115 protein-coding genes and 5 pseudogenes (2 of these 120 only partly in view) are annotated in these 115,343 nt (G+C 40.2%); 26 read left to right on the forward strand and 94 right to left on the reverse strand.

Annotation, left to right across the window (positions count from 1 at the left end; all coding sequences use genetic code 11):
- The 3 genes from AB685_RS01415 to AB685_RS01425 form a co-directional block, all read right to left on the reverse strand.
- On the reverse strand, nucleotides 1-1,625 hold the 5' portion of the coding sequence (locus AB685_RS01415; protein ID WP_047968771.1) for a VWA domain-containing protein. Its footprint begins 301 nt before the window's first position; the window shows 1,625 of its 1,926 coding nt (coding positions 1-1,625); it begins with the start codon at nucleotides 1,623-1,625; the stop codon falls past the left edge of the window.
- A gap of 10 nt (nucleotides 1,626-1,635) precedes the next feature.
- Nucleotides 1,636-2,508 carry a MoxR family ATPase gene (locus tag AB685_RS01420; protein WP_047968772.1) on the reverse strand — a complete coding sequence of 291 codons (873 nt, stop codon included), beginning with the start codon at nucleotides 2,506-2,508 and terminating at the stop codon, nucleotides 1,636-1,638.
- Between the two features lie 569 nt (nucleotides 2,509-3,077).
- Nucleotides 3,078-3,860: a TerC family protein gene (locus AB685_RS01425; RefSeq protein ID WP_047968773.1), complete on the reverse strand. Its 783-nt coding sequence runs from the start codon at nucleotides 3,858-3,860 to the stop codon at nucleotides 3,078-3,080.
- A gap of 604 nt (nucleotides 3,861-4,464) precedes the next feature.
- Here AB685_RS01425 and AB685_RS01430 point away from each other — a divergent pair.
- Together AB685_RS01430 and AB685_RS01435 are read left to right on the forward strand one after the other, a co-directional pair.
- Nucleotides 4,465-5,829: an MATE family efflux transporter gene (locus tag AB685_RS01430; RefSeq protein WP_047968774.1), complete on the forward strand. Its 1,365-nt coding sequence runs from the start codon at nucleotides 4,465-4,467 to the stop codon at nucleotides 5,827-5,829.
- 113 nt (nucleotides 5,830-5,942) lie between these two features.
- Nucleotides 5,943-6,812, forward strand: a complete 870-nt coding sequence (locus tag AB685_RS01435) for a DMT family transporter (protein WP_047968775.1) — start codon at nucleotides 5,943-5,945, stop codon at nucleotides 6,810-6,812.
- 422 nt (nucleotides 6,813-7,234) lie between these two features.
- On the opposite strand, the gene AB685_RS01440 is transcribed toward AB685_RS01435, so the two are convergent.
- Entirely contained in the window at nucleotides 7,235-7,675 is a 441-nt protein-coding gene (locus tag AB685_RS01440; RefSeq protein ID WP_047968776.1) for an Lrp/AsnC family transcriptional regulator, read from the reverse strand.
- A 118-nt stretch (nucleotides 7,676-7,793) separates the two neighbouring features.
- On the opposite strand from AB685_RS01440, the gene AB685_RS01445 reads away from it, so the two are divergent.
- Nucleotides 7,794-8,357, forward strand: coding sequence for a cysteine hydrolase family protein (locus AB685_RS01445; protein ID WP_047968777.1), 564 nt, complete (start codon nucleotides 7,794-7,796; stop codon nucleotides 8,355-8,357).
- A gap of 278 nt (nucleotides 8,358-8,635) precedes the next feature.
- Here the strand turns inward: AB685_RS01445 and AB685_RS32475 are convergent, their stop codons facing one another.
- The 4 genes from AB685_RS32475 to AB685_RS01465 all read right to left on the reverse strand — a co-directional run bounded on the left by AB685_RS32475 (nucleotide 8,636) and on the right by AB685_RS01465 (nucleotide 11,262).
- Entirely contained in the window at nucleotides 8,636-8,851 is a 216-nt protein-coding gene (locus AB685_RS32475; RefSeq protein ID WP_347230857.1) for a hypothetical protein, read from the reverse strand.
- Nucleotides 8,852-9,152: 301 nt separating this feature from the next.
- Nucleotides 9,153-9,743 (reverse strand): GNAT family protein, encoded by a 591-nt coding sequence (locus AB685_RS01455; RefSeq protein ID WP_047968778.1) that lies wholly within the window; start codon nucleotides 9,741-9,743, stop codon nucleotides 9,153-9,155.
- A 210-nt stretch (nucleotides 9,744-9,953) separates the two neighbouring features.
- On the reverse strand, nucleotides 9,954-10,385 hold the full coding sequence (locus tag AB685_RS01460; protein WP_047968779.1) for an NUDIX domain-containing protein: 432 nt from the start codon (nucleotides 10,383-10,385) through the stop codon (nucleotides 9,954-9,956).
- Nucleotides 10,386-10,686: 301 nt separating this feature from the next.
- The gene (locus AB685_RS01465) at nucleotides 10,687-11,262 is read right to left on the reverse strand and encodes a dihydrofolate reductase family protein (RefSeq protein ID WP_047968780.1); all 576 of its coding nucleotides are present in this window, start codon (nucleotides 11,260-11,262) and stop codon (nucleotides 10,687-10,689) included.
- A 9-nt stretch (nucleotides 11,263-11,271) separates the two neighbouring features.
- On the opposite strand from AB685_RS01465, the pseudogene AB685_RS31965 reads away from it, so the two are divergent.
- Nucleotides 11,272-11,399: pseudogene (locus tag AB685_RS31965) on the forward strand (class I SAM-dependent methyltransferase); the annotation flags it as partial.
- A gap of 235 nt (nucleotides 11,400-11,634) precedes the next feature.
- Here the strand turns inward: AB685_RS31965 and AB685_RS01470 are convergent.
- Nucleotides 11,635-12,147 (reverse strand): DinB family protein, encoded by a 513-nt coding sequence (locus AB685_RS01470; protein WP_047968781.1) that lies wholly within the window; start codon nucleotides 12,145-12,147, stop codon nucleotides 11,635-11,637.
- Between the two features lie 33 nt (nucleotides 12,148-12,180).
- On the opposite strand from AB685_RS01470, the pseudogene AB685_RS31970 reads away from it, so the two are divergent.
- Nucleotides 12,181-12,351: pseudogene (locus AB685_RS31970) on the forward strand (peptidase E); the annotation flags it as partial.
- A 367-nt stretch (nucleotides 12,352-12,718) separates the two neighbouring features.
- Here AB685_RS31970 and AB685_RS30035 read toward each other — a convergent pair.
- Both AB685_RS30035 and map read right to left on the reverse strand, forming a co-directional pair.
- A pseudogene (locus AB685_RS30035) lies at nucleotides 12,719-13,475 on the reverse strand (serine hydrolase domain-containing protein).
- A gap of 464 nt (nucleotides 13,476-13,939) precedes the next feature.
- On the reverse strand, nucleotides 13,940-14,680 hold the full coding sequence (gene map / locus AB685_RS01485; RefSeq protein ID WP_047968783.1) for a type I methionyl aminopeptidase: 741 nt from the start codon (nucleotides 14,678-14,680) through the stop codon (nucleotides 13,940-13,942).
- 231 nt (nucleotides 14,681-14,911) lie between these two features.
- On the opposite strand from map, the gene AB685_RS01490 reads away from it, so the two are divergent.
- From AB685_RS01490 to AB685_RS01505, 4 genes are all read left to right on the forward strand, one after another.
- On the forward strand, nucleotides 14,912-15,163 hold the full coding sequence (locus tag AB685_RS01490) for a hypothetical protein (protein ID WP_241773224.1): 252 nt from the start codon (nucleotides 14,912-14,914) through the stop codon (nucleotides 15,161-15,163).
- 160 nt (nucleotides 15,164-15,323) lie between these two features.
- Nucleotides 15,324-16,607, forward strand: coding sequence for a spore germination protein (locus tag AB685_RS01495; protein ID WP_053073690.1), 1,284 nt, complete (start codon nucleotides 15,324-15,326; stop codon nucleotides 16,605-16,607).
- A gap of 29 nt (nucleotides 16,608-16,636) precedes the next feature.
- On the forward strand, nucleotides 16,637-17,755 hold the full coding sequence (locus AB685_RS01500; RefSeq protein WP_047968784.1) for a GerAB/ArcD/ProY family transporter: 1,119 nt from the start codon (nucleotides 16,637-16,639) through the stop codon (nucleotides 17,753-17,755).
- Entirely contained in the window at nucleotides 17,755-18,831 is a 1,077-nt protein-coding gene (locus tag AB685_RS01505; RefSeq protein WP_047968785.1) for a Ger(x)C family spore germination protein, read from the forward strand. Before AB685_RS01500 ends, AB685_RS01505 begins: the two co-directional genes overlap by 1 nt.
- Nucleotides 18,832-19,283: 452 nt before the next feature.
- Here the strand turns inward: AB685_RS01505 and AB685_RS01510 are convergent, their stop codons facing one another.
- The 9 genes and pseudogenes from AB685_RS01510 to AB685_RS01550 all read right to left on the reverse strand — a co-directional run.
- Nucleotides 19,284-19,736, reverse strand: coding sequence for a VOC family protein (locus AB685_RS01510; RefSeq protein WP_047968786.1), 453 nt, complete (start codon nucleotides 19,734-19,736; stop codon nucleotides 19,284-19,286).
- A gap of 583 nt (nucleotides 19,737-20,319) precedes the next feature.
- A complete protein-coding gene (locus AB685_RS01515; protein WP_047968787.1) occupies nucleotides 20,320-21,234 on the reverse strand; it encodes a hypothetical protein in 915 nt (304 codons plus the stop codon).
- A 231-nt stretch (nucleotides 21,235-21,465) separates the two neighbouring features.
- Nucleotides 21,466-21,810, reverse strand: a complete 345-nt coding sequence (locus AB685_RS01520; RefSeq protein ID WP_047968788.1) for a DoxX family protein — start codon at nucleotides 21,808-21,810, stop codon at nucleotides 21,466-21,468.
- Nucleotides 21,811-21,823: 13 nt separating this feature from the next.
- Nucleotides 21,824-22,477, reverse strand: a complete 654-nt coding sequence (locus AB685_RS01525; protein ID WP_047968789.1) for a DsbA family protein — start codon at nucleotides 22,475-22,477, stop codon at nucleotides 21,824-21,826.
- 18 nt (nucleotides 22,478-22,495) lie between these two features.
- Nucleotides 22,496-23,257, reverse strand: a complete 762-nt coding sequence (locus AB685_RS01530) for a nuclear transport factor 2 family protein (RefSeq protein WP_047968790.1) — start codon at nucleotides 23,255-23,257, stop codon at nucleotides 22,496-22,498.
- A 314-nt stretch (nucleotides 23,258-23,571) separates the two neighbouring features.
- Nucleotides 23,572-23,982, reverse strand: coding sequence for an Rrf2 family transcriptional regulator (locus tag AB685_RS01535; protein WP_047968791.1), 411 nt, complete (start codon nucleotides 23,980-23,982; stop codon nucleotides 23,572-23,574).
- A gap of 435 nt (nucleotides 23,983-24,417) precedes the next feature.
- The gene (locus AB685_RS01540) at nucleotides 24,418-25,488 is read right to left on the reverse strand and encodes a M14 family zinc carboxypeptidase (protein WP_047968792.1); all 1,071 of its coding nucleotides are present in this window, start codon (nucleotides 25,486-25,488) and stop codon (nucleotides 24,418-24,420) included.
- Nucleotides 25,489-25,675: 187 nt separating this feature from the next.
- A complete protein-coding gene (locus tag AB685_RS01545; RefSeq protein ID WP_053073691.1) occupies nucleotides 25,676-25,861 on the reverse strand; it encodes an NUDIX domain-containing protein in 186 nt (61 codons plus the stop codon).
- A 146-nt stretch (nucleotides 25,862-26,007) separates the two neighbouring features.
- Nucleotides 26,008-26,172: pseudogene (locus tag AB685_RS01550) on the reverse strand (DUF1572 family protein); the annotation flags it as partial.
- 472 nt (nucleotides 26,173-26,644) lie between these two features.
- Between AB685_RS01550 and AB685_RS01555 the strand changes: the two are divergent.
- On the forward strand, nucleotides 26,645-27,022 hold the full coding sequence (locus AB685_RS01555; RefSeq protein WP_047968794.1) for a hypothetical protein: 378 nt from the start codon (nucleotides 26,645-26,647) through the stop codon (nucleotides 27,020-27,022).
- Nucleotides 27,023-27,094: 72 nt separating this feature from the next.
- On the opposite strand, the gene AB685_RS01560 is transcribed toward AB685_RS01555, so the two are convergent.
- The 16 genes from AB685_RS01560 to AB685_RS01635 all read right to left on the reverse strand — a co-directional run bounded on the left by AB685_RS01560 (nucleotide 27,095) and on the right by AB685_RS01635 (nucleotide 44,406).
- Nucleotides 27,095-27,931, reverse strand: a complete 837-nt coding sequence (locus AB685_RS01560; protein WP_047968795.1) for a CAP domain-containing protein — start codon at nucleotides 27,929-27,931, stop codon at nucleotides 27,095-27,097.
- A gap of 381 nt (nucleotides 27,932-28,312) precedes the next feature.
- Entirely contained in the window at nucleotides 28,313-29,464 is a 1,152-nt protein-coding gene (locus tag AB685_RS01565) for a homogentisate 1,2-dioxygenase (protein WP_047968796.1), read from the reverse strand.
- A 34-nt stretch (nucleotides 29,465-29,498) separates the two neighbouring features.
- Nucleotides 29,499-30,410 carry a fumarylacetoacetate hydrolase family protein gene (locus AB685_RS01570; protein WP_047968797.1) on the reverse strand — a complete coding sequence of 304 codons (912 nt, stop codon included), beginning with the start codon at nucleotides 30,408-30,410 and terminating at the stop codon, nucleotides 29,499-29,501.
- A 19-nt stretch (nucleotides 30,411-30,429) separates the two neighbouring features.
- Complete coding sequence (locus tag AB685_RS01575; RefSeq protein WP_047968798.1) at nucleotides 30,430-31,038, reverse strand: flavin reductase family protein; 609 nt, start codon at nucleotides 31,036-31,038, stop codon at nucleotides 30,430-30,432.
- A 20-nt stretch (nucleotides 31,039-31,058) separates the two neighbouring features.
- A complete protein-coding gene (hisC, locus tag AB685_RS01580) occupies nucleotides 31,059-32,147 on the reverse strand; it encodes a histidinol-phosphate transaminase (RefSeq protein WP_047968799.1) in 1,089 nt (362 codons plus the stop codon).
- A gap of 57 nt (nucleotides 32,148-32,204) precedes the next feature.
- A complete protein-coding gene (gene hppD, locus AB685_RS01585) occupies nucleotides 32,205-33,323 on the reverse strand; it encodes a 4-hydroxyphenylpyruvate dioxygenase (RefSeq protein WP_047968800.1) in 1,119 nt (372 codons plus the stop codon).
- Nucleotides 33,324-33,439: 116 nt separating this feature from the next.
- Nucleotides 33,440-34,876 (reverse strand): dihydrolipoyl dehydrogenase, encoded by a 1,437-nt coding sequence (gene lpdA / locus AB685_RS01590; protein WP_047968801.1) that lies wholly within the window; start codon nucleotides 34,874-34,876, stop codon nucleotides 33,440-33,442.
- 1 nt (nucleotide 34,877) lies between these two features.
- Nucleotides 34,878-36,125 (reverse strand): dihydrolipoamide acetyltransferase family protein, encoded by a 1,248-nt coding sequence (locus AB685_RS01595; protein WP_198530437.1) that lies wholly within the window; start codon nucleotides 36,123-36,125, stop codon nucleotides 34,878-34,880.
- Nucleotides 36,126-36,136: 11 nt separating this feature from the next.
- Nucleotides 36,137-37,132 (reverse strand): alpha-ketoacid dehydrogenase subunit beta, encoded by a 996-nt coding sequence (locus tag AB685_RS01600; RefSeq protein ID WP_047968802.1) that lies wholly within the window; start codon nucleotides 37,130-37,132, stop codon nucleotides 36,137-36,139.
- The gene (gene pdhA / locus AB685_RS01605) at nucleotides 37,132-38,196 is read right to left on the reverse strand and encodes a pyruvate dehydrogenase (acetyl-transferring) E1 component subunit alpha (protein WP_047968803.1); all 1,065 of its coding nucleotides are present in this window, start codon (nucleotides 38,194-38,196) and stop codon (nucleotides 37,132-37,134) included. Before pdhA ends, AB685_RS01600 begins: the two co-directional genes overlap by 1 nt.
- A gap of 16 nt (nucleotides 38,197-38,212) precedes the next feature.
- Entirely contained in the window at nucleotides 38,213-39,349 is a 1,137-nt protein-coding gene (locus tag AB685_RS01610) for a Glu/Leu/Phe/Val dehydrogenase (protein WP_047969681.1), read from the reverse strand.
- Between the two features lie 23 nt (nucleotides 39,350-39,372).
- Nucleotides 39,373-39,771: a hotdog domain-containing protein gene (locus AB685_RS01615; RefSeq protein WP_047968804.1), complete on the reverse strand. Its 399-nt coding sequence runs from the start codon at nucleotides 39,769-39,771 to the stop codon at nucleotides 39,373-39,375.
- Nucleotides 39,772-40,160: 389 nt separating this feature from the next.
- Complete coding sequence (locus AB685_RS01620) at nucleotides 40,161-40,955, reverse strand: ABC transporter ATP-binding protein (RefSeq protein ID WP_047968805.1); 795 nt, start codon at nucleotides 40,953-40,955, stop codon at nucleotides 40,161-40,163.
- Nucleotides 40,933-41,955: an ABC transporter permease gene (locus tag AB685_RS01625; RefSeq protein ID WP_047968806.1), complete on the reverse strand. Its 1,023-nt coding sequence runs from the start codon at nucleotides 41,953-41,955 to the stop codon at nucleotides 40,933-40,935. The genes AB685_RS01620 and AB685_RS01625 overlap by 23 nt, the downstream gene beginning before the upstream one ends.
- A gap of 30 nt (nucleotides 41,956-41,985) precedes the next feature.
- Nucleotides 41,986-42,984 carry an ABC transporter substrate-binding protein gene (locus tag AB685_RS01630; protein ID WP_047968807.1) on the reverse strand — a complete coding sequence of 333 codons (999 nt, stop codon included), beginning with the start codon at nucleotides 42,982-42,984 and terminating at the stop codon, nucleotides 41,986-41,988.
- A 474-nt stretch (nucleotides 42,985-43,458) separates the two neighbouring features.
- Nucleotides 43,459-44,406 carry a nitronate monooxygenase gene (locus AB685_RS01635; RefSeq protein WP_047968808.1) on the reverse strand — a complete coding sequence of 316 codons (948 nt, stop codon included), beginning with the start codon at nucleotides 44,404-44,406 and terminating at the stop codon, nucleotides 43,459-43,461.
- Nucleotides 44,407-44,486: 80 nt separating this feature from the next.
- On the opposite strand from AB685_RS01635, the gene AB685_RS01640 reads away from it, so the two are divergent.
- Complete coding sequence (locus AB685_RS01640; RefSeq protein WP_047968809.1) at nucleotides 44,487-45,005, forward strand: gamma carbonic anhydrase family protein; 519 nt, start codon at nucleotides 44,487-44,489, stop codon at nucleotides 45,003-45,005.
- A gap of 138 nt (nucleotides 45,006-45,143) precedes the next feature.
- Here AB685_RS01640 and paaX read toward each other — a convergent pair whose 3' ends face one another.
- From paaX to AB685_RS01725, 17 genes are all read right to left on the reverse strand, one after another.
- Nucleotides 45,144-46,019, reverse strand: coding sequence for a phenylacetic acid degradation operon negative regulatory protein PaaX (gene paaX / locus AB685_RS01645; protein ID WP_047968810.1), 876 nt, complete (start codon nucleotides 46,017-46,019; stop codon nucleotides 45,144-45,146).
- A gap of 147 nt (nucleotides 46,020-46,166) precedes the next feature.
- Complete coding sequence (locus AB685_RS01650; protein WP_047968811.1) at nucleotides 46,167-47,375, reverse strand: acetyl-CoA C-acyltransferase; 1,209 nt, start codon at nucleotides 47,373-47,375, stop codon at nucleotides 46,167-46,169.
- 13 nt (nucleotides 47,376-47,388) lie between these two features.
- Nucleotides 47,389-48,243 (reverse strand): 3-hydroxyacyl-CoA dehydrogenase, encoded by an 855-nt coding sequence (locus tag AB685_RS01655; protein WP_047968812.1) that lies wholly within the window; start codon nucleotides 48,241-48,243, stop codon nucleotides 47,389-47,391.
- A 512-nt stretch (nucleotides 48,244-48,755) separates the two neighbouring features.
- Entirely contained in the window at nucleotides 48,756-50,273 is a 1,518-nt protein-coding gene (locus AB685_RS01660; RefSeq protein WP_047968813.1) for an aldehyde dehydrogenase family protein, read from the reverse strand.
- Nucleotides 50,274-50,321: 48 nt separating this feature from the next.
- Complete coding sequence (locus AB685_RS01665; RefSeq protein WP_047968814.1) at nucleotides 50,322-51,095, reverse strand: enoyl-CoA hydratase-related protein; 774 nt, start codon at nucleotides 51,093-51,095, stop codon at nucleotides 50,322-50,324.
- Nucleotides 51,096-51,109: 14 nt separating this feature from the next.
- Nucleotides 51,110-51,889, reverse strand: a complete 780-nt coding sequence (locus AB685_RS01670; RefSeq protein ID WP_047968815.1) for an enoyl-CoA hydratase-related protein — start codon at nucleotides 51,887-51,889, stop codon at nucleotides 51,110-51,112.
- A complete protein-coding gene (locus tag AB685_RS01675; RefSeq protein ID WP_047968816.1) occupies nucleotides 51,882-52,190 on the reverse strand; it encodes an EthD family reductase in 309 nt (102 codons plus the stop codon). Before AB685_RS01675 ends, AB685_RS01670 begins: the two co-directional genes overlap by 8 nt.
- A 133-nt stretch (nucleotides 52,191-52,323) precedes the next feature.
- Nucleotides 52,324-52,815, reverse strand: a complete 492-nt coding sequence (gene paaD / locus AB685_RS01680; protein ID WP_047968817.1) for a 1,2-phenylacetyl-CoA epoxidase subunit PaaD — start codon at nucleotides 52,813-52,815, stop codon at nucleotides 52,324-52,326.
- A gap of 43 nt (nucleotides 52,816-52,858) precedes the next feature.
- Nucleotides 52,859-53,680 (reverse strand): 1,2-phenylacetyl-CoA epoxidase subunit PaaC, encoded by an 822-nt coding sequence (paaC, locus tag AB685_RS01685; RefSeq protein WP_047969682.1) that lies wholly within the window; start codon nucleotides 53,678-53,680, stop codon nucleotides 52,859-52,861.
- Nucleotides 53,680-54,024, reverse strand: a complete 345-nt coding sequence (paaB, locus tag AB685_RS01690) for a 1,2-phenylacetyl-CoA epoxidase subunit PaaB (RefSeq protein ID WP_047968818.1) — start codon at nucleotides 54,022-54,024, stop codon at nucleotides 53,680-53,682. The genes paaC and paaB overlap by 1 nt, the downstream gene beginning before the upstream one ends.
- Before the next feature lie 16 nt (nucleotides 54,025-54,040).
- Nucleotides 54,041-55,009, reverse strand: coding sequence for a 1,2-phenylacetyl-CoA epoxidase subunit PaaA (gene paaA / locus AB685_RS01695; protein ID WP_047968819.1), 969 nt, complete (start codon nucleotides 55,007-55,009; stop codon nucleotides 54,041-54,043).
- An 84-nt stretch (nucleotides 55,010-55,093) separates the two neighbouring features.
- Nucleotides 55,094-56,416, reverse strand: a complete 1,323-nt coding sequence (locus AB685_RS01700) for a phenylacetate--CoA ligase (RefSeq protein ID WP_047968820.1) — start codon at nucleotides 56,414-56,416, stop codon at nucleotides 55,094-55,096.
- A gap of 171 nt (nucleotides 56,417-56,587) precedes the next feature.
- Entirely contained in the window at nucleotides 56,588-57,754 is a 1,167-nt protein-coding gene (locus tag AB685_RS01705; protein WP_047968821.1) for a DUF2812 domain-containing protein, read from the reverse strand.
- A gap of 288 nt (nucleotides 57,755-58,042) precedes the next feature.
- Nucleotides 58,043-58,708: a bacillithiol biosynthesis deacetylase BshB2 gene (gene bshB2 / locus AB685_RS01710; RefSeq protein ID WP_047968822.1), complete on the reverse strand. Its 666-nt coding sequence runs from the start codon at nucleotides 58,706-58,708 to the stop codon at nucleotides 58,043-58,045.
- 18 nt (nucleotides 58,709-58,726) lie between these two features.
- Nucleotides 58,727-59,068: a YojF family protein gene (locus AB685_RS01715; protein ID WP_047968823.1), complete on the reverse strand. Its 342-nt coding sequence runs from the start codon at nucleotides 59,066-59,068 to the stop codon at nucleotides 58,727-58,729.
- Between the two features lie 166 nt (nucleotides 59,069-59,234).
- On the reverse strand, nucleotides 59,235-59,828 hold the full coding sequence (locus tag AB685_RS01720) for an alpha/beta hydrolase (RefSeq protein WP_047968824.1): 594 nt from the start codon (nucleotides 59,826-59,828) through the stop codon (nucleotides 59,235-59,237).
- 139 nt (nucleotides 59,829-59,967) lie between these two features.
- On the reverse strand, nucleotides 59,968-61,095 hold the full coding sequence (locus AB685_RS01725) for a hypothetical protein (protein ID WP_053073692.1): 1,128 nt from the start codon (nucleotides 61,093-61,095) through the stop codon (nucleotides 59,968-59,970).
- Between the two features lie 133 nt (nucleotides 61,096-61,228).
- Here AB685_RS01725 and AB685_RS01730 point away from each other — a divergent pair, with 133 nt between their 5' ends.
- The gene (locus AB685_RS01730; RefSeq protein WP_047968825.1) at nucleotides 61,229-61,960 is read left to right on the forward strand and encodes a ZIP family metal transporter; all 732 of its coding nucleotides are present in this window, start codon (nucleotides 61,229-61,231) and stop codon (nucleotides 61,958-61,960) included.
- Between the two features lie 40 nt (nucleotides 61,961-62,000).
- Here the strand turns inward: AB685_RS01730 and AB685_RS01735 are convergent, their stop codons facing one another.
- The 3 genes from AB685_RS01735 to deoD form a co-directional block, all read right to left on the reverse strand.
- Nucleotides 62,001-62,846, reverse strand: a complete 846-nt coding sequence (locus AB685_RS01735) for a M15 family metallopeptidase (protein WP_047968826.1) — start codon at nucleotides 62,844-62,846, stop codon at nucleotides 62,001-62,003.
- Between the two features lie 179 nt (nucleotides 62,847-63,025).
- Nucleotides 63,026-63,433, reverse strand: a complete 408-nt coding sequence (locus tag AB685_RS01740; RefSeq protein ID WP_047968827.1) for a secondary thiamine-phosphate synthase enzyme YjbQ — start codon at nucleotides 63,431-63,433, stop codon at nucleotides 63,026-63,028.
- 125 nt (nucleotides 63,434-63,558) lie between these two features.
- Nucleotides 63,559-64,263 (reverse strand): purine-nucleoside phosphorylase, encoded by a 705-nt coding sequence (gene deoD / locus AB685_RS01745; RefSeq protein ID WP_047968828.1) that lies wholly within the window; start codon nucleotides 64,261-64,263, stop codon nucleotides 63,559-63,561.
- A gap of 43 nt (nucleotides 64,264-64,306) precedes the next feature.
- Between deoD and AB685_RS30790 the strand changes: the two genes are divergently transcribed.
- Together AB685_RS30790 and AB685_RS31620 are read left to right on the forward strand one after the other, a co-directional pair.
- Nucleotides 64,307-64,537: a hypothetical protein gene (locus tag AB685_RS30790; RefSeq protein ID WP_128755782.1), complete on the forward strand. Its 231-nt coding sequence runs from the start codon at nucleotides 64,307-64,309 to the stop codon at nucleotides 64,535-64,537.
- A gap of 74 nt (nucleotides 64,538-64,611) precedes the next feature.
- Entirely contained in the window at nucleotides 64,612-64,755 is a 144-nt protein-coding gene (locus tag AB685_RS31620; RefSeq protein WP_198530438.1) for a hypothetical protein, read from the forward strand.
- Between the two features lie 45 nt (nucleotides 64,756-64,800).
- Here the strand turns inward: AB685_RS31620 and AB685_RS01750 are convergent, their stop codons facing one another.
- Nucleotides 64,801-65,094 carry a YodL domain-containing protein gene (locus tag AB685_RS01750; RefSeq protein WP_241773225.1) on the reverse strand — a complete coding sequence of 98 codons (294 nt, stop codon included), beginning with the start codon at nucleotides 65,092-65,094 and terminating at the stop codon, nucleotides 64,801-64,803.
- A 198-nt stretch (nucleotides 65,095-65,292) separates the two neighbouring features.
- On the opposite strand from AB685_RS01750, the gene AB685_RS01755 reads away from it, so the two are divergent.
- Nucleotides 65,293-66,444 carry a DUF2515 family protein gene (locus AB685_RS01755; RefSeq protein WP_082153458.1) on the forward strand — a complete coding sequence of 384 codons (1,152 nt, stop codon included), beginning with the start codon at nucleotides 65,293-65,295 and terminating at the stop codon, nucleotides 66,442-66,444.
- A 310-nt stretch (nucleotides 66,445-66,754) separates the two neighbouring features.
- Here the strand turns inward: AB685_RS01755 and AB685_RS30045 are convergent, their stop codons facing one another.
- Nucleotides 66,755-66,922 carry a YozD family protein gene (locus tag AB685_RS30045; RefSeq protein WP_010193926.1) on the reverse strand — a complete coding sequence of 56 codons (168 nt, stop codon included), beginning with the start codon at nucleotides 66,920-66,922 and terminating at the stop codon, nucleotides 66,755-66,757.
- Between the two features lie 184 nt (nucleotides 66,923-67,106).
- Between AB685_RS30045 and AB685_RS31165 the strand changes: the two genes are divergently transcribed.
- Nucleotides 67,107-67,265: a hypothetical protein gene (locus tag AB685_RS31165; protein WP_157860687.1), complete on the forward strand. Its 159-nt coding sequence runs from the start codon at nucleotides 67,107-67,109 to the stop codon at nucleotides 67,263-67,265.
- Here the strand turns inward: AB685_RS31165 and AB685_RS01760 are convergent.
- The 13 genes from AB685_RS01760 to AB685_RS01825 form a co-directional block, all read right to left on the reverse strand.
- Nucleotides 67,254-67,961 carry a hypothetical protein gene (locus AB685_RS01760; protein ID WP_047968830.1) on the reverse strand — a complete coding sequence of 236 codons (708 nt, stop codon included), beginning with the start codon at nucleotides 67,959-67,961 and terminating at the stop codon, nucleotides 67,254-67,256. The two genes, AB685_RS31165 and AB685_RS01760, sit on opposite strands and share 12 nt — an antisense overlap.
- A 173-nt stretch (nucleotides 67,962-68,134) precedes the next feature.
- Nucleotides 68,135-68,353 (reverse strand): YozE family protein, encoded by a 219-nt coding sequence (locus AB685_RS01765; RefSeq protein ID WP_047968831.1) that lies wholly within the window; start codon nucleotides 68,351-68,353, stop codon nucleotides 68,135-68,137.
- A 60-nt stretch (nucleotides 68,354-68,413) separates the two neighbouring features.
- The gene (locus tag AB685_RS01770) at nucleotides 68,414-68,692 is read right to left on the reverse strand and encodes a YokU family protein (RefSeq protein WP_047968832.1); all 279 of its coding nucleotides are present in this window, start codon (nucleotides 68,690-68,692) and stop codon (nucleotides 68,414-68,416) included.
- A 12-nt stretch (nucleotides 68,693-68,704) separates the two neighbouring features.
- A complete protein-coding gene (gene ablA, locus AB685_RS01775; RefSeq protein ID WP_047968833.1) occupies nucleotides 68,705-70,126 on the reverse strand; it encodes a lysine 2,3-aminomutase in 1,422 nt (473 codons plus the stop codon).
- A 135-nt stretch (nucleotides 70,127-70,261) separates the two neighbouring features.
- Nucleotides 70,262-71,662 carry a sigma-54-dependent Fis family transcriptional regulator gene (locus AB685_RS01780; protein WP_047968834.1) on the reverse strand — a complete coding sequence of 467 codons (1,401 nt, stop codon included), beginning with the start codon at nucleotides 71,660-71,662 and terminating at the stop codon, nucleotides 70,262-70,264.
- Nucleotides 71,663-71,674: 12 nt separating this feature from the next.
- Nucleotides 71,675-72,565: a putative beta-lysine N-acetyltransferase gene (gene ablB, locus AB685_RS01785; RefSeq protein WP_053073694.1), complete on the reverse strand. Its 891-nt coding sequence runs from the start codon at nucleotides 72,563-72,565 to the stop codon at nucleotides 71,675-71,677.
- Nucleotides 72,566-72,651: 86 nt separating this feature from the next.
- A complete protein-coding gene (locus AB685_RS01790) occupies nucleotides 72,652-73,860 on the reverse strand; it encodes a Ger(x)C family spore germination protein (protein WP_047968835.1) in 1,209 nt (402 codons plus the stop codon).
- Complete coding sequence (locus AB685_RS01795; protein ID WP_047968836.1) at nucleotides 73,857-75,455, reverse strand: spore germination protein; 1,599 nt, start codon at nucleotides 75,453-75,455, stop codon at nucleotides 73,857-73,859. The genes AB685_RS01790 and AB685_RS01795 overlap by 4 nt, the downstream gene beginning before the upstream one ends.
- The gene (locus AB685_RS01800) at nucleotides 75,443-76,570 is read right to left on the reverse strand and encodes an endospore germination permease (RefSeq protein WP_047968837.1); all 1,128 of its coding nucleotides are present in this window, start codon (nucleotides 76,568-76,570) and stop codon (nucleotides 75,443-75,445) included. The genes AB685_RS01795 and AB685_RS01800 overlap by 13 nt, the downstream gene beginning before the upstream one ends.
- A gap of 366 nt (nucleotides 76,571-76,936) precedes the next feature.
- Nucleotides 76,937-78,202 carry a peptidase gene (locus AB685_RS01810; protein ID WP_047968839.1) on the reverse strand — a complete coding sequence of 422 codons (1,266 nt, stop codon included), beginning with the start codon at nucleotides 78,200-78,202 and terminating at the stop codon, nucleotides 76,937-76,939.
- Nucleotides 78,203-78,236: 34 nt separating this feature from the next.
- Entirely contained in the window at nucleotides 78,237-78,890 is a 654-nt protein-coding gene (locus AB685_RS01815; RefSeq protein ID WP_047968840.1) for a 3-oxoacid CoA-transferase subunit B, read from the reverse strand.
- A complete protein-coding gene (locus AB685_RS01820; RefSeq protein ID WP_047968841.1) occupies nucleotides 78,860-79,576 on the reverse strand; it encodes a CoA transferase subunit A in 717 nt (238 codons plus the stop codon). Before AB685_RS01820 ends, AB685_RS01815 begins: the two co-directional genes overlap by 31 nt.
- Nucleotides 79,577-79,589: 13 nt before the next feature.
- Nucleotides 79,590-80,921, reverse strand: a complete 1,332-nt coding sequence (locus tag AB685_RS01825) for an aspartate aminotransferase family protein (RefSeq protein WP_047968842.1) — start codon at nucleotides 80,919-80,921, stop codon at nucleotides 79,590-79,592.
- A 155-nt stretch (nucleotides 80,922-81,076) separates the two neighbouring features.
- Between AB685_RS01825 and AB685_RS31625 the strand changes: the two genes are divergently transcribed.
- The gene (locus tag AB685_RS31625; RefSeq protein WP_198530439.1) at nucleotides 81,077-81,331 is read left to right on the forward strand and encodes a hypothetical protein; all 255 of its coding nucleotides are present in this window, start codon (nucleotides 81,077-81,079) and stop codon (nucleotides 81,329-81,331) included.
- A gap of 447 nt (nucleotides 81,332-81,778) precedes the next feature.
- Here the strand turns inward: AB685_RS31625 and AB685_RS30050 are convergent, their stop codons facing one another.
- The 4 genes and pseudogenes from AB685_RS30050 to msrA form a co-directional block, all read right to left on the reverse strand.
- A complete protein-coding gene (locus AB685_RS30050) occupies nucleotides 81,779-81,922 on the reverse strand; it encodes a YjcZ family sporulation protein (RefSeq protein WP_128755783.1) in 144 nt (47 codons plus the stop codon).
- An 88-nt stretch (nucleotides 81,923-82,010) separates the two neighbouring features.
- Complete coding sequence (locus AB685_RS01830) at nucleotides 82,011-83,495, reverse strand: methyl-accepting chemotaxis protein (protein WP_047968843.1); 1,485 nt, start codon at nucleotides 83,493-83,495, stop codon at nucleotides 82,011-82,013.
- 197 nt (nucleotides 83,496-83,692) lie between these two features.
- Nucleotides 83,693-84,142 carry a peptide-methionine (R)-S-oxide reductase MsrB gene (gene msrB, locus AB685_RS31975; RefSeq protein ID WP_277814272.1) on the reverse strand — a complete coding sequence of 150 codons (450 nt, stop codon included), beginning with the start codon at nucleotides 84,140-84,142 and terminating at the stop codon, nucleotides 83,693-83,695.
- Nucleotides 84,128-84,649: pseudogene (gene msrA / locus AB685_RS31980) on the reverse strand (peptide-methionine (S)-S-oxide reductase MsrA); the annotation flags it as partial. The pseudogene msrA and the gene msrB, both read right to left, overlap by 15 nt.
- Before the next feature lie 154 nt (nucleotides 84,650-84,803).
- On the opposite strand from msrA, the gene AB685_RS01840 reads away from it, so the two are divergent.
- Together AB685_RS01840 and AB685_RS01845 are read left to right on the forward strand one after the other, a co-directional pair.
- Nucleotides 84,804-85,724: a GTP-binding protein gene (locus tag AB685_RS01840; protein ID WP_047968845.1), complete on the forward strand. Its 921-nt coding sequence runs from the start codon at nucleotides 84,804-84,806 to the stop codon at nucleotides 85,722-85,724.
- Nucleotides 85,725-86,292: 568 nt separating this feature from the next.
- Entirely contained in the window at nucleotides 86,293-87,141 is an 849-nt protein-coding gene (locus AB685_RS01845; RefSeq protein WP_047968846.1) for a protein-glutamine gamma-glutamyltransferase, read from the forward strand.
- A 159-nt stretch (nucleotides 87,142-87,300) separates the two neighbouring features.
- Here the strand turns inward: AB685_RS01845 and AB685_RS01850 are convergent, their stop codons facing one another.
- Nucleotides 87,301-87,528 carry a Fur-regulated basic protein FbpA gene (locus AB685_RS01850; RefSeq protein WP_047968847.1) on the reverse strand — a complete coding sequence of 76 codons (228 nt, stop codon included), beginning with the start codon at nucleotides 87,526-87,528 and terminating at the stop codon, nucleotides 87,301-87,303.
- 189 nt (nucleotides 87,529-87,717) lie between these two features.
- On the opposite strand from AB685_RS01850, the gene AB685_RS01855 reads away from it, so the two are divergent.
- From AB685_RS01855 to AB685_RS01875, 5 genes are all read left to right on the forward strand, one after another.
- Entirely contained in the window at nucleotides 87,718-88,041 is a 324-nt protein-coding gene (locus AB685_RS01855) for a MerR family transcriptional regulator (protein WP_047968848.1), read from the forward strand.
- Nucleotides 88,042-88,216: 175 nt separating this feature from the next.
- A complete protein-coding gene (locus AB685_RS01860; protein WP_047968849.1) occupies nucleotides 88,217-89,977 on the forward strand; it encodes a sensor histidine kinase in 1,761 nt (586 codons plus the stop codon).
- Nucleotides 89,970-90,698 carry a LytTR family DNA-binding domain-containing protein gene (locus tag AB685_RS01865; protein ID WP_047968850.1) on the forward strand — a complete coding sequence of 243 codons (729 nt, stop codon included), beginning with the start codon at nucleotides 89,970-89,972 and terminating at the stop codon, nucleotides 90,696-90,698. Before AB685_RS01860 ends, AB685_RS01865 begins: the two co-directional genes overlap by 8 nt.
- Before the next feature lie 125 nt (nucleotides 90,699-90,823).
- A complete protein-coding gene (locus AB685_RS01870) occupies nucleotides 90,824-92,275 on the forward strand; it encodes a carbon starvation protein A (protein WP_047968851.1) in 1,452 nt (483 codons plus the stop codon).
- A gap of 117 nt (nucleotides 92,276-92,392) precedes the next feature.
- Nucleotides 92,393-92,641, forward strand: coding sequence for a hypothetical protein (locus AB685_RS01875; RefSeq protein ID WP_047968852.1), 249 nt, complete (start codon nucleotides 92,393-92,395; stop codon nucleotides 92,639-92,641).
- 29 nt (nucleotides 92,642-92,670) lie between these two features.
- Here AB685_RS01875 and AB685_RS01880 read toward each other — a convergent pair whose 3' ends face one another.
- The gene (locus AB685_RS01880) at nucleotides 92,671-93,474 is read right to left on the reverse strand and encodes an alpha/beta hydrolase (protein ID WP_047968853.1); all 804 of its coding nucleotides are present in this window, start codon (nucleotides 93,472-93,474) and stop codon (nucleotides 92,671-92,673) included.
- Between the two features lie 173 nt (nucleotides 93,475-93,647).
- On the opposite strand from AB685_RS01880, the gene AB685_RS01885 reads away from it, so the two are divergent.
- Complete coding sequence (locus tag AB685_RS01885) at nucleotides 93,648-94,397, forward strand: DUF4397 domain-containing protein (protein WP_047968854.1); 750 nt, start codon at nucleotides 93,648-93,650, stop codon at nucleotides 94,395-94,397.
- Between the two features lie 517 nt (nucleotides 94,398-94,914).
- Here the strand turns inward: AB685_RS01885 and AB685_RS30060 are convergent.
- The 4 genes from AB685_RS30060 to AB685_RS01895 all read right to left on the reverse strand — a co-directional run bounded on the left by AB685_RS30060 (nucleotide 94,915) and on the right by AB685_RS01895 (nucleotide 96,936).
- A complete protein-coding gene (locus AB685_RS30060; protein WP_010193870.1) occupies nucleotides 94,915-95,043 on the reverse strand; it encodes a YjcZ family sporulation protein in 129 nt (42 codons plus the stop codon).
- 43 nt (nucleotides 95,044-95,086) lie between these two features.
- Entirely contained in the window at nucleotides 95,087-95,179 is a 93-nt protein-coding gene (locus AB685_RS30065) for a YjcZ family sporulation protein (protein ID WP_082153461.1), read from the reverse strand.
- A gap of 252 nt (nucleotides 95,180-95,431) precedes the next feature.
- Nucleotides 95,432-96,019, reverse strand: coding sequence for a YpmS family protein (locus AB685_RS01890; protein ID WP_047968855.1), 588 nt, complete (start codon nucleotides 96,017-96,019; stop codon nucleotides 95,432-95,434).
- A gap of 11 nt (nucleotides 96,020-96,030) precedes the next feature.
- Nucleotides 96,031-96,936, reverse strand: a complete 906-nt coding sequence (locus AB685_RS01895) for an SGNH/GDSL hydrolase family protein (RefSeq protein WP_053073695.1) — start codon at nucleotides 96,934-96,936, stop codon at nucleotides 96,031-96,033.
- A gap of 145 nt (nucleotides 96,937-97,081) precedes the next feature.
- On the opposite strand from AB685_RS01895, the gene AB685_RS31170 reads away from it, so the two are divergent.
- Nucleotides 97,082-97,234: a hypothetical protein gene (locus AB685_RS31170; RefSeq protein WP_157860688.1), complete on the forward strand. Its 153-nt coding sequence runs from the start codon at nucleotides 97,082-97,084 to the stop codon at nucleotides 97,232-97,234.
- 23 nt (nucleotides 97,235-97,257) lie between these two features.
- Here AB685_RS31170 and AB685_RS01900 read toward each other — a convergent pair whose 3' ends face one another.
- From AB685_RS01900 to AB685_RS01960, 13 genes are all read right to left on the reverse strand, one after another.
- Nucleotides 97,258-97,839 carry an SCO family protein gene (locus AB685_RS01900; protein WP_047968856.1) on the reverse strand — a complete coding sequence of 194 codons (582 nt, stop codon included), beginning with the start codon at nucleotides 97,837-97,839 and terminating at the stop codon, nucleotides 97,258-97,260.
- A 635-nt stretch (nucleotides 97,840-98,474) separates the two neighbouring features.
- A complete protein-coding gene (locus AB685_RS01905; RefSeq protein WP_053073696.1) occupies nucleotides 98,475-101,237 on the reverse strand; it encodes a VWA domain-containing protein in 2,763 nt (920 codons plus the stop codon).
- Entirely contained in the window at nucleotides 101,221-103,023 is a 1,803-nt protein-coding gene (locus AB685_RS01910; protein WP_047968857.1) for a VWA domain-containing protein, read from the reverse strand. The genes AB685_RS01905 and AB685_RS01910 overlap by 17 nt, the downstream gene beginning before the upstream one ends.
- Nucleotides 103,024-103,028: 5 nt before the next feature.
- Nucleotides 103,029-103,892, reverse strand: coding sequence for a DUF58 domain-containing protein (locus tag AB685_RS01915; RefSeq protein WP_047968858.1), 864 nt, complete (start codon nucleotides 103,890-103,892; stop codon nucleotides 103,029-103,031).
- A gap of 5 nt (nucleotides 103,893-103,897) precedes the next feature.
- Entirely contained in the window at nucleotides 103,898-104,905 is a 1,008-nt protein-coding gene (locus AB685_RS01920; protein WP_047968859.1) for a MoxR family ATPase, read from the reverse strand.
- Complete coding sequence (locus AB685_RS01925) at nucleotides 104,906-106,489, reverse strand: hypothetical protein (RefSeq protein ID WP_047968860.1); 1,584 nt, start codon at nucleotides 106,487-106,489, stop codon at nucleotides 104,906-104,908.
- Between the two features lie 7 nt (nucleotides 106,490-106,496).
- Entirely contained in the window at nucleotides 106,497-107,342 is an 846-nt protein-coding gene (locus AB685_RS01930) for an ABC transporter permease subunit (protein WP_047968861.1), read from the reverse strand.
- Nucleotides 107,342-108,274: an ABC transporter ATP-binding protein gene (locus tag AB685_RS01935; protein WP_047968862.1), complete on the reverse strand. Its 933-nt coding sequence runs from the start codon at nucleotides 108,272-108,274 to the stop codon at nucleotides 107,342-107,344. The genes AB685_RS01930 and AB685_RS01935 overlap by 1 nt, the downstream gene beginning before the upstream one ends.
- Nucleotides 108,271-110,712: a hypothetical protein gene (locus AB685_RS01940; RefSeq protein WP_047968863.1), complete on the reverse strand. Its 2,442-nt coding sequence runs from the start codon at nucleotides 110,710-110,712 to the stop codon at nucleotides 108,271-108,273. Before AB685_RS01940 ends, AB685_RS01935 begins: the two co-directional genes overlap by 4 nt.
- Nucleotides 110,713-110,829: 117 nt before the next feature.
- Nucleotides 110,830-111,954 carry a Ger(x)C family spore germination protein gene (locus AB685_RS01945; RefSeq protein WP_047968864.1) on the reverse strand — a complete coding sequence of 375 codons (1,125 nt, stop codon included), beginning with the start codon at nucleotides 111,952-111,954 and terminating at the stop codon, nucleotides 110,830-110,832.
- Nucleotides 111,951-113,060, reverse strand: coding sequence for a GerAB/ArcD/ProY family transporter (locus AB685_RS01950; protein ID WP_047968865.1), 1,110 nt, complete (start codon nucleotides 113,058-113,060; stop codon nucleotides 111,951-111,953). Before AB685_RS01950 ends, AB685_RS01945 begins: the two co-directional genes overlap by 4 nt.
- A 9-nt stretch (nucleotides 113,061-113,069) precedes the next feature.
- A complete protein-coding gene (locus tag AB685_RS01955) occupies nucleotides 113,070-114,611 on the reverse strand; it encodes a spore germination protein (protein WP_241773226.1) in 1,542 nt (513 codons plus the stop codon).
- Nucleotides 114,612-114,649: 38 nt separating this feature from the next.
- Nucleotides 114,650-115,343 carry the 3' portion of a nucleoside hydrolase gene (locus AB685_RS01960; RefSeq protein ID WP_198530440.1) on the reverse strand. Its footprint extends 287 nt past the window's final position, so 694 of the gene's 981 nt are visible here — the last part of the coding sequence; the start codon falls outside the window, past its right edge — the gene reads right to left on this strand; its stop codon occupies nucleotides 114,650-114,652.

The raw sequence follows: 115,343 nt of genomic DNA on the forward strand, positions 1-115,343 counted from the left end.
GTCATATGCCTGATTGCATACCCATCCCTGTTGTCTTCTTCGGGTTCTAAATGGAGGATCTCAGGGCCTGAAGCAGGTCTTAAACTGGAAGAGAAATCAATGACTGTTTTGAAATAATTCGGTTGGCTTGTGGAGGTCGCATCATTGGTATCCTCCCAGAATCCGACCACTTCATGAGGAACAAATACCGATTTCAATGCTTCATGAAAAAGAGTGATGCCATATTTGGTCTGTTCCATTTTATCAAACATGGATGCGGAACAATCGACCAACAGGGAAAAAACTGCATCGATTTCAATGGATGGATTATCTTTTTTAAAGAAGACTCTCGGGTTGTCATCAGTGAACCATGGTATGAGTTTCTTACTGAGTCTGCCAAACGCAAGATCACTTCTTGGCAGGATTTTTTTGTGTTCCAATGTTTTCTGAATCAACTGCTTCAGCTTCTTTTGATAGGGAGCAACAAACTGCTTATATTCTTCATATTCAAAATTTTGTTCTCTAAAAACAACGTCAGGTTTCAAAAAGACAGGATAGGCGTACTTGTTTTCTTTCCCAAATTCTGCGCCGCTTCCTCCTTCCTTTTTTGAATCGTTTAACACATCCAGCGCTTCAAGCTTGGAATAGTCGTTTTTATTGGTCTGTTGACTCTGGCCTTGTACGAAGCCCATCGCCTGGTCTCCGTCCTCACCTTCTCGTACCCCTTCTCCCATCAGGTCTGTCTTTGTCCCTTGCTCCATATCGAATTGGAGGAAGCTCTTATTGTTGCTCTCCGATTCACGATGCCAGGTCGGTAGTTTGTCTTCGTGGACATCTTCATCGTCATCTTCCTTATCCTTCTGTTTTATATCATCATTTTTCAATTCACTTTTTCTTTTCAACTCATCAAAGGTTGGAGCGGGCTCTTCTTCTTGTCTTTCAGAAAAGTCAGGAAGGAAGAAATAGGTATTAAGCATATCCTTTTCCAGCAGATCTTCCAGGACTTCCACAATAACTTTGATGCTTCTGAAAATATCATCCGTGCTTTTTGCTTCATAACATCTGGATACTTCTTCTCTTATAAAAGGAAGTGCAAGATCGACCTCATGGTTCAATGAAGGCACATCTTCCAACGGGTTATCAGTAGTCAAAAGAAGGTATAAAAGATTATAGAGTGCATCAGTCAGAATATTTCTTTCTGCATTGACCGTCAGCTGGCTGCGAAAGTATTTGCGATACTCCACTCTTCTGACCATGAATGTTCTAGTTGTCCCAGGTCGTTCCCGTTTGCAGTACTCCTCTAGCCTCAGGTCCTCCAATAGCATGAACAACTGCCTGCAAAAACTGCTCAAATGGGTTTTCTTCATGAACACGAACAGTTCTCGGATTACTTTATAATCCGTATGCGGGACGGATCCGATGCTACGTAAATAGACATCACTTTTCATGCCGTGCATTTTTTCGTATTCGGGATGGTTATCCCAGAACAGGCTGATAAAAATTTTATTTACATAAGGGTCATAGTAAGATTTAAACGCGTACTCCACTTCAAGCTCTTTTTTCTTGGAAAGAGAGCTTGCCAAGTCGGATAGCTCCATGAAAAGGAAAGAGTCGATTTTTTTGTCATTAAATACGATTGGTCTCAATGTAAATCCCTCACTCAAACAAAGTTTGTGCGATGTTCAATATGGCCGCTTTTTCTCTATCGTCTTCTAGCTTCTCTACAATACCACGCTGAATGGCACGGATTGGCGGCAAATACACACTAAGGTCACATGTATCTATAAGTGCACGTACGGATGCAGCCTCTTCAGATAGGTTGCCATTCTCCACAAGGGCAATAAGGTCGGATGATAAGGTTACATATTTCTTAAGCAATTTGTCATTGTCCAATCGGGATTGACTTTTCAACACCTGGAATAAAACATCTCCCTGTACATAGGGAACGTCAATGACCACAAACCGATTTTTCAATGCTTCATTCAGTGGAACCGTTCCCACATACCCTTCATTGATGGCAGCAATGACACCAAAGTCCTGTTCTGCTTTTACAACCTCCCCTGTAAATGGGTTGGTAATTGTTTTCCGGTAGTCCAATACCCCATTGAGAATGGGCAAGGTTTCTGGCTTTGCCATGTTTATTTCATCAATGTACAGTAAATGACCTTGTTTCATCGCTTGTATCACAGGTCCTGGTACAAACTCGATAGTTGCTTTCCCATCAACATTATCAATGGTTTTAAAACCGAGTAGAGCTTCAGCATCAAGATCAACCGAACAGTTGATGCTGTGCATAGGCTGATGAAAAATAGAGGACAAAGTTTCAGCCAGCTTCGTTTTTCCGGAACCAGTAGGGCCTTTCAGGAGAACGTTCTTCCCCATCGCCAAGGCGATAATGCTATCGTACAGGACATCATCATCTGTTGCTGTATATCCTGCTGTACCAATCAGAAAGTTGTATTCTTCTTTCCCTCTGAACCTGTTGATCTTCTCTTGGATTTCTGGTGGTAATTGATCTATTGTAAACACGTTTATAGTCTCCTTTTCATCTATTCCTTTTAGTATCTCACATTTAGTGGTTAGTTAAAGATTGGATATTTACAACCTAGTAAGAAAACCGTGCAGAAAAAGCCCGGTCCTTTTAAAGATAAAAACCTTAGTTGTTTGGTTAATCACCCGCTGTTCCTTTCCGCAAATGGCTGCGCTTTCCGCGGGGCGCCCTTGAGCCTCCTCGTTTCACTGCGGGGTCTCAAGATTGTCGCTTCTCCCCCGCTGGAGTCTTCGCCATTTGCTCCAATCCACAGCTAGAAACCAGTCACCTCTGTTAGATATTTTTTAATTATCCTTTGGGCGAATGGTATTATCTTGCTGATTGGAGTGGAAGGCGCGCAGACGCCCGCGGGAGGAAGGGACAGGTGAGACCCCGCAACGGAGTGAGGAGGCTCACGGACCGCCCGCAGGCAAGCGAAGCGCCTGGAACGGAAATCAACGGAATTATATGCTTTCTTATTCTTATAAAAAGGCTGCTGACAATGAATTGTCAACAGCCTAATACATTATATCAACTATTCAAATGTTCTTGAAGTGATATGAATCATTTACTTGATACTGTCCACTTCCTGGACCACTTTGTTCTTTCCAGAGACAATCCATCCACCGACAGCGATACCTATTAAGACAATCCAGAACATCGCTTTAAACAGTGGGCTGTGCGGGAAATGGTAAGGAAGAACGCCGACACTTGGATGTGCCAATGTGTACATAGCCAATTTGAAACCGACCCAACCCACAATCAGAAATGCTGCCGTTTCCAAACTTGGTCTTTCCTTTAACAGTTTAACGAACATCGTAGCTGCAAAACGCATGATCACTACCCCAATGAATCCGCCAAGGAAGATAATGATAAATTGTCCACCATCAATGCCTCCGATTGGAGGTAGGTTCGTTTGTGGCAAGGTCATCGCTAATGCAAAAGCTGCCAAAATGGAATCCACTGCAAAGGCAACATCCGCGACTTCCACTTTGAAAACCGTCATCCAGAAACCGGATTGTTTCTTGGGCTTGTCAACACCGGCAGCATGCTCCACCTTCGCCACTGCAATCCTTCGCCAAATATGATTTAGAGCTATAAACAGCAAGTATGCCGCACCAAGAGCTTGCACTTGCCAAATAGATACTAAGAACGAGATGGCAAATAAAGATCCAAGTCTGAAAACAAAGGCTCCAGCCAGACCGTAAAATAGTGCCTTCTTTCGTGCCTCTTCCGGGAGATGCTTTACCATAATTGCTAGTACTAGTGCGTTGTCAGCAGCCAAGATACCTTCAAGTGCAATCAGGACAAGAAGAACCCAGCCATATTCCAATAATAATGATATTTCCATGGTTTCCTCTCCTTTTAACATAAGCTCTTTTCTCAAAAATTGTTGCTATTCGCTAGTAAAAAGTTGGCAATTGGACTTTATACCGTTTATTACTCTGAAATAAGCATGTAGTCTATTCCGTACAGCTAGGAAAAAGAGCACAACAAGGTATATAACGAGTGATTGATAAATACGAAATAACAACAAAGTTTACGAAAATAGCCTTAACATAACAAAAGCCTTACCTGGAAATCGGTAAAGGCTTTTTACGAACACATAAAAAGACCTTTACCTAGAACTGTCCAATTTCCAGTTTAGGCAAAGGTCTTGCTAACAACATCGTCGTTGCCGATAAAGCCGGTGCTGAATAATTCAGTCACGTCATGACGGCAATATCGTTCTCATAGCTACTCCCCTTTGATTGGGCTTGTGAGTATGTAGTTTTAATATATAACTATTCTAGTAGCTTTAGAGATATGTGTCAACATCTTTGTTGATTAAGGGAAATTTGCACATAATAATAAATAATTCCGAAAAATTATTTCTACACCCTAAATAAAAAATAATATGATATAATCCTTTACAATATTGCACCCTCACTCCAACTTAAAGGTCGTGGCAAGCTATGCATCAAGCTTTTTCCTATAAAGAACGTTTACATGTATTTATTAAAATCGTCGTCCCCATCCTCGTAACACAGCTCGGGCTATTTTCCATGAATCTTTTTGATATCATGATGACGGGAAATGTTGGAGCAAGTGACTTGGCGGGAGTGGCCATTGCAGCAGGACTTTGGGTACCTGTCTACACTGGACTAAGCGGCATTCTACTCTCCATTACACCAATAGTGGCGCAATTGGTCGGAGCAAAAAATACGAATGATGTCCCCTTTTCTATTACTCAAGGAATGTATGTTGCTGGTGCCATGAGTATTGTTGTTATCGGTATCGGAGCCTTATCACTTAATCCGATCCTTTCAGCCATGAGTCTCGAATCTGAAGTAAGACATGTAGCTAAGTACTACCTGGTGGCACTTGGATTTGGAATTGTACCTTTATTTGCTCATACCGTTTTGAGATGCTTTATTGACGCTTTAGGGCATACCAGAACATCCATGATCATCACACTGCTTTCCTTACCGATAAATGTTCTTTTGAACTATTTATTGATTTTTGGAAAACTGGGACTCCCAGCTTTGGGTGGAATAGGTGCAGGTATTGCTTCCGCTCTAACCTATTGGCTAATCACTTTTATTTCATTATATATAGTACTAAGAAAACATCCATTTACAGATTTCCCTTTATTTCAGAAGCTATATCCGGTTTCCCTCTCCAAATGGAAGGAGATCTTGCTTATTGGTGTTCCAATCGGGCTATCCATATTTTTTGAAACAAGCATTTTTTCTGCTGTAACACTTCTTATGAGCTCATTTGATACGGTTACTATTGCATCCCATCAGGTTGCCCTTAACTTTGCTTCGCTTCTATATATGATTCCGTTAAGCATATCGATGGCACTGACTATATTGGTCGGCTTTGAGATTGGAGCAGGACGTATAAAAGATGCTAAACAATACACCATTATGGGAGTGGCCTCTGCAGTCCTGCTTTCCTCCATCTGTGCGGTCTTCCTATATTTTTTCAGAACAGAAGTCGCATATTTGTACACAAAAGACCCTGAGGTTATTGCATTAACCACCGCTTTTCTTTTATACGCCATTTTCTTTCAACTTTCTGATGCCATTGCTGCACCAATACAAGGAGCTTTGAGAGGGTATAAAGATGTCAATGTCACCTTTATGCTTGCCTTTGTATCCTATTGGCTTATTGGTCTGCCAATTGGTTTCCTACTGGCTAATTTTACGGAATTCGGTGCTTTCGGATATTGGATCGGTTTAATATGCGGATTAGCTGCCGGTGCAGTAGGACTAGCATGGCGTTTATACATCCTTCAGAATAGATATATGAAAAAAAACCTCTCCGCAACTTAGCAACGGGTCCAGGCTGTCAGTATTATTGACTACTTCTTCTGCCTTTTAGGTTTAGGTATGAGAATTTAAAGGAATAGCCTTTAATAACTTTTACTTATATTCAGGAGGTCACGATGAAATTCGCAGGTGTAGGATTAATTATACTAGCTGCTATATGCTGGGGCATTAGTGGGGGAATTGCCGCTATTTTAATGAACAAAGGATGGGATCCTGTTGTAATTTCCCTTTACCGAGGGGCTGTTGGGTTTATATGTTTTTTCGCTTGGTTTTCCTTTCGCTTTAAACAAAATTGGATCTTCTCTACACGTTTATACATATGGGCCCTTTTGGCGGGTGTTGGTGTTGCTGGAAATTTCACTTTTTACGCTCTCAGTATCCAATCCTCAAGCATTGCTGTTGCAGCTACATTAATGTACACCGCACCTGTGTTCGTCCTTTTAATCTCCTTTTTATTACGAATAGAACGTTCGTCTTTCTTTAAATGGGGGTGCATTTCAGGTGTACTTATGGGGATTATCCTGCTAACAGGTGCCTACAATACTCATTCAATTTCAGTAAGTTTATCAGGGGCGGCAGCGGGGCTTGCTGCTGGACTATCCTATGCATTGTTTATATTTGGGTTTAAAAATGCCTCTTCCATCGGAAAACCACAAACCATCTTATCCATCGCATTTTTTTCATTTTGTCTCATCCTTTTTCTTTTAGCGGACAATGATGAAGTAGCTAGTGTGGTGACCTCAAGTGACATAGGATGGTTTCTTCTATTAGGAATCGTGGGGGCTGGAATATCATTTATCTTCTATGTAATTGGCATTAAGTTGACTGCCCCGTCAACTGCTTCGATGGTCGCTATGGTAGAGCCGGTGACAGCTTCATTATTTGGCGTTCTGCTTCTCGGAGATCATTTGTCCACTATTCAACTTCTGGGAATGCTGCTTATCCTGGTTACAATCACCGTACTTAGTGTGAAGCAGTCCGACTGATTAAGTCTATTTCCAGTAAACTAAGTAAATTGATTATGTAAAACAGCATTTTCTCAGTTAAATACAGTCGCAGAGAAAAAAGGAAGGCAGTTTAATTTTTAATGCCTTCCTTTTTTCTATTAATTGTTTATAAGATGTTAGTATGCCTTAATTGAAGAATTCTGTTCCATTACTTTAAGTGCAATCTTTTACATCTTCTAACTATTTAAACATAAATACCCGATGCCGATTTTTTTCGGTTGTATGACCATAAATTGAAAATACGTGCTGATCTTTGTTTAAAGATTGCGCCTGATTGTTGAAGATCCTTTTTCTAATGAACAGTATCGTTTGTACTGCATAGCAAATGACTTTTTTAACTTTAGCACTCTTTAGCTCAAGTACAATTTATAACAATATGTATTGTATTAAGATTTATATTGTTATGTAGCAGTCAGCGGATGACGTTGTTTTATCTCTTTTATAGATAGGTTTAAACTATAATTTCCATGTTCGAGAAGTTTATTAAGAAAAAGATTTAGTTCTTCTTGGGATTTAATTTTTATTTTTAAAAGGTAACAACCTTCCCCAGATATTCGATGAGCTTCCACTACCTCATTCTGATCATTAATAAAACCAATAAACGAATCATGATTTGGTGTTTTCATATGCATAATGACAAACGCCGTATAAGGAAGTCCTAATTCCATTTCATTAATGATTAAGGAATAGGCTTTAATAACACCATTTTCCTCAAGTTTTTTTATACGATTCCCTACTGCTTGACCTGTCATATGAATCTGTTCTCCTAAGTCCTTCCATTGAATACGTGAATTTTCGGATAGTAACCGCAGGATCTGAAAATCGATATTATCAAGTTCCATAAAAAATTCCTTTCACTATGAAATTAGTTGATATAGAAGTGTTTCATCAAAGTATCGATTAAAATCAAGATATTATTTATCATTATATTATATTAAATATTTTGATGAGGTGAAAAAATTGAGCACTGCTTTAATTATTATTGATATACAAAACGACTATTTTCCAAACGGTAAAATGGAATTGAGCAATCCAGTAAAAGCTGCTAATAATGCAGGTGAAATTCTTAAATGGTTTAGACAGAATAAGAAAGATAATATATTTCATGTCCAACATATTTCGAATGATGAAGGTATAGGTTTTTTTCTTCCAAATACTGAGGGAGTAAAAATAAATGAGGCTGTTTTACCGATAGAAGAAGAAAATATTATCATAAAACATACACCTAACAGCTTCTTCAATACTGATTTAGAAAGCAATTTAAAAGAAAACGGAGTGACCAAACTAGTAATTGTGGGTATGATGACGCATATGTGTGTGGATGCCACAGTCAGAGCAGCAATGGAGCTAGGTTTTGAATCTACACTTATAGAAGATGCTTGTACGACAACAGACTTAGCTTACCAAGGTAAGGTAGTGCCAGCAGAACAGGTTCATTATGCATTCATTAGCGCACTTAATGGAATATATGCCAATGTAATTTCGACCGAGGATTTCATTCAACAAGAAGCTAACAAAAACTAAAATAGCAATAAATTTATATGAAAGGGAGGTTGTTTCTTTACAATCTCCCTTTTTTGCTAATTAAACCAATAGAATTCAACTAAACTATTTAACTTAGTACATCTCTCACAAACTCGACTAAAATGAAACCATTTGCTGCGTAGTACGAGTCTACTACGTAACATAAATCACTCCATAATCTGGCCCTGAAATGAAAATTGAGCTAAAATCCCTCTGGATTGCGCCCTTCTCTTGAATATCTAACAAGCTTGTATTAACTGCTATTAACTAAACAAGGGTTAATATTTTTTATTTGCATACGCTCTTGCCATTGTTGAAGATGAAAATTTTATTCTATATTTACTTCTAAGTTCTTTCTTTACTTTTTCTGTTAATTTAGCACCTTGTTTATTATGTTCTTCTTCCATCTCAATTCCATTTGGAATTAATTGATCATGATCCCAATCAATCCATTCCCCATACTTATTTGCCCATTCTATTAATTCGTTTTTCAACTCATTTATATCGGGATGTCTTCTAAATCAAAGTTACACCCGCATCGATTACACCATATCGGGTCTGCTCCAACATCGCCTTCAACTTTTAATTCTTGGTTTTGTTTATGTTCACAAAAACAAAGCACAATCAGTCTCTCCTCTAAAATGACTTTTTTATTTATATTTTACATAGTTTCTTGTTAAGCTTACCATTTAACTGAAAAAAGACTGCTGAAACAATCCATCTTTGTTCCATTCTTGCGCCCGATTGCGAAAAATAAATAAATGAGAAAGGTCTGCTAAATCGCTTCTTAGTAGCTTAATCTTTATCTCTAGCGAAGCTAACAATATTTAAATGGTTTTTCAAATTAAAATCTTCTTTAATCATTGAATACATATATACATCATTAAATTTCCCGAAATTGTATTCATAATGCCGCAATAAGCCTTCTTTTCTAAAACCCTGCTTTTTCATTAATTGTTGGGATGGATAATTTGATGGGTCTACTATAGCCTCAATTCTCTCTATATTTAACTTCTTATAACCGTAATGAATAACAGCTTCAACTGCTTCACTAGCTATTCCTTGCCCCCAAAATTCTTTGTGTAACTCAAAACCTATTTCCGCACGATGATGCTTAGGACTCATGTTTAGAAAACCACAGCTACCTATAACAACACTACTTTCCCTTTTTGTAATTACCCACCTAATTCCTGTTCCTTCCTCCACAATCGATTTGTACCATTTAATTTCTTCATTTAAAACGTCTTTTGATGACTTGTATGGTTCTAATCCCATATGTGTGACAACATCCTTATCAGATAAGTATTCATACATGTCAATAGCATCTTCTGTTGCAACTTCTCTCAATATTAATCTTTCTGTTTCTAAGATTGGAAATTTACTCATAAATATCCTCCATTTAAAAATAGATAGCTTATTTATCATATTAAACTCTAAATTATACAGCTGAATCTTCTGAAAAAAGGAGTGAAATAGCACAATAGGGAAAGTATATATACATAATATCAATTCCTTTGCTAAACTAGCATCCAAGAAATCTCAGCTCTATTCAATTTTTGCGCCCTATTGTTGAAGATATGTTTTAAGAAGAATGTACTATACAAACAAGTTTTTATCAGAGAATAGCCTGTCTTTAACATAATTCACTTGCTCTATCATATGACCTATATTTCCTTCTCCAGCAAATAAGGACATATCAAAAAAGTTATTATCTAAATTAGACCAATAAAGAATATTTTCATCTCCAGAAACTAATACATCTCGTTTTAATCTACCAACATATACTTCAACATAACAATCTTGTAGAAAGTATTTAAAATCCATTAAGTGATGAAGATTTATGTCTTCACTGGAAATATTAGTTTCTTCAAGTAGTTCTCTATAAGCAGCATCTATACCTTTTTCTCCATCTTCAATTTTTCCGCCTACTAAATTATTTAAGCCTTTATAAGGGTTTTTCAACCTTTCACACATTAACAACTTGTCCATATCTTTGTTATAAACCATCAATACATTATAACCTTGCATATCATCACTTCCTTGTTGAATTAGACTACCCTACTGGTTGATACTAATAATTTCATAATCTAAAAATTCCTACAATAAGCTATTTATCTATTTAGCCCATTAAAAACGAAGCGCTGATCTTTGTTCCTCGATCGCGCCAGTTTGTGGAACATCCAATCTTAACGACACGATTACCCGACAAACTGAATAGATTGACTCGTAAAAAAAGCAGTGACAAATAGGAACTCGAAAGACCTAGACTGCCGCTGTTTTTATTGTGCTAACGTAATCCGGTTAGCGTAATTTACTTTAGGAGACAAGGTCATCTAACCGTCTGGTAAACGAGGCCTATGGCTCCAGAATCAAATGTCTTGTTTTCGATAAGTTTAAGATTGATCTTCTCCTTGAGACCTTGGAATAACGGCAACCCGATGCCAATCAGAACGGGTGAAACCGTAATTTTATACTCATCTATTAAATCAAGCTGCATAAGGTAATGTGCGAACCTAGGACTGCCGAGGATGACCATATCCTTGCCTGGCTGCTGTTTGAGGTTCTTGATTTGTTCCTCGACATCTTCTTTCACCAGTCTGGAATTGTTCCATTCAACTTTCTCCAGCGTCGTGGAAAAAACGATTTTGGATGTCTTTTCGATCCACTCGGCATGATCCCGTTCATGCTGCGAAGCTGATGGGTTCGAAGGCACAGATGGCCAGTAATTGTGCATCATCTGATAAGTCCCACGTCCCCAAATAACAGTGTCGGCAGTACTCAGAATTTCTTTCGCGTGTTTCTCCAATTCAGCATCGTAGGAAACCCAGCCAATGTCCATTTCACCGTTCGGCCCTTCTACAAAACCGTCCAGCGATGCGTGCAGAAATAGTACGAGCTTTCTCATTTTCAGTTCTCCTTTGTTCATAATATTTTTGATTTAGATATTGAAGAGGGTGCATATGACGTTGTTTATGATTGGGTTGCTTTCACCATATTGCTCCTCACCGTAGAATGAACTACATAGGTCTAATCAGAAAGTCTTATTTTTACGAGCCCGTTTGAGGAAACGATTCATCAACAAAGGCTGGGAAATCAGGATTGGCGGATCGTCTAGTCGCGGAGGGCAAAGTGTAACTTGTTGATGCAGAACAGCGGAATTGGATTCTATAATGATTGGCTTCCTCGTTCTACTGTTCATATTCTGCTATTAATCTCAATCAATTTACCTGTAGGATTATTTTGATACATTCCTTTTTATAACACAATAATTCCCTTACTAAATGTTTGCTTTTAACCCAAGTTTTTGATCCAATTCATACATCTGGCGCAGATGATGACGATAATGCATCCCGACAAGAGCAAACCACTCTTTTGCATTCAGCCACCCAAAGCCTCCATGTTCAGCTTTGTAATTTGGATTTATATCATCTACTTTCATTTCCCATTCTTTCAACCTTTTCATTAATTGATCGAGCTGAAGCAAAATGTCTTCTTTACTTTTTGAATTGTCGGGTGGGGTATCAAGTTCGTCCGGTAATTTAATTTTAATTGGCGGAAACCTACCAATATTAAATAAATTTTCTCCAAACTCCGTCTTTCCCTCCTCTTGCTCTCTACCAGACGTTGCACAATATTCAACACTATCAAGATATTCATGAGCTACAACTATTAAATGGTCATACAATTGACCGATAGACCAAACTCCTTGCTCAGGTATATGCCTTAGTTGTTCCATTGAATATTTTTTTATAAATATTTTATATGTTTCAATCAATTTCAGATTATCCATTTTAGATTCTCCTTTCCTGTAATTTTAGAGATCCCAACCCTAGATTACGAGATGTTACCGGACAATACCTAGCCCAATGCAGAAAAGTGGGCAGCTGGCGTCTCAGCGCCAGGGTACGCGATTGACATTTATACGGCAATCAAAGTGACCCTTGGGGCCGTTGAAGTTGTCTCCGAGGGGCAATGGAAGCTGCTCCCCCCTTAACATTGAGATGGTCAGCCCATTAGCTTTCGATTTTTTAGTTCTTTTTAAAAGAGCCTGATTTCTTCACTTAAATTGAGTCTTCAAGAATTCTGCCCGATTGCTTAATACCAATTATTTCAAATTAGTGTAACTTCTACAAGAAAAATATTTACAAAAATAGCTTACCCTGTACTGGACAAGCTCCCTCCACCTTAATAGTTTCTTATGACAGAAAAGATTTATAAATTTCTCCTATAATCCCTTCCATTTGATGAACACCTAATTCTGCATTTGTCATGATGACTGCCCCTTTCTCTAAATACGGAAACGCCACCATCATACATTGAAAACCTACTCCCCAACCAAGTGAAGTAATTTCTAGTTCTTTCTAAGAACCTCCTAGAAACACACCTAATCCAATCCGATTTTTACTTCTTTGTGGGGATATCATTTCCTTTGCTATACTTGCCGGAATACCAACCTTACTGTTTCCTTTTACAGCATTCATTAACTCAAGGACTAATTTGGCTTGATCTAAAGAGGTTGTCCAAAGTCCAGAAGCAGCTGGATATGGATATATAGGATATTTTCCATCAACCAATTCACCGTTTTTGTTATGACCACAAGAGAAACCTTTTCGCTCCATTTCTAACATTGTTGTGTTTAAACTGCTATTATCCATTCTTAATGGTTCACATATAAGTTCGTTCATAACTCGATGGAACGGTCTTTCAGTTACATCTTCTATTAATTGCTGAATAATATTCCAATAATTCAACCATCGAAGGGATTTCTGGATCCATATTAAGCTCAGAGAGACTATTTTCATGATCACTAATCCCAGATTGATGACTAAGCAAATTTCGTAAGGTCACTCTTTTATATTTAGTGAAATCATTTTCAGGTACTTTCCACAACACAAGCCTTTTGTTTACATCCTCATCTAAATCAAGAAGCCCTTGTTTTGTTAGTTTCATAACAAGCATACCTGTTAGAAACTTGCTAATTGAACAAGCACTAAAAACAGAATCCTTATTTACTTTTTTATCACTTTTCACCTCTAGTAAGCCGTAATCATATGTACCACTGACTTGACCTTGGTTAATTAATGTAATACTTAAACCTGGTACATTATAATGTTCCATGCGTTCTTTAATATCTATATTTTTGAATTTCACATTTTCCCCCCTCGAATGAGATATATTGCCCCAGAATGAAAACTAGCGCAAATTCTTGTTAAAGGATTGCGCCCGATAGTTTAATAAAGAAATTTAATCTGAGGAGCATTTATTCATCAAAAACGCACTCTGGAATATCTTGAGTGTCTACTTTTTTAATAAAATCAACTATCTCATTAGACCCAATTGTTTTTTGAAACACATCAGTTTTCTGGATTTGAATTCATCAAGATTTTCTATTTCATAAAAAAAGTCCACCCCACACTGATAAATTATTCTGCTTCTTTAGTTTAACATTAATTTCCATATCGTTGACATAGATAAAAGCATCCCTTGTTGAAGGCTTGCCCTGTTAGTTCAACAATGAACCGGTTTTCCACTACAACTGTGGCATTAAGCCTACTCCATATACTTTTCCGCGTATGCTTGAATTAAAGTGTGACAATAATCGGACCATTTTTAGTAATGATAATCGTATGTTCCAATTGAGCTACAAAGCTTTTTTCTGTAGCATAGGTCCAGCCGTCTTCTTTTTGGAATACTTCTTCTTCAAAGGTTGAGATAAATGGTTCGAATGCGATAACCATCCCCTCCTTTAATAATTCATTATCCCATGTATCATTATAATTATAAATGTGGTCAGGTGCTTCGTGTATTGTACATCCAATACCATGTCCAGTAAGGTTTTTGATAACAGTTAATCCATTCTCTCTCGCTGTTTGGAATACTACTTTTCCAATTCCATTTTTTTGAGAACCGGGCTTTGCTTTCTTAAGCCCTGCTTCAAATGCCTTTTTGGCAACGTTGCATATTTTGGTTAATATTTCTTCTCCTTCGCCTACTACAAACGAGATTCCTGTATCTGCGAAATAATCGTTTTTGGAACCAGAAACATCTATATTTACTAAATCTCCTTCATGAATAACCCGAGGCCCCGGAACACCATGTGCCACTTCTTCATTAACACTAATACAAGTATAGCCAGGAAAATCATATTCACTTTTTGGTGCTGAAACTGCACCTGCTTTCTCAAAAAGCTCTCCGGCTATATCATCAAGTTCTTTTGTCGTTATGCCAGGAATTGTTCTTTGTACCAATTCATCTCTAATGGTTGCAATAATTTTGCCAATTTCCTTCAAACCATTAAAATCTTCATCTGTTTTTACAATCATCGTATATCCTCACTTTACAAATTATCTTATGATTAGTATTCCTTTTCGATTTTAGCATAAATGGAACGGCTTTTTCTTCAACTAAACTGCTCGTTAGCACATAAGCGATTGCCCTTATTGAACAATCGTGTTCGATCGTAATAAACTACTGCATATTCTTCTTTTAAGCGCAAAAATATTGTGAAATTGAGACCCAAAAATTAGAAAGAAATACACACACTTATTATTTTAATGAAATATGCTATTACAAAAGCAGAAAGGAAACTTTTATTGATGGATATGGTTGATGAACATGAAAATCACATTATTGATACCGTTATCTCTTTATTAGACATATTGGTAATTATTCAGATTGAAGACGATCCAATTATTGGAATTGTCCTTGTTGCTCTTTTAAAGATAGTTACAAAAGACCGTCTCATTCGAATTTTATTCATTTTATTGGTAATTATTTTAGGTGAAGTTTCAGAGATTGAAAGCTGAATTCACCTTTTATTTATTATCTAATAAACAATGGATTTATATTTAAATTTAATTTAACGAATAAAAACTTTTGGAGCTCCCATAATAATTATACGGCACACATTATCAATGTTTATCTGAATTTTGATGAATTTTAGAGGCAGGAGAGAGAAAAACTTCTATGTTCCAAGACAACCTGGAGATTTCTTTAAAGGAAAAGTTTAAGGGATTAAGTGATTTTTCCTTCCGTGAATTGAATTCGTATAAAATATTTTTTATTTCCTCATTGGTAAAAAAAGAAGACGTAAATAAATATGTGATAGAATCTCTGCTTGAAAATGAAGTCGTTAATTTTCCTGTAACAAATATCGAAAAAGATTCCTCAACAGAAAATGCAGAGAAAAAAATCTTAAGAGGAAACATTATTGTCAGTAAAAAAAATGAACCATTCTTTTTATCGATTAGCCTCCCGTCTGACGCAGGAAGAAGCATTGAATCGTCTGAACAAGAGGTTACCCTTTATACATCATTAGAAAGCTTTACAGAACAACTTGATATTAATCTTACTCTTATTAGAAGGTATCTTCCAACAGCAAAATTAAAATCGGAGATATTTGAAGTCGGTACGATATCTAAAAGTCAAATTGCCCTGCTGCAAATTGAAGGATTAGCCGATAAAAGTGAAATTGAGTTTATTAAAGAGAAAATTAAAAATGTAGATGAAAAATTCATCATCAATTCCGCTTTTTTAGGTCGGAGACTAGAAAACTCCTCTTTTAGCAGTTTTCCGCAGTACCAAATTTCGGACAGGCCAGATTCAGTCAGTCTTGCGCTTTCTTCCGGAAAAATTGTATTAATCATCGATCAAAACCCGTATGCTCTTATTGGTCCCGTTTCATTTTTAGATTTTTTTGAATCCACAGAGGACTATATATATAATATTCGAACCGCATTTCTAATTAGAATCCTTAGATTGATTGGCTATTTAAGCTCTATCATACTTGTTCCATTATATGTCGCAATAACAACCCATGATTATGAAGCCCTTCCGCTAGAGCTTTTGTTTATCATCATTGAAAGCAGATCCGATGTTCCTTTTTCGCCTTTCTGGGAGTCCCTTCTCATGCTGCTTACATTGGAGATTTTAAAGGAAGCAAGTAAAAGGATGCCTACTAAGACAGGGAGTACACTTGGAGTGGTTGGAGGTATCATCATTGGAGATGCTGCAATCCAGGCAGGAATTGCAAGCAATGTACTTATTGTAATAATAGGGATCACAGCGGTCTCCTCATTTGTTTCACCAAATTATTTAATGGGTGTTTCGTCAAAAATTTTACGATTAGTGTTCCTTTTATTATCCATTCAATTTGGATTATTTGGGATAATTATCGGTTTTTGTTTTTTAATCATCCATTTGAACTCCATTTATTCGATAAAAAAACCTTACTTGATGGCAAATTCCTAGCAAATGTTTATGACTGAGAGGGGTAAAAGATGAAATATCAATTATTTTCTAAATCTTTAAACCACACACATACTGCTTCTCCTCCAATTAATGGGTGGTTATTGGTCTTTGTCGTGAATCGTCTTCAAGTAGGATATACGGTGTTATTATTACCAACTCAATTAGTCAGTGGAGCTAATTACTGGATTATTGTCTTAGCTTTTATCTTATCTCAAATAAACCTGTTTTTGATTAGTAAGTGGTTGAACAATCGTAATGGTTCGGGACCAATAAAACTGGAATCCTTGCTCCCTAAACCCATTCTTTATCCATTCGTTATTATCGGGTTACCAATATTGTTTATTAAATTTGCCGTGATTATCATAGGGTACACAAAGATTATTCAAATATATCTTTTACCGGAACAAAAGCAATCCATTATATTAGTTGTTTTATTAGCTGTTATTGCTTATTTAACATCCAAAGGGGTTCATGCTTTAACCAGGTTTGCTTTTTTGGCTTTTCTATTTTCAGGTTGGATTCTGTTTGCTTATCTGCAATTTTTCTTTTCACCCAACGTGTCAATCAGAGAATTTTTCCCTTTGATCGATGGATTTAATGCGGATAGAGATATCTATAATTTCATTTATGTGTTCTCCGCTTTTTCAGGTCCGGAACTAATTTTGTTTTTAAAAAATTGGATGAGAGGTGATAAAAAGACATATAAATTTTTAACCATTGGAAACACTTTAACATTTGTGGAATATTCACTGTTATTTTTTCTAGCGGTCCTTTTTTACGGATCCGATTATTTGAAGAAAGTAGAATATCCTCTTGTAACAATGGCAAAGTACATACAAACCCCTTATATTGACCGTTTAGAAATGTTTATTATTCCTTTTTACACCTTTCCATTGATTTTCTCGTTATCTCTTGTATGTCTATATTTATACAAAGGTCTACATTATACAATGAGGTTTAAGGAAAACGATATTTCGTTCTTTACTTTTATTATTTTTATTGGCATTATTACCATTTTTGTTCAAAACAATTACTGGGAGGAAAGTTTTCAGGAAAGAATGTGGATTTCCTACTATATCTATACTACCGCAATATTATACTCACTTCTCCCACTAGGATTTCTCACCATAAAAAGGATGAAAATATAATGAGGAAATTATCGTGTTTTATGTTTTTCATACAAGTTGTTTTTTTAACATCTTGTACTGGTAGTTCCAACAATATCGTAGAAGAAATAGCTCCCACCATTTTGTACTACATTGAAAAAGGAGCGAGCGAAAAGTATCAAGTATCCACGATGGTCCCTCCTGTCAAAGGTGAAAATAGAGTCGTCTTGTCTACAGAAGAATCTCTATTAAAAGATATTAAAGACAAATTAAATTCTCAATATTTTCGTGATGTGAAGTATGGTCAATTAAGATTAGTCTTTTTCAGTGAAGAACTAGCCAAAGAAGAAGGGATTGGTCACATTATAAATGCCCTCTATATGGATCCCGACATCTCTGATCGGCTTTTTCTAGGAATTGTTAATGGGGACTTTAAAAAATTGCTTAATGAAAATAAATTAACTGATTTTTATCTTTTCAAAGAAATGAAACATAATGAAAGAAGTGGAGAAATAATGGTAACGGACATGCACCAATATTTGAAAGCAGTGAATTCGAAATACGCCGATCCCTATATACCGTACTTTTCAATGGAAGGGAAAGATCTGCATTATAAGGGAGTTGCCCTCTTTAATAACCATAAAATGGTTCATGATTTAAACTTATTAGAATCAAAGTTTTTCGATATTCTTCTAAACAAGTCAAAATATCAAGAGTTTATTCCAATAAAAAACTTGCAGGTAAGTATTGGGCTAGTAAATACGGATCTGAAAATGAAAATGAATGAAGCAAATAAAACAGTCGATTTGAAGGTTGTACTTAGAGGAATCATTAGTGAATACCAGGGAGAAAGGGATTTATCCGATAGAAAAGAACAACAAAAATTGAAGAAGGAAATAAAAGATGATTTTCATAAAAGGACATTAGACCTTTTAATGACTTTTCAAGATCAAAATATAGATCCATTGCAATTAGGGTTACATACAAAAAGGGCATTTTCACAAACTTATCATGGAAATGAATGGGAGGAAGAATGGCCGCAATATAACATTAATTTAAAGGTCGACTTAAATATTAAAGATTATGGAACTTACCAGCAAGAGGAAAATGAATATTAACTGCTTACAAAAAAACGGCATTGAAATACTGCCGTTACATATTGATACACTTTAGTCATGGTATATATTTTCCTAGAAGTAGCTATATCTTCTACCTTCTTGTTTGTACAACCTTTTACAATTTCATCTATATTTTAGCCTAAATATCCATTTTTCATGAATGAGAGCTGATCATCCTTATTCTAGGATCGCGACCTTTTATTGAATAAGAAATTTCTTCAAATCGAGACGGATTGTTATATAACGTTTTCACATTCGCGAACCCTGCGAGCCTGAATCTGCTTCACTGCTTCTTCCACTGGCGACCATGGGATCGGAGAGTCCCGCAGCGTGAATGCTGTGTTATATGACGTACCCGACTTCTTCGAGTTACTTTCACACTGCTTTTCTATTTCAATTTTTACTTCAGTAATGTATATTTCAGTAAAGGCTCTTTAAAAAATGTCACTTACTTATTTGTTAGCGAGTTGTTCCGCCAAACCGATTAGAAGTCCTTCGGTTCCACGAATGTAGCAGAGCCGATACGAGTCCTCGTACTGAACCACTTCGCCAACGAGCTGAGCACCATACTTAGTGAGTCTGGATACCATTTCGTCAATGTCTTCAACGGTGAACATGACGCGTAGATAACCGAGTGCGTTTACAGGAGCAGTCCGGTGATCTGATATAGTAGGTGGGGTGAGAAATCGCGAAAGTTCAAGTCGGCTGTGGCCATCTGGGGTAACCATCATAGCAATCTCTAAGCACTGAGAACCCAATCCGGTTACGCGACCAGCCCATTCACCTTCGACAGTGGCTCGCCCTTCGAGGTTCAAGCCAATCTCCTCGAAGAAAGAGATTGCGTCATCAAGGGATTCTACAACGATGCCGACATTGTCCATTCTTAGTAATTTGTTTTTTGACATAGTCTTATCTCCTTATGTGAAAAATTTATTATCTGACAATCTTCATAATTATTCTGTTACAAATTCCTTCCGAACAAAAAACACCTTGTAACAGTTCATGATAACAAATAAAAGTCACAGTATTGGAAAATGTGAATTTGGTTTTCGGGTATGTCATATAACATCTTGTTAACGAACAACACTCCGTAAACCCTCTACTATTGGAATATTTGCGAACCTTATTTCGTGAATGCCATCATGATCAAATTCAAAAATTCGATACCGTAGATACTATTCGATAAAACAACTTCGACTTCCCCACAAAATATTCCTGCCCTGTACTTCATTAAATGGCCCTTTCATGCCAAATAAGCGCAGATCTTTATTCCGGAAATGCGCCCTATCGGAATATCGTTCTTGAACATTCATAATGGACAGATGTTCAAGAAAAGCTCCATTTAGCAGAAGACTCGATTTCAAGATAACCTTAAAAGATACTAATTATGCTCTACCGTTATGCCTCCTGTTTATTTAAGTACACTACATCACAATCATCATTATATTTAGAATCGGCTAAGTTAAACAATACTGTAAATTTTCAGTATTATTCTTGGTACTCTGGATGATTGTGCCTAATGCAACCAAATAAATAACACCCTGTCTTCATGGAAACTTCGAATACCAAGGGAGGAAAGTAACCAGATGAAATCTTTTCAAACATACCCTCATACTCTTTCTTTTCGTTGCGTAATTTTTCTAGATGATTTATTTTATCTTCTTCAGACCAATCTTCATCACAATCATCTTTTTGAGCTTTATCAATTTCCTTAATTTTCTCCTTGATAACATCGTTTATTATTTCATTTGCTAGTGATTTATTATTTAGTTTGAGCAAAGAATAAACATACCTACTGACCCAATTTGGTTGCTTCCAATATACATCCCAACCTTTATTAAACCATTCGTTAGCTTTTTTAAAATAACCCAATTCTACATACATATCTGCAACATCTACCTCGCCAACAAACTCATCGTCATGTTCAGAAAAGGTATCCAGCCTGTCCTTTGCCTCGTTTAATTTACCTAATTCTATTAAACATATAACGTGACTGTACATTGCGTAATCTGATTTCTCAGTTGCTAATAGAAAATACCTTGAAGCCATTTCTATATTTCCAATATGGTAATTAGCGATTGCTAAGTTATTATAAGTGGTTTTAGAAGGCTGAATAGAAATAGAAGACTCCAAAACATCTTTAGCGAGTTCCCACTTCTCTTGTCGTATATATATTTCTCCTAACAAACTGTATGGAAAATGAGAATTAGGTTTAAATTTTATCGCTTCTTCCAATAAAACAATAGCTTTCTCGTCCTTGTACTCTTCATAACAGTATATCCAAGCAAGATTAGTTAGTGATTGAACATTTCTGCATTCGTTTACTGCCGTTTGAAATAACTTCAATGCCTCCTCGTATTCATTACTTTCTAGTAATTCAATAGCTTTTTTATTCGTATTCAATAATTTATCCCTCATGTCTCAATAAATTTTATTAAACAAAAGTAGAATGCCTTAACTTCTATTGCAGAAACCTGTTAGCAACTTCAACAATAGTAGGAGCTGCTATTGCCCCCCTGCTCCAGAACTAAAACTCCCTTTTGCTGAAGACTCGGATTCGAGATAACTTAAATTATGTTCTTCAGTAAAAGCTCCAATTACATTAAGTATATTTTTTCACGGACTTAAAAAAGATTAGATGTTGACCACACTTACAGTACTGGATAATATACCTATAATTATGGCTGGAGTGGTAGATATAATGGATTCATTCGCTCTAATTCTTAATACCATACTGACCAACATTATCATCGTTATCCAAACTCCCCCTAATATAGCAGCATCTGTGTACCAAATACCACTCAACATAAACATTCCACCCAATAATTGTACGAAGCCTGTTACATAGCGAAAATAATTAGGTAATTGTAAATGTATCATTTTTTCTTTTGAATATTTAGCTCCCGTGAATGCAAGAAAAGAAAGGAACGCGAATAGCGTCCCAATAACAACTTGAATAATTAAAGTGAATAAAAGCATTAGTTATCCCTCATCAGCAAGAGTCACCATCAAGGGAGCACTGAAAGACATCAAAATCATTCGTTTTTACCTTTTGGCTTTCCTGTTCAATTACTTTTTCAAACACCTCTTTACTAGCAGCTCCAGAAATACGCTCTTCCCCAATAATAAATGTAGGGACTCCAGTAATTTGTGCTTCTTCGTAGGCATGTTTAAGGGCTTGTTGTTGTGTTTCACGATATTTTCTTGTTACCAGTGCCTCTTTGAATTTAGTTTCATCAAGCCCGACCTCTTTAGCAAGAACTGTTAACTCTTCAATTTCTCCAATATTCTTTTCTTCTTGGAAGAAACCTTTATACAATCGGTCATTGTATTCTTTCGCTTTATTGTACTCTTTTGCGAAGTGAAAACCTTCATGTGCTAAATCTGTATATGGATGAGGAGAAACATTTGGTAATATCATGTCTACGCCCCATGCTTCGATTCTAGGATAAATGGAACTTTCCCATAAAGCCAACTTAGTAGGGTCATTTACTGGGTCTAATTGTTGTGAAGGTCTAGATCGTAATTCATACGGCATCCATTCTACCTCAACATCTTTTCCTTCAATCGCCTTTTCAAATTGGTCTTTACCTAAAAAACAAAATGGGCATACATAATCTGAATAAATTTTTACTTTTAATGTCATTTTAAATCCTCCCCTAAATTAGAACTTACCGTTTTCGTTTTTCCATTCTTCCTTTGGTAAAATGGTTTCAACTACATCCCAATGCTCAGCGATCTTTCCATTTTCGACTCTGAATAAATCGTAAAAGGAAGTATGCTTTCCACCCAATTGACCTTCACTCACTACCAAAACGAAGTTCCCTTGAGCGACTATTAGGTGAAGTTTATCATACTGCATCGTTATTCCTTGTTTTGCCCATTCTTCTAGCGCCTTTCCTAAACCAGAAAGCCCATCAGCGATATATGGGTTATGCTGAATATAATTGTCACCGTTAAAATAGGAAGTGAACTTATCAGCGTTTTGACCCATTAATATATCTTTTACAAAGTTTTCAACAATCGCTTTGTTTTCCGCAGTTTTGTCTTCATCTTCGATTTGCGTTTCTCCATCTAACATCGTGTGCCCATTCGCTGTATCCTTGACTAATTCTTGGATATTATCCCAGTGTTCAACGATTTTTCCATCCTCAAATCTAAAGATATCAAAAATTGCTTTTGGACCATTCAGCTCATACTCTGAATGTACTGCTACTAGATCTCCTTCGCTAAGAACACGTTTTACCTCAACTTTGGTTCCAATTTGTTTTAAATAATCTAATGCTCCTATTAATCCGTCTCTGCCATCACCAAAGTTCAGATTGTGCTGGATATATTTTTCGGCGCTTACGTAATCCTCAATCGCTTTTTTATTTCCACTTTGCAAGCTTTTTAATACCGCTACTGCTTTTTCTTGGTTTGTCATTTTCTTTACCTCCTGATTTGAAGTTACATCTTTATTTTTTATTGTTTAGCGTTACTTACTCCGCACCCTATAAGAGCAGAGGATAATACCAAACCCATTCCAATTGTTAAAACTGTCTTTTTTTATTCATATCTAAAGCACTTCTTATTTTTATATTGTAACAATAATTGTTACAACTAGATTAAAAAAATAAAACAACAATGCATTGTGTATTTATTTTATTGTGATTTGCACTACACTTGTAACTATAATTGTTACAACATGAAAAGTCAATACCATTTTTTCCTATTTTAAAAATAAAAAATCATCTCTTTTTATGCAAAGAGATGATCCATAACATCCTGAAGTGTTTTCGTCTTTAATTCGTTTTCCATTGCTAATTGAACACTTTTATAAGTGTCTTCTAATGTAGACTGAATCCTTTTTCCGACAAGACAATTAGGATTCGGTTCTTCATGGATAGGAAATAGTTCTTTATCTACTTGAATGGCATTGTAAATATCCAGTAAAGAAATTTCTTTCGGTTCTTTTGTTAATGAAAAACCTGGCACTCCTACTTTCGAAGTTAATAACCCAGCTTTTTTCAAACTGCTACTAATTCTCCTTATCACAACAGGATTCGTAGTAACACTACTTGCAATCATTTCAGAAGATAACGCTTCTTTTGGATGTAATGCCACTACAGCCAAGATATGAATCGCTACGGAAAGACGCGTATTTACCATCTCTATCACCTCCTGTAATTATTATTGTTACAATAATACCATAATTGATGGACTTTAAAAACACATATTACTGCATATATTATTTAATGCTTAAATAAAGATTAATCTTTTAAAATATAAAAATGGCGAAGGCACTTTCAAAAAGAACCACTTACCTTTATGGTTTCTACCCTTACTTTCCGTTAGAAAGAACGGCTTTTCAATAACTTTGTGAAGAATTGTACTTAAATAAACCTGCCCTTTAATTGAATATCTAGATCTCATTCCCATGCTGCAAGATATTCTAGAAAAGCGCTCGATTACTGAATATTGGAAAATACAAAAGAGCTTCAAAAATTGTATGATGTAGATTGATTTTCTCACATACAAAAAAAACGCTCAATGAATTGAGCGTTTTCTTGAATGTGGGACAAGGAACCTGTCCCTGCCGAATGCTTACTCTTCGCTTTCCTCACTTTGTCTAGTATTCTGGAAAGGAAGTGTCTCCCAGAAGGTAGTATCAACAGTATTGATAGATCCGTCGGCAATGGCTTTAACTGTAGAGTCAAGCGTAATTACCGTCTGCTTAATTAAATATCCATTGCTCTTTTGACCAAGTACTGCTGTTGGGTTTGTGTGATCGGACATTCCGCGCATTTCGAATAGAAGTGTCGCGATGTCATATCTTGCAGCAATTCCATTTCTTCCAATGTTGTCTGTGTTACCGCCGAAATACTTTCCGAGATGCCCCCAGCCTTTTGACTCGATCTCATGGAATACGACGGCACCCAATTGTTTGGATTGTTCGACAACTGCTGAATCAACGTTCGGGCTTGTCGGGTATAAAATAGATCCGGAGACAAGCTTCCCGTCACGTTCACTTTGTGTCCCTTGGTGGTGCAGGTCGATTAAGTAATCAATATCATATTTTTCTAAAACATTTTCATGCAGCGCACGCGCTTCCGGCTGCATTGCTTCTGGCGCCTTATCATGCTCACGGTTAAGGTCAAAGTTATTTGCATTCGCTCGAGTTAAATGACGGTCACCCGCTGCAATATAATTATCCGTTGAGAAATTCACATCCCCCATTGCGCCGTCTGCATTCAGCATTGGAATGATTAAAATATTTACATGGTCCAGAACCGATTTATTTTTGCCAGTTCCCAAATGTTTAATAAACTCCATCGCACCTTCTGTTGTCAGCTGCTCATTTCCGTGCTGCTGCGTAAGAAAAAGGATAGTTGGATTCTCTTCATTTTGAATATATTTAGCCATGTAAATATCACGGCCCTTCACTGTTTCCCCAATAACCTCAAGCTTCAGTGCTTCCTGTCTTGCCTCTTGTTTATGTAAGTATTCAACCAGCTCTGTATATGTAGTAAGAATTGAAGTCTGAATAGACTCATTGCCATTATAGTTCGGACCATTTCCTACCGCACCTGCCGGCAGTGTCCCCGCCGTTAACGTCCCCATTGTCATAACCCCTGTTAAAGATAAAGCTAACATCGTTTTGTTCAACTTTTTCATAATTTCCTCCTTAGAGTTAATAGAGTCGAATGAACCTCAAATTAACCTTAAAGTTTATTGAATAATCTGTAAATGGGGACAACTTCCCCTTTTTTTAAAAATGTTTAGAGTTACTAAATAAATAGTGCTAGGACTTTCATCCTCCTTTCGCATCAGAACGATAGACCCATTCCCTAGAATGAGTCTATTAATTTATTGATTCAAAGCCCTCAGCTTCAAGTCCTGTTTCTTCTTTTAATTCACGAGAAGCAACTTCTTCTAAGGTCTGCATTATTTCCATACCGCCACCAGGTAAACCCCAATATAAATTATCTGAAAGAAGTTGAAAAAAGATTTCTGGTTTCTTATTTACTACAAGATTAGTTGTTCCCATACTAATAATAAACTTTCTTTACTCAGAAATATATCCCACCCATTTACCTCCCTTATAACCAAAATACTTAATGCAAAAATATATCTGGTAAGAATTCCAAAAAAATATGAAATACCTTTAAACAAATTAAATTAAATGGCCCTAAAATTCCCACTTAAATATTTTACGATAACTGCAACACTATTCGATCCTTCATTTAAAATCCAATGAATATCATCTTCTGATAATTGACTTATTGTCTTGTCACCAAGGTCTTTAACACTTTTAAATCTTTCTTGGACAACTTTCAAATACTCATTTCCAAAACTCATTAGTATCTCCTCTTTACATGGTTGGTTGAATAAATTTCTCAAATACTAAATAAAAAATCATCCTCTCTTAACTTCAATTTTCTACTGAATATCCCCTTCTTTAATTCCACAATATGACCCTTTAATGGAATATCCATTATTTTCTATAATGTCATAAAACTTCTTATAGGAGAGGTTTCAATGATAGTTACAGGTGTCTAACAGACCTGTGAATTGACAACTCTTTTATCACCTTATCTTTATTGTCCTTTTGCAATATAGGTGGCCAAATGGTGTTTTAATTCATATGGGAAGCCTGCAATTTCTATGCTGTTTGTTATTTCCTCTTTCTTTAAAGGAACCCATATTGCTTTAGGTGTAGGGTTATGTCTGGGAGTCTTAAAAGTTCCTATTCCTATAGGAATAATAAAAGGAATTTGTAGTTTATTGTCGAATTTAGTCATATAACAATTTGTTTTAGAGGGGTTTTATTATGACAAATTACGATAATGAAAAAGTGTATTCTTCGTTAAGCCATTTCCGACGAAAGCTCAGCGTACTTTTGGATCTCCTAGAAAGGTATCAAACGTCAGATTTTGAAACCAAGAAAAGAATATATCCAGAATTGATTGTAGAGTTCAAGAGTTTTAAGGAAGATCTGAAAAGAGAAATAAAGATCTTGATCCAATATGACGCTAGTTTATGGGTTTCTGACCAACTGCTCCCTTCGTTGGCTGTCACTTCGGCATTCCTTCAGGATATAGGAATTAACCGTATTAACCCTAACAGTATTCATAAAGTAGTCCAACAGGTTAGAAAAGCGTATTTTTTCATGGAACGTTATGATTGTGAAAGTAACGGAAGGGATTAAATAAGTTTAACACGACATTTTAATACCGCAAAAAGGCAACCGAATTGGCTGCCTTTTTTAGATAAATCCATATTATTTACCAATGAACATTTGAGTCCAGTAATTACCTTCTTCCACATGACCTACACCAATGTGAGTGAAGTTTTCATTCATGATGTTGGCACGGTGACCTTCAGAATTCATCCAAGCATTTACAACTTCTTCCGGGCTTTGCTGTCCTTGTGCAATGTTTTCTCCTGCAGTGTTGTACTGAATTCCGTATGTCTTCATCATATCAAATGGAGATCCGTGAGTCGGGCTGTTATGAGAGAAATAGTTGTTTTGTTGCATGTCTTTAGATTTATCTTTTGCTACTTTGCTTAACTCTTCATCTAACTCAAGTGGAGCTAGTCCTTGTTTTTCACGCTCAGCGTTAGTTAATTCTACGACTTTCTTTTCAAACTCACTTACAGCACCAGCAGTTTGTTCAGTTGCTGGTTTTTCAGCATTTTGCTGTGGAGCTTGTTGTTGTGGAGCTTGTGCTTCTTGTTTCGGTGCTTCAGCTGGTGCTTCTTCTTTTTCTTCTTTAGGAGCCTCTACATTTTCAGCTGACTTCTGCTCTTCTTGTTTAGGAGCCTCTTGTTTTGGAGCTTCTTTTTCTGCCGCTTCAGCAGATGGTGTACCATTCATGTTGACTTTTACGCCATACTTTTCTTCAAGATCTTTCACATAACCATCTAAGAATGCTTTTGCATCTTCTTGGTTTGCGAATGCTTTGTTACTATTAAATGAAGTGACTTTGTTTGTTAAGTCACATGTTGGATTTGTTGGTGCATTGGATTCGGCTTTCGCATTCATTCCGAATGGTGCCGCAGTTAATACAGCTGCTGTAGTAACAGCAGTGATGATGGACTTTTTGTTGATTTTCATAGGTGTGTTTCCCCCTTGAAATTTTTTTGTGTTGCTTTCTTGCTACACGAAAATCATACCACGGGTTTTGTGTAATATTAGAGGAATAATATGGATTATGAGCACTTCGTATTTCTATAATTATCCATATACTGAGAGAGTCTTTATGTATCAACGTTTTTCATAGAAGTAAATGTTTGAAGGTTCTTCGATGATTTTTCCATTTATATGAAACATATTAAAATTATACTAGAAAAATGGTGTTGACAGGTTTTTATACAGTCCATTTTATTACAGGATAGTTCTTTTATATTACAATTTTTACAGCAAATCTTACTTTTTTGGGTAATAATTCCTCATAAATTGTAAAAGAACCCCAAGATCGAGGTTCTTCACACTTCACTATTTTTCTATCCAAGTGAACATATAATTTTTATCTTCAATACTATGTGCCTTTTTAACTACCTTCAGTGGCTTGAATGTATCAATCATCACAGCCAGCTCCAGGGTCTCTTTCTTTCCTATGCTCGTCTCGGTGGTACCTGGGTGAGGGCCATGTGGGATGCCGGATGGATGTAAGGTAATCGATCCTTCCTCAATCCCTTTGCGACTCATAAAGTTGCCTGCCACATAGTAAAGCAGTTCATCGCTGTTCACGTTACTATGATAATAAGGGGCAGGGATCGCTTCTGGGTGGTAATCATACAATCTTGGAACGAAGGAACAAACAACGAAATTATGCCCTTCGAATGTCTGATGAACAGGTGGCGGCTGATGAACCCTGCCTGTTATTGGTTCAAAGTCTTCTATATTAAATACCCAAGGATAAAGATAGCCATCCCATCCCACCACATCTAAAGGGTGATGACCAAGTACATGGGAATGCAAATATCCCCTGGTTTTGGTGATAACTTCATACTCCCCTTTATCTGTGTAAGTCTCCAACGTTTCCGGTCCCCTGAAATCCCGTTCACAAAACGGACTGTGCTCGAGCATTTGACCATATTCATTCCGGTATCTTCTCGGGGTGGTTAATTGACTGAACGATTCGATGAAAAGGATTTTCGTTTCCTCATTTGGAACAACTCTATAGATGGTCCCTATAGGAATGGTGACATAATCTCCCTGACGGTAGGTTATTGTTCCAAACATCGTTTCCACCTTACCGGACCCGTAATGAATGAATAACATCTCATCTCCGTCACCGTTCCGATAGTAATTTTCCATTGCTTCAGTCACCATGGCCGTACCTATTAATAGATCACTGTTGCCCAATAAGTACTCTCTGGCATCTAGTGCATTACCTTTGCTCTCGATGGAAGTTGTAAGTAAGTGACGGTGGTTTAAAGCGTCTTGTTCTTCATATTCCGGCAAGTAACTGCCAAGAACCGTTGATTTTACCACTTCAGTAGGCAGGAAGTGATGATACATAATGGATTGTGTACCCGAGAAACCCTTTGTTCCCATTACTTGTTCTCGGAATAATGTCCCGTCTTCCTTTTTGAACATGGTGTGACGTTTATGCGGTATTTCTCCCATTTTACGATAGTACATGAGCTCACCTCATATTATATATTTACACTTAGTCTTATTTGATAGTATTTTTCAATTCCCCTAATCCAGTTATGGATAATTCCACTTCATCCCCAGGCTGCAGCCAGCGATGTACGTCTGTACCGAGTTCCAGTATGCACCCTGAACCTACAGTACCGGATCCTATCACTTCTCCAGGGTAAAGGGTGACATCAGCAGAGGCTCTTTCAATCATCTGAGCGAAAGTGTAATGGATATGTTCAAAATTCCCTTCAGAAAGAAGTTTACCATTAACAGATGCAGTCATTTTCATGTTATAGCCATTTCCTGTTTTGAATGGTTCTAGTTCCTCTGGAGTAACAATGGCAGGGCCTAATGAAGTGGCGAAATCCTTCCCCTTTGCTGGCCCTAGACCAACTTTCATCTCTTTTGCCTGAAGGTCCCTTGCACTCCAATCATTCATAATGCAATAACCGAAAATGTACGCTTCAGCATCTGTTGCCCTGATATTCCTTCCTTCTTTTCCGATGATGCAGGCAATTTCTAGCTCGAAATCCAACCACTCACAGGCAGATGGTTTCTCAATTAGTTCGCCATGCCCTTTAATCGCCAAGTGATTGGTAAAATAGAATACAGGGATTTCATACCATTCCGGGACTACGTCAAGCCCTCTTCTTGCCCTTGCCGTCTTAACATGTTCTTCAAATGCATAAAAGTCACGAACACTGACTGGTCTCGGTATAGGAGCAAGAAGTGTCACCTTATCCATGCTATACCTTCCCTTTTGACTACCACTATTGCAGTGCAGTTCCACTATTCCTTTGAATTTATCGAATTGATTTATTAAAGTCAGCAGATCGCTAGGCAGTAGACCGTCCGATGCTTCGTTCATATCAACCACATGGTTCTGATCCATCCAGCCTGCTCGGATGTCACCTGTTTCTTTTCTAAAGGTTATATATTTCATAGCAAACCCTCACATTGTCTTATTTGCGTTGGAGTTCGAACATATCACTGATGGATTTTGTGTACATACTGCCTGCCATTCTTCCAACTGGGTTCAATTTCTTTGTATCTATTTTCCCCTCGTAATAAAGGTCATCTGCAATGTGGATGCTTTCCACCTTACCTATGACTAAGCTTCCGGCACCTGGTGCATCTCCAAAATGTAGCACCTCATGAAGTGTACATTCCAATTGAACAAGGCTTTCTTTTACACGTGGTGGCGCTACAAGTACACTTCGTTCTTTCGTGAAGCCGGATTCTTCAAATTCATCCACTACACTTGGGAATTCCGTTGCTGTTATATTCATTTGTTCCACGATTTCCCCACTTACAATATTGATGACAAATTCTTTTGTGCTTTCAATATTCAGTAACGTATCCTTCTTTGAACCGTCTGTACCTCTTCGCATCGGGGAAAAACAAACAAGCATCGGTTCTGCACTTATGGCAGTAAAAAAACTGAATGGTGCAATGTTTGCTACCCCTTCCTTATCAATAGAAGAAACTAATGCTATTGGCCTTGGTAAAATAGAGCCCACCATCAGCTTATAAGCATCTTTCCACGCCAGGCTGCTTGGTTGAATATCCACGTTGATTCACCTGCACTTTGCTATAAATTTTTTAAAGCCTCGATAAAATATCGATTATCTTCCATGGAACTGATAGTGACCCTGATGCTCTCCGGATACCCCAAAGGAGCACCTGATTTCACCATTATCCCTTTTGTCAGCAGCCTCTGAGTGATTTCATTTCCATCCCTGCCTATATGTATCATCATAAAATTTGCTTGTGTTGGAAAATAGGAATAACCCAGTCTCGATAGTTCCGCTTCCAAGAAGGCACTACCCTCTTCATTACGAAGAATACACTGTTCCTTGAATTCCTGATCCTCTATTGCGACCACCGCAGCAGCTTGGGCCAGTTGATTGACATTGAATACCTCTTTTACCTTTGTCAGTTCGGATGATAATAAAGGATCCATGATACCATAGCCAATTCTTAACCCTGCCAGGCCATACACTTTGGAAAAGGTTCTTAAAATAACCAGATTGGAATGTTTCTTCAGTAAAGGAATGGACTGAAGATATTCCTCGCTTGTCGCATATTCGTAGTAGGCTTCATCCAATACAATCAAGATATGTTCAGGTACCTTTTCTATAAAGGTCATTAGGGACTCTTTCTCCACAATGGTTCCTGTAGGGTTGTTCGGATTGCAAACAAAGATCATCTTTGTCAGTTCGGTAATATGTGCATGCATTGCTTCCAAATCATGCACGCCATTCTCTAATGGGACGATAATAGGATTTCCACCCTCTATGGACACATTGGTTCTGTATCTCGGAAAGGTGATATCCGCCATGATTGCTTCCTCTTCTGAGTTAAGAAATGCTCGAAGGAGGAGCCTGATGATCTCATCTGAACCATTTCCGATGAACAACTGACTTTGCTCTACTCCCAAAAAGCTTCCCAACTTTTCCGAAAGGACCCTAGCCGAGCCGTCCGGATACGTAAACAAATGATCAAGCTGTTTCATCAACTGTTTTTTCACTTGTGGAGAACAACCGAAAACATTCTCAATTTCGGACATGTTTCTTAATGTAGGGATACCCAATTCCACCTGTATTTCCTGTAGACTCTTTCCCAAAGGATAGGCAGCAATATGTTGGAGAACTTCTCGGCTTTTCACTTTTACCGCCATGATATATACCTCCCTATAAAAAAGGAGGGAATTGACTTCCCTCCTTCCTTGTCTTCCTTACAGATTTCCTCTTAATTCCTGTTCTCTTTCAATTGATTCAAAAAGTGCTTTGAAATTACCTTCGCCAAATCCTTTCGCACCTTTACGTTGAATTACTTCAATGAATAAAGTAGGGCGGTCTACTATTGGCTTTGTAAAGATCTGCAATAGGTATCCTTCATCGTCGCGGTCAACTAGGATGCTTAATTCACGAAGCTTTGCAATCTCTTCATCAATTTCTCCCACTCTTTCGGACAGCATTTCATAGTAAGTGTCCGGAGTATTTAGGAACTCTACCCCATTTTCTTTCAATGTGCTTACCGTCTGAACGATATCCTCCGTCAATATTGCTATATGCTGAACCCCAGCGCCATTATAGAACTCCAAGTATTCTTCAATCTGGGACTTTCTCTTTCCTTCTGCCGGTTCGTTGATCGGGAATTTGATACGTCCGCCGTTATGCATCACTTTTGACATTAAGGCAGAGTATTCTGTATTAATGTCCTTATCCGTGAAATGGGTCATTTCTTTGAAGCCCATCACCTTCTCATAATAAGCAACCCACTCTTCCATCTGCTCCACGTTCCCTACCACGTGGTCGATCCCAATGATTCCAGCGTCTTTCACTGGAGTGGAGTTTTTGTACTCTCTGAATCCAGGCATGAAAACACCTTTATAGTTTTTTCGTTCGATCAATGTATGGATGGTATCTCCATATGTACCGATTACTGCTTTTTTCAAGGTTCCGTACTCATCAGTAAGTTCTTGTGGAGGTTGGATTGCAATCGCTCCTCTTTCCACCGCTCCATTGTAAGCACTTTCAACATCTTCCACTACAAGGGCGATATCCTTAACTCCATCTCCATGCTTTTTCACAAATTCGGAAATTTTCGTATCTTGTTTTAGAGAACCTGTAATAACCAAACGAACATTGCGTTGTTTTAAAACATAAGAAACTGATTCTCTGTTTCCTGTTTCAAGTCCTGAATAGGCTACCGGTACAAATCCGAATGTAGTAGCAAAAAAGTGTGATGCCTGTTTTGCATTCCCGGTATAGATTTCTAAATAATCCACATCTTTTACTGGAAAAATTTCTTCTACCTGTTCTTTTGGTTGCTTAGTTTTTTCAACATTCATTAAGTTTCCCTCCAGTTTTCCAAAAAAAATTACTATTCTGAATACAATATAATCTATTACTTTACTTATCTGCAAGAGTCTCGTTTAAAGCTAGAATGCTTTGACGCGCCAACGTATCAGGACGAAGTGACTTTTTGCTTTGTAGTGCGCGGTGCCTTGTGAATGGCCTGACCGTTCATATCCTCAACTGCCTCCCACATACTCTCGTTAACACTTGGATGTGGATAGGATGGAAAGAGCAGATCCTCTTGTCTTGCTACCATCTCCATGGCTATGGATCCAGTACTGATCATTTCAACCGCTTGGGAGCCCATCACATGGAGTCCGAGCAACAGATCAGTTTTGGCATCAGATACGGTCTTTACAAAGCCGTCCTTTTGGCCAAGAATGCTTGCATAACCGTTTGTTAGCAGATTGCTTTCCCCCACTTTGACTTCGAACCCTTCTTCCAAAGCTCGCGTTTCCGTCATTCCTACTGTCGCAATAGGAGGAATCGTTTGAACCACTCGCGGAATGAAAGTCAGGTCAAATTCAGAGTTGCAACCAGCCAAGCTTTCCGCTGCCACTTTCCCCTGTTTGATGGATTTAACTGCCAGAGCAGGTCCTTCTGTAATATCACCGATCGCATAAATGGATGAAATGTTTGTTTGGCAAGTTTCATCGACTGTGATGAAACCTTCCTCATTAAGATTTATTCCTGCACGCTGTACTCCAAGTGATTCTGTTTCCGGTCTTCTTTCTTCTGCTATATAGAAATGGGAGCTTTCCAGCGTGACCGGATCCGCTTTGCCTATATCAACATTCACTTCCCAACGGTCTTGTATGAATCGTACTTTAGGATATGTGTCAGCCTTAAGGATCTTTATTTTCTGTTTCTTTAACTGCCTCTGCAATTCTTTGTTGATCGCATGGTCAAATGTAAATTCATGTTGATCTGGCGGGAAAATCATCGTTACATCAGAGCCCAAGTTGCGAAAGGTTACTGCCGCTTCCAGTGTGAAGTCATCATTTCCGTAGAGGGTAAGCTCACTTGGAAGTTCTTCCAGTTTCCAAATGGATGTAGGGGATAACGCTTTGTGTTGCGCATCCAGAATCGGCCTTTTTCGGCATCCAACAGCGATGACTGCTTGATTGAACGTATAAGTATCATATTGATGTCCGTGTTCTACTCCAATCTTCCCGGCTGATAGGAAGGAGGCTTCCCCAGAAATAACTTCTATTTTGTTTGCCTTACATAATGCATGAACACCTTGTAGTAGTTGATCGACCACTTTCTTCTTGTGTTGCTGTAAAGTAGTCAAATCAAATGTCACTTGACTTGTATCCATGCCAAGCTGCTGAAAGGATCCCATTCGATGAAACGACTGGGCTGCTGCTGTATGTATTTTGGACGGGATACACCCCTCATTCAGGCAGACACCGCCAAGCCTGTTCTTCTCGATGATGGTAACCTGACGACCAAGCTGCGCCGCCCTGATTGCTGCATGGTATCCTCCAGGTCCACCCCCGATAACCACTACATCACGTTCTTGTGTAAGTTCACCTACAACCATTTTAAACCAGCTCCAGCATCAATAATTTTGGTTCTTCTAGAAGTTGAGTCAGCCTATTTGTGAATGCCACAGCTGTAGCCCCATCTGCCACACGGTGATCAAAGGACATGGAAATGTTCATTATGGAGCGGATGACGATCTCTTCCTGTTCATTTACAACCGGACGCTTTTTTGTCTTATGGAATGAAATCAAGCCCACTTCCGGCTGATTGATGATTGGTGTCGCTCCAATGCTTCCTCCAAGTGGCCCGACATTACTGATGGTAAAACTGCCACCTGTCATTTCCTTCATCGAGAGCTTATTTTCCTGAGCTTTTTTGGTTAAATCCTTTAGACTCTCATGGATTTCTTTTAATGATTTCCCCTCTACGTTACGGATGACAGGAACAATTAGACCATCTTCTGTGTCTGTGGCAATACCGATATGATGCTCTTTAATCAGCTCTATGGTTTCTTCCTCTTCATTTAATCTGGCGTTGAAGATTGGAAAATCCTTTAGAGCGATAGAGAGGGCTTTAATGAACAATGCAGTTGCGGAAATGTATTGATTGCTTTTTTTCCAAACCTCTCTAAGCTCGATAATATGTGTCACATCCACCTCTTCAAAGTGAGTACAATGGGGAATGGTCAGGAGTGACTGTGACATTTTTTTACCTATTTGCTTTCTCCGGCCTCTGAATGGGATGGTTGTCACATGTTCCTTTTCAGGCGCAGCTTGTTTTACCGTCTGTCTTTCTGGTTGGACTTCCTGTACTTTTTCAATGGAAGGCTTAGTTTTGGCATCTAGGAATCTATATACATCTTCATCTGTTATCCTTCCAGCAGGTCCGGTCCCTTCTATCTGTTCAATGTCCACCCCGGCATCCCTGGCAATTTTCCTTGTATAGGGTGCTGCCATAATTCGGAATGACTTGGCCCTGGATGGTAGATGGAACTCTCCAGATGAATCTGACTCAGGTTTCGAATCGGAATCGGTAGTTGGGGCCACCTCTTTAATAGAGGCTTTGAGATCAGAATCTGCTTCTAGTATAAATAGGGTGGTGCCAACAGGGATGGTCTGCCCAACCTCGACTTTTATTTCTTTTATGACTCCTGCAAATGGGGCAGGTATTTCTGCTGTCATTTTATCCGTCTGTACTTCAACCAATGGCTCATCAGGTTTGACTGTATCACCCTGCTTAACAAAGAATGCTAACACATCAGCTTGTGTCATCCCCTCGCCAATATCATGAAGTTTCACCTCGATCATATCTCCACCTCCTAGAACTTCATCACTTTATTCACTGCTGCTATTACCCTCTCTTTGGTAGGAAGATAATAATCCTCAAATCCGAAATACGGAACGGGAACATCGAATCCTGTCACCCGCTCAACCGGTGCCTTTTGATATAAGAAGGATGTTTCATTGATGATGGCGAGCACATCACCACTAACACTTGTCGCTGCATGTGCTTCATGGACGATGATTGTTCTGCCTGTTTTCTGTACAGATTCTGCAATAATATCTTTGTCGATCGGATAGAGGCTTCTTAGGTCGATCACTTCACAACTAATACTTTTTGCCTCCAATTCTTTTGCAGACTGAAGTGCTACCGGAACCATCGCTCCCCAAGCAATGATTGTGACATCTTCCCCTTCCCTGCATAGCTTTCCTTTTCCGATTTCAACGGTGTATTTCCCTTCTGGCACTTCCTCTCTGACAGAACGATAACAACGCATTGGCTCCAAGAAGAGTACCGGATCAGGATCTTCTATCGACGCAATCAGCAACCCTTTTGCATCATAAGGGTTGGATGGGCAAACCACCTTGATACCCGGCATATGGGTGAAAATAGCCTCTGTACTATCAGAATGTATCTCCGGCGCCCTCACTCCTGCTCCATATGGCGCACGGATGACCATTGGGACGGTAAAGTGACCCATCGTTCTTGCCCTGATTCTCGAGGCATGGGTCATGATTTGTTCATAGGCAGGATAGATGAAGCCAAGGAATTGAATCTCTGTCACCGGACGGAAGCCATTTATCGCCATGCCGATGGCCGCTCCGATAAAACCGGCTTCACTTAATGGGGTATCGAGCACTCGCTCCTCACCAAATTTCGATTGAAGACCTTCTGTTGCACGGAATACACCGCCGTTTACACCAATGTCTTCTCCCATGAGCAGGACATTTTCGTCCTCTTGAAGCATCGTATCGAGTCCATCTGTAATTGCCTGAACCATGGTTAGTGTTTTCGTTTTAAGTGCCGTTTCCATTAAGCTTCACCTCTTATCAATTGAAGAAGTTCTTTTTTCTGTTGCTCAATTCCCCATGTCGGTTTTTCAAATACGTAATCAAACATATCTGCAGGGTCTGCCTTAGGGAAGCTTTCCATCTCTTCAATGGCTTCATCAACTTCTTTGGAAAGTTCCATCATGAGCGATTCTTTCATGTCTTCCTTGAACCAACCTTTATTTTTCATCACTCGCTCAAGTCGGAGAATCGGGTCGCTTTCTCTTCTCTTTTCACTTTCTGATTGATCGCGGTATTTTGTGGGATCATCAGCGGTTGTATGTGCTCCGTATCTCCATGTCACCGCTTCAATTAAAGTAGGCCCTTCCCCGTTTCTTGCTTGATCCAACGCTTCCAACGTTTGGAAATAGACGGCGAAAATGTCATTTCCATCTATTCGCATACTCCTCATGTCATAGGCCAGCGCTTTTTGTGCGATTGTTTCCGTATTCATCTGCTTGGACAATGGTACTGAAATGGCAAAATGGTTATTCTGGTTGAAAAACACAACAGGTGCTTTCAGAACGCTCGCAAAATTTAATCCTTCATGGAAATCCCCTTCGGAGGTTGCCCCATCGCCGAAATAGACTATGCTGGCATTCTTGGTGCCTTTCCTTTTTTCGGCATATGCAGCCCCAACTGCATGCGGAAGTTGTGTTGCAATAGGGATCCCAGGTGGGAACACCTTTCTTCCATTAGCTGGGACACAGCCTTCATTTCTTCCATTCCAAAAGAGGAGAATGTTGCGAAGTGAATGACCAAATGTCATGGTTGCCCCGTGGTCCCGATAGGACGGAAATAGCCAATCCTCCTCCTGAAGAGCCAACGCACTACCGACTTGGGATGCCTCCTGCCCTTCATATGGTGCGTAGGTACCGATCCGGCCCTGACGCTGGAGGCTTATGCATTTTTTGTCAAAGGTGCGAATTCTGAGTAAATGCCTGTACATGGACTGTGACAGCTCTTCTGTGATTCTTTCTTCATATGTTGCATCGAGGATATTCCCTTGATTATCGATTATTTGAATGATAGGAAATTGTTCTTTCAACTTATTTCCTCCTCTATTAAACTCGTACCGACCATTTTGGTCGTTTGGAGTGGGTGAAGAAGCTGTTTCTTCTGCTTCTGTCCACAAGTCTCTGCTCACAGAAGTTATTGGCCGCTTCCACTGTGGTGATATTCATTTTGTCCGCTTCCTTATATACATCCATCAAAGAATTATAGATGGCCATCGTTTTGCGTAATACGCGCTCTTTATTTGGTTCATAAAGCTCATCTGCCACTTGAATCAGTCCACCTGCGTTGACGATGTAGTCAGGCGCATAAAGGATTCCTTTTTCCTGGAGCATGGCACAATGATGATTCTCTATCAGCTGGTTGTTGGCTGAACCTACCACCGCTTTCACCTTTAGCTGCTCCACTGTCTGGTCGTTGACGATTCCACCAAGGGCACAAGGTACAAATACATCGGCATCTACAGAGTAGATTTCATCCCCGCCTACCACTTTAATGCCAGCACCAATTTCCTTGGCTTTGGCTACAAGCTGGTTGATGGCGAATTCATTAATATCGGACACATAGATGTCTGCTCCAGCATGCATCAATTGCTCCGCCACTTTTGCCCCAACCTTCCCAAGACCTTGTATCGCATAACTTTTGCCATATAGGTTCTTTGAGCCCCACAGTGTAAGGTTTGTTGCTTCAATTCCGTATATGACCCCTTGTGCTGTTGGAACGGAGGAATCCCCACTTCCGCCATAAACTTCATCCACGCCGACAATACAGTTCGTTTCTTTTAATGCATGAACAAAATCCTCGGGTGATGTTCCCATATCGGTTCCGGTGTAGAACCTACCATTCAGGGATTCTACAAATTGTCCGAAGGCGCGGAATAGCTCTGGTGTTTTGTCTTTACTCGGGTCGCCGATGATAACCGCTTTACCTCCACCGAAATCCACATCCGCTGCTGCGCATTTATATGTCATACCTTTGGACAGACGCAGAACATCATAAAGTGCGGCATCCACCGATTGATAAGGCTGCATCCGGCATCCACCAAGGGCTGGCCCCAATGTTGTATTATGTATGGCGATAATGGCCTTTAACCCTGTATCCGGATCATTACAAAAAACTACTTGTTGATGTTGTTGAATCTTATCGAACATTTCCATTCCCCCAACTTCAGAAGTAAGCGTTTTCATATTTGTCAAAAGAACCACCCTTTTTATCTATTATTCTTGTTACCTATCATTGATTCGATTTTACTTTTCGGCAAAATGACTTGTGTCACTTCCCCTTCTCCAACAACTCTGTCTTGAGAGAATGCTTGCACTTTCGTAGTGATGAAATTCTTTTTACGCGAAATCACAGTTGCTTCAAGTGTCAAGATGGTTCCCTCTGTTGCCGGTGCCAAATGTTTCACTTTCACTTCTGTACCCATACCTTCTTCCTCTTCAGCAAGAATCCCTAAAATCATTTGCCTTGAAACCCATTCCATGTGGTAAACCATCGTCGCTGTGGAATAGACAGGATGAACTAGTTTCCCTTCAAACTGAGCAAACATATCTTTTGTAACAGTAATCTGAATGGAATGCTTTGCACCGACAGTCAAATCCGAATTCATCCCTTTTCACCTCAAACGTATAACGTTTATTTAACGCTATAATAACATTCCGTTAAATAAACAGTCAATAAATTGTAGAAATTTTATAAATAGTCAATTAAAAACGTGTGAGGAAATAAAGGAGTGGATGAAAAAAAGAGTAGAACGGATAAATCCATTTTACTCTTTTACTCTTAGGAGGAAGACAAACTACTTTATTATCTTAGAATATGCGTTTAACGGTTGATCTCCTTTTCAGGCGCTTCGCTTTCCTGCGGGCGGTCCGTGAGCCTCCTCGACTTCATCTGCGGGGTCTCACCTGTCCCTTCCTCCCGCGGGAGTCTGCGCGCCTTCCACTACGATCAACTAGGTTTCTACATATACATCAATGTAACTCTTTATTAATAAATTTAGCTTAGCAGTGCTCTGTCATTTGTCATCTGTTGGCCGCGGATTCGTTGGAATTCGGACAATAGTCGTTCGATGGTAAGAGTTTTCTTTTCCTCTTCCTCCACTTCAAGAATGATTTGTCCTTTGTCCATCATAATCAACCTATTCCCAAGATCGAGTGCCTGTTGCATGTTGTGCGTCACCATGAGAGTGGTCAAACCTTTATCTGCCACAATCTCTTTTGTGATTTTTGTTATAAGCTCTGCCCTGGATGGATCTAGTGCTGCAGTATGCTCATCCAACAAGAGGATATCGGGTTCTGTGAATGTAGCCATTAAGAGGGAGAGGGCTTGCCTTTCTCCACCTGAGAGCAGTCCCACTTTAGCACTTAACCTGTTCTCCAAACCAAGGTGTAGTGTTTCCAGAACCTCTTTGAAGTACGTTTTTCTATTTTTGGTTACACCAATCTTCAAGGTGCGATTTTTGTTTCGGGAAAACGCCATTGCCAGATTCTCTTCAATTGTCATAGTCGGTGCCGTCCCTGCCATGGGATCTTGGAATACTCTTCCGATATATCTGGCTCGTCGGTGTTCCGCCAAATATGTGACATTACGGCCATCAATTTCGACTTTTCCGGTATCCGGGGTAAGGACTCCTGAAATCATATTCATTAACGTGGACTTCCCCGCACCGTTACTGCCTATGATTGTGACAAAATCACCTTTTTCCAATGAAAGATTGATAGTATCCAATGCGTTCTTTTCATCCAAGGTGCCTTCATTGAATACCTTATTAATCTGAGTTAAGTGTAGCACGCTGCTCCCCCTTTCCATTCGCTGTACCAAGAGAATGAAGCTTTAACATCTTCTGCTTTTTCCTTTTTCTCTCTTTATAGCCTTCAATGAATCTAGGAGTGATCAACGCCAAAATTACAATAGTCGCAGTAATGGCTTTCAAATCGCCTGTTTCCAGAAAATCAACCCTTAATGCCAATGTGACAACAATTCTGTATATAATGGCTCCACCGATAACGGCAAAGGTGGTCCATGCAATCGTCTTTGTGCCGAAGATAGCCTCCCCGATAATGACAGAAGCCAATCCAATGATGATCATCCCGATCCCCATTCCAACATCCGCATAACCGCCGTGCTGGGCTATCAACGCACCTGAAAATGCAACCATGGCATTGGAAATCCCTAAGCCAAGTATGACAAGTCCGCTTGTATTTGCGGACAGACTACGAATCATCCGCTTATTGTCCCCCGTAGCCCTGATTGCCAATCCAATTTCAGTTTTCAGGAAAAGGTCCGTCAAAATTTTGATTACAAAAGTGACAATAAGCATGATAATAATAATAGCCCAAGTCCGTGGAACAAAAGCGCCTAATCCAATGGATGAAAAGATATTATTTAAAAACGGGTCAATGCCCATATCATTCCACCAGGAGCGGATATTTGTAAAGAATGTATCACTGTTCATCAGAGGCACGTTCGATCTGCCCATGATTCGTAAATTGATGGAATACAAAGCGATCATCATCAAAATACCAGATAACAACGGATTAATTTTTCCAAAAGTATGTAACGACCCAGTTATACAGCCTGCAATGAAACCGGCGAACATAGCCACCAATGTGGCTGTAACGGGACTATAACCACTTACAATCATCGTTGCAGCTACTGCTGCACCTGTTACAAAGCTTCCATCCACCGTCAAATCAGGAAAATCAAGGACCCTAAAGGAAAGATATACCCCCAGGGCCATGATTGCGTAGATGATTCCCAATTCGACTGAACCAAAAATTGCTGTTATCACGTCAGAATCATCTCCTTGTTGTACTTTACTTTATTTTTCATCATAGAAATCAGCTATTTCACTCCAAGCGTCCTTCATTTCTAACCCTTGAGCTTCGGCCGCATTCGTGTTAATCGTCAATTTCAGATTTTGAGGGTAGGATACCGGAATCTCAGATGGTTTCTTTTCCCCTTTCAACACCTGAACTGCCATCAAACCTGTCTCGTAACCAAGGTCATAATAATTGAATCCACTTGCAGCAACTGCCCCAGCTTCCATGGAATCAAGATCTCCTGCAAATAAAGGAATCTTTTCATTTGTTGCCACAGTTACAAGTGATTGTAATGCAGAAACAACCGTGTTATCAGTAGGCATATAGATTGCATCCACTCTACCTATCAAAGATTCAGCAGCCTGTTGAACCTCTGCAGATGTTGACACTGATGCTTCGACTAGGGAGGCTCCTTTTTCTTCTACCAGACTTTTTACAGTTTCCACCTGAACAACTGAATTCTGTTCCCCAGTATTATAGATAACACCGATGTTTTTCGCACCAAGCTCATCTACTATGAAATTGATTGTAGTTGCAATTGCGTCAGGGTGTGTATCAGATGTTCCTGTAATGTTTTCCCCTGGTTTTTCAAAGGATTCCACCAACTCTGCTCCAACTGGATCTGTAACAGATGTAAAGATGATAGGAATATCCTTTGTCGCCTGCAATGCACTTTGCGCACTTGGAGTGGAGTTCGCAAAAATTAAGTCCACTTCATCTGCAACAAATTTGTCGGCTATCGGCTTGTTGTTGTTCGGATCCCCTTGTGCATTCTGAACATCATATTTGACATTTTCTCCTTCTTTGTAGCCATTATCTTCAAGGGCTTTTTTAAACCCTTCAAACGCAGCATCCAAAGAAGGATGTTCTGCAATCTGTGTTACCCCAATCACTACTTGATCCTTTCCATCCCCACTTGTCGCATCTGAACTACAACCTACCAACAAGGCAGCACATGCCACACTTGCCAAAATGGATTTCATCTTGAACTTTTTCATACCTTATCCCCCTTATATATGTTTATAAGCTACATAAAAATATGTAAGCTTTTGAAACCGTTTACAAGATATGTATATCTATGATGTGAATTCAGAGATTCGTTTTTTCAACGTTATATTACCACCCGGAAATTGATAGTGTCAATATATTCGAAAAATTTAAAATAAATTTATTATTGTAAAATAAATACGCCATTTCTATTCAAAACCCTTTTTCTTTTTGAAAATAAAAAAGAAACCTCTCGTGTAAGTTAGAGGTTTCCTGACTGTTTACAAACTCTTATGCAATTGTTTCATCATTTACGTTGTTGATTTCCGTTTCAGGCGCTTCGCTTTCCGCGGGCGGTCCGGAAGCCTCCTCGGCAGGCCTGCGGGGTCTTCCATGTCCCTTCCTCCCGCAGGAGTCTGCGCGCCTTCCACTCCAATCAACAAGGTTTCTACTTTTACAAAAAGGCAAATAGAGGATTCAGCATATTATAATAAACCTATAGACTTTTGTAGCTGTTGCTTTGCATCGTTCATCATCTGTTCGAATAATTCATGGACACTCGGAATCGTTGAAATGACACTCGAAACTTGACCGCCATTAATGAATCCTTTTTCCAAATCTCCGTCTACTGCACCTTTTATATGGTGATTTTCAGTAGTCAGATTGTTAAATTCTTCGAGTGTAACGCCTTCCTGTTCCTTTTGCAGTAATTGATCTGCATAAGGTGTGCGGAGTACCCTTCTCACTCTTCCGACTGTTCTTCCAACAATGACAGTACCTTGATCATCGGCTGCTAAAATGGTGTTTTTGTAATGTTGATGGAACGGAGCTTCCTTTGTTGCGATCAACCTTGTCCCCATTTGAACACCTGATGCGCCGAGAGCCAGTGCAGCTGCAAGCCCTTTGCCGTTACCGATACCGCCTGCAGCTGCAATTGGGACAGAAACAGCTTCTGCTATTTGAGGAATCAATGTAAGTGTGGTGGTTTCGAGGTTGGAATTGATTCCGGCAGCTTCATATCCTTCTGCCACAATAATATCTGCCCCAGCATTTTCAGCCTTGATTGCCTGTTTTGGGGAAGCGACCACACAAATCACTTTTATCCCGTGTTCTTTCAGTTTCGGAATGAACGGAGCAGGGTTTCCTGCAGAAAGTGATACAACAGGTATCTTATGTTTAATGATTAGAGCAAGTAATTCTTTTGTATATGGGGAAACCGATAACGCAACATTTACTGCGAAAGGTTTTTCCGTCAGTGCTTTCGTTTGCCTAATGATGCCTTCCACTTCTTCCGGCTTCATCGTTCCTGCCCCTATCGTACCAAGGCCACCTGCATTGGACACTGCAGCTGTTAATGGAGCGTTACTAATATTCCCCATTCCTCCCTGGATGATAGGAAGGTTTATATTTAAAGACTCTATTAACCTATTCATCTAATATTTCACCCCTCGTGAAAATAATGTTATACTAATTTTAATATTTAGACAATATATATTAGGGGCGTGAGAATAAAATGATCTATCCATATGGAGGGAAATCTCCAAAACTTGATAGCTCTGTTTTTGTAGCACCAGGTGCTCGTATAATCGGGGATGTTACCATCGGCGTAGAATCGACTGTCTGGTTCAATGCGGTTTTAAGGGGAGATGAAGGCCCTATCACTGTTGGAAAAAGATGCAGCATCCAGGATAATGTTACCGCACATTTGTACGAAGGGTTTCCATTGGTAATTGAAGATGAGGTGACCGTGGGACATACTGCTATTCTGCATGGTTGTACCGTAAGGAAAAGATGTATCGTGGGAATGGGCTCAACAATTCTAGACGGTGCTGAAATAGGTGAAGAAAGTATTATAGGAGCGAACACATTAATTCCATCTGGTAAAAAAATACCTCCACGCTCCCTTGTAGTTGGATCTCCAGGTAAAGTGATCCGTGAGTTAAATGACAAGGATTTGGAGCTGATCCAGCTTTCCATTGATACATATGTCCAAAAAGGGAAAGACTATCAGAAGGAACTGGGAGATAAATGATTGGTAAAACCGGGATTTGTAGCCCGGTTTTTTATTTTCAAACAGAACTCTTCATCCCTGTATATTTATCATAATAATATTATGTAAACAAATGTAGCGCAAAAAGCACCTCCAAGCGGAAATGCCCTTCTTTAATCCTCACTCCATAATAAAAGGATGATTCATCACATCATATTTCTTATCCTTTAGCTCCAATTCATTTCCATCTTCAAATACCCCTTCAAAAAAGCGTGAAGCGGGTTCCGCCAATTCCTTATAATATTCGCTGAAAAGTGCTGCAGCATGACTTCCAAGCCACATTTCTGGTAGAAGCTCTTCTGGTAACCCTGGATCGACGAACAGAAACTTTCTGTACTCATGTACCAGCTTGGTCCGCTCGACGAAACACTCTGCATCAGACATCTGCCCTTTGCCAATCTTGTTTTTGGCAATGATATATTTCTGGCTATACTCCTGTATGAATTGCTGGTACTTTCCATTTATCTCTTCCAAGTCCCAGCTTTTCATGACGAGACGTTCGTTTGCATATGGGCCATGATATTCCGAAATAAAAAAATCTACATAATCTTCTATTTCATATTTGATTATAAGATCCTGTACTTGCTTCTCCAATGAGTTGGGGGAAATCCAGCAACTGTTAGATAACGTGCCAAATCCACTCCAGATCAGCTCTTTTCGCAGCTCGTCCCTGACACTCCTTATTTCTTCCGGTATGGTGTACATCAGCATGCGCCATTTTCCATCCCAGCTATCAGTTTTCAGTTTAAATATACGTTTAGCCGCCTCATCAATCCTTTTGATTCCGCGATCTGTTAAAAAGTAATAACTTTTGTTTCCTTTTTTCTCAGCCTGAACCCAGCCCTGTTTGTTCATTCTTGAAATCGCTGCACGCACCGCTTGGTCATTATGGCCAAATTCATTTAGAAGCTTGATCAAACTTCCAATCCAAATTTTATTGCCATAATGTCTTACATAGTCACCATATAAAGTAAAAATCATTGATCTTGTATTCATGCCCCGCATCCTCTTTCTACCACAAATATAATTGCTATATTACACTAATTTCATTTTAACAGAGTAACGCGTTATAGAAAAGGTGAAAACCTAAAACCTAGTAATCCCATTTTATATAGCACAAAAAACCATAGAGCCAACTGCTCTCTATGATTCTTCTATTCTCTCCACGATGGTGGCAATACCTTGCCCGACACCTACACACATCGTGGCCAGCCCATATCGTGACTTACGCTTTGCCATTTCATGAACAAGTGTCGTAAGAATCCTCGCCCCACTTGCACCAAGAGGATGGCCAAACGCGATGGCACCACCATTGACATTGACTATGCCTGTGTCGAGGTCCAATTGGCGGATGCACTCCAAAGATTGTGATGCAAATGCTTCATTCAGTTCCACAAGATCTATGTCCTCCACCGTTAAACCTGCACGAGCTAATGCTTTTCTAGTGGCATAGATAGGGCCGATTCCCATGATGGACGGAGTTAGACCGGCTGCTGCAGATGTAACATACCTGGCAAGGGGTCTCAATCCGAGCTCTTTCGCTTTGTCAGCACTCATCAATAAAAGCGCGGATGCTCCGTCATTGACTCCAGATGCATTACCTGCCGTTACCGTTCCTTCACCGAATATAGGGCGCAATTTGCCCAGCTTCTCCAAAGTGGTCTCAGGCCTAGGGTGCTCATCCTTGTCCACTATCGTTTCATTCCCTTTTCTGTCCATAATAGAAACAGGAACAAGTTCTTCTTTGAAACGGTCAGATTCCATGGCTATTTTGGCTTTTTGCTGGCTTTCGTAAGCAAAGAGATCTTGGTCTTCTCTTGAGACAGAAAATTCTTTGGCCACATTTTCTGCTGTTTGCGGCATCGTATCCACACCGTGCATTTTTTCAAGCTTATTGTTTGTAAACCTCCATCCAATGGTCGTATCCATCAGTTCCATGTTCCCACGGGGGTAGTCCATCTCAGGTTTTCCCATGACAAAGGGTGCACGGGTCATACTTTCAGTTCCTCCAGCAATGAAAATGTCCCCTTCTCCAACCATAATGGCACGCGCAGCATAGTTGACTGCATCTAAGCCAGAACCGCATAATCGGTTAATGGTGGTACCTGCAACTTCTACTGGCAGTCCTGCCAATAACGCACTCATCCTCGCAACATTCCGATTATCCTCTCCAGCCTGGTTGGCATTACCGAATACTACTTCTTCAATTTCTCCAATTGGCACAGATGGATTCCTCTCAACTAGCGCCTTAATCACGATAGCTCCCAGATCATCCGGGCGGACAGTTTTAAGAGCACCCTTGTATCTCCCAATCGGTGTTCGACAAGCATCCACTATCACTACTTCATTCATCATTAACACCTCTCTAGTTGTAATTTTGGTAGTCATAGACCCCTTTGCCGCTTTTTCTTCCTAATCTTCCTGCTTTTACGTATTTTTCAAGAAGTGGTGCGGGCCGATACTTTTCACCGAGTTTCTCATGCAAGTATTTTAAATTATTGAGACGAGTATCCAAACCTACCAAGTCCCCAAGCTCAAACGGACCCATAGGATAATTAAGTCCAAGCTTGATCGCCTTATCGATTTCTTCAGGTGTACCAACACCCTCTTGAAGCATATAGAATGCTTCATTTCCGACCAATGCACTGATCCTACTCGTAACAAATCCAGGGAATTCATTCACAACAACTGTCTCTTTCCCCATTTTTTCAGCTGCATGCCGAATAAAGTCGGCTGTTTCGTCACTTGTTTCCAGACCACGGACAATTTCAACCAGCTTCATTTTATGTACAGGATTAAAAAAATGCATCGCAATCACTTTATCTGGTCGTGATGTAAAGCTTCCTATTTCTGTCGGACTCATTGTAGAGGTATTGGAAGCGAAATAACAATTGGCAGGCGCAAACCTGTCTATCTTTTCGAAAACGGATTTTTTGATGTCCATATTTTCCGGTACAGCTTCTATGATAAGATCGGCAAACTTAGCAGCTTGCTCTAGGTCTGTAGAGTAATGAAGGTATTCCCTGAACTGCTCAGATTGATGGTCGGATAATTTTCCTCTTTCCACCCCTTTTGAAAGAATCGTTTCTATTTCACTCCTGGCACCTGCAAGCTGTTCTTCCTTCACATCAATAAGTGTTGTATGGAATCCTCCGAGTGCACTAACATAAGCAATACCCCGTCCCATTACTCCAGAGCCGATGACAACCACTTTCTCCATGTTTTTTCTCCTCCTTTATCGTGCCAATAAAAACCGGGCAAAAACCGCCCGGTCCTTTTAAAACTAAAAAACTTTAGTTGTTTGGTTAATCACCGCTGTTCCTTTCCACAAATGTCTGCGCTTTCCGCGGGGCGACCTTGAGCCTCCTCGTTTCACTGCGGGGTCTCAAAATTGTCGCTACTCCCCCGCTGGAGTCTTCGCCATTTGCTCCAATCCACAGCTAGAATTTACGTGATCGAAACGTTATTTCTTTTTCAGTTAACTAAGATGGATGCCCCTTCCTAAACCCTTAGTTGAATGAAGACATCTTGTCGATTGGAGTGGAAGGCGCGCAGACGCCCGCGGGAGGAAGGGACAGGTGAGACCCCTGAAGCGTTGTGAGGAGGCTCACGGACCGCCCGCAGGCAAGCGAAGCGCCTGAAACGGAAATCAACAGAATTAAATACTTGCTTATTTTTTGAAAAAAGCAAAGAGGACAAGCCCCTTTGCTCCGTACTTGATGTTTATTGCATTTAGATGCCGAACGGATTCAATGGGCGATTTCCAAAGTAGGAAATGATACTTTTTGTTTCTGTGTAAAGGTCCAGTGTTTCAATGCATAGCTCACGCCCAAATCCGGATTGTTTGTATCCTCCAAATGGTGTTCCAGGGAATGCAGAGAATGGGCAGTTCACCATCACGATTCCAGCTTGAATCTGTTTGGCTACACGTGTTGCGCGACCATGATCTTTCGTCCAGATTGCAGAGCCTAGCCCATATTCACTATCATTTGCAAGCTTCACTGCTTCTTTTTCATCGCTGAATGGCATTACGACCACTACCGGTCCGAAAATTTCCTCTTTCACTACTTTCATTTCATGTGTTACGCCAGTGATGATAGTAGGCTCATACCAGAAACCATTTTCGTAACCTTCCACCTTCGCAACCTTGCCTCCAAGAACAATATCCGCTCCTTCTTCTTTTGCAGATTGAACATAACCATCAATGACATCTAATTGGCCTTGGTTGATGATGGCACCAATATGGGTTTCTTTAGCAAAAGGATCACCAAGAGACAGCTTCTTCGCTTTCTCTACAAACTTTTCCATGAATGTGTCATAGATGTTTTCGTGAACATAAAGTCGGGAACGCGCTTCACAAGATTGTCCAGTATTATAGAAGATTCCAAATAGGGATCCATCTACCGCTGCATCTATGTCTGCATCTTCAAACACAAGATTAGGAGATTTTCCTCCAAGCTCCAAAGTTACACGCTTCAATGTTTGAGACGCTTTTTCCATAATGTCTTTTCCGATTGGGGTGGATCCCGTGAAAGCCACTTTGTCTACATTCGGATGTTCGACAAGGTAGTTACCAACCTCGGAACCTGCACCAGGGATGATATTGACAACCCCTTCAGGCACTCCAGCTTCCACACAGATTTCACCTAAAACAATAGCAGTAAGTGGAGTTAGTGTCGCAGGCTTTACGACAACCGAGCAGCCAACTGCGATGGCCGGAGCAATCTTCCAGGCAGCCATCATCAAAGGATAATTCCAAGGGATGATCTGTGCACAAACTCCAACCGGCTCTTTTTCAGTGAAGTTATGGAACTGGCCAGGGACGTTATTTACAGATCCGCGGTGCCCCACAATGGCACCGGCATAGAATTCGAAGTCTTCAATGGCTTGCATGACCTGACCTTGTGCGGCGGACAGGGATTTTCCTGTATCCAGAATCTCCAATTCTACCAATTCGTTAAAACGGGAGCGCATAATGGAGGCGATTTTATTTAACGTTCTTGCACGTTTATTTAACGGAAACAGTTTCCACTTCCCTTTGTCAAATGCTAGACGTGCCGCTTGGACGGCTTTTTCAGCATCTTCTTTGGAGGCTTTTGCAATGGTTGCAACAGCTTCTCCTGTTGCAGGGTTGTAAGTAGTGAAGGTTTCTCCGTTTGAACCTTCCATACGTTGACCGTTGATGATAAGTTGGTAGGAATCACGTTTCATTTCTAGTTGTTCCATTTTTTGATCTTTTACTGTAGCCATAAGTTCATCTCCTTTAAATTTGTCAATCCTATATAAATGTGTAGCAGGTCATTTACCTTTGAAAGCCGGTCTTCTCTTTTCGATAAAGGAGGTTACTCCTTCTTTATGGTCGTTGGACAGCCCGGCAATCCGTTGTCCGTATGCTTCCTGCTCGAGATACTCGTCGTACGTGAGGTTCCAGCTTGCTTGTATGGAGCGCTTGATAAGTCCTATTGCCTGTGTAGGCATATTGGCTAGTCTGTAGGAAAAAGCCTGCACTTCCTCTTGCCAGCTATCCACAGGTACCACTTTTGTTACAAGCCCTAATTCCATTGCCTCTTGGGCTTTGATTTTTTCACCGAAAACAGCCAGTTCCAATGCCTTGGCGTTGCCTACTAGCTTAGGAAGATAATAAAGATTTCCGGAGTCAGGAATCAAACCTACATGTATGAATGCCTGAACAAAGCTTGCTTTCTCGGAGACAATCCTGAAATCGCATGCCAACGCAAGGCTGAATCCAGCTCCTGCCGCAACGCCATTCACGGCTGCAATTACAGGTTTTTCACACCGGGCAAGCTGTTTCATCATCGGTCCGTATCTTGTACGCAATACTTCGCCATGATCCATATTTTCATCCACTTCCGCAAGGTCCTGGCCCGAAGAGAACGCTCTGCCTTCGCCTGTGATGACAATGGCTCTTACATCCCCGTCCGCACTTGCCTGCTTTAGGGCTTTCGTAATCTCCCGATTCATTTGTTCTGTAAACGCATTCAATTTATCGGGGCGGTTCATGATGATCCATGCTACCTGGTTCTCTTGCTCATATCTGATTGTTTCAAACAATGGACTGCACCTCCTTATTCCCCTTCGAATTTAGGCTTGCGTTTTTCTTTGAAAGCGCGCATGCCTTCTTTTTGATCATTGGATGCAAATAAAAGATAGAAATTCTTTCTTTCATATTGCATTCCTTCATACAAGGAATAATCTACCGCTTTATGGACGGATTCTTTGATTAATCGAAGGGAAAGAGGCGGTTGCTTTCCAATTTTATGGGCAAATTTCATTGTTTCTTCCATTAATAGCTCTTGGGCGATGACTCGGTTGATCACGCCGTAATGCAATGCTTCCTTTGCACTCATTCTATCCCCGGTGAGCAGCCACTCCATCGCTTTTGATTTCCCCATCAGCTTTGTCAACCTCTGGGTTCCTCCTGCTCCAGGCATGACCCCAAGACTGATCTCAGGAAAACCGAACTCGGCATCATGTGCTGCGAAAAGGATATCGCAGCACAGGGCGAGTTCAAATCCACCACCAAGGGCAAAGCCTTGAACAGCACCGACAATCGGTTTCTTCACCCACGCTAGGCGGTCCCATTCGGTGAATTGATTCAAGAGTTCCAGTTCTATAGCAGTAGCTTCAGCCATTTCATCGATATCTGCTCCTGCTGCAAAGGCGCGTCCATTTCCAGCCAAGACGATAACTTTCACAGCGTCATTACGATCAAATTCTTCTATCACAGTTACAATTTCGGATACCATTGGTCTGTTGATCGCATTCAACACTTTTGGTCGATTCAGCTTAACGATACCAATTGAATTTTCTATTGAAACTTCAATAAATTCGTACGATTTACTCATTCACTTCTTCACCAATCATCAGGGTAACCAGATCGCCGGCAAAGCTCATTAAATCCTTTCCAGATGCTTTTGCTTCATCTGTTCTCATTGCTTGCTTCAATGCGTCGTGGTTGTCATAATACATTTCGCACATCAGATAGTACTTGCCTTCCCCACCCATTGGACTTCCTACAACTTTTGTTACTTCCATCTTACGTAGACCAGGGATCTTAGCTGTAATAGGTGCATGCGTGTCAAAATAGTGCTGATCGAATGACTCGTTATTTTCCGGATGCTTGTAAAGTGCGATTAATTTTACCATTCAAAATCTCTCCTTTTTTATAGGCTCTGTTGTACACCGCTGTTGATCTTGGCACTAGGCTCCAATCTACAGCTAGGTTACTCAAAGCTTTTTATGTAATTGCCCAAGAGTTTTACTCTAAAGGCATTGGTGCTTACATCATCGTAGAAATAGGTTTCATCGCTTCAAATGGATTCTTGCACCCTTTGCAGTAGAGAATGCTTCTGCAGGCAGTTGGTCCAAAAATATTGTCAAGCGTAGTGTAGGTAGAGCCACAATAAGGACAATCCACATGCCATTCTCCTGATTCATCAAGCTCAGGCGGTGGGGCAATCCCGAATTCCTTCAGGTTCATTCTGCCTTCCGCAGTAATGCGATCTGAAGTCCAAGGAGGCTGGTAGATGAATTGAACCACCACCTTCTTGAATAATGACAAGCTATCAATCTCGTTTTCCACATTTTTTTTGATGATCTCAAGAGCAGGGCACCCCATGAATGTAGGTAACATCTTGATGGTAAGTTCCTGGTCGTATAGATCAATCGTTTCCACCATTCCAAGGTCCACGACACTGACAGAATCTATTTCTGGATCCTTTACATGATGTAAAGCCTCCCAAACCTTCATGATTTTCGTTTCTTCCTGCATGTTGTCATCATTCCTTTATGTTTGGCTAAATAGTGAATGACTGTTACCAAACTGCTGCTGGGTTACTGCTATAAACTTCACCGAGTGTTAGCAGGGCATCCTCCAAGTCCTTGGTATGCTCACCATTTCTTCCATTGCCGCTTTTCATCCCCATTTTTGCGGGAAAAATCATATCCACTTTTTCGAACATGGTTGTCATCTCAGCGACAAAGCGCTGACGCAATTCACTTTCCGTTTCTATTAAACTATATTGTGTAATTAGGTCTCCACTCGGACCCAAGGCTAGAACACCATCGAATTCTACTAAAACCCTCTCAATGGCAGCTTTCATCCTGCTTTTGGCATCACCGTTAGCTGTGCATAATTGTCTGAACCATGTTCTCCAATGCAATAGATGATAGTAGAGCTCCATATTCACCTTTACCGCTACATGCTTCAAAGGTTCATAGGAGGAATATTTCAATGATTCCACTTTGATTTTCTTTGCCTGGGTGTAAAAGTAATGCCTGACCACCGTATAAGCCCAGTCATATTTCGGTTCAGTAAGATAGGTACCGGAGCCGTTCACTTTTTCTAGAAGAATCGCATTAACACGGTCTTCCGCTTTTCTTGCATGTGCCAAAGCATCCATATCCCCTTCGCCAAGATCCTCGAGCAATTGATAGTACATGGCGGCATGCCCCATTGTGTCCTGGTTAATGGAAGAAAAGGCAACATCCTCCTCGATGTGGGGAGCAAGGCCAAGCCATTCCGAGCCTCTATAGGCAATGATGAAGTCATCATCTGCAAGTTGATACAATAATGCCGTAAGGGCCTTATAGTAGGATTTATCTTTTTTTGCTTCCTCAACTGATGCTATATTCATTACTTTTTCTTCCCTCCCCATGACATGATTTCCTGTTCATCAAGCATGCCCTGCTCATAATGACGCCATTTTTTCTTCAAATACCCATAGCCTTTTGTGTTGCGATAATCTTTGTTATCAATTCTCTGCAACGATACGCGCTCTTCCTGCGTCATTTTTCGGATATTCGCTCGTTGTACCACCCAAATATCCACAGCAGGTTCGCGGCGCATGAAATTTTCCTGTGCCATCACAAGCGCGATCTCCTGATTTGGTGCAAGGAGGCTGAACTGATATTGAATAGGGGAGGTGTGGGTTCTTTTACTGAACACTTCAAACTCTTTATAAAAACCTTTTGTACTCATCCGTTAAGCTCCTCTCTCAACCTGCTGTTGTTTCGGAGCTTAACGCTTCACGAACCCATGCATTATTTTCATGTGCAATTACTCTTAAGCGCAAACGGTCCTTTGATTTTGGTCCGTTATTCTTGATGATCTCCTTGAAATAGCTCCAATCAGGCTGCTTGTAAATCCATATCTGCTCTTCCTCATTAAAGTGCATCGTTTCGTCAGGCAATGTAAGCCCAAGTGAGAGGACACGCGGAATATATTTTGTAAAAAAATCCTGGCGCAGCTCTTCATTACTTTTTGTCCTGATGTTGTACTTCATGGTGATATCCTGCTTGGTAGTACCTGTAGTGGATGCATCAGCTGGACCGAAGAACATCAATAATGCCTCCCACCAGCGGTTGATAGAATCTTGAATCATAGCTCTTTGTTCTTCTGTTCCTTCTGCAAGTGCCATGATGATCGCTTCTCCATGCTGTGCATGAAAGACTTCTTCTGCACAGATACGTTTGAGAGCTCTTGCATATGGGCCATATGACGCGTCAAGCATATTGGTTTGAGAAATGATGGCAGCTCCGTCGACAAGCCAGCCTATAAGACCCGCATCACCCCAAGTTGGTGCTTCCATGTGAAAAACATTATGAAACTTCAAATCTCCTGAAAACAAATCTTGCATGATTTCTTCTCTAGATTTTCCATAAGGTTCCATCAGATCCTCCGCTACTCTTAACAGCAGTTGACCATGCCCCATTTCATCCTGGACCTTAGCCATTATGCCAAGCTTTCTTTTTAAAGTAGGAGCTTTCGGTACCCATTCCTTTTCTGGAAGCGCTCCCATTATTTCGCTGATTGCATGCATTGATATCAATTTGATCAAGGTTTTGCGGTATTCTTCCGGCATCCAGTCATCCGCCTCGATCTTTTCCCCTGCCTGGATACGCTGCATGAAATGCTCATGTTTCTCTTCTTCCGTCAAGCGGTCAAACGATAATGAGTTGGTCATTTTCGCCGCCTCCTATTTCTATAACGTTTATTTAACGTAATTATATAATAATGTTATACGTTTATCAACTCTGAAAGTTCTGAATTATTGAGATAGGGACATTCTTTTATCAATAATACGGATAGCTTTTCCTTCTGAGCGTGGGATTGTCCTTGGCTCCACTATGTTTGCCTTTACACTGATATAGCATTTTGATTTCAGTTCATATTCAACTTCTTTTGCGATAGCTTTTAATCTATTCGCTCTTTCATTCCTATCTGTTTGTAGAAACGCATTCTCTTGCATTTCAACCTGCACTACCACCATATCTAAGCTTTTCTCACGGGAAACAAAAATCTGGTAATGAGGGGATACATCTTTGATTTGCAGCAATGTATGCTCAATTTCCGATGGAAAGATATTCACTCCCCTGATGATCAGCATGTCATCTACTCTACCCTTTACACGGGACATTTTCGTTGTCGTCCTGCCGCAAACACATTTTTCTCTTCTGATGGAGGCGATATCGCCTGTCCTGTAACGGATAATAGGCATGGCTTCCTTTGAAAGGCTAGTGAACACAAGTTCTCCCACTTCCCCATCCTGTAGGCCTTCCAAGGTATCCGGATCAATAACTTCAACGAAGAAATGATCCTCCGCAACATGCAGTCCATCCTGTGCCTCATGGCATTCCATCGCTACCCCCGGTCCGATTACTTCACTTAAGCCGTAGATATCGCATGCTTTCAGCGCAAATCTTTCTTCTAAGGTTTTCCTCATTTCCTCGGACCACGGTTCTGCCCCAAAGATTCCGAATTGTAATGAGGTTTGTTTCGGATCCATTCCTAAATCAATCATCTTATCAGCGATATTAAGAACATAAGAAGGTGTCCCACAAATTACAGTCGGTTGAAAATCTTGGATTAGCTGTATTTGCCTTTCCGTATTCCCACCGGACACAGGAACCGTCATCATTCCCAATCTTTCACTTCCATAATGCAATCCCAGGCCGCCTGTAAAAAGCCCGTATCCATATGCATTATGAAGAATGTCTCCACTTCTTCCTCCTGCCATCGCGATGGCACGTGCAGCTATGTCACTCCACATGTCGATATCTTGTTTGGAATAGGCAACGACCGTAGGCTTCCCGCTAGTTCCCGAAGAAGCATGAAGTCTTGTTATTTGATTTCTGGGAATGGCAAAAAGCCCGAATGGATAGTTGTCCCGCAACTCTCTTTTTGTGGTGAATGGAAGCTTTCGAATGTCTTGGATCGTTTGAATTTCGGAAGGAGTGATGCTACTGTTCTCAAGCTTTTGTTTGTAGAAAGGCACATTATTAAAAACCTTGTGAACAGTATATTTCAACCTAATAGATTGTAGGCTTCTCATCTCTGATACAGACAATGTTTCCGTATCATGAAGAATCATGGCTGCCCCACCTTTCGCTTTATTAATATAACGAATTTTTTTCGTCATCTAACAATATGTAATATTACTCAACACCATTAAAATAACCTCGCTAAGTGCAAATGTCAACTAATAATTCAGAAGATTCTTTCTTCTGTTAATAAAAAAAGCAGAGGCTCAGGGGCTCTGCAGTTAGTCTTTCAATTTGGAGTGGGATGTTTTTATAATTACTTCCATTGACTCTTTTCCGAAATATATTACATGGTATATCATATTATCTTTCCTTGCTATAAAGGATTCCTCCAAAATGTACAACTCATCGTATTCTGAATCATTTTGATGTGTAAGGGCACCTCTGAAAAACTCTTTTTGCTCCTCCAATAGGTGCTGCATTAGATTTTGAGCTAACCATTCATTCTGCACAACGTATTTACGTGATGTCAGAGACGGACGATAGGGACCACTTCCATCCTCCCATAACTCTCCTTCTACCTCTACTAGTTGATTTAATTCATATTGCTCCGGAACAAGAATGCTCGAATTAAAAGAATAATAGTTTTCGAGATTCATATTATCGTTATATTGAAATGGCTCATATGCCTCGTTTTCCAGGAAGTCTGCTAGTTGAACCACCGGCAATTGCTCTTTCGGAATTGGAGGGTAACCACTCGCCATTGATGTATTAGCAGCTTCCACCCATTCATAAATAAAAAACAGTGAGAAGACCGCTATTACAGCTAATCCTACCGTTTTATTAATCCAATACTTCCTTCGATAATCCGCTTGATGATTTAGGGGCCGATTTTCCTCGAGTTTCCATACCAATTTTTTTAAATGTATAATCCCTCTCCACATCAATAAATTTATTAATAGAAAAGTAAGTATCATAATTAAGGGTGGCAAAAAATCGTCTTGAAGATAGTTGTGAACTGGATTTGCCGTTAACATAAAAAAGGATAAGGTGATGATGATCAGGGAGAGAAAAAATAAGATAGATGCCCTCGCTTTTAAATCTCTTTTCAAAACACTTACAGTTTCTGTCTGTTTTATTTGATCTGTATGTATTTCTTGAATAGTTCTTTCAGGGATACTTCTGAAAAAATGCAGGTGACTTCTCGAGTTGACGTACTCCCACCCGGCTTGTTCATATAAATCCAGCCGCTCTTGATCTTCGAACACGGATTCTTTAATAATATCTGCTCGAAAATCAACAGTTTGTGGTGAGCTTTTGGTGAAGGTTGCGGTAAGCTTATTCATCTTCTTTAGCTTCCACCCTTTAGAAGCTAAATCGGAGAGCCATGCTTCCTGTTCTTCAATTTGCCATAAGTCCAGCCACATAATTTTTCTCTTTGTTTTCACGTGTCTTTCCCCCCCATAATCTACTAAACCCCACCATAAAATAACTAGTCTCTTTTCACAAAGATTGTTGCTATTCACTACTAAAAAGTCGGCTATTGGACTTTTTACGCCTTATCTACTCAAAAATAGGCATGTAGTTTACTCTGGGTACCCGAGAAAAGAACACGACAGTATGGAATATAACGGTTGGTTGATAAATACGAAAAAGCAACAAAGTTTACGAAAACAGCCAATAACTATGACACAAAAAAATCGGGAGATTCAGTCCCCCGATTCAATTACACACCTTTAAACTTTATAGGTCCAAAACGTTTCTCTATACAACCAATCCTCAATTTCAGGAGCGTTATCCTTCAATTGTTTTTCCATCAGCTCTACCCAACCACTTGTTTGGGACTTGTGTGCCTTGATGGCTTTCAGTTTTTCTTCTGCAACTGTTCGGATATCAATGGTGACATCAGGTTCGCCTATCAGCTCTACACTATTTTTCAATATTGCCTTACCGTAGACTGTTGGCCTCTCTTGTTCAGGAAGTCTTCCTACCGCGATTGCGACTGCGTTACTCATCGCATCATGATCTGGATGCACGCCATGTCCAGGGTAGAAAGTAAGAATTAAGCTGGGTTTTAATTCCATAAGCGCTTCCTCCACGATGTCCGCAAGATATTCCTCATCTTCAAATTCAAGCGTTTTATCATGTAACCCAAGCATACGCAAATCCTCAATCCCCATCACCTTGCATGCATCCAATAATTCTTTTCTGCGGACCTCTGGTAATGTTTCACGGTTAGCAAATAGCGGATTCCCTAGGTTTCTCCCCATCTGTCCAAGAGTTCCACACAAATAGGTAACCGGGACTCCGCTTTGTGTAAAGAGCTTGATGGTACCTGATGAACTGAATGCTTCATCATCCGGATGAGGGAATACGACTAATACGTGTTTTTCCGCTTTCATTTTCATCTCTCCCCTCACTTAAAATGGTTCCTGGCTGACTTGTAATGCTACCGCCAGTTTCCCTTCAGGATTCAGACCGGCAAGCAACAGACGGTTTTTATCGTCCACTTCATAGTGGGTCACTCCTTCAGCGTAAACCCATCCATGCTCCAGTTTCAATCCTATTCGGCATGGACCATTCCCCACTATTTTTGCACGCTCGAATTTCAATGGGACATTACGGATGAATGCTCCCACAGCAAGGCCGGTATTATGATGTCCGGCGTAGGCCCCGTTTGTTGTTTCCAGGTGCACGAAGACTTTTAAATCAATAAGCTTATTTAATTCGACTTGCACATGGTTTTGGTCAATAAGCTTCATTTTTTTCCTCCAAAGGTTATGTACAGATTTTATTTCTTCCTTAAGTTTAATATATGTAGGCTATGAAAGAAAATGGTTTGCTCATTTTTAATCAGGCACAATTAATAATCTTCTGACTTGGAAGAGCAAAAGGAGCGAACCCTGAGAATCCGCTCTTCTCATTCAATCAAATTGTATCGTACCACTTTTTCGAAGCTTGTACCTCCGAGTGTGTTAACTGATGCCCTTGATATTCCCAGTGTATTTCCACCTTGGATCCTGCCGCTTCCAAAAGCAGGCTCAATTCTTCGGTTTCTGATGCCGGACAGATGGGATCATTTTTTCCTGCACCGATAAAGACAGGTGTTTTACTTAAGTCAGGTAGATTTACGCCTCTTCTTGGAACCATCGGATGATACAATACTGCCGCTTTTAACGATTTCTCATAATGGAAAAGAAGGCTCCCGGCAATATTGGCGCCATTTGAATATCCGATTGCTATCACGTTGGCACGTTTGAATTCGTATTTTTCCGCTGCTTCATCAAGGAAATCATGTAATTCTTTTGTACGGAAAATCAAGTCCTCTTCATCAAACACACCCTCCGAGAGTCGTCTGAAAAAGCGGGGCATACCATTTTCTGAGACGTTTCCTCTTACGCTCAATACCGATGCATCCGGATCAATCATTTCTGCTAAAGGAAGCAAGTCCTTCTCCGTCCCCCCTGTTCCGTGTAATAGGAGTAATACTCGGTCAGAACCTTTTTTGAAAATATGTTTCATAATAATATTCCCTCCTTGATCAATAATCATTAATATCTTGAATTCGAGATTATTCTAGTATAGGGCATGAATTTCATATCGTCAAACAAAAGGACATCAAAACAAAATCGAAAAAATAGAGGGTCAATTCCCTCTATTTTTATAATTGTTCAATCAGGTTTTTCAGATCCAAGGTCCAGGGCTCCTCAATGGAACCTCTATACAATTTAAAAGTGACATACCTGGATTCCGTCCCAGTGGAATCTCTGTGAATATAAAGCTTCACGTTTATCGGATAGTAAAGCTTCGTATCATAATCTTGATTGGCAGGTAAGTCGGAAAGCCGTTTAACAAGATCAATATCCCCCAGTGTCTTCACTTTTTTATTGAGGAAATCTCTGTTTTTATCGTCAAGAACAGAAGCGAGAATAAACCAGTCATGTTGATGAATGGACAAGACGGTCGCATCTACAATTTCAGATGGGGATAGTTTTTCTGTGTGATCCAGCCATTCTCCTGCCGCTTTTTTAATCATGATAGAATGCGCATGATCCATTTTTCTTGATTTGTGCGTGATGCTGTCCTGAAAGTGAATGCAGAAATGTCCCGGAAATCCATTTTGAAGGGCACCTTTCCCATGTGGCATCCCATGCATAGAGGCAGCATATTTATGATCCTCGGACAGAATCAGTATCGCCCTTCTATCCCAGCTCCACGTCCCTCTGTATATCTCTTTCATTATTCTTGTATCTTCATTTGTCAGGGGTTGAACATCAGCATGATAAGAACCTGCTCTTCTTTGAACTTTAAATGTTTTACCGCTATCAAGGTCCAATACGGTAAAACTACTATAGCGAGGTAAAGCGCTGTTTGCTTCATTCCAGGTGATTAGATCCCCATAATGCTTTCCGTAGAGCTTTTTCATGTCCTTGGCCAATTGATGGACAGCTTTTTCCGGAAGTACTAATATTGCTTTACTATCTTTCAAATCATATATGTTTAATTGATGATCAACTGCATATCTTTTCTCCCCATCCAGGCTGATAAAAATATCTGTTGGAGGCACTGGGTACGTAATATTCACCCATTTTCCTTTACGAATCGCCTTGCTAATAATTTTGGGTAAAGGCATGTCAGTGATATATCGGGAATCCAAGGATGTTTGTGCGTGATATTGTGCTTTATTATCCTTGTCGCCAATTGCAGAAGCAGTTTCAGTTCCAACTGGACTATATAATGAGAAGACTATGACTGCTACAAGTATGCCTAAAGGAAAAAATCTTTTCACCTTCATTTCCTCCTTCTTTTTTCAATTTGAAAGTACCTTTGTTATTTTGTCAAATATGCAATTAAAGTATGTTGAATTTTTTTTCGAGCACATTAAATAATATAAAACTTATCGGATAAAAAGGGTGAGATGTGTGGTAGAAGCATTGTTTTGGGGAGCGGTAGCTGGTGGTGCATTACTTCTTGGAGCTTTAGTGGGATTGTTTGTACCGATCCCGAGAAAAATTACTGGCTTTATTATGGCCTTTGGAACGGGGGTACTCATTGGAGCCGCTTCCTTTGAATTACTAGGGAAAATAGAGGAACGGGCAGGATATAGCTATGCAATTTTCGGCTTTTTGATCGGGTCTGCGATGTTCACTTCCTTGGAATTGATTATAAGCAAAAAAGGAGGAAAAGAAAGAAAGCTATCAAAAGAGAAAAGCGAAGGGCATTCCGGTATGGCTATTTTTATCGGGTCCATCATGGACTCCATTCCCGAATCGGTCATCATTGGGGTAAGTTTAATAAAAGCGAACAAAGTGAGCTGGGTCATCGTTTTAGCCATATTTATCAGCAATATCCCGGAAGCACTCTCAAGCTCAGTAGGCCTTAGAAAGGACGGATATTCTAGAAAAAAAATAATGTTTCTATGGACAATTGTATTCATTTTGACTACATTAAGCTCGTTCTTCGGCTTTATTGTCTTCAAAGAGTTAAATGAGCTTTACATGTATCTTGTGAGTGGGCTTGCAGCTGGTGGAATCATTGCCATGGTGGCATCCACCATGATGCCGGAAGCATTTGAAGAAGGTGGGCCAATTGTCGGTTTGCTGTCCGCACTCGGTTTACTGTGCTCCTACGTTTTATCAAGCGGAATATTATAAAGACCTCATCCCAAAGTAAGGATGAGGTCTTTATGGTTGGTTATTGTTTAATGGCACGATCGAAAAATTCTTCCAGTGTGAGGTCATGTTCATCCATGTATGCCGCCACTTCTTTGCCGACATAGCGAAGATGCCATGGTTCATATTGATAACCTGTAATGACCTCTCCCTCTTCTGGGTAGCGGATAATGAAACCATGCGCACTTGCATGCTCCTTTACCCATTTTCCTTCAGCGGTTTCTCCAAACTCTTCGGTCAAATCGAGAGCCGCAGAACGACTGGAAATGTCCATGGCCAACCCGGTCTGATGCTCACTGTGACCTGGAATGGCGGATACCGCATTAGTCTTCTCTTCTCCCCACTTTTTCAAATAGGAATTATAGATGCCGTACTGCGTTTCATAAGAACGATAGCCAGAAACCGCAAAAAGTTCCACATTTTCTTTTTCAGCAGTTGCAAAAAGCTCTTCCAATGCACGAGCTGCCTCTTCACGTAAATATTTCTTATCGAAGTCACCTTCAAATGAAAAAGGGACATCCGGAATGGTCAAGTCTTTTGGAACATAATCAGCTGGCAAGGACTGATTCTTGTTCACCAGTACAAGGATGTTATCCGTGTTTTCAATCACCTTTTCTTCAGTCAGAACAGTAAAGAACGGCTCATCCAATACATATTGGTTTTCATCGGTTTCTGGTGGTGCCTCGGTCTGCGGATCTTCTTCCGGTTGTTCCTCTTTCTCAACAGGTTCTTCTTCCTTAGGAGCCTCTTCCACGGTTTCTTCTTCCATAAAGTACTCCCAGAACTTCCAGTTAATATCATCCACTTGCTTGGAACAGCCTGTTAACAGCAACAAAATCACCAGGAAAGAGAAATGTTTCTTTTTCATACAATATCACCTTTTTACTATTCTAATATAATCGTTATGTGTTGGTTCATTTTTAAAGACGAAAGCTCCACTCAAGGTGAAACATACTTAAACAGTGTACCATTAATCTGTAACTCCGTAAAAAGATTTTACTGCGAAAATAGAAGATAAGAAAAAAGTCACCATCCTACATTAGGCTATCAATCGGCATCTTTGAACACTTTTATATACAGCTTTCTATGGCGAGGACCGTCAAATTCACAGAAAAAAATTCCCTGCCATGTACCAAGAACAAGCTGACCATTGTAAATGATTATTTGCTGTGAGCTCCCAAGTGTCATTGCTTTTAGATGAGCTGCTGTATTGCCTTCCATATGGCGGTATTTCGGATGTTCCCAAGGGTAAACTTCATCAAGACGCATCACGACGTCCTTTACAACATCTGGATCCGCATTTTCGTTAATGGTGATTCCGGCAGTTGTATGGGGACAATACACGATTACATGTCCCTCTTTCACACCTGATTTTAATACCAAACTTTCCACCTTGGTCGTGATATCCTGCCACTCATCCCTCTTGTATGTTTGCAAATTAATGGTATGCATCATTTTAAATCATCCTCTCTTTTGGTACAATCCTGTTATAGATTATTACACGTTATCGAAAATCGCTAAACTTGCCTTACACCATAATAAAAACCCTTGAGGGATATCCCACAAGGGTTTTTGATGTATTACTTTTTAGTAACAACTTCCAATGCTACTTCCATCATGTCGCTGAATGTGGACTGACGCTCTTCTGAAGTCGTTTCTTCTCCAGTAAGAATGTGATCACTAACAGTTAGAACAGATAGTGCATTACGTCCGTATTTAGCTGCTAATGTATAAAGAGCTGCAGATTCCATTTCAATTGCAAGGATTCCATATTTTGCCCATTTTTCAAGCTCGCCATTGTCATTATAGAACATATCTGCAGTGAAGACATTTCCAACTTTCAGATTAAGGCCTTTTTCCACTCCCACATCATAGGCTTTTTTCAGAAGGTCGAAGTTTGCAGTCGGTGCATAATCCACCCCGCCGAATGTCAAGCGGTTCATTTGGGAATCAGTTGATGCACTCATTGCAAGGATCACATCACGAACCTTTACATCCTTTTGAATAGCTCCGCAAGTTCCTACTCGTATCAAATTCTGTACGTTATATTCATTCATAAGCTCGTTAATATAGATGGAGATGGAAGGTACACCCATTCCAGTACCTTGAACCGAAATACGCTCACCTTTGTATGTACCTGTAAACCCTAACATTCCTCTTACTTCGTTGTAGCAGACAGCGTCCTCAAGGAACGTTTCCGCAATATATTTGGCACGTAACGGATCTCCCGGTAAAAGGATTGTTTCCGCTATATCACCTTGTTTTGCTCCAATATGTACACTCATTATGTGACCTCCTAATAGCTCTTGCCATTGTATCTTTTCAACAATGACTACTATACCATATATTACCCATGTTACAAAAGAATCTCTCTTCAAAAAAGCGCATTCTTTTACAATTCCAGCAAAACATAATAAAGCAAGAAAATCTTCATTCAGGATGGTGAACACATTGAAAAAGAAGCTTCAACAAGCCGTGGAACATGCAAATGCAACGAACACAACTAAAAAGAAAACAGCAGAGCCACATACTTCAAGACGAGATAAACTAAAAAGCTGAACATAAGTTACACATTTTAGTATATACAAAAAATCAATCTACCTTATGTGTAGGGCATAAAAGGAGATGGAATTATGGGAAAGAAACACCGTAATCGAATCAATGGCCAAAAGAAGAACAACCATATCAGTCCTGAAGCAATTGAAGCGGAACACACCGCCCATAAAAAAGAACATTCCCCGAACGGCCGTAAAAACGGTCCCGGAAACCATATCTAAATAACTGAAAAGGGCAAAGCATTGGCTTTGCCCTTTTCCCTTTCGCTACCTAACTGCGACCCGATTTATTTTTTTCCACCCACCGAACTCCAAACGGTAGTAGGTAATTCCTAAAGTACCCTCATCAATCATGATGACATCACCTGTCGCAATGAATCTCCCCTCGTAATCACGTGGAATGGAGTCTGTAACATTGAATTTTTTATAAATTTTATCTACAACTTCCTGATGATTGGTTCCCTCCATGGTTAATCGGAAAATGGGAGTGTACCCTTTGGATTCCCCGTAATTAGGTGTTTGCATAATGGTAACGTCAAATTCCCCAGTACCAATTTTCATTATTCTTTTAAGAGCCAACATCCTTTTCACCCCTCAACCATTTCTATATATACATTATTAGCAATTGACTCTGTCGAATCCTTCATCAAAATATAAAAAGTTTTGTCGAAAATCCTTTTTTATTGTAAGTAGACCTAATGACTCCCTTTCGTAACATGAAATCCTTTCCTCCCTCATAAGATAACCCGAGGTGATTTTATGTTGTTCAAGTGGTTTTCTGAAGCATCATCCAAGCAAAAAGATAAGCTGATGGTACAGGTATGGACTTCCGCAGATAAAGAGCAGCTGACAAAAGAATGGACAAAACCCGTGGCTTCGCCCTCAACAACTGTGATGGAACAAGATTTAATCATGAAAATCCGCAACAAAACAGCAAACCTCAACCGGAACAATATAACAAGAACAAACGCCTACTTGGATTATTACCTGAAGTATCCTGAGGTCCATTGGAGCTTATTGGCTCACATGGTTTCAAGAAACGGGGGCTGGAACATGACAGACCTGAAAGCCAGCCATATATCCGCCTTGCTTTCCTATGAGAAAATCTCCATATTGTTTCGGTTTCTTGAGAAAGCCAATCACCTCATTTTCCAAGATATTTACCCTCAACTGCTCCTATATGAAGAAAGCAAAAAGTACGGAAGACCGCTATTTTATCTACTATCCGAATTTCAGGTATCTCCTTTTATGGAACCAATATGGACACTTTTTTTGAAGAACAACAGCAAAAAAGAATTTCTTACCGTTTCATTGATCGTTAATGAACAGAATTTCATCGAGTATAACCTTCTTCAAAATCCATTCTTTCAGCAAAAAGTTCTTTCCAGTTTAACCTACCAATTACAGGAAAAGTTGGGTTTTACACTTGTTTTATTTCCGTACCAGAAGGATTTAAACACTTTTTTGACAGGGCTTCGAGTACAACAATTTTCCGATCTTGCCGCACGCATTGACATTGGGAAGAACCTATACGTTCTATTATTTAAAAACCAGAAGGTCTTGCAGGGATGTTTGCGTTTTTGCATGGAGAATGCTCATACAGGTTCAAGGGAAGTTTACCTACCTGCCGTTTTTGCATCTAAATCTACTCCCCATAAAATATATAGTCCCACCATTGAAGCTTCTTGGCCGGATTATCATCACCGCCCGGTTTCTCCTGTTGCATGGTTTAAAGACATTCAGGAGACGAGCAGGTTCTTTCATCTACCATCTAGCATAGAACCTGAAGATATGGAGAAAACACATTTATATAATTTGATAAAACTTACAGGAATGTCTGAACTTCATGGAATTTTTTTGAATCGGAACAACGACGAGAATGATCTCGTCGTGGGAAGCTATGGTCGATGAAGAGTGCGTTGAACATTTTTTATATAGGCTCTGTTAAACGCCGCTGTTGATTTCCGCAATAGGCTCGCTTTCCGCGGGGCGACCTTGAGCATCCTCGGGCTTTGCCCTGTGGGGTCTCAAGATTGTCGTTACTCCCCCGCAGGAGTCTACGTCTTTTGCTCCAATCAACAGCTAGAAACCAACTCATTATCAACAGTCAACTTGAACAGAGCCACTATATAAAACTTCCCCAATTAAAAATGCTGCCCCAAAGACGACAAACTCGCCTAAGAAACAGCACTGCTTGTATAATTTTTTTCTTTATGGTTTTCTATTCAATCTCTTCATCGATAATGCATTTTTCCAATAAATAATCGAACATGATATCCGCCAACTCTTCAATCTCGCTTTCAGCTGGAACATACCCCCGCCTCACCAGCTCATTGTAAAAGAATTCGGCTATTTCCTCTGTATCAATGACTACCTCGATTTCTTTCACAATATCACCCCTTTTTAAAGGTTTATGTACGTCTTTATAGATATATGTCTTACTATCTATATTAATCCATCAGGTTGGACAAATGCTATCTTTGTTTTAAAAAAATTCAGAAAAAGACATATTAAACTTCTCCATCGCATAAATTGGGACAAAGGACAAGCATTCACTTAAGGGGGAATTCACTATGAAAAATTACTTAGTAAGCTTAGAGAGATTAGGAGAAGAGGAAGTGTTATTACCGCTTTTAGATAAAATATCGGATAAACTGATCCTTGCTACAGCAATTATCGGAGGTCCTTTTTTTATCTATTTGCTCTTTCAATTCTCCATGTTATTTTTCTAGTTGGCTATGTTTTTTCCCATCCATATATTTTTTTAGATTTTTCATGACGAGATTCATAACTTCTTTGTATTCCTCATCACCGAAAATATCATGCAATAATTTATAGTCATTGTAGACATCCAGAAGTCCATCAATTATTCGTTGATACTCTTTGTTAAATTCCTCTTTTTTATAATGTTTGTTTGATCCCGTCATCGGATTATACAACTCCAAGCTTGTATTTTCTTTGTTGAACATATAGGACAATCCAAGTTTGTGGATAAGGATTTCGGCATGCTCATGGTGAACAACCATCGTTAGCTCTTCCTCTCCTGCTTCCAACCATTCTCCGTCTGACAACCTTGTCAGTTCGTATATGATGTCTTCCCAGGAATCCTCTTTATATCTCCATATTTCCGTGCGGAATCCGACAATTTTAAATAATTCCTTCCCATATCCGGCAACATGGACGATATCACCGATGAAATACATATACTTAATATCCAGCCGTTCCGTTATAAGCACTTTCCCCTCATATTCGGAAACGAATGCCAAGGTTTCCTCCTGATAGAGCCCATCGCTCGAATTCACCTCATATACGTACGCACCATCAATTTGCTTCATGTCCGTCACCTTACCGACAGTTCCATAGATGGTGATGACAACAATATCGCCAATTTTATATTTCGGTTTATTTGGTTTCTTGTTCTTTCCCATAGTAATTTCTCCCCATTTATCACTGTGGCTTTGATAGTAATGTATTATATGCAGCAATCATTAAAATCGCCAAAGCGTAAGGTTAAAAAGTGGTTGTACCGATGCGTTTTAGGCTGGAGTCTATGTATACAGAAAAAGCACCCCAAATTCAAGGGTGCAATTCTTACGGATATTTAAACATCTTCCTCATATAATTCCCACGCCTTATCGAAGGTAGACATAGTCTCGAGATACTGTCCGTTCATCTCCAAATAGCTGCTGATTTCATGATAGTCATCAGAGTTCTTTGGAAATGCATGGTCATCATATGCATGGTTGGCAAATATACTGACGTCATCTTTTTTCAAAGCATGACGGAATTTCATAATATAATGGTAAAACGACTTTCTCATGAATAATCCACACCCATTTTTTCTCTCATTCTACAACATAAAGAGAAGGTGGGACAACCACTAGCTGCTGAAATCGAAATAGTTTCTTTTCAGCAGTCTTGGTTTCCCCATTAGCTGGGCATAGCTTAGCTCCGCTTCCAGTTCACGGGTGTTTATGAGAAACAACTGATCTTCTATTTCCTTGACGATGGAGTCCTCTTGATATTCCATACCGCAGTCTACACATACAATGGAAGGTGTTTCTGTTATGGCGACCGCTTTTGTTCCATCAGGCAGTTCCCAATAAACTGTCCCTGATGAAGATGTTGCTTTCGAACTTTCACACCAATTGCATATCATCAAGCACCACTCCTAACTGCTTTCACTTTTTTCCCCTTCTTCCTCGACCGTATATTTCTTCTGCTGGGCCTGGAATTTTTTCTCTTTTAATACATCGCGTTTATCACGTTTATCTTTTAAAGACGAATGTTCAGGATTGGTTTCATAATCCTTGCGGCGGTTCAAACGATTCAACCCTTCCGGTACAAGATTGAATTGGGAATCATTCATAAGAGCAGCAATTCCAATATTGGAACGTTTCTCTTCCATGTTCGGGTATATTTCACCAAAATAGGCTTCTGCTCTACCAGGTATATAATTTTCCGGTTCAGGATAGGTCGTGATAACGCCTTCGAAATTGCGTAATACTACTTTATTGGCACTTTGTGAAATGATATAGTTCGGTTGTACAGCGATTTTCCCACCGCCTCCTGGTGCATCCACCACAAACGTCGGGACTGCGTATCCGCTCGTATGCCCGCGTAAACCTTCGATAATCTCAAGACCCTTGGAGATTGGAGCCCTGAAATGACCGATTCCTTCTGAAAGGTCACATTGATAGATGTAGTAAGGCCTTACACGTATCTTCACAAGGTCATGCATCAATTTTTTCATAATTGGTACACTGTCATTGATCCCTGCCAGAATTACTGCCTGATTTCCGACTGGCACACCGGCATTCACAAGCATTTCACATGCTAGCTTGGATTCTTTTGTAATTTCTATGGATGTATTAAAGTGTGTGTTTAACCAGACAGGGTGATATTTTTTTAAAATATTGCATAGGTTTTCGGTTATACGTTGAGGAAACACAACAGGTGCACGTGTTCCGATCCGGATGATTTCAAGGTGAGGGATTGCACGCAAATTTTTCAGTATATATTCAAGGATTTGGTCGTTGATAAGAAGACCGTCCCCTCCGGAAATTAAACAGTCGCGAATTTGGTCATTGTCTGCGATATAGGCAATAGCTGCATCGAGCTGCTTTTTCGGTACGCCCATTCCAATCTGACCGGAGAACCTTCTTCTAGTACAGTATCTGCAGTACATCGAGCATTGATTGGTGACTAAAAACAAAACTCTATCAGGGTATCGGTGTGTCAGCCCTGGTACCGGAGAATCTTCATCCTCGTGAAGAGGATCTTCCAAGTCATATTTCGTTTTGTAAATCTCTTTGGAAATCGGGACAGACTGCATCCTGATTGGACAACGGGGATCGTCCGGGTTCATTAAGGATGCATAATATGGAGTTATATTCAATGGAATGGTTTTGGTGGAAATTTTTACACCCTCCTCTTCCTCCGGTGTTAAATTTATTACTTTCTTTAGATCCTCAAGGGTTCGAATTGTATTGGTAAGCTGCCATATCCAATCATTCCATTGTTCATCGGTTACATCTTTCCACAATTCAAATTCTTTCCAGTGCCGTTCGGGCTTATATAAATCCATTTTCATCTCTATCTCCTCCCTTTCCTACATCATGCAATAACCGTGCCAACTATGCAGATGCCCAATTACTACTTATATATGTAAAAAAGGGCGAACTTGTTATTAAAGGAAGTGCTGAATATTCGGCACTTCCTCTTAATTTCATGTATTTGTAAGTGTATCCATTCTAGCTTTTTCCTCCATTTTAGCTAATTTATATTGGAGGGTTTGTCTCGGAATATCCAGTATCTTTGCCGCTCTTAATACGTTTCCTTCTGTTTGTAAAAGTGCGTCCTTTATGATGGCTACTTCCGTTTCCTGTAATATATCCCTTAAAGAACCAAGAGTTTTCCCAGTGGGCATACACGTTTTTTCCTGTTGTAATTTTGCTGGAAGGTGTCGTAGAGAAATTGGTTCTTGTTTTGCTCTTAGCAACAGATACTCAATGGTATTGATAAGTTCCCGTACATTCCCCGGCCACTGATAGGATTGAAACATTGCCATCACTTGGGCATCCATTGGATGACTGATGCGGGATTGAAGCTTCTGCAGGAGCAATTCTTTGATATCCTGAGTTCTCTCCCTTAATGGGGGTATATATATTGGGCAGGTGCTTAATCGATAATATAAGTCCGCCCTGAAGGTTCCATTTTCCATACAAGTTTCAGGGGATTCATTCATCGCGGTAATGATTCTGGCATCTACTTTAACCGAGCTTGTACCTCCAACACGCCTTACTGATCCTTCTTCCAGCACCCTTAGCAATTTCGTTTGAAGTTCCAATGGCATGGAATTCATTTCATCCAGAAACAAGGTTCCTCCGGAGGCCATTTCGAACAACCCTTTTCGATCAGTTGCGCCGGTATAGCTTCCTTTTTCTGTCCCAAACAGAATACTTTCCAGCAAAGTGGAGGGAATAGCTCCACAATTTTGGGCAATGAATGGTCCGCGACTTCGAGGAGAATGATGATGGACTCCTTGCGCAACAATTTCTTTGCCTGTACCCGTCTCCCCCCAAATCACAATTGGCAACATGGAGGATGCAAATAGCTTTGCTTCTTGAAGCATGTGTAAGCATGTGGGATCCTTTGTAATGAAATCTGTTAATTTGTAGGAAACTTGGAAGGGTGACAGTTTTTTTCTGTCGCCGGTTTTATGGAATTGAGCTTGTAAGTCAAGTAGTTTATTAGATAGGGTATTCAATTGGCCATAATTTTTTGCAATTTCAACGGCACCCAGTAATTTGGTCCTATTTAGAATAGGGATAGTTGTATTCACCGTTTCAAGTATTTGGCCTTTTTGATTTTCATAGCGCTGGTTTGCATGATAAATTGGTTTTTTGGTTTTAAGTACTTTTAAAAGAGTACTGGTCTTCTCCGTCAACGAAGGAAAAACCTGCAATAGGTGTTTTCCAAGCACCTCTTCCACTGCCATACCGTCATAATTCGCTGCCACTTTATTATAGTAGATGGTAATTCCATCCTTATCCACTGCATGAATAGCTTCATCTATCCCATCCAGAATTGCCGTGAGCATTTCTTTGGAAAGATTATGTGTTTGCATCATACCCACCGCCTAAATCTCGGCAACTCGTGCCGATTTTTCGGCAGTTTGTATCGACAGATCCTTGCTCCACACATTCATATCCTCTATTTTATCGAAAATATAACAATTGTTTTTTAATCTTCCTTTATAGGTATAGTTTAGATTATGCAGTACTGCATTCATCCCGAACGAAAGTGCTCGTGCAATGGAGTAACTGCAATATATTTGCCTTTTAACAAGTTCGTATTCCAGTTCCCGGATAATATGGTTCATGTAGCCTCCCTTGCGCTTTGCTGACAAGGTGGCACAATCCGAAATTTCCGCATTTTTATATTCGCTGTTCACTTCCGCTGAAGCTGCTGCTATAATTTCCCCGTCTTCTTCAATCAGCATAAAAATATTTTCATCATTCATCTGTCTAATAATATATTCAGGTTCTTCAATTGGAACGGGATATATGGGAAAGACACTTTTGTAAAAGGCGGAAAGCAAAGGTGCGTCCTTGACTTCTGCCTTTCGCAATATCAAACCTGGGTCCAGATCTACTTGCTCTTGCTTTTCTTTTTTCCACACATCATCAAGGATGCTGTCCTCTTCACACCATGTTTCACTGTTGTATCGATCTACATGTTTATATTTACACAAGAAATACCCATCTCCACCTAAAAAGTATCCCGGCACAGATGCCTCTAATAAAAAACCTTTTTCCATGAGGGCTTTTATATATTCGGTCCTTGTTTTGACAATTACCTTTTCCACATGTCGCTGTTCACTTAAGCGTGTTATATTTATGATTATTTGTTCTAAATCGCCTCTGAAGTCTTCTATTTTTAATCTTTTATTGTAATGGTCCTGATATGCTGACAAGTAGTATGAATCATTTTTTACAAGTTGGACTTCTCCAGTTTTTGTATTCATCATATCCCCCCTCCTATTTAGTTTCGCTAAAGCTTAGAAAAATCCCCCATTTATTTATATTAATTCTTCTTTTTCGACCTACTTTTCTATTAGTTTGTGACAGATTCATCTGTCAAAAAGCTTTTGTTGCGTATTCCGGACCGCTTAATATGGTAATCTGAAGAAACTTCCACCTCTGCTTCTGAAAAGTATGAGTCCCAATCATCTTCTATTATCTTGAATTTTTTTGGAGATGAACGATTATACACCTCCCCAAATCCAAAGATATCAGCTTCATATTCTTCCTGCATTTTTTGGATGGTAGCAAGGATCTTACCTTCTACAAATTTATTTAAAGCCTCTTCGTGTTTATTATATGTTTCTATTTTTTCCAGGTTTTGGTGACATTGCGTACCCTGTATTTTAGCCTCACCACTTATAGTCACTTCAATCTTTAATTTCCCTTCTTTTTCTATCGTGTGGACATCCGAATGCGAATTGATGATGCGCACGTCCAGGAAATTGTTTTCTTCTTCATTATTTTCCATGTAGCACGGTACCGTAAGGCTTGTCCTGTTCAAACCTTGTGTCCAAAGATAGTCCCGGGCTTCTTCCGGTGATAAGAAACCAATCAACTTGTCTTTTTTGAAAATGGAAAGGCCTGAAATGATGACAGTGGAATCCAATTCCGTCTTGGAGTTCTGTTCTATGTTCTTACCTGCTTCCGGGTTCCCTTCGATTGAAACTGCACTTGTAACGGGGTGTCTGCCCTTTGAGGTAAGGGAGGATATGAAATCTGTCAATCGGACATATGGATCCCCACCCCATTCTTCCAGATAGATTTCAATTTGCTTGTGGACTTTAATCGATGGTACCAACTCGAGCGGGTAGGTTGTTTTTATGATATCCGAAGCCTTTGTCCCTCTGGAAATTAGGATGTTGAAGTCGTTCCTGAATTCCCCCGTCCTTTCTAGGAAGTCTAATACATCGCCCACCCCTTCTTTCGCCAAGCTTTCATCGATAACAATAATCCTGGTATGAGAATAAATCAGCTTTCTCGATAAGCCGATATTCATTCTTTCGGATAATTCAGCAAGAGAGTTCCCTTCTTCTTGAAAAGTAATCACTGGAGTTCCGCTACCAGGCTGTTCGGCAGAAAGCTGTGGAGCATTTATGGTTTCGACAGTTACAAGGAATTTGTGCTTCTCCCCTTTTTCAATCGCAATACCCGTTACAATGGAGATTTCATTTAACTCCACTTTATCCCAACAGCCAGTCATAAAAATCAGAACAGAACAAACACACAGCCATTTTTTCATGAAAAATTCCCCTTATCTTGTGATGGTCCACTATTGTCGCTTTTATTCTCGGTTTTCTTGCCGTGTTTTGGTTTCAAATAGGAAGGTCGAGTAATATTATCCCAGACGGGCATTCGGATAAACACATCTTTTTGATCCTCTAACATCATGGGAGCAACAGGGGCTAAATACGGTACACCAAACGATCGCAAAGTTGTTAGATGTATCACCATGATGACAACAAGAAGCAGCACTCCATACAAACCTATTAGTGCCGCCATCAAAATGTAGACGAACCGTAGTATCCTAGTGGCAATCGAGAAATTATATATTGGCGATACGAAGCTGGCTATTGCAGTCAAGGCAACAATGATAATCAATACGCTTGATACCAGACCTGCGTCAACAGCAGCCTGTCCGATTACAAGTGCACCGACTATCGACACGGTTTGCCCCACAGCCCTAGGCATACGTACACCTGCTTCCCTTAACACCTCAAATGTCAGCTCCATAAGAAGGATTTCGATTACCGCAGGAAAAGGCACCCCTTCCCTTTGAGCTTGCACACTGATCAACAGGGATGTGGGAATCAATTCATGGTGATACGTTGAAATGGCTACATACAATGATGGAAGCAATAGGGAAAGCATAAATGATACGTATCGTATGAGCCGGATAAAGGATGCCATGAAAAAGGGTTGATAATAATCTTCCGTAGAAATGAAGAAATCTGTAAAAACAGTGGGAACGCTCAAAGCAAATGGACTTCCATCGACGAGTACAGCAACTTTTCCCTCTATTAGATTGGCAGCTATATTATCAGGTCTTTCTGTGTTAAAGGTAAGAGGAAAAGGAGTCAGGGTTTTATCGGTCAGGAACTCTTCTATATTCCCACTGTCAAAAAGACCGACCACATTCACCTTTTCAATTCTGCTTTTCACTTCTTTTACGAGGGCTTCATTGGTGATATTTTTAATATAACCGACCACTACTGCCGTTTTCGTATCCTGCCCTACACGATATTGCTCAAAACAAAGATTAGGGTTACGAATTCTTCTTCTTATTAAACTGATATTCGTATTCATCGTTTCTGTAAAACTGTCTTTCGGCCCTCTAATAATTGTTTGGGTACTAGGTTCGGAAACGGGCCGCTTTTCAATACTTCCCAAATTGATGCAAAGTGCCTGTTCTATTCCATCTATGATAATTACGGCATATCCATTGAGCAGCTTCCAGAATATCTGGTGGTAATTCTCAGCGAATTTATACGGGACAGAAGCAAAGAACTTTTTTCTGAACTCTTCAAGATTACCGGATTCCAATAGAGTATCGGAACCATCTGCAGAGACAAGTGGCTCAAAGATTTCCTCTGTCAGCCTATCCTTTGTTATCAGTGTATCAAAATAGTAGGCGATCGCCTCTCGCTTACCTACAACCAGAGTAGAGTAGTGAAAATCAATGGAAAGGGAAAAAGCATTTTGAATAATTTCGTCATTTTCACGCAGAGATTTCATAATGGGTTCCGATGCTTCTGTTTCAGTTCCTGTAAACAACTCTTTTTCAGTTGAACCTTTGTCCTGCTGAGGTCCCATAAAGAAATCCTTTATCCTCCCCATTCCATATCACTCCCTTTCTTTCCTTTTTTCCCTCTAGTACGTATAAACACAATCACAAAGAGTAAGAATGGCAGGGCAAACTGAAAAGGTAAATGCACAAAGTAGGGTACAATCTTTAGCCCTTCTTCAATATGCTCTGCAAAATTATCTGTAATGATAATGGACGACAAACAGATAATCGATCCAATCGGGAACAAAAACGACCGGTATTCTCTTTTGGAAAGATGCTCCAGCCCTTTTACAGCCCCGAAGAAAAACACACCTATCTTCACGATAATCCCGAACATCACAACAAAAACGACTGCAATGTCCACCCGCTCTATAAAATCCAACAAGGAAATCTCCCTTGCAGCGGAAAGAAGCGGGAAATTTGCTCTTCCTTTCATCTCATGACCAAGTGTCATCACTTGAATGACTGCAGAATAGACCAAGACGAGCGTACTGGTTATGATACTTGCTACCGCAAACTTCTTGGCTTTTTTAAATTTCGTAACAAGTGGGAGAACAGTAGCAAAAGCAATCAGCTCTCCGAATGGGAATGTCAATAAACCCGGAAAAACTGCGTTTAATATGGGACGAAAACCATCTTCAAGAAACGGCTTTAAATTCTCTAAATGTATCTCCCCGGATAGAAGAATGAAAAAACCAACGAGAAATGTAAAAGAAAAAACATAAGGGAAAAAAATTTCAGACGTTCTCGCCATCACCTCAATACCGGAATAAAGCATATAGATGATGGTCAGCATGATAGTGATATTGATTATTTCTATAGGCGTATAAACAAAAATAGTAGACACGATCAGCTCACCGAAATCCCGTAGCACCCTAGATGATATATAGATGAAATATAATATATAGAGGTAACAAACTGCTCCTCCCAACCATTTTCCGAGGCAAAATTCAATAAGACCGAAAAGGTTCTTCCCTTCTTTTTTGCCCAGCATAATATGCAATAAGAGAATATATATTACACCAATTAGGCCGGCAATCAGGATTGCCACCCACACATTCTGCTTTGCTTCCCCTCCTATCCCCACAACAGTTGCACTTCCCATTTCAAAAATAAGCAGCAAGATGAAAAATTGCCATAATGAAATTGTCTCTTTATTTTCCATTAGCACTTCCACCCCCACTTTTTTTATTTTTGAACCGTAGATCTTGGAGAAATGCCATTGCAATCCCGAACAAAAATGTAAGATATACCATCCATTCTCTTAAACCCGGATCGAAGATGAAAAGACGTAAAAAACAATCCATTATGTTCATGTCATAATAATGACAATCCAGAATTGTGATGAAAAATATCATGCTGAGGGATAAAAATACCGTAAAAAATGTAACCATCCATTTTGCCTCCGGACTTCATATATTGGATAGTATTTTCTATTCATCCCAGGATATGTGAATTATGTCTCCTATTAATTTGAAATACTTTAGAAACAAAAAAAGAACCCCTTTTAAAAAGAGATTCCATCGCAAAATTATAAATCTTCCGTTCCGCACCAGCCCATTAATAAAATCGCTAAGATTTCTGCAGCCTGCATCATTTGATCAATTGTTATAAACTCATTTGGATAGTGGGCAACTTCTGTTGTGCCTGGCCCAAACACGACAGTCGGAATACCTGAGAGCTGTGTAAACAATCCGCCATCCGTACCCCAAGGGGAAGCTTCCATGGTCGCAGGCTTATTGACAACGTCGGTATAAGCACTCTCTAACATCTTCACGAAAGGATGCTCCACTTCAACCGCACCCGGTACCCATTGAGCTCCGAACCATTCCAATTCAACCGGATGTTTTACAAACCATGGATCAGCTTCACTCAATCCGCTCAAACATGAAGCAAGCTCACTTTTTACGTCCTGGAGCTTCTCTTCTGGTCCAACCCCAATTCTCCCTTCCAATATTACTAAGTCAGGTACAGAAGAAGGCCAACTTCCCCCTTCAATTTTTCCTAGATTTATAGGGAGAGGTATGGGGATACCCTTATATAACGGATCGCTTACTCTGCTGTTACGGAGTGTTTCCAACTCTTTTATTTTGTCAATCACTAAGATGCTTTTTTCGATGGCACTAACCCCTTCGTATCTAGTCCCGCCATGGGCAGACCTGCCTTTAACTTTTACCTTGAACCACATGGAACCTTGCTGCTTTGGAAATATTTTCATATTCGTAGGTTCCGGTATCAGCACAGCATCTGCCGTGTATCCTCTGAGGATAGCTGCCAATGTACCTGCACCACCGCTCTCTTCCTCAATAACACTCTGAAAGATGACATCCCCTTTAAGTTTTACTCCTGTTGATTTCAGGGCATTGATCGCAAACAGCAATGAAACGTTTCCACCTTTCATGTCGGTGCTTCCCCTGCCGAAGACCTTGCCATCCATCACTTTTCCTTCAAATGGATCACATTCCCATTGCAGCAAATCTCCTTCAGGTACCACATCGATGTGACCATTCAGAATAATGGAACGCCCCCCTCCTGTACCTTTCCACACAGCCACTACATTTGGGGAATCATGAAAATGTTCACGTGCAGAGACAAAATTACTATGGGAGCTCATTTTCTTTGCATCAGGCTCCCAAATGTCGATTTCCAGGCCAAGTTCTCTGCACGCCTCGATTACAACTGCCTGGGCTGAGCTTTCAAGTCCCTGTACACTTCTTTCCTGTATGAGTTTCTGCAGAAGCTTGACTGCATTCCCCCTGTTTTTATTGAACCATTCCTTTAGTTCATTCTGCTTCATCTCACCCACCCCTCCTCCTGATCATCATAATGTCCTATGTGAATGCAGGTGATAGTTCAAATGGTGCTTCGGTACTTTTCTTGACCTGTTCGAGAGTAACGCCAGGCATTAGCTCAAGAAGGAACAACCCATCCTTGGCCACTTCAAACACGGACAAATCTGTAATAATCAGGTCTACACAAGCCGGAGTGGTTATTGGTAAGCTGCAGGTTTTCACCAATTTCGGGTGGCCATACTTGTCAGTGTGACTCATCAGCACGATAACCTTTTTCGCTTTTTGGGAAAGCTCCATGGCTCCTCCCATTCCAGGAACCCTTTTTCCTGGAACAATCCAATTTGCAAGATCACCTTGTTCGCTTACTTGAAGGGAACCTAATATCGTAATATCTAGTTTTCCTTTACGGATCATACCAAAGGCAAGCGCACTATCAAAATAGGAAGCCCCCGCTTGAATTGTCACCGGAAAGCCGGCTGCATTACACAGGTTTTCATCCTCTTCACCGGGTAAAGGAGTGGAGCCCATCCCTAAGACCCCATTTTCCGCCTGGAAAAACACATTGGTTCCTTCTGGCAAGTGATTCGGAACCAAGGAAGGAATGCCAATCCCCAAATTTACTACCATTCCATTTTCAATTTCTTTTGCAGCCCTTTTGGCAATCAAGTTCCGTATGTCTTTTCCCATACCCATGACCAGCTCACCCCTTCACTTTGGATCATATAATCCACATACACGCCAGGTGTAACAATCTCTTCTGGATCCAAGTAGCCTAGTGGAACGAATTCTTCCACCTCCACAATCGTTTTCTTTCCGGCCATCGCTACAAGTGGGTTAGTATTCCTTGCACTTTTATCAAATACAAGATTTCCATACGGGTCGGCCTTTTTGGCATATACAATGGACAAATCTGCGGTGAGAGCGGGCTCCAAGATGTACTCTTTTCCACCTAAAGAGACGATCTGTTTGTTTTGGGTAACAATCTCACTGTTAATTCCAACATCGACTAGTATTCCACCCAACCCCACTCCGCCCGACCTGATTCTTTCTGCCAGTGTCCCCTGTGGACTGAATTCCACCTCAAGTACATTTTCTGTCATCAACCGACCAGCTACTGGGTTTGAACCGATATGGGAAGCAATTAACCTTTTCACCATACCAGCACATACAACCTTCCCGATTCCAATTGTGGGAAAACCAGCGTCGTTACCGATAAGTGTCAAGTCTTTGACTCTTGTTTCCAAAATAAGATCTACAAGTTTCGGAGGTGTCCCTACTCCTCCAAACCCTCCGAACATCAAGGACATTCCATCAAAAAAAAGGCGAGTAACATATTCCAGTTCCACCATTTTGCTAAACGTATTTTCCACTTTTCCCATCCATTGTCACCCCTTACAATAGTCCCTGAAGATCCTTAAGTGTCAGTTCTAGGATGGAAACCAGTTCATCGATTTCTTTCTTATTTATGGAAAGTGGAGGGGCGATTATGACCGCGTCCCCTCCAACTCCCTCTATTCCCGCTGTTGCCGGATAGATTAACAGTCCATTTTTTTGAGCCAACTCCACAAGCCTTGTTGTAACAGCTTTTTCATTCGCGAATGGATATTTAGTCGAGTTATCCTCCACCATTTCAAGTCCCAGTAGAAGACCTTTTCCTCTTACATCTCCAATAAACGGGAATTCTGCTTTCAATTGCTGCAGCTTCCCTTTTAAGTACACGCCCATAACTCTACTATTTTCAACAAGGTCCTGTCTTTCTATATATTCCAGAACTGCCAGTGCCACAGCTGACGATTGGGGATTGGCACTATAGGTATGTCCGCTCATGATTACCTTTGACCCTTTAAGGATGCTCTCTATGATACTATCGCTTACCAAGGTTGCTGCGATTGGTGAGTATCCTGCACTCATTCCCTTTCCTATGCTAATGATGTCAGGAGTCACCCCCCAATGCTCCATCGCAAACATCTTCCCAGTCCTACCGATTCCTGTCATAACTTCATCGGCTATAAAATGAATTTCGTAGCTTTTGCAGATCTCAGCAATTTTCTGGTAATATCCCTCAGGAGGACAGATGGCTCCAGCGGCTGCACCAATGATCGGCTCCGCTACAAAAGCCGCAATATTTTCGGCACCTATTTCCAGAATTGCCCGTTCCAAATCATCTGCACACTTAAGACCACAAGAAGGGTATTCCAGATTAAAGGGACAACGGTAGCAATATGGCGGTTCTACGACAGGTGACTTTTCTAATAGATCCTCAAACCTTCTTCTCCGTTCCGCATGACCTGATAAGGATAAAGCCCCTATCGTAATGCCGTGATAGCTTTTCCACCTGGATATAATCTGATTTTTGTCAGGTTTTCCAACTTCCTGCCAATACTGTATGGAAATCTTCATTGCTGTTTCAACGGCTTCCGTTCCACTATTAACGAAAAATGACCAGTTGATATCACCAGGAGCAATGTCCATTAATTTGGTGGCAAGATTCTCCGCTGGTACACTGGTGAATTGGGAGCGATAGACAAAAGACACTTTACTCGCCTGATCTGCCATCGCATCAATAACGGCTTGTACATGATGACCAATACTTGCCGTTACCGCACCGGAAGAACCATCCAAGTACTTCTTACCGTTGAAATCATAAAGAAACACACCGCTTCCATGGCTGATAACCGGGTACTCTTTATCTAGTAAAGGCTTAATAAGATAAGATTGATCCATAAACGATTACTCCTTTCCAGTTGCGTACTGTAACCGTTTACTAGCAATAGGGAACCTCCCCGTTCATGAGGCTTTGAAAATCCAGCGGTTGAAGAGCTAGCTTACTTTCATTCTATGTTCAATAGAACGAAATCTTTCGTAATAAATAGGCTGCCATGAAAGATACAAAAAAAACCGGGCAGAAACCGCCCGGTCCTTATCTGAAAATTTTAGTTGTTAGGTTTATTGCCGCTGTTCCTTTCCGCAAATGGCTACGCTTTCCGCGGGGCGACCTTGAGCCTCCTCACAACGCTTTAGGGGTCTCAAGATTGTCGCTACTCCCCCGCTGGAGTCTTCGCCATTTGCTCCAATCCACAGCTAGAAATTACAAGAACGAAACGTTAATGCTTTATTCAAAAAACTCCATTTAATGACTTTTCGTTAAATTTTAGATGAATGAAGTCGCCTTGTTGATTGTAGTAGAAGGCGCGCAGACTCCCGCGGGAGGAAGGGACAGGTAAGATCCCGCAACGGAGTGAGGAGGAATACGGACCGCCCGCAGGAAAGCAAAGCGCCTGAAACGGAAGTCAACAGAATTATATGCTTTCTTATTCTTTTTAAAAGGCTTTTTTCGTAAACTTTGTTGCTTTTTCGTATTTATAAACCAACCGTTATATTCCTTGCTATCGTGCTCTTTTCTTAGCTATACAGGATAGACTTCATGCCTAGTTTAGAGTCAATAAGCGATAAAAAGTCCAATTGCCGACTTTTTACTGGTGAATAGCAACAATCTTTGAGAAAAGTGCCTTTTAAAAAAACAGCCCCCGAAATCGGTTAGGCTGTTTCCTTGTATCTTATACCCCTACTGGTTTTCTTACTTACTTACAAATACAAGCTCCAACAATTATTAACAAAATGAATAGAACTACGATCAAAACGAATGTATTCCCGCAGCCCTGTGCTGGCGCTACTTGAGATGGATAGCCGCATGGTCCACAAGTGTAGTAACAGTAATCGTGCATGGTCATCACTCCTGTTTATTATTTACACTTCTACACTATGAACTAGGTGGCTGTCCTGTATGTGCGTTTGCCCATATTTAAAAAATATCTACTGCCGATTCTCCATTTTATCAATAATTAGGACCATACTCTTAAGGGTGCTCTCAATTTGATTATTATCATTAGTTACTTGTTCAACGCTTGCACTGATCTCCTCGAGACCGGCTGTTGCCTCTTCCATAAGGGCAGCAAATTCACTTGTATAATAATCGGTATTGGCTGTTTTTTCTTTTACCGTACCAGCAAAATCACGGAATTGTTGCGCATCTGCCAATAGGCTGAACAACGTTTCACTGATTTGGTGAAAGGATTGATTCACTTCATTCGTGGCATCCAAATTTTTCCCCATTTTAGAAATGTTAAGTTGGAGTTGGCGTAACACCTCTTCTTTTGTTTGTTGCAGGGAAGAAAGATTTTCAGTAATTTCCTTAGTTGTATCTCCAGTGGACGTAGCTAACTTTCGTATTTCTTCCGCCACTACAGCAAACCCTCTTCCTGCCTCCCCTGCTCTGGCAGCCTCAATAGAAGCGTTAAGAGCAAGGAGGTTTGTCTGCTCAGTAATGTTTTTAATATGTTGGGTCAGATTGTTCGTTTCATCAATCTTTTCTGTCAGCACCTGGAATATTGCATCCATTTCCTTGACGTCCTGGGAAAAGCTGCTCATATTCTGTTGGAGTTCAACAGCCAGCACTTTACCTTGTTCGGCAGTCGACTTGGTCGTATTTGTTGTAAGATACAAGTTGTTGGACCTGTCGACAATATTATCCATCAAGCCGGATACATCATTTGTTAGCTCTGCAATCCCGCTTATCTGATCGGTCTGTTTTTGACTGCCGACTGAAAGCTCCTGGATGGTTTGGGTGACTTCCCGTTGAGATTGAATATTCATACTCAGTCGCTCATGCACCTTATTGACATGGTCTATCAGCTTCATTGCATCTTGTTGATAAGCTTCCTGTTGTCTTTGCCTCTTTTCACTGACAGATTGCATATTATTTACAATCGCTTCAAATTGGGCAAACAGGTTCTTCCCTATTTTTACTTGTACAAAGGTAATGACAAACAGTAAAAAGAACAACAGGATGATATTGCCCAACTGCCCCTCTGTCATCAGATTACCATTTAGGAAAGACCATAGAGAATATCCGAACAACAACAAGCTTCCAATGCCCCCGACAATGAACACATTGCGGTTAAAATAGACCGTAGCCAGCATCAAAACAAAAAAAGGCAGAATGAATCCGGAAATGGATGCACCACGGTATATCAAAATTATAAAAAATACTGTAAATGTTACACCGACTGTGAAGAACGGCACCACATGATGAAACCAGCTATTCCACTTTGTCAGAAAAAATAATACGAGGCCCAAGCATAAAGCTACCAATAATGTCACGGTTATCACCGTGGCAGCTGGAACTAGGATGTTCACCAGAAGCCCTGCTCCATAAGAAATAAAAATGACAAAAAACATCAGTTTATTCTTGTTGATCAAATCTTGAAACTTCAACTCTTTCGCACTTAATACCGACATAGAAAAATCCCCCACTTCATTGTCCTGCCTCTATCTTTTTTAGATTGCTGCTAAATAATCTAGCATGCTGTTTCTATAAGAATTCTTTAATATATTCTTCATACCCCTACCATTATCCTGCAATAATTCTGCTATTTTGTTGAATTTTGACAAAAAAAAAGAGGAGTGCAAGCGCACTTCTCTTTTCCGGAAATATTTTATGAATGAAATAGCTTTCGGTAATCTCCAAATCCCTCTTTTTCCAGCTCACTCACAGGAATAAATCGCAAGGAGGCAGAGTTGATGCAATATCTTAGTCCGCCCTGTTCCAAAGGTCCATCTTCAAATACATGTCCAAGATGAGAGTCTGCTTCCCTGCTCCGTACTTCTGTTCGGACCATGCGATGAGTGACATCCATTTCTTCCTTAATCGTTTCTTTATCAATTGGATTAGTGAAGCTTGGCCATCCGCAGCCTGCATCGTATTTATCCAATGAACTGAACAAGGGCTCTCCAGAAACGATATCCACATATATTCCTTCTTCAGAATGGTTCCAGAATTCGTTTTTGAAAGGTGGCTCTGTGCCGTTGTTTTGTGTTACTTCAAATTGCATGGGGGTAAGCCTCTTTTTCAGTTCCGCATTCGTTTTTTTCCAGTGTTCTTTTATGAATGAGGCTCTTCCGGAACCTGCCTGATACATTTTATAACGGAAAGGATTTTTCTTGTAATAGTCTTGATGGTATTCTTCCGCAGGATAAAAAGGCTTCGCAGGAAGAATATCTGTAACGATCGAATCCTTAAACCTGCCGCTTTCCTCAAGGGATTGCTTCGATTTTTCAGCAATCATTTTTTGCTCCTCAGAATGATAAAAGATGGCAGTACGATAGGAGCCACCGCGGTCGTGAAATTGTCCTCCGGCATCTGTCGGGTCAATCTGGCTCCAAAAAACATCCAACAGTTTTTCATAAGAGAAAACTTCTGGATTGAAAGTAATCTGAACCGCCTCGTAATGTCCGGTCGTTTCTGAACAAACCTCTTTATATGTCGGGTTTTCCTTATGTCCTCCCGTATAGCCGGAAATCACCTTTTCGATGCCGTCCTGTTCATCGAAAGGTTTGACCATACACCAAAAACACCCTCCGGCAAAAGTTGCCATTTCAAGTTTTGCAGTCATCCTTTTCCCACCTTTTACAATATAATTTAGATGAATTATAGCAATAACAACGTTAAATTCCTAATGGTATGCTTGGATTTCAGGTTATCAGTTTGTATGATAAAATGGATAAATGAACATGGTAATTTTTTGACCAATCAGGAGGTTTCAATAAATGAGCAGGAAAGTGGAAGTTTACATATTATCCGGGTTTCTCGGCAGCGGAAAAACCACACTGTTAACACAAATGCTGCAACAGGAGCAGAAGGAGAACCGAAAAGTGGCGGTAGTCATGAATGAACTCGGCAAGGTTTCCATCGATTCTGACTCCGTACCTGAGGATACCCCTCTTTCCGAGCTTTTTGACGGCTGTATTTGCTGTACCATTCAGGAGAAATTGGAATCCACGATGCAGGGATTGTTGATGGATAAAGAGCTCGACGCTATATATATAGAAACCACCGGTGCTGCCCATCCTATAGAAGTTCTTGATACGGTTCTTTCCCCCATTTTTGCGGAAAGATTCTCTGAAGCCCGTATCATTACCCTATTAGATGTTCTAAGATGGAAAGACCGTGGCAGCTTATCTGTACAAGTGAAGCAACTGATTAGAGAGCAAGTAAAACATGCGGATATGCTGATTTTGAATAAGACAGATTTGATAAGTGAAGGACAAGTGTCTAGCATTTTGTTTGAATTACAGTCCATAAATCCTCATGCCTCCACACTGCTTACCACTTATGCAAAAATACCGGAGAACAGCTGGAAGCGTACGAAACAGATAGAAAAAGGCAGTCATTCAGGTGCCCATGTCAACAAGGCGCTCCATTTAAAAACATTTGTTTATCAGTTTTCCAAACAGATCGACTTGGATGAATTTGAAAACTGGCTCAGGAATCTGCCTGACTCTGTGTACCGTATCAAGGGTTATCTTTCCTTTGAGCATTCAAGCGGCGTCTACCTTTTTCAATACTCCTACGGGACACCACTATATTTGAAAGAACTTGTAAAAGTACCACTGAACCTCGTAATTATCGGGGAGAATCTGAACATTGATTCGTTAAAAGAACAACTGGCATCGTTAGAGAAAAGCTAACCCTTTAAAGCCCCCTTATCTCCTAGAAAAGGGGGCTTATATTTTGGAGGCCACTGAAAAAGTACTGAATTTTAGTTCTTTGGTATACACCGCTGTTGATTTCCGCAAATAGCTTCGCTTATCCAGAGGGCGACCTTGAGCCTCCTCGGGCTGCGCCCTGCGGGGTCTCAAGATTGTCGCTACTCCCCTGCAGGAGTCTACGCTATTTGCTCCAATCCACAGCTAGAAACCATTAAAAACAATTCGTCTTCAGTTTTTCAGTGCCCTCATATTTTGTTCTGTCGTAATTCATTCATTGAATGGCTGAAATTCGAATATCCTTTTTAGTAATGGCTGTTTTCGTAACGTTTTACAGAAAAATGTTAGACAAACGAGTGGATTGGAGCGGAAGGCACTCGACTCCTGCGGGGGGTAGAGGGAAACGGGAGACCCCGCAGGCCGAGGAGGCTCCCGGCCCTCCCCGCGGAAAGCGAGTGACTGCAGCGGAAAGAAACGATCAACCTATAAAGCCGAAAGAAAACTGCCTTAGTAATGGCTCAAAATCAGTATCTTTGAAAAGAGGGATATTATGCTTCTAATATCAGGGGAGTCTGTTACGGATACCTCCCTTTTTCCACTAGAGGGATTGGAAGAAACTATTTTCAAACGTTTGAATGAAGATCCTGATATTCACTCCTATGATAGTCCGGGAGAATTGAGGTTCGAAATCGCCTTAAGGAATAATATTGTTGCCAGTGCAGCTCTTATGGAAAAGGGGGAATCCCGCTTTGAAACATTCGCAGGGTCTCAAAGCAATCCGGATTATTGGCAGTTGACGGATACAGGCGGCTTTTTAATAAGAAAGGACGTAAAGCCATCTGATGCCATTTCCGATATTTTCACCAACAGTCAGGAATATGCTTTCGAATGCGCTACAGCAAAAGTAATCATCTATTATCATGCCATTCTTAACACGATTGGCGAACGAGTTTTCAACAATTATTTTCAAGACCTCTATTTATACAGCTGGCATTTCGATCCTGATCTGGTCATGCAATCCACAGACACATACCACTTCATACCTGGTGATGTAGTCTATTTCAAGAATCCTGATTTCAACCCTCAGACCTTCTGGTGGAGAGGTGAAAATGCGGTGGTGATGGGTGATGGCAAGTATTTTGGTCACGGGCTAGGAATAAAAGATGCGGATTATATCATTGAATTTTTGAATGGTACAAGAAAGCCGGACAGTGACCAGCCAGCCTACCTTACTGATTATGTTGCAAGACCTTCCTTCACCCATTTGGCGAAGTTGTTTCTAACTCAACGAGATAAAGTGAGGGCTAAGAGACATCATTATATTATTTTCCACAATAAGGATTCTATCTCCTGTGACCGCTATCTCTATTATTTATACAGCCACTATCTTCAGAATTAGATGGTTACGGAAACACAGATACGGATTGCAAATTCACCACACCAAAAGGCTGACTCCACTATTCGGAGTCAGCTTTATCTGTTATTTTGCACATATCTTAATAATTCAAATGCTCGATCACCTTCCGCCCTAAGTAGTTCCTCCCAAATTTCATCACGTTCACAATCCAATCTGATGATGTCTATCGCCAATTTCAGCGAGTCGGTTAGTTGCTTTGCTTCCACCTTGATCCCTCCCCTTAGTAATCAATGTTGTATATTCCTTTTTGAGTTCACTTAACGTGTAAGAGGAAAGAAGTCCTTGATCCAGGAAATAGCCTTCTGCAATAAGTTTATGAATATAGAACTCTCTCGCCTCATTAATGGCATTTTTTAGAACTTTAGACATTCGCCTCACCTCTCTTTAGGTTATCTTAGTTTAAATTTGCTGATGAGACCTTAAATATGTAAGAACTTTTAACATGAAAAAATAATAATTCATCAATTGGGTGTAAGAGTTTCTAACAAACAGACAGGAACATTATCTTCATTTGTACTATAATAACAATAAGAGATGTAGAATAGGATGTGAATCGCCATGACACAGGAAGACCCTTCTTTAAGAGAGAGAAAAGTCATCTCAATCGGCACTGTTCGCGATCTTACAGGTTTATCTGAAAGGCAGATTAGATATTATGAAGAACGGAAGTTGATATTCCCTGCCCGCTCCGGTTCAGGCATCAGGAAATATTCCTTCTCTGATGTAGAGCGTCTCATGGAGATCGCCAACCAAATGGAAGAAGGCGTACAAACACACGAAATACGCAGAGAGTGGAAAAAGAAAGAAAAAGAGAATGAAAATTGGAAGAAGCAAATGCTTAAAGGGCAAATACAGGCACACTTCAAGCAGAATAGGAATTGAGGATTTTTCTATACAGCTCATCAGAAACTTTGCTATCCTCGCAGTAGGTGTAATCCAATCAAAAGGTGGGTTACGCTTTTTTCTTTTGGACCCACATTCATGAGTTAAATCTTAACCTAAGACATTGGATATGCTACCATTATCACATCACGAAAAACCTTTGGAGCGTGAACGAATGTTTGAATTATTACTTACTATGCTCGAACGGCTTGGAATCATTGTAACAGTGGCCTTCATCATGACAAGACTTCCGTTTTTCAGGCAACTAATTAACAGGCAGCAGATAGGACGAGATCAGCAATTTTATGCCATTCTTTTCTTTGGCTTCTTCGGAATAATAGGTACATACACAGGGCTAACCTTCAGTACGGAAACTTTGGGCTTCAACCGGTGGATTACGGAATTAAATCAATCGGAAGCAATTGCTAATTCCCGTGTAATTGGTATCGTGATGGCCGGTCTTCTTGGTGGATACAAAGTGGGAATTGGTGCCGGGCTGATAGCAGGTATCCACCGCATGAGTTTAGGTGGGTTCACTGCTTTTTCCTGTGGATTTTCCGCCATTGTAGCTGGATTGCTAGCAGGCTTTATAAGAAGTAAATACAAGGGAAAACGGATTAGTGTAACGGTAGCCCTATTAACTGGTGCATTGGCGGAAGCGATACAGATGGGCATTATCCTCATCGGGTCCCAGCCTTTTGAGCGAGCATTGAGTCTTGTTGAAAGCATCGGACTACCCATGATATTGGCAAATGGAGTTGGTTCTGCCCTCTTCTTCCTGATCATTTTGGCAGTGGTAAATGAAGAGGAAAAAGTAGGAGCCGTTCAAGCACAAAAAGCGTTGTCACTTGCCGAAAACACGCTCACTCATCTCCGGAAAGGCTTAAATATAGACTCAGCTGAGGAAACGTGTAAAATCATTTACAATGAAGTGAACGCAAGTGCTGTTGCCATGACAGATAAGGAACAGATCCTTGCCCATGTAGGCATAGGAAATGATCACCACCGTCCCCTCTCACCCATTCAGACATATAGTACTAAGCAAGTACTTGAGCTTGGAAACCTTCTGGTGGCCGGTAAAAACGACATCCAATGCCAGGACTCAACCTGCCCATTAGGTGCCGTTGTAATTGCACCATTAAAAAAGAGGGAAGAAACGGTAGGAACACTCAAGTTCTATTTCTCTTCTGAAAAGGATATCGATAATGTCGTTATTCAACTCATAAAAGGGCTCAGCTCACTAATGAGCCATCAGTTGGAAATATCGGATGCTGAAAAGGCCTCCAAACTAGCGAAAGAAGCGGAAATAAAGGCACTTCAAGCTCAGATAAGTCCACACTTCCTGTTTAACTCTTTAAACGTGATTGTATCCTTGATAAGGACAGATCCGAAGAAGGCGAGAATGCTTCTTGTTTCCCTGTCCCGTTTCTTCCGTCAGAATCTTAGTGCAACAACTGAAAAATGGACGACTTTGCAAGAGGAACTAAAACATGTACAGGCATATCTTTCTGTAGAAGAAGCACGATTTGTAGACCGCCTTTCCGTGCAATATGATGTGGAGGACTCTGCCATGCCTTTTCTGGTACCTCCCCTATCTCTACAACCTATCGTGGAAAATGCCGTCAAGCATGGACTTAAGGATTTAAAAGAAAATGGTCATATCTATATACAAATTAAGAAATTACCGACGGATATTTCTATCTCTATTACCGATAATGGGATAGGAATGTCTAAGGAGCGAATTTCCTTACTTGGTCAGGAACTAGTTTCATCCACTACCGGAACAGGGGTGGGACTGTATAATATCAATAAGAGGTTGACAATGATGTTTGGAAACGAGTCCAAATTGAATTTTCATAGTGCGCTAAACAAGGGTACCACCGTTTCCTTCAGTATTCCAAAAAGATTAAACAAGGATGAATTGCCAAATGAATAAACTAAAAACCATAATAGTGGATGATGAACGGTATAGCCGCGATGAATTAAAACACCTGCTGGGAGGATATGATTCCATACAGATTGTAGGAGAAGCAGCATCTGGGGAAGACGCGCTGGTAGCATGTATGCAACATCAGCCGGATGTCGTTTTTCTGGATATCGAAATGCCGAAAATGAATGGGCTGGATGTTGCCAAGCATTTGAAAGAATTGAAAAAGTCACCCCTCATTGTTTTTGCAACAGCATATCCAAACTTTGCTGTGGAAGCTTTTCGATACGAAGCCGTCGATTACCTGTTGAAACCTTATGAGGAGGAACAGCTAGAAGAAACCATACACCGTCTTCATAAGCTTCTGTATGAAGGTAAGGAGGTATTACCTGCTACCGCCTCCTCAAAACTTGCTGTAGAACATGATAATGAAATTTATTATCTTAATCCTTTGGACATTCTTTATATCAGCCGTGATGACAGGATATCCCGTATTAAGACTAAGGAAGCAAACTTTGAATCAAAGCTCGCCTTGAAAGACCTGGAAGAAAGGCTAGTCAGCTACCCATTCTTTCGAATCCATAAAAGCTATATTGTAAACTTAAACTATGTTTCAAAACTGATCCCATGGTTCAATGGAGCCTATATGCTCGAACTTACAAACAGCACCGAAAAGCTTTCAGTAAGTAGAAATTATGTGAAATCTCTCAGAAATAAACTTGAACTCTAACATGTCAGTGCTCAAAACTGACATGTTATTTCTCTTTACATACATCTTGAACATAGTTCCTCCAAATGTAAGCCTTTTCATCCTATAATGATGATACTCCAAAAAACAGAGAGGGGTCATCATTCATGTACACATTTATTGCAGGTATTATCTTGCTTATTTTAGGTTATTTCATTTATGGAAAATTTGTAGAAAGAGTTTTCGGAATTAACGATACACGAAAAACTCCAGCTTATTCTAATCAGGATGGGGTAGATTATCTCCCATTAGGGAAACACAAGAACTCCTTGATTCAATTATTAAACATTGCAGGCGTTGGACCGATCTTCGGACCAATTCTAGGTGCACTATACGGACCTGTGGCATTTTTATGGATTGTATTAGGATGTATTTTTGCAGGAGCTGTCCATGACTACTTGACCGGGATGATATCCATCCGAAACCGTGGAGCGCATTTACCTGAATTGGCGGGGAAATTTCTCGGTAAATTCATGAAACATACGGTTAACGCTTTTGCCATTTTACTTCTGCTTTTGGTTGGAACCGTTTTCGTAACCGCACCAGCTGGCTTGATTCATACACTTGCTGACGGAAGCATTGGGCTTGCTGTTATCATTTTAGTAATTTTCATCTATTACATTTTCGCAACCATGCTACCTATTGATAAGGTAATTGGCCGATTATATCCGATCTTCGGAGCATTATTGTTAATTAGTGCATTAGGTGTCGGAGCATCACTTGTCATTACAGGCGCTCCTATTCCTGAATTAAGTTTTACGAACATGCACCCTGATAACGTGCCTATCTTCCCGTTATTGTTCTTAACGATTTCATGTGGAGCTCTTTCAGGTTTCCATGCAACACAAACGCCTATCATTTCAAGAACGACTCAAAATGAAAAGCAAGGACGTCGAATCTTTTATGGCATGATGATTGCAGAAGGTATCATTGCCATGATCTGGGCTGCTGCAGGTATGAGCCTATTCAACGGATCTGCTGGCCTAAGTGAAATTCTGGCAAATGGCGGACCTGGTGCAGTAGTAAGTGAAGTATCCGTTACAATGCTAGGTGCAATTGGGGGTACGATGGCTGTCATCGGTGTTATAATTCTTCCAATCACATCTGGAGATACGGCATTTAGAAGTGCTCGTATGATTATCGCAGATTATTTCAATCTTTCTCAAAAGAAAATTATAAGCCGGATATGGATTGCAGTTCCACTTTTCATTATCTCATTTATTTTAACGAACATTGATTTTGAATTATTGTGGAGATATTTCTCTTGGGCTAACCAATCTACAGCTGTCATTGCCTTATGGGTGGGAGCGATGTATCTCTTCATTGCCAGAAAGCAATACTATATCGCCATGATTCCTGCAATATTTATGACAATGGCTACAACAACTTATATCCTGAACGCTCCTATCGGATTCCGTTTGCCGATCGAAGCTTCCTATATCGGTGCTGCAATGTTCACCATTGTCATTATCGGGTTGTTTTATGTTAAAGCAATTGCTGCCCGCAAAACGGACTTTGAATTAGATGCTAATGATCTACCAGATAAAAAAGTTGCCTAACAGAAGGAACTTGAGCTTGTCCAGAAAGAGATTCAATATCTCTGGACAAGCTTTTTATTTGTTGGCATAAAAGTAAACCTTTCTGAAAAACCTAACGGAAAAGGAGGCGGAATAATAATGACATCCCCTTATCTATGTCCAAATTGTAAAACAAACCGTTCACGTTTCAATATTATTGAACAAGTGGCAAAGTCCGTTAAGTTGAACCCACAATCGGGTGAAGTGGTGGAGGAATATACATCCGGTAGCACAGATCCTTTTCATATTCCCTATAAGGGTCCCTCCCAAAAAATTCAATGTGCCACTTGCGGACAGGTTGATGAGGAAATAACCTTTATTAAGCACGCAGAATACAAAAAAGGATAAAAGGTCTCGTTTGAGGCCTTTTATCCTTTTTACTTGTTTTTTGTATCAGATAAAAATCTATTCAAGGTATCTATGATAACTTGTGGCTCCTCCAGCATTCCCATGTGACCGGATTCATCCAGAAGAACCTGTGTTACATGATCCCCTTCAGTTACAAATGTCTTTTCGGGCGGGATGATTTGATCTTCTTTTCCAGCAACAAGCAAAAGTGGTTTTGTAAATTCACTTAGAAATTCCGTTTTGTCGGCTCTATTTTTCATTGCTTCAAGTGCACCGATTGCTCCATTTTTCTTGGTTGAAAATCCAATTGACTTTGTAAACTCCACTTCACCCTTGAAAGGTTCAAAATTCTTCGGGGAGAACAGCTTTTTAGCCAGCTCATCAATAAATCCATTGATTCCATTTGACTGAATTTTTTCTATCGCTTTTTCTCTCCCTTTTTTCCCTTCCTCTGAATCTGGAAATGTTGTGGAATGAACAAGACCCAACCCTTCAATATATTGCTCATATCTTTCTGCAAATGATAATGCGACATAACCACCAAGGGAGTGTCCAATAATGGATGAACGTTCAATTTCCAGCTTGTCCAGTAACAGTTTCAAGTCATCAGCCATATCATCGATGCTAAAAGAATCTTCTGAGACAGTAGATTGGCCGTGACCTCTTAAGTCGATGGCGATTACTCGGTAATATTGAGACAATTCTTCCATCACATATTTCCAGTACCCATGCGACCCACAGAAACCATGAAGAAGCACGACCGTCTGCCCGACACCTCTATCCTCATAAAACAAGGCCACATCGCTCTTAATAATGCTTTCAAATTCTTCCATCCTATTTGCCCCCTTTTGGTTCGTCTTCCATTAACTTACCACTGAATCCATATTACTAAACACACCTCTAAAGTGGATGCCTTCAAATAAAAAGAATTTAACTAAGGTTAATAATCGAATTTCCTTTGCATATCCATGTACCAACAGAAGTTATTGGAGGTGTTGAGACGTAGATGTCCAATGATGATCATTTCTTTTGCGCAGTGCAATACCAAATGCTTGCTGATTACTTCAAATATGTGGACCCGGAAAAGCATATCTACTTTTATAAATTGCACTTCCTCCACATTCAGAAGTGGTTATATTATGGACAAAATAGGGAGAAAGATAATTCGAACCCTGGTACCTTGCCAAAAATAAGGTTTTTACATGCTTCACCGGGCACACCTGACTTGGACGTAATTATCAACAATACCCCTGTACTCAGAGACCTCCGTTATACGAACAGTAGCGGTTATATCGAATCACTACAAACTGACATGCAGATTTCTATCAATCAATCTAGGACAACAGGTTCCCCTCTTCTTTCCGGATTTATTCAACTTTCACCGGATACCGCCTATACCCTGGCTATAGCTGGCAGCAGAGATAAATTGCAATTTATAGTGATTGAAGATGAACCTTCTCTACCACAAAGCGAATCAAAATTACGTTTCTGGCATCTATCTCCAGATGCCCCATCAGTAGACATTGCTGTGAAAAAAGGAGATGTGGTTTTCTCAGACATTTCTTTCACAGAGCTTTCGGAATATCTTGGGTTGACGCCTATGACCGCTGATTTAGAAGTTAAACTTGCAGGAACAAAAGATGTCGTCCTGCCACTTAACCGTGTCAGCTTAAAGCCTGATCTCGCATATACCATCGTTGCAGTAGGTCTTGTTGATGGTAACCCAGGACTTGAAGCTATTTTTCTTGTTCCCTGATAAGGAGCATGGATTAAGAAAAACCGCCCGGTCCTTTAATGCTAGATATTGAGTTAGCCTCCGCTGCTCCTTTCCGCAAATGGCTGCGCTTTCCACGGGGCGACCTTGAGCCTCCTCGGCGTTCGCCTGCGGGGTCTCAAGATTGTCGCTACTCCCCCGTAGGACAAGGAAGGCTACGGCAGCGATACATCGCACGCTGAAAATGCTCGCATTTTCAAGGAGTCTTCACCATTTGCTCCAATCCACAGCTAGAAACCATTCACCTGTTTAAGATAGTTTTTAGTTATCCTTTCGATGAATGAAACCACCTTGTTGATTGCAGTGGAAGGCGCGCAGACTCCCTGTGGGAGGAAGGGACAGGGGAGACCCCGCATGCTTGCCGAGGAGTCTCCCGGACCGCCCACTGGAAAGCGAAGCGCCTGGAACGGAAATCAACAGAGTTTATACTTTCTTATCTTTTTTAAAAAAACAAAATGCTCAATCAGTGACTGATTGAGCATTTTGTTCTACAATTAGATTAGCACCAAGCAGCGCCAACGATGATAAGAAGAATAAACAATACTACGATTAACACGAAAGAGCTTCCGTAACCACCGCCGTATCCTGCACCTGCTACTTGACCGTAACCGCAACCACACCAACTCATAGCTGTCACCTCCTCTACAAATAATTTCATTTATGCATGGTAACTAGCAGTGAAGTATCCCTGCACCAACAATCACCAATAAAATAAACAGAACAACAATTAACGCGAATCCCGATCCGTAACCAGAACCACTCATGCTCTACACCTCCCCTTCTTTCCTAATACTTAATGTATTCACACAGAGTCTAATGGTAAAGGCAAATGCCCAGTTCCTAAAAATTTGGGTGGTTTTTTATCCCGCATGCTTGCCGAGGAGGCTCCCAGACCGCCCGCTGGAAAGCGAAGCGCCTGAAACGGAGATTAACAAAATTTTATACTCTCTTAACTGAATATAAAAAAGGCTTTCCAAATGATCAACCTCGACCATTTGAAAAGCCTTTCACTTAAATTAATCCTCTACAGGAACCAACAATCGGAATCTAATATCATTATTTTCTACATCAAATTTAGTAAATTCCACTTTGGTATCACTTTGTAACTCCAATTCTTGCAGTGCAACGTAAATACTCTGCTCATTTGGAATGATCTTCACCCAGGGTGGTAGAGGATAGTTATCTGCAACATATTTAAGTACCATAGAAACTGGTACTTGCAATCTGCCGATAGACATGGAGTCCTGCTTTAAAGCGACATCTCCATTCTCTTGTACTTCCGGTACGAATGTCATTGTCAAGGGGATTTCTCTTTCAAATACCTTCATTTCTCCCCTTAGTTCCACTCGATCTGTCAATGTCACTTCATAGTTCAACGGCCTTCTTGTTTCTCTCTCAAGATAATAACGAATAAGTTCGTTAAGGTCTTCCTTATCAGATTGGATGTTGAATGCCACCCTTTTTCTATCATCGCCATTGCCGTTCAGCTTGAAACTCGAATGCTTTGGCAGAAATACCATAAAGATGGCTGCTCCCGCAATCAGAATATTAATAATAAGCAAACTAATAAATGCTATTCTCCAATTAATTACTCTTTTCACCATAATCCTCTCCACTACTCTTCATCTAACATTTCTTCCGCTGTACTATCCTCATTAAAACGTTTAATTTCTTCAATAATATTATTTCCTATTAACTGATACCCTTTTTCATTGGGATGAAACTGGTCATCGTCAAGAAGATTCTCTTTAGGATCAATAAAAATATCCTGGATCGGAACGTAGGCAGTATTAGGGTACCCATCCAAAACGGAAACAGAGGTAGCGTTCCAATTTGTAACAACCTCATTCATTTCATCTATTTCCTGAAAAAATTGATAAAAGGGATTAAACAATCCAACAAGATATATCCTACTGCTGTCATTGTGACTTCTAACCTCGCTTAATACACTGTCCAACCTATCTGCATATAATTTCTGTTCTTTGTCAAATAGGGAAAAAGTCAAATCCAAGAAGTTTTCCCTAATGACCTTCATTAAGTCATTTCCACCAACCGTCATAAATATTACATCCGCCTCTGCCAGTGCTTCTTGCACTTCAGGGTCCTCCAATCTTTTTAACAAGTGATTGGTACGGTTTCCCCTTACTCCAAGATTAGTCACACTGACATCATCTATATAAGGTTTACTTTCATAATACTGTTGCACAGCAGTGGTAAACCCTCCTTGTTTAGTCTTGTCACCTACCCCCTGAGTCAAGGAGTCACCAAAAAACACTAGCTTGAAGGAACGATCAAAAAACTCCTCTGTTACTTCTTCCTTTTCTTCAATATTCATTGTCTTATTTTGATTTCCAGCCTCTTCCTCTTTCTTGAAAAAATCTTTAAAGAGTGGCTTTTCACTTTGGCTTTCTCTGCGCTCTTTCGCTTTCTCCAGCACATAGCTTGAAGAATTTTCTGAGGAACAACTAACCATACTAACTATTATGAGACCCAATAGGGCTATTTTCCAGAATTTCATCATTAAACATTCTCCTTATTGTTTAAGGATCGAATTGTAGTTCTATAGAATTACGACAGTATTAATTTTATAACATACTCTAGTATATTTTTCAAAAGCTTACGATTACTTACTGTTATTAATTTGTATTTAAAAGGAGCAGATAACGATGGAAAAACATTCGAACGAGAAAGAAATACTTGCATGTAATGAGGAGGTTTCCAAAGAGCTTTTTTCCAAAGAACTGCATGTCATTGTAACGGATGGTCTAAATGCCAGCAGAGACGTTGAAGAGGAAATGAAACAGCCGGATCATTCTTAAAACAAGTGATCCGGCTGATACTACTATTGGTTTTGAAGGATCTTGATGTGCTCCAACACTTCTTCATAGGGCACATCAAGACCGTTATAACTTTTTATGATAATTCCTTCTTGATTGATCAAGTAAATGCTTGTTCCGTGCACAACTTCTCCACCATTTTTGGGTTTTGCCACAATCGTTTTGAAGTTTTTCGGACCAAACTTTTCGATTTCTTTTTGAGAATATCCTGTTAGAAAGTTCCATGTTGAAAAGTCTGCCTGGAAGTTTTCTCCAAACTCTTTCAGAACTTCCGGGCTATCCACTTCCGGGTCGACCGAGAAAGAAAGAAAATGCGCATCAAGCTTTTTTTCTTCCACCATTCTTTGAAGTCTTGCCATATTGGCAGTCATCGGAGAACAAACAGTTGTACAATTTGTGAAAACCATATTTGCTACTGTGATATCCCCTTTCATATCCTCTAGACCAAATTCCTCATTTTCCTGGTTTATATATTGAAAATTTGCCAGCTCCCAATCCGTTGTATCCGGTATTTCAGAATTGGCACTGCATGATGCAAGAATAATAGTGCAAAGACCAATAAGTAATAATCTCCAGTTTTTCCGCAAGAACTTCACCTTATTTCCTATAAGTAATTTACCAATCAAATCGTATCACTATTTGTAGGAAGATAAAAGAAACTCAAGTTGAAATTCATAAAAATAACACAATTTCGTTAGAAAAACCGCCCGGTCCTTTTGAAAAAAATATCATTAGATGTTTGAATAATCGCCTCATTTAGATAGTTTTTAGTTATCCTTTCTGTGAATGGTATTACCTTGTTGATTGTAGTAGAAGGCGCGCAGACTCCTGCGGGAGGAAGGGACAGGGGAGACCCCGCAACGGAGTGAGGAGGCTCACGGACCGCCCGCTGGAAAGCGAAGCGCCTGGAACGGAAATCAACAGAATTATATGCTTTCTTATTCTTTTAAGAAGGCTATTTTCGTAAACTTTGTTGCTTTTTCGTATTTATCAACTAACCGTTATATTCCTTACTGTCGTGCTCTTTTCCTGGGCATACAGTGTGAACTACAGGCCTATTTCAGAATAGATAAGCTGTGAAAAACCCAAAGGCCGATTTTTCTTGGTAAAAAGTCCAATGGCCGACTTTTTACTAGTGAATAGCAACAATCTTTGAGAAAAGAGCCTTTAAGAAAGGAACACAAATGCAAAGAGGATAACCTTTATGGTTACCCTCTGCCTGTCATCTTCGCTTTCTGTTTTTTGCCCTCAGCAATTGATTCATCCGGTCCTCTGAAGCTTTTGTTTCTTTAGGAGGCTGTTCTTTTTCTTTTACAGGCTTCCATTCTGGCATCTCTTCCATTTTCGGTTCATCCCGTGTTACAGTCTGTTTTTTAGAATGAAGAGATTTACGATTTGTAGCGGGTAATTTCCACTTTCTCTCTTTCTTTTTAGCGTCTTTACTATCCGCCTTCTTCTTCCAAAAGAAAAGTGAAATCAAACCAAAGCGCCTTACGAAAATCTCGATAATCAAAAGGAAAAAAGCCAGAATAACAAATGGCAGCCAGACCGTTTGACTTTGATAGACATTTTTATGCCAAGGGCGGAACGCTTCACTTGGATTTTCCAATACTCTACCGTTTTGATTAGTTGTAATGGTCTCCAATAAATCCATATTAACTGGCCTTTGTTCAAACTCGGTTGAAAAAGGTACAACCATGCCGCTCATAAATGTAGAAACGGTCTCTCCTTCCTCCTCTTGTTTTACGTTGAGGAAGTAGATGTCCGGTAGGGCTGCAAATTCAATCTCATATTGTCCGGGACCTACCATCTTACTCTTAGCATCTTCAATGATCTGACCTTTGTTGTCGGAGACAGATATGGATATCGGCATCAATATTTCATTTATTGCTTCCACTTTAAGCGTCGCCTTTCCTCCGTTTACAGAGGTGGTGATATCATATGCCCCTTGTTCATAGGACGGCAAAGACCAATTCACCATTTCGTTCCAAAAAGCGGTCCATTCCCCCCATGATGGAAATCCTCCGCTCCAGGCACCGGACACGTCAGAAGTCCAGGCTATGGTTCTGCCAAGACCGTAATTCATTCGAGCAAGAATCGGATCTTCTTTTTCACTCGCTATGATCTGTTCAGCTCTCGATTTAAGAGTGGTTGCAATGTAAGTGTTGAGGAATGGCGTGCCACTTTCAAACCTTTTTGACCAATCATATCCACCATATACGGTTGGTACATGTGGATTGTCTTCTATATATGTTTTAGTCGTAAGTGCGGTTTCCCTCGAAAGTATACTTGGGACAGCGCTTGCTTCATATACCTCGTAAAATCTTCCTGTACCCATTTCAGCCAGTTCTTCGAGTAAAGAAGTATCTGCATCTCCACCAATTGCCACAGTGGATAATGTCACATTTTTGGTTAATCCCTCTTCGATGATTTCGTCATAGGGTCCGTCTTCTGATTGACCATCTGTTAAAAGAATAATATGCTTCCGCTTTAAATCCATTTCATTCAATTGTTCATAAGCCAGGCTTAGTGAGGGGAAAATATCTGTTCCTCCCCCAAGAGCTGTCGAACGGATCGCTTCAATGACCTCATCTTTATTCTTAATTGGTTCCGTCTCCACAACCGTCCAAGGCTCGGTGTCAAAGGCGATAAATCCAAATGTATCTTCTTCCTTCAAAAGCTCGACGGACCGGGCTGCCGCTTCTTTGGCCAATTCAAACTTTTCCCCCATCATACTTCCTGATCGGTCCAAAACGATGATTAAACCAAGAGAAGGGATTTCCTTTTTCCCTTTCACATCCATATCCACGGGAAGAATTTTCTCAATCGGTGTTTGAAAATAACCACCGAGGCCATATGATTCATTGCCTCCTGTCATAATAAACCCGATACCAAAATCCCTAACCGCTGTTTCTATAAGCTCCATCTGATTACCACTGAGGAGGTGACCGGATACATTATGAAAGATGATAGTATCATACGCAAGAAAGCCACCAAGTGTCGTTGGCAATAAACTTGGATGAAGACGGTCCACCTTCCAACCACTTACATCCAATGCATTGAACACATTATCTCCGATTCCATCCTGGTCAACCATAAGTACTTTAGGTTGACCAGATACTTGTGTCAATGAATGAGAAATGTTGTTTTCCACAATCTTGTCATCAGCGGGAAAAATTTCCGCCTTGAATGTGTACAATCCAGGGTCGGTTAATGGGAATGAATAAGAATAATTATTTTCCCCTTTAGCTACTGCAATCTCCTCTTTAATTATGGTTTCATTATTCTGAGTGATATGTAACGTTGCAGTCGTGTCCATATTGGAAACTAAGCCCACCTGGAAGGGAACCGCCTCCCCTTCAAAGCTTGATTGCGGTGTATAGAAGGATTGAATTGATACATCCTCCACATTAGGAGGCTGAAAGGCTAACGCATCAATCTCAATGTTTCTGCCGGCAAGAAAGGTGGACTGTCTGACACTGTTACCAGTTGTTTCTACTCCATCGCTCATTAATACAATTCGACCTTTACGATTTTCGGGAATATAATTTGCAGCAAACTTTAAACCCTCTTCGATATTGGTGAATTGATGGTTATCATTTACTGAAAGTTGCCGAACCGTCTCCAGCTGATTAGTAAAGGAACGTTCTAGTGTCGGACTATTTGCAAAGGTGACGACACTATAGCTGTCCTCCTGCTTCTTATGCCTGATTGCTTCATTGATAGAGGAAAGTATTTCACCCTCCATCCGTTTGACACTGTCTGACTGGTCTACAAGAAATACAGTATGTGTTCCATTCACAGGATACAAAAGTGACGGCATACAAAGGCCAAGAATAAGTAAAAGGTAGATGATGCTCCTTAAAGATAAGATGATATATTCCTTTTTGCGTTTTGGTCTCTTTTTACGCCAAAACAAAGCCAGGCTAAAAATTACCGGAATAAGAAAAAAAAGCATGAGAGGGTGTTCAATTTGAAATTCCACGTCTATAAACCTCCCATTCTACCAATAGTACAACTAGAGCAAGCGCCAAAAACAGGTAGGAGATTTCCTTACTTGTTGTTTGCGCCTCATCATCTGCGGAAGAAACGGCCGATATGGTAAAGCTTTCTTCCGTTTGAATCGATTTTTCTGAATCCTCAAGCAAGACATAGAGATGCTTGGATACTGTTTTGTTTTCTTTGATTTCATTAAGAGTATATAATCCGGGTGTCACCGGAAGACTTATCGGTTGATCGAATGAATCAGATGTGAATACTAGATTTTCTTTTATATCAAAGAGTTCCACCTTTTTAACATCGGAAGCGGGAAAATAATCCAGGGACTGACCGGGATAGAAATAACCTAGCATATTCTCATTTTGGATCAATTCCTGAATTGCATGGAACATGAACAATGGGAATCCGGGATGCAGTGGCCAATCACTGGCACCTAGATCAAAGGTGACGACAATAATGGGATCGCCTTCATATGTTCCGGAAAGAATCAATGGTGTCCCTCCACGGCTCGCAACCACATCCAATGACTTAAAGTCTTCAGATTGAAATGCATTCTCCACATAAACCTTCTCGATTTCAACTGACTGCAGCAATGGGTGATTGGGATAGGAAATGACATCACCGAAAAGCTCTGTGGCTTTCCCTCCATCTTCTGAAGATAGGAATATTAACTTCGGCCCAACCGGCCATTCGGCTCTGGTTATTCCCTTTATAAGATGAACACCATCATAACTGTTCAACTCATCCGATTGTGAAGAAAGGTGAATGACATTAGTACTTGCAATTTCTACAGCCTTTCTCGCAAAGGGGTGTATGTCTTTATGAACATATACGGTCGGATCCTGTTGTTGGACAAGGAAAGTGTACTGCTCATTATCAAGAAGATATTGTTCATCTCCGCTCACTTCCGCCTTATACATACTGGATAAAGGAAGATTTTCAAGATAGATGGTCTTTACCTTGTCCGCTTCTACGGTCTCGGAAACCTGTTGTAAAACTTTGGTCTTGTCATCATATATGGTAAGTTCGAGATCTTTAGTTTCCTTCCCTTCATTTTTCACGGTAACTACTCCAACTACATTATTATCACGAACAGCTACACCGAATGTTTCTACAGCCAGATTCTCATGCGTAATTCCCAAATTATGTGTGTAGAAGGCAGTGCTATCATGGAAGTCCAATGCAGTCTCCTTGGAGAAATTGTCCGTGAGTAATTGTATGTTTCCTTTTTCCTCCCCCAGAAGGTTTTTTGCCATATGAATGGAATCGATCAGATTCGCGGAAGCGTAAGTGGCTTGCAACTCTTCCACAACTTCCAGCACTTCTTTTTTCGATTTGCCTCTTTCCAACAGTATTTCGGGAGTCTCTTTCGCCAATATCACAGTCAACTCTTGGTTATTGACTTTATCCAATGTCTGCACCATTTTCTTCTTCGCCAATTCCAGCCGTGACTCCTCCCCTTCCAGGGCGGTCATGGAAGCGGAAGTATCGACAATGAAAATAATATGGTCTCCTTCAATTCCTTCCTTTTCAAAGTATGGCTGCGTTAAAGTGAAAATAAGAAATAATAGTGCCAGTAGCTGGAGATATAAAAGAAGGTGGTGTTGCAGTTTCCTCCACCAAGCTTGAGCTTCAAATTCATTCATCCATTCCTGCCACAGCAACACTGAAGGAATAGATTTCATTTCATATTGCTTCCTGAAAAAATACATCATGATAACGAGTAGTAAAAATGCACTGAACCAAAAATATATTGGTGCTGTAAATCCCATTCCTATCACCTAATCCAACCTTTTGAGGTCATCCTTTTAAATAGAATATCTTCCACTTTCTCCGCGGTACTGCACATTAGATATGAGATCCCCCTTTCAAAGCAGAAGCTTTCAAGCATCTCCATCCTCTTTTGCATTTTTTCTTTATAATTTTTTCTCGTATAATCGGAAACTGTTACATTGACTTCCTGATTGGTTTCACTGTCAATAAGCATAAAATCCCCATCAAAACTAGGGCTCACTTCATCTTCTTCCAATACTTGCAGCAAATAAATTTGCTGTCTGTTGGCTTGAATTAACTTTAGCGTGTGAATGATAGAGTCAAGAGGTTCCATCAAATCTGTGATGACAATAGATACACTGCTTTTCCTTTGTACATGTTCTCCTACTGTTTCAGAGAATAGTAAGGAGGATTCCTTAGCTTTTATCTCCTCTACATATTGCATCATCTGAAAGAGGTGCCCTTTCCCTTTTCGATATAAGTAAGGTGCCTGTACACCGTGTACGTCGATTATTGAAATCCGGTCATCCTGACTAAGCCCCAGATACGCAAATGATGCAGTAAGCGTTTTGGCAAGTTTCCATTTGTCAGGAGAACTGGCCATGGAATTAGTGCAATCCAGATAAATCGAAGCAGACAATTCCTGTTCATCAAGATACCGTTTAATATAATGCTTTTGGGTGCGAGCATAAATATTCCAATCCACTTGTCTCAGGTCGTCACCCTGCTCATACATGCGATAATCGGAAAAATCGTGGGACGCACCGAATCTCGTCGATTTTCTTGTTCCTTTATGCCAGCTTCTTTTGAGTTTTCCGGCTTGAAGCGTATATGATTGCAACTGTTTTGTAATCGTAGCATTCAACATATCACTTACCTGACATTCAACACTTTATCAATGTGCTGGATTGCATCTTCAAGAATAAGATCTTTTTTTATACCGGAAGCCTCTCCTTCAAAATTCATAAACAGACGGTGACGGAGGACAGGTATGGCAGCATGCTTTATATCCCCTTTCGAGACATGGAAACGACCTGAACAGAACGCTCTGGCTTTTGCCACCTTAATTAAACTTTGGACACCACGTGGACCCACACCATATCGTACATATTTCTTCACGAGCTCACTGGCATGTTCTTGTTCGGGATGAGTTGCCATGATAAGGTGAACCGTGTAGTCCAACAACTCCTGTGAAACTAGTATTTCCCTTACCGCCAACTGGATTTTTTGCATACTCTCCGTATTCAAGAGTTTTTGAACTTGATAGGATTCAGTTCCTGTTGTCCTTTTGATAATCTCATACAACTCTTCCTTTTTCGGATAACCCATGTTGATTTTCAAGAGAAAACGGTCCATCTGTGCTTCCGGTAATGGGTAGGTTCCTTCCATGTCTATAGGGTTTTGTGTTGCCAGCACGAAGAATGGGGATGCTACCGTTCTTGTTTCCCCCATGATAGTGACGGTATTTTCAGCCATTGCCTCCAAAAGGGAACTCTGTGTTTTCGGAGTTGCACGATTTATTTCGTCCGCCAGAACTATATTGGAGAAAATCGGGCCTTCATGAAACACGAAAGACTGCTTGCCGTTTTCATGTATTTCAATCATTTTCGTACCGGTAATATCTGAAGGCATCAAGTCAGGAGTGAATTGTATTCTAGAAAAATTGAAGTTTAAAACTTCTGATATCGTTCGGATGAGCATGGTCTTCCCCACACCTGGCATACCTTCAAGTAATGCATGTCCATCTGAAACCATGGCCCAAAGCAGTTGTTCGATTACTTCCTCCTGCCCTACAATCACCTTGCCAATCTCTTGTTTTACTTCGTGCAATGTGTCCTGAAATAATTTCAGTTCCTTTTCTTTCTCTTCCAAACTAATCACTTAATTAGCTCCCTTCGGATCCACTTCACTAAAATATTGTTTGACGATGTTTTCTAATCTTGAAGGCAATTGCATTCTATCGAGCGATTCTCTGTAGGATTTTTCATAGGAAGAGAACACTTCCCCATATGGTCTTGCTTCCCCTCTTAATGTCGGGGAGTCTGGGGCATCTTCATATTCCGATTGTCCTTCCCCTGTAGCGCCGCCGTCTGTTTCATTTTGTATGTCACTTTGTATGATGGATGGAACCGTAAAGGTCTGCTCACCCACACCTTTTCCTGCACCAGGCCCACCTTGACCCTGACCTTGGCCCTGACCTTGACCCTGACCTTGACCCTGACCTTGACCCTGACCTTGTCCCTGACCTTGGCCTTGACCTTGTCCCTGACCTTGGCCTTGACCTTGACCTTGGCCTTGTCCCTGACCTTGGCCCTGACCTTGACCTTGGCCTTGGCCTTGACCCTGGCCTTGATTTTGGGCTGTTTGATTCGAGGATGGATTGTTGGAATTAGATAACGTCAATTTTGAAGGATTCATACCAGCCTGTGACATTTTACCGTATTGGTTTGTAGCAGCTGATTGAAGTGCATTTTGCAGTGCTTCCATATCAGACAATGCTGCGATGTCCTGTAACAGCTCCTCTAGTTGTTCCAATAACGCCGCCAAATCCTCTTCGGACATTCCATTAATATCCAATTCCTCTTGATCAAGGAGACTTGCCGAAAGTTCAGTAATTTCCTGTTTCTCCTCTTGTGATAAAGAGCCTATTTTATTTTTCATTTCATTCAGAAGTTTTTCAAGTTCTTCATTTTTACTATTCAATGCAAGGTTTGCCATGGAGTTTTCTGGTTGATCTTTTGCAAGCTCTTTTAGACTAGTTTCTTTCTCTTTCAGTTCCGCCAGCTTTTCGTTCAGCTTGTTCTCTTTCTCCATAAGCTCCTTCAACAATTCATCTGCCTCTTTTTTTTCTTGAAGCTCTTTGAGGGCTTCCAGTTCTTCTTTTAATCCCTGTTTATCCTGAAGATCCTCTGCATTCTTTTTCACTTCCTCCAAGGTCTCTTCCACAAGCTCCCTTTCTGCTTCTACCGCTTGCGCTTCCTGCATCTTACTATTTGGAAACAGGATCAACAGGACCGCTGCACCTGTTATGAATAAAGTAAACAAGAGTATCCTAGGGTGGACATGCCTTAACTTTGCTTCCATGATTTTATTCTCTTTTTTTCTCAAATACTTTAGTGCCTCATTGCGCTGAAGCTGTGCCAGCAAGGAAGAATCCTCGACATAGTCAAGCGAAGTGGTAAGTCTGTCCTCTTCCAGGAATTGATCAGAGAATCTTGCCGCATCCATTGTGGATGGCCTTTTTCTCCAATACAGAATAAAAACTGCAGCAAACGTCGCCACTCCAATCCAAATAGCTTTCTCAAGCAGATATGGAGTGACAACAATTCTTGCCAATAAAACAACAACTAAAAAACTTGCGCAACATGCCAGCAATGCATATTGCGTCTGTTTTGAAAGTTTTTGTAGTCTCAGTTTTCTTCTGATGGACATGAGAAACCTTATAATCTGTTCATTTTCCTTCATTTTACATCTACCCTTTACGTGGTTTCATATTTGGGCGTAATTTTTTTATACTGAGCAAAATCAAAATCACTGAGATAATAATGTAAGAACAGACTAATCCAACACCCAAATGCATATCAACACCTGTGATTGTTTTCAACTCCATTGCCGCCCCCGGCTCGAATAATGCCAGCATGACACCAAAAGGATTAAACATGGCAATAAAGTATGGAATAGGATTGGTCTGCGGGCCGGTTCCACCATATTGAGTGAAGCTTATCGTGAACATGGTGATGATAGCAGTCCCCGCAGCTAAAAAGAAAGCCACTCCATATGTACAAACCATCGCAACAATTGTCTTTCTTATTAATGTTGAGAAGAAAACCCCGATACTTCCCAAGGTAGCCATGGAAAGTAGATAAACTCCGAAAGTTAAAAGCAAAAGCTTTGGTGAGATTCCGCCAAACAGAAACACAATGCTATATAGCGGCAAGCTGGAAATAACAATTAATAACAGGAACGAAAGTGATGATACCAGCTTGCTGACAATGATACTTGAGGAAGACTGTTGGGTAGTCAGCAGAATATTTAGGGTCTGCTTTTCCCTTTCACTGCTGATGATTCCAGCTGTCAATCCCGGAGTCATGAAGAAAATCAAGGCAAGTTGGACAAATGCCAAGATCATGAACATGTTTCTACTGTTTTCAGCCCGGAACATCCCCATTGTGTTATAACGGGTTTCCATATAGATATAGAACAAAGCGATCAGGCCAAGCACGCCCAGGTAGAAAAAAATGCCTAAGAAGCTCTTGAAGCTCCTGAAACGCAACTTGAATTCTTTGTTTAACATGGGGTTGATTAATTGTGCCTTCATTATTCCACACCCTTTGTAATTTCTAAGAAGATGTCTTCAAGGTTTGATTCTTCCTGACTTAGACTGAGAATCATCACACCTGAATCCAATGCATTCCTGAGTAAAGCTACTTGCTCCTCATCCGACCCTTCAAAGGAGAAGGAGAGGAGATTCTCCCTCTGCTCGCTGACTTGGATATTTGAAATGCTAGGAATATCTTCGAAGTAACTTATCGCTTTCTCCAAGTCTTGTAGAATCAGAACCCTTAATACTTTATTCGCCTGCAACTGTTGATGGATCTGTTCAACCCTTCCTGTTGCCACAAGCTTCCCACCGTTTATCACACCAATCTCGTCACACATTTCAGCAAGCTCTGGAAGTATATGAGAAGAAATCATGATGGTTTTGCCCATGCTCTTCAGTTCCCTTAAGATTTCTCTCATTTCAATTCTTGCCCTTGGATCCAATCCAGATGCAGGTTCATCCAAAATAAGCACTTCAGGGTCATGTATCAATGCTCTCGCAAGACAAAGACGTTGTTTCATCCCTCTTGATAATACATCCACATAGGCATCCTTTTTATCTGTTAGATTCACAAGCTCGAGAAGCTGTGGAATGAGCTTTTGCCTTTCCGCTAAAGGAATACCGTAACTGGCTCCATAAAAATCAAGGTATTCGTCTGTCTTGAATTGATCATATACACCAAAGAAATCAGGCATATAGCCGATAAATTTACGAACCATTTTAGGATTTTTTGTAACATCATATCCATTCACAAAAGCGGTTCCAGATGTAGGTGCGAGCAAGGTGGATAGAATAGAGAATGTCGTTGATTTTCCTGCGCCATTATGACCTACAAAACCGAAAACAGTTCCCTTTTCAACCTTCAAATTCAGTGAATCCAATGCTGTGAATTTTCCATATTTTTTTGTAAGATTAATGGTCTCTATCATTCTTTTAACTCTCCCTCTACCTGGACTCCTGGCACTTGTATATCGCTATCCATATTATCTAAGACCTTCACTGTTAGTACAAAGGTTCCCTGCTCACTTATGTAGTCTGCAAGATTCCCCTCTAAAGTTATGGAAGCTTTATTCTCAAGGGGTTCCAGCTCCCCTTTTTTCTGATTAACTACAAAAAACTCCATATTTCCATTTCTTGAACGCAGCTTTATTTTCAAGTCATTGATTACCCCACTTGAATAATCTACCATTTCCGGAAGGGTATAAGTGAAATCATACGTTCCTCCACCTAAATATACATATGGCTCACCAAAATCAAGTCCATTGTGATGGATCATACCTGTTGCATTTTCTGAGACAGCTATGCTTGGAGATAGGTTTTCCTCTGTAAAGCTGAAGCTTCCTCCACCAGAATTATTAATTGAAACCGGTAAAACTACCAGATGTGAGGCATTGGATTTAGCTGACTTTCCATCCACTTTAGTCCCCATTAATCCTTTCGTTACATATCCGACAATTATCGGCTGATCAGCCATGGAGAAAACATCTTTTCGATTTAAAAGTAAATCTAGCATCTGAAACTTCTTATAATCTTCTAGCTCGTGTTTTTCTATCTGGTTAGATCCTGGTCCATAATGGTAATAGCTTGTAAACTTCGGAAATGCCTTAGTGGCAGAAGAATTATTAGGTGCTGTCATCGCATTGGCAATATTCCCACCGGATAATTCATAACTGATATTTACGGTTTCTCCCGCTTTAATATTTCCGAGTGATTCGGAATTCTTTCCTGATAGGAGGAACGCATCCTTCAGTTCATACTCTAACTGATTGGAAACTGTCCCTTGAACTTTGCCATCTTTTACGAAAATATCATAGTTGATCTTACCAACTGGCACAGCATTCACATTACCTATACTCGAACGTGTTGACCAATACTCTACATTATTGTAGGTAATATCCGTACCCATTGATGTAGAGTTGATATAAGCGTAATTTTTCATCAGATCGAAATTTTGATTATAGCCATACATTACAGGAAATAGCGTTGCATGGTCATCTGTTTCCAACTTATAACTTCCGCCGCTGTTCGTTAAAAGACTGGCTACTCCATAACCGCTTGCTGTTTCGGTCTGATTATCTAACAACAGAATGCTCGCCTCATTCACCTGCGTTCCTGCAATTCTATCCTTCGCCCCAATTCCGAAAACCGCTATACTTGTAAAAATGGCGATGGTTGGAATGACCCACCATGCCTGTTCACGCTTATCCGTTCTCTTTAGAACAAAATAGAGAACCGGAATTAATAGAATTAAATAAATGACAAACGCGCCAATCAGTAATGGCACTGACACAATTGAACCAGGAAAAGCTTCACCAATCGGGCTTAACTGGTGAGATAACTCCTCCATGACAGGTGCCTTATAATAGTTCGGGCTTTTAGTGGTAACCTTTTGAAGTACACTGTTCCACCAGGTATTCCCTTCGTTCCACTCCCCCCATAACGGAGATGACAGATTACTAGTAATCTGAGTAACAGTCCCTGTACCAACATTGTTAAATAGGGAGATAGGAATATCTCCATCCTTTGTCACGACCGTCGCTTCATTTTGAATAATATTTCCTGTGAAAATCGGCAGATCAGGGAAATTGCTTTCCTGATTCAGCTTTAAGATGGTGGTTTCCCCTTTCGGATCTAAGAGCATAAAATCTTGAAGTTCCCCAAGATCCTGTCCAAGTCCTACTTTCGTGTCAAACATTAACGATCCGCCATTTTGGACCCAACTCTTAATTGCCTGTTGTTGTTCCGAAGTCAATGTGGACAACGGAAAATCATGAACTAATAGCACATCGAACATTTCCATGCCAAAAGATTCGTTCGGAATATTTTCGTTAGAAATATTTAAAAGTTCCATGCTCTCAGATTGATATTTAAACAGTTTTAAAAAATTTACGGCGTCATGGTTGTTACTAAGAACCCCCAGAACCACTCTGTTATCCCCGATATACCTCGGTTGGGCATTTGTATTCCCGGTCAACTTTACTTCTTTGCCCTTTTCAACGCCACCTTCAAAAAAACTGACAACGTTACTTTTAGTACCTGACTGATTATAAGAAAAATGGTCGGAAGTCCCCTTTACCGCAAGTTCTAGAGTTTTTGAACCCCCTGCTTCCAATTCAATGGGAATGACATAGCTTCCCGCCATATTATATGTAGGACTTGAAAATATTACAAAATCCCCTTTTACCGCATCTCCTTTATTCACAACTTCTATCCTGATAGGATGACCTTTCCCCATCTGGACTTTATTATCCACCCCATATTCCACCTTCACTTCTAACTTTGCTTCTGCACCTGTGAATGTCGGAAACAGGAATAGACTGATAATAATAAGCAATAAACAGTGTTTCAGCTTCCCCAATGTTCTCACTTTCTCTTCCCCCTAAATGTTAACAATCTCTCTTTTTTACATAACTATATCTAAGACGTATAATAGAAGGAAAAAGTTTCAAATTCAAAAAAAAAGAAGGGCAACCTCTCCCTTCCACTAGTCCATGACACCTGTACGTAAAATCTCAACCTCTACTTCCGTCTTAAATTCTGCATCTTGATATAGCTTTCTCCAATTTTCTTTTGAAAAAGAATCATACCCTACCTTTGCACGATAATAATTCCCGAAACCTACTGGATCCGCCCCCATCTCCCTTGACATTTCAATCACCTCTTTCAGTTTCCTAGCTATTTCCTTACTGATGGCCTCCTCAATTTTCTTAATTCCATCAGGATTGCCAAGGTCATAATCCTCTGTTATCTCCTGCATCCTAGTCATAATCTTTGATTTAATAAGGAACGATGGCTTCTTATTGTCTGTCATTTTTATTTCTATTTTACTTCGCAGGTGGTCAAGAGACATATAAACAAATTCATCTTCTTTATTGTTGGTAGTTAGTATATATTTTTGGACTTGTTTTTTCGGTATTGTCAGTTCAACATTTCCCGCTTCATAAGGATCCATAAGCAGTTTTAAATAAAATGCAGAGTCAGTATCGATTTTCCCTACTACTTTGTCATCTTGAAATAGAGAGAGACCTTCAATTATGATGGTGTTCTCTTTGAAGTTCAACAATGGGAGTACCGCATCCCGTCCCTCGCTGTAGTAGTATTGCATAAACTCATGAAGTGTTGGGGATATCAGGGATTCGGCTTCAACATTTTGACCGATAAGGTTATAAAGATATGTTCCTGCATTTGTGACATCACTTGATTCCTGAGAGCGAGCAAAAAGTTCATGTGCTGGGATCGAGCTGACCGCAAGATAAGACATCGTTCCAACCTCAGCATCCCGCGAAAGTGTATCAATAACCGAGATGATTCCTTCCTCGGCAAGGTCTTGGCCATAGACTGCCACCCTCAATTGTCCCGATACAATCCTTCTACTAGATGACAGGTTTTCTTTATAGCGTATTCCTTTACTTGTTTTAGCCAATGCCGTCACCATTTTTGTGTTATTTGGATGCAATGGATCGAACTCATAATATACAATAGTACCCTTTAACTGATCATCTTCATTATCGTAACCGATGGCAGTTAAAAGCCCGAGCTCTTCCAAAGGTTTTTGGGTGACACACCCACAAAGTATGAGGACCAATAAAAGCCATACTCCCTTTTTCATGCAGAATGCCTCCTTGCCTTCAACCTGTTCCTTATAAATACAACCATACACAAAAGGAGAGAATATATGAAAATAACATACAATCCAAACCAGCCCACTTTATCCACCAATTCGTTAATGAAAATTCGTTTTTTGAAAAAGAAGCTGCATCCCAATATAATTCCACTGCAAATAATAACAAACAGCTTCTGCTGGACATGAAAAATCTTTTTCAAACCTTTTGAGGCCGCCCAAAGCATGAATAATGTGTTTGGAAGAATGATGACCAACCATAGTGATACTGCAAGAAACTCGAATCGTTCCAGGTTTGGAAACTGAACAATCTTGAACATAGACAGAGTTGCCCAAATAGTCTTCTCCAATTGTTCCCCACTGTAATAACCAATGGCGACAATGGTTACGGCAAATATCAGAACAAATGTAAAAAACACTCCTAATTGGGCATATTTATGAACTTTCTCCTTATTCCGGACATATGGATATGTGAAATAGAGCATTTCCAAACCCAGTACTGTAAAGGATGTTTTGAATGCTCCTTTGAATAATTCCTTCGGTGAAGCTTCCATGATCGGCAAAAAATTGATCCAATCTATGTAACGAATAGGTACTACCAGCATAAAAACAAGCCAAATAGTAAGAAAAAAACCTAAAAAACTCACCCCTACTATTGTTTTAATTCCTCCATATACCCCATACATGGTGATAAGGAGCAGGATGGCCGTAATTGCCCAAGTTTCGAGATCAGGAAAGATCCAAGCCTGGATAATCTCGGTATAATTCATAATGATCGATAAGAGACCAGCCAGAAGATATACCACAATTACCATGTTCAGAACCGTCCCAAGAACTTTCCCGAAAAGAATGGTATGTATTTCAAACAAATCTTTATTGCCAAAAGATTTGAGTATGTAGCACATGGCAGCAACAACACTTGTCATCCCAATGTAACTGATAATAATGGAGATCCATGCATCCTGCCTTGCTTCATTGAATATAACACGCTGCACCCCTGCTATCCCTACACCGGTCTGGTTTGTATGAACAATGAAAAATATCAGATATGCGGAAAATAATACAGATTTATTAGATTTAGTTGGTGTTTCCATTTCGCCACCTTATTCGTCTATGTCTTTGGATGAATGCTTTTGAAACGAAAAGAAACCTCTTTTCTGAGGATTTGTTCTGATAAGATCAATCGGCAATCGAAAAATAGTATTGGTCGCATGCGTAAAATCAAAAGGATAAATGGGTTGCAGATAAGGGTTTCCAATACTTGTCAGACGAATTAAATGAATAAGCAGAAAGCACAACCCCAAACTTATTCCAATGCCCCCCCAGATTCCCGCTAGGATCAAAATAGGAAATCTTGTTACCCTGACAGCAGTACCCATCAAATAGCTTGGAGCAGTAAAAGACCCCAAGGCACTTAACGCAACGACAATAATCAAAATATTACTAGTGAAACCTGCTTCAACTGCAGCTTGTCCCAATACGATACCGCCTACAATACCCATTGTTTGTCCCACCTTTGTCGGAAGTCTCGCTCCAGCCTCCCTTAATAATTCAATCATCACCTCAAGGAGCAACGCTTCAAAAATTGGTGTAAAAGGTACTTTGGAACGTGATTCTCCGAGTGACACTAGCAATGTGGACGGTATCATCTCGTAATGATAGGTGATAATTGCTACATACGCAGGAGTGAGTATTATGGAAAGAAACATAGTGACATACCGCAAGAACCGGATAAAGCTTCCCATATTCCAGCGCATATAGACATCTTCTGTCGATTCAAAGAAGTTGAAGAGTGATGCCGGGCCTAACAACACCATCGGACTTCTGTCCACGAATACAGCCACCATTCCTCGTTCCACGCTATATGTAACCCTGTCAGGCAGCTCTGTCTGAACATATTGAGGAAATATGGAGTAGCTGTTATCTTCTATCAATTGAGCAAGGACAGAGGTATCGAGTACATCATCGACCTCTAGTGAATTGATTTTTTCTGTGATGGCCTCCACAATTTTTCTGTCTGCCAACCCATCCAAAAAAACCAAACGTATTTCCGTTTCATTCCGTTTTCCTACAGTGAGCTTCTCGGTACATAGATTTTCTGAAAGAATATTCTGCCTTATGATACTGATGTTTGTGCTTAAAGACTCTGTAAAGGAGATCTTGGGCCCGAACACAAGGGATTCCGTCTCCGCTTTTTCCAAGCTTCTCTCCACTTTTTTTGCTACATTTACGAGAATTCCATTGTCTGATTTTTCTTTAAAGATAAGTACATGCCCATCAAGAAGTTTACTGGTTATTTTCTTTTTATCTCCTGTAAGGAGGGATTGGGTGGTGGGCAACTTATGTTCAAGCTCTTGCAAAGTTAGCTGTATTTCTTCCGGGAGATTAATGATGGTCTGAAGAATGTCCTGATTTAACACACTGTAATCTATCAGGTTTTTCAGATACATAAATAGAAGGGTTGATTCTTTTATCTTCAATTCATAAAAATAGAGATCGGGACTATGGTGAAATGTCTCTTTAAAATAACTTTTGATATCCTCTAAACTATAGGTTGAAAGACACTTCTCCTGCACAACTAGACACCCTTCCATTGTCCGCCATTCAATAGTAGGATGACCAATCTCTCGAATTTTATTAAACAATAAGAAAAAGCCTTCCTCTATCTATTTCTGAGGTCGGCTTAATTATTATTATTATTTTTAAGTTCATTTGTCAGGACTTCTATTACACGGTTGATAAACGCTGTGTAATTGAATTCCATTGCAATCCTATGAACAGGGTATTCAGCCAATTGCACAAAATTACGGAAATCCCCAATAGTTTGACCGAAAGCAGGACCTCCTGAAGTCACAATTCTGACCGGTTTTATTTCATACTTAATTTCTTCTTCATTAAAAATCCCCCATAAAGTTACCACATCATGCAATGGAGCGCCTGGAATAGTGGGAATTTGTGATTTATAAAATTGCCAATAGTAATCCATCATCGGTTTGATGATCATACCTAACGGATTGTTTTTTTCTCGATTGATTTTATCGATATAATTTACCATATCAGCTGTTAATACGGCTTGTTGGGTTACATTGAGAGGGAAAATCGTCAGTTTTTCTGCATAGTTGAATACAATGTTGGCTGCATACGGGTCTCCAAAAATATTTGCCTCTGCCACAGGGGTAACGTTCCCGGGAAAGTTGAATGTACCGCCCATTACAAAAATCTCCTTCACCTTTGCGACCGTTTCAGGATAGAGAATGAAAGAGGTTGCCAACGAGGTTAATCTTCCGACACATACAATGGTTATTTCCCCTTCAAACTTTTCAATAATGTCATATATCTGATGGAAGTTTTCAAAAATATTATTAGATTCCTCGAAA

It is taken from the genome of Bacillus sp. LL01 (assembly GCF_001037965.1).

Bases quoted from the DNA above. Each gene is read 5' to 3' on its own strand.
- AB685_RS01670 (WP_047968815.1), bottom strand. From the start codon at position 51,889: ATGAGTAAATCGTACGAATTTATTGAAGTTTCAATAGAAAATTCAATT.
- ablA (WP_047968833.1), bottom strand. From the start codon at position 70,126: ATGAAAATGGATTTATATAAGCCCGAACGGCACTGGAAAGAATTTGAA.
- AB685_RS01650 (WP_047968811.1), bottom strand. From the start codon at position 47,375: ATGAATGAAGTAGTGATAGTGGATGCTTGTCGAACACCGATTGGGAGA.
- AB685_RS01425 (WP_047968773.1), bottom strand. From the start codon at position 3,860: ATGGAAATATCATTATTATTGGAATATGGCTGGGTTCTTCTTGTCCTG.
- AB685_RS01860 (WP_047968849.1), top strand. From the start codon at position 88,217: ATGTTTGAATTATTACTTACTATGCTCGAACGGCTTGGAATCATTGTA.
- AB685_RS01470 (WP_047968781.1), bottom strand. From the start codon at position 12,147: ATGGATAATCTGAAATTGATTGAAACATATAAAATATTTATAAAAAAA.
- AB685_RS01435 (WP_047968775.1), top strand. From the start codon at position 5,943: ATGAAATTCGCAGGTGTAGGATTAATTATACTAGCTGCTATATGCTGG.
- AB685_RS01880 (WP_047968853.1), bottom strand. From the start codon at position 93,474: ATGGAAGAATTTGAAAGCATTATTAAGAGCGATGTGGCCTTGTTTTAT.
- deoD (WP_047968828.1), bottom strand. From the start codon at position 64,263: ATGAGTGTACATATTGGAGCAAAACAAGGTGATATAGCGGAAACAATC.
- AB685_RS01735 (WP_047968826.1), bottom strand. From the start codon at position 62,846: ATGAAAAAGAAACATTTCTCTTTCCTGGTGATTTTGTTGCTGTTAACA.
- AB685_RS01600 (WP_047968802.1), bottom strand. From the start codon at position 37,132: ATGGAAACGGCACTTAAAACGAAAACACTAACCATGGTTCAGGCAATT.
- AB685_RS31620 (WP_198530438.1), top strand. From the start codon at position 64,612: ATGGGAAAGAAACACCGTAATCGAATCAATGGCCAAAAGAAGAACAAC.
- paaA (WP_047968819.1), bottom strand. From the start codon at position 55,009: ATGACCAACTCATTATCGTTTGACCGCTTGACGGAAGAAGAGAAACAT.
- AB685_RS31170 (WP_157860688.1), top strand. From the start codon at position 97,082: ATGGAAAAACATTCGAACGAGAAAGAAATACTTGCATGTAATGAGGAG.
- AB685_RS30060 (WP_010193870.1), bottom strand. From the start codon at position 95,043: ATGAGTTGGTGTGGTTGCGGTTACGGTCAAGTAGCAGGTGCAGGATAC.
- AB685_RS01440 (WP_047968776.1), bottom strand. From the start codon at position 7,675: ATGGAACTTGATAATATCGATTTTCAGATCCTGCGGTTACTATCCGAA.
- AB685_RS01525 (WP_047968789.1), bottom strand. From the start codon at position 22,477: ATGACATTAAAAGTAAAAATTTATTCAGATTATGTATGCCCATTTTGT.
- AB685_RS01875 (WP_047968852.1), top strand. From the start codon at position 92,393: ATGACATCCCCTTATCTATGTCCAAATTGTAAAACAAACCGTTCACGT.
- AB685_RS01640 (WP_047968809.1), top strand. From the start codon at position 44,487: ATGATCTATCCATATGGAGGGAAATCTCCAAAACTTGATAGCTCTGTT.
- AB685_RS01495 (WP_053073690.1), top strand. From the start codon at position 15,324: ATGTTCCAAGACAACCTGGAGATTTCTTTAAAGGAAAAGTTTAAGGGA.
- hppD (WP_047968800.1), bottom strand. From the start codon at position 33,323: ATGAATGTTGAAAAAACTAAGCAACCAAAAGAACAGGTAGAAGAAATT.
- AB685_RS01930 (WP_047968861.1), bottom strand. From the start codon at position 107,342: ATGAAGGCACAATTAATCAACCCCATGTTAAACAAAGAATTCAAGTTG.
- AB685_RS01595 (WP_198530437.1), bottom strand. From the start codon at position 36,125: ATGATCGAGGTGAAACTTCATGATATTGGCGAGGGGATGACACAAGCT.
- hisC (WP_047968799.1), bottom strand. From the start codon at position 32,147: ATGGCGGTAAAAGTGAAAAGCCGAGAAGTTCTCCAACATATTGCTGCC.
- AB685_RS01765 (WP_047968831.1), bottom strand. From the start codon at position 68,353: ATGAGAAAGTCGTTTTACCATTATATTATGAAATTCCGTCATGCTTTG.
- AB685_RS01810 (WP_047968839.1), bottom strand. From the start codon at position 78,202: ATGAAGCAGAATGAACTAAAGGAATGGTTCAATAAAAACAGGGGGAAT.
- AB685_RS01855 (WP_047968848.1), top strand. From the start codon at position 87,718: ATGACACAGGAAGACCCTTCTTTAAGAGAGAGAAAAGTCATCTCAATC.
- AB685_RS01945 (WP_047968864.1), bottom strand. From the start codon at position 111,954: ATGAAAAAGGGAGTATGGCTTTTATTGGTCCTCATACTTTGTGGGTGT.
- AB685_RS01535 (WP_047968791.1), bottom strand. From the start codon at position 23,982: ATGGTAAATACGCGTCTTTCCGTAGCGATTCATATCTTGGCTGTAGTG.
- AB685_RS01675 (WP_047968816.1), bottom strand. From the start codon at position 52,190: ATGGTAAAATTAATCGCACTTTACAAGCATCCGGAAAATAACGAGTCA.
- AB685_RS01830 (WP_047968843.1), bottom strand. From the start codon at position 83,495: ATGTCGGTATTAAGTGCGAAAGAGTTGAAGTTTCAAGATTTGATCAAC.
- AB685_RS01465 (WP_047968780.1), bottom strand. From the start codon at position 11,262: ATGAGAAAGCTCGTACTATTTCTGCACGCATCGCTGGACGGTTTTGTA.
- AB685_RS01430 (WP_047968774.1), top strand. From the start codon at position 4,465: ATGCATCAAGCTTTTTCCTATAAAGAACGTTTACATGTATTTATTAAA.
- AB685_RS01780 (WP_047968834.1), bottom strand. From the start codon at position 71,662: ATGCAAACACATAATCTTTCCAAAGAAATGCTCACGGCAATTCTGGAT.
- AB685_RS01885 (WP_047968854.1), top strand. From the start codon at position 93,648: ATGTCCAATGATGATCATTTCTTTTGCGCAGTGCAATACCAAATGCTT.
- paaD (WP_047968817.1), bottom strand. From the start codon at position 52,815: ATGCAGGAAGAAACGAAAATCATGAAGGTTTGGGAGGCTTTACATCAT.
- AB685_RS01455 (WP_047968778.1), bottom strand. From the start codon at position 9,743: ATGAGTAAATTTCCAATCTTAGAAACAGAAAGATTAATATTGAGAGAA.
- AB685_RS01660 (WP_047968813.1), bottom strand. From the start codon at position 50,273: ATGGCTACAGTAAAAGATCAAAAAATGGAACAACTAGAAATGAAACGT.
- AB685_RS01755 (WP_082153458.1), top strand. From the start codon at position 65,293: ATGTTGTTCAAGTGGTTTTCTGAAGCATCATCCAAGCAAAAAGATAAG.
- AB685_RS01505 (WP_047968785.1), top strand. From the start codon at position 17,755: ATGAGGAAATTATCGTGTTTTATGTTTTTCATACAAGTTGTTTTTTTA.
- AB685_RS01895 (WP_053073695.1), bottom strand. From the start codon at position 96,936: ATGATGAAATTCTGGAAAATAGCCCTATTGGGTCTCATAATAGTTAGT.
- AB685_RS01565 (WP_047968796.1), bottom strand. From the start codon at position 29,464: ATGTACTATCGTAAAATGGGAGAAATACCGCATAAACGTCACACCATG.
- AB685_RS01715 (WP_047968823.1), bottom strand. From the start codon at position 59,068: ATGAAGCTTATTGACCAAAACCATGTGCAAGTCGAATTAAATAAGCTT.
- AB685_RS01910 (WP_047968857.1), bottom strand. From the start codon at position 103,023: ATGGGATTTACAGCACCAATATATTTTTGGTTCAGTGCATTTTTACTA.
- AB685_RS01560 (WP_047968795.1), bottom strand. From the start codon at position 27,931: ATGAAAATCAACAAAAAGTCCATCATCACTGCTGTTACTACAGCAGCT.
- AB685_RS01925 (WP_047968860.1), bottom strand. From the start codon at position 106,489: ATGAAGGAAAATGAACAGATTATAAGGTTTCTCATGTCCATCAGAAGA.
- AB685_RS01720 (WP_047968824.1), bottom strand. From the start codon at position 59,828: ATGAAACATATTTTCAAAAAAGGTTCTGACCGAGTATTACTCCTATTA.
- AB685_RS01635 (WP_047968808.1), bottom strand. From the start codon at position 44,406: ATGAATAGGTTAATAGAGTCTTTAAATATAAACCTTCCTATCATCCAG.
- AB685_RS01460 (WP_047968779.1), bottom strand. From the start codon at position 10,385: ATGCAAGGTTATAATGTATTGATGGTTTATAACAAAGATATGGACAAG.
- AB685_RS01630 (WP_047968807.1), bottom strand. From the start codon at position 42,984: ATGAAAAAGTTCAAGATGAAATCCATTTTGGCAAGTGTGGCATGTGCT.
- AB685_RS01935 (WP_047968862.1), bottom strand. From the start codon at position 108,274: ATGATAGAGACCATTAATCTTACAAAAAAATATGGAAAATTCACAGCA.
- AB685_RS01500 (WP_047968784.1), top strand. From the start codon at position 16,637: ATGAAATATCAATTATTTTCTAAATCTTTAAACCACACACATACTGCT.
- AB685_RS31165 (WP_157860687.1), top strand. From the start codon at position 67,107: ATGAAAAATTACTTAGTAAGCTTAGAGAGATTAGGAGAAGAGGAAGTG.
- AB685_RS01845 (WP_047968846.1), top strand. From the start codon at position 86,293: ATGCTTCTAATATCAGGGGAGTCTGTTACGGATACCTCCCTTTTTCCA.
- AB685_RS30065 (WP_082153461.1), bottom strand. From the start codon at position 95,179: ATGAGTGGTTCTGGTTACGGATCGGGATTCGCGTTAATTGTTGTTCTG.
- AB685_RS30050 (WP_128755783.1), bottom strand. From the start codon at position 81,922: ATGCACGATTACTGTTACTACACTTGTGGACCATGCGGCTATCCATCT.
- AB685_RS01610 (WP_047969681.1), bottom strand. From the start codon at position 39,349: ATGAAAACGCTTACTTCTGAAGTTGGGGGAATGGAAATGTTCGATAAG.
- lpdA (WP_047968801.1), bottom strand. From the start codon at position 34,876: ATGGTTGTAGGTGAACTTACACAAGAACGTGATGTAGTGGTTATCGGG.
- AB685_RS31625 (WP_198530439.1), top strand. From the start codon at position 81,077: ATGAAAGATACAAAAAAAACCGGGCAGAAACCGCCCGGTCCTTATCTG.
- paaX (WP_047968810.1), bottom strand. From the start codon at position 46,019: ATGAATACAAGATCAATGATTTTTACTTTATATGGTGACTATGTAAGA.
- AB685_RS01950 (WP_047968865.1), bottom strand. From the start codon at position 113,060: ATGGAAACACCAACTAAATCTAATAAATCTGTATTATTTTCCGCATAT.
- AB685_RS01915 (WP_047968858.1), bottom strand. From the start codon at position 103,892: ATGTTGAATGCTACGATTACAAAACAGTTGCAATCATATACGCTTCAA.
- paaC (WP_047969682.1), bottom strand. From the start codon at position 53,680: ATGAATATAGCATCAGTTGAGGAAGCAAAAAAAGATAAATCCTACTAT.
- AB685_RS01750 (WP_241773225.1), bottom strand. From the start codon at position 65,094: ATGAAAATTGGTACTGGGGAATTTGACGTTACCATTATGCAAACACCT.
- AB685_RS01570 (WP_047968797.1), bottom strand. From the start codon at position 30,410: ATGAAATATATAACCTTTAGAAAAGAAACAGGTGACATCCGAGCAGGC.
- AB685_RS01825 (WP_047968842.1), bottom strand. From the start codon at position 80,921: ATGGATCAATCTTATCTTATTAAGCCTTTACTAGATAAAGAGTACCCG.
- AB685_RS01490 (WP_241773224.1), top strand. From the start codon at position 14,912: ATGAAATATGCTATTACAAAAGCAGAAAGGAAACTTTTATTGATGGAT.
- AB685_RS01760 (WP_047968830.1), bottom strand. From the start codon at position 67,961: ATGGGAAAGAACAAGAAACCAAATAAACCGAAATATAAAATTGGCGAT.
- AB685_RS01850 (WP_047968847.1), bottom strand. From the start codon at position 87,528: ATGTCTAAAGTTCTAAAAAATGCCATTAATGAGGCGAGAGAGTTCTAT.
- AB685_RS01555 (WP_047968794.1), top strand. From the start codon at position 26,645: ATGACAAATTACGATAATGAAAAAGTGTATTCTTCGTTAAGCCATTTC.
- bshB2 (WP_047968822.1), bottom strand. From the start codon at position 58,708: ATGAAAGCGGAAAAACACGTATTAGTCGTATTCCCTCATCCGGATGAT.
- AB685_RS01510 (WP_047968786.1), bottom strand. From the start codon at position 19,736: ATGTCAAAAAACAAATTACTAAGAATGGACAATGTCGGCATCGTTGTA.
- AB685_RS30790 (WP_128755782.1), top strand. From the start codon at position 64,307: ATGACTACTATACCATATATTACCCATGTTACAAAAGAATCTCTCTTC.
- AB685_RS01820 (WP_047968841.1), bottom strand. From the start codon at position 79,576: ATGGGAAAAGTGGAAAATACGTTTAGCAAAATGGTGGAACTGGAATAT.
- AB685_RS01795 (WP_047968836.1), bottom strand. From the start codon at position 75,455: ATGGGGAGGATAAAGGATTTCTTTATGGGACCTCAGCAGGACAAAGGT.
- AB685_RS01815 (WP_047968840.1), bottom strand. From the start codon at position 78,890: ATGGGTATGGGAAAAGACATACGGAACTTGATTGCCAAAAGGGCTGCA.
- AB685_RS01545 (WP_053073691.1), bottom strand. From the start codon at position 25,861: ATGGGAACAACTAATCTTGTAGTAAATAAGAAACCAGAAATCTTTTTT.
- AB685_RS01890 (WP_047968855.1), bottom strand. From the start codon at position 96,019: ATGGTGAAAAGAGTAATTAATTGGAGAATAGCATTTATTAGTTTGCTT.
- AB685_RS01655 (WP_047968812.1), bottom strand. From the start codon at position 48,243: ATGGAGAAAGTGGTTGTCATCGGCTCTGGAGTAATGGGACGGGGTATT.
- AB685_RS01870 (WP_047968851.1), top strand. From the start codon at position 90,824: ATGTACACATTTATTGCAGGTATTATCTTGCTTATTTTAGGTTATTTC.
- AB685_RS01740 (WP_047968827.1), bottom strand. From the start codon at position 63,433: ATGATGCATACCATTAATTTGCAAACATACAAGAGGGATGAGTGGCAG.
- paaB (WP_047968818.1), bottom strand. From the start codon at position 54,024: ATGAGTACAAAAGGTTTTTATAAAGAGTTTGAAGTGTTCAGTAAAAGA.
- AB685_RS01800 (WP_047968837.1), bottom strand. From the start codon at position 76,570: ATGGAAAATAAAGAGACAATTTCATTATGGCAATTTTTCATCTTGCTG.
- AB685_RS01840 (WP_047968845.1), top strand. From the start codon at position 84,804: ATGAGCAGGAAAGTGGAAGTTTACATATTATCCGGGTTTCTCGGCAGC.
- AB685_RS01520 (WP_047968788.1), bottom strand. From the start codon at position 21,810: ATGCTTTTATTCACTTTAATTATTCAAGTTGTTATTGGGACGCTATTC.
- AB685_RS01865 (WP_047968850.1), top strand. From the start codon at position 89,970: ATGAATAAACTAAAAACCATAATAGTGGATGATGAACGGTATAGCCGC.
- ablB (WP_053073694.1), bottom strand. From the start codon at position 72,565: ATGATGAATACAAAAACTGGAGAAGTCCAACTTGTAAAAAATGATTCA.
- AB685_RS01540 (WP_047968792.1), bottom strand. From the start codon at position 25,488: ATGAAAAAGTTGAACAAAACGATGTTAGCTTTATCTTTAACAGGGGTT.
- map (WP_047968783.1), bottom strand. From the start codon at position 14,680: ATGATTGTAAAAACAGATGAAGATTTTAATGGTTTGAAGGAAATTGGC.
- AB685_RS01700 (WP_047968820.1), bottom strand. From the start codon at position 56,416: ATGATTCTTCATGATACGGAAACATTGTCTGTATCAGAGATGAGAAGC.
- AB685_RS01790 (WP_047968835.1), bottom strand. From the start codon at position 73,860: ATGAAAAAATGGCTGTGTGTTTGTTCTGTTCTGATTTTTATGACTGGC.
- AB685_RS01615 (WP_047968804.1), bottom strand. From the start codon at position 39,771: ATGAATTCGGATTTGACTGTCGGTGCAAAGCATTCCATTCAGATTACT.
- AB685_RS01530 (WP_047968790.1), bottom strand. From the start codon at position 23,257: ATGACAAACCAAGAAAAAGCAGTAGCGGTATTAAAAAGCTTGCAAAGT.
- AB685_RS01770 (WP_047968832.1), bottom strand. From the start codon at position 68,692: ATGATATGCAATTGGTGTGAAAGTTCGAAAGCAACATCTTCATCAGGG.